Source organism: Bradyrhizobium sp. SZCCHNR1015, from assembly GCF_032489875.1.
Taxonomy (GTDB): Bacteria; Pseudomonadota; Alphaproteobacteria; order Rhizobiales; family Xanthobacteraceae; genus Bradyrhizobium.
Genome location: NZ_JAUEYW010000007.1, coordinates 54550 through 169892 on the forward strand (window position 1 = coordinate 54550; position 115343 = coordinate 169892).

Sequence of the window (115343 nt, forward strand, 5' to 3'; positions counted from 1 at the left end):
GGATGGATCACGTTCGACGAGCTGAATGAGATCTGTCCAGGCAACACCGTCGCATCCGAGGACATCGAGCGGCTCATGGAGGCGCTCAGCGACGCAGGCATTCGTCTGGAGCAGGAGTGATGCGAGCGCAGAGTTTTTGCAGGATCGCGTTCCACCAACGGTGTCGTCCCGGCGAACGCCGGGACCCATACCGCGGATGCTATCGGGGACGTAGCTGTCAGCGGCCCGCCTCGCCGCGGCCGGTGGCTATGGGTCCCCGCTCAAGGCCGGGACGACGGCGGTGATCGTCGAAGCAGTGGTGCGCGACACGACTCGCTAAACTCGCGACGTCTGCCCGTCGAGTTACTTTGTCGCATGAGCCGTAGGGTGGGCAAAGCAGCCGCCGTAGGCGGCAGCGTGCCCACCGTCGATCCGCGCACGCAACAGGAAGATGGTGGGCACGGCGTCAACTGCGATCGTATGCGTGGAGAGGTCACGGCAGCGCCTTTGCCCACCCTACGGCTTTCTGCCAACCGAACTCATTATTTTGCCCGTCGGGTTACTTTGTCGCAGTTATTAGTCCTTGCGCCGTCGGGCAAATCAGGTGGATCTTTCCGCGCATCCCGCCTCGAGATGAGGGGCGTATCGCGGTCGTCACGAGACGCGAGGCGGGGAGCGGTGGGCGTGGTGGATTGCAGCGCGGGGTTGCTCGCGCCGACGAACGATCCGCTGCGCACGGTCAAGTCGCGCGGTCCTGATATCCCGATGCTGATATCAACTCACGTCGAAGCCCTGGCTTCACGTGGGGATGGTGGCCAGAAAGCCCGGCGCACCAGGGAGAACGCGAAGCAGCCGTTCAACCATCGCGCAGGGAGGGCCGGGTTTCCGGCTGACCTGTGGTACCTGCCGCCTGCATTTTTTTCGCAGGCGGGCCACGGGCCTCAGTCGAGGTCCGGCTCTCCCTGCGCCCTCTGTTTGAAGAGGGCGGTTCGATCAGCAAAACTCGGGCAGATCGTGTCGCGAGATCGCGCAGTCACATCCGCATCCGTGCCGTATCTCCCTCTCGTTGGGACAGCGGCGATGAACGTGAAGCGACGCTGTCACAGTCGCTAATGCGCGATAACCATGGAACCACTTAAAACTGTCACAATCGCTGCGCGCCATGCGCGAAGCCAATGCATTTACAGCTCGTTAAAGCCGCGTCTGCTTCAGATACCGCTGGAACAGGGTGGGCGATCGAGTGGGAATGATGAGTGCCGCGACGACCAAGGCGTTGACAACGATCAGCAGCGATCTCTTTGACGACATCCCGGTGCTCAGGCGCAAATGGCAGGCCGCGTTGAAGCCGGGGCAGCGCCTGCCGCGCTACGAAGACGTCATGCTGGGCAGCCTCGGCCGTCTCGCCGATCACATCGCGGTGCTCAACAACGACGACGGCGGCCTGCAGATTTCGCGCAGCGGCCGCTACGTCCAGCAATGGCTGCAGGACGAACGCTGGGACGTCGCGGTCGAGGCCGTGTCGCCGGATTGCGCCACCGTGCTGGTGGAGGCCGCCAATTGCGCGCTCGCCAGCGGCCAGCCCTATCTCGCTTGTGCGCATTGCGTGCGCGACGGCATGGTCCGCAGCTATGACGTCCTGGCGCTGCCGACCAATTCGCGGTGGGGCAGCACGCTGGTCGGGACTTATGTCAACGAGCGCGCCACGCAGTACAATCTGCTCGACGCGATCTTCTCGACGACCGATGACGGCGTCGTCTCGCTCGCGACCATCCGCGACAGCGTCGGCATGCCCTGCGATTTCCAGGTCGTCCATCACAATCGCGCGGCCGCTGACCTGCTCAGGCTGCCGTCGGCGACGCTGCAATGGCATCGGCTGAAGCAGGGCGGCAACATGTTGTGTACGCCCGAGGTGATGGCGCGGCTGTTCGACGTGGTCACGCACGGGCGAAGCGACCAGTTCGAGCTCGACAGCGAAGCGCGCAGTCTCAGGCTCGGCGCCCACGCCTTCGGCGACATCATCTCATTGACCATTGCCGATGTGACCGCGCTGAAGCGGCGCGAGGCCTCGTTCCGGCTGCTGTTCGACGCCAATCCGGTGCCGATGTGCATCCTCGACGCCAAGACCGCGCAGATCCTCAACGTCAACGACGCGATGGTCGGGCACTATGGCTACGGCCGGGCCGATCTCCTGTGCATGAACGTCTGGGATCTCTGGCCGCCGGGCGAATGGGAAAGCCTCGATGACGCGCTGTTGCGGCTCGCCGACGGCGATCTGTTTCACCGCGACTGGCGCCATCGCAAGGCTGATGGCAGCGAGATCGAGGTGCTGACCTATGGCCGCGAGATCAGCTTCGATGGCCGCGACGGCGTGCTGGTCGCGATCGTCGACATCACCGAGCGCCGCCGCGCCGAGGCGCGCATCGCCTACATGGCGCACCATGACGGGCTGACCGGCCTGCCGAACCGCGAATTCTTCCAGCAGCGCCTCACGCAGGAGCTCGACGGCGCCTTGTCGGCGGACAGGCGCATCGCGGTGATGTGCATCGACCTCGACCTGTTCAAGACCGTCAACGATTCCTTCGGCCATCCGATGGGCGACCGGCTGCTGCAGGCGGTCGCGGGCCGCCTGACGCAGCAGATGCATGGCGGCAAGCTGGCGGCGCGGCTCGGCGGTGACGAGTTCGCGGTGATCATCCGTCAGGGCGGCGCCGATGACGCCAGCGAGAGCGCCGCGCGTCTGATCGCGGCGCTCAGCGCTCCCTATGACATCGACGGCAATGAGCTCGTGATCGGTGCCTCCATCGGCATCGCGCTGTCGCCGGGCGACGGCGCGAGCTGCGAGGAACTGATGAAGAACGCCGACATGGCGCTGTACCGCGCCAAGCAGGACGGCGGCCGCGTGCATCGGTTCTTCGAAAAGGAGATGGACCGCCAGGCGCAGAAGCGCCGCGACATGGAGCACGATTTGCGCCGCGCCTTCGCGCAGGGCGAATTCGAGCTGCACTACCAGCCGCTGGTCGACGTCGCGACCGGCGCGATCTCCGGCTTCGAATGCCTGCTGCGCTGGCGCCATCCCGACAAGGGCATGATCTCACCGGCCGACTTCATCCCCGTGGCCGAAGACATTGGACTGATCGTGCCGCTCGGCGAATGGGTGCTGCGCGAGGCCTGTCACGAGGCGGCGCGATGGCCCGATGGCATCAAGGTGGCGGTGAACCTGTCGGCGGTGCAGTTCCGCAGCCGCAATCTGGTGCAGGTCGTGGTGCAGGCGCTGGCACAGTCGGCGCTGGCGCCGGAGCGGCTCGAGCTCGAGATCACCGAGTCGATCCTGCTGGCGGAGACCGAGGCCAATCTGGCGACGCTGCATCAGCTGCGCCAGCTCGGCATCCGCATCTCGATGGACGATTTCGGCACCGGCTATTCCAGCCTCAGCTATCTCCGCAGCTTCCCGTTCGATAAGATCAAGATCGACCGCTCCTTCGTGAAGGACCTCGCGCAGCGCTCCGACTGCCTCGCCATCGTCCGCGCCATCTCCGGCCTCGGCAGGAGTCTCAACATCATCACCACCGCCGAGGGCGTCGAGACATCGGATCAGCTCGACTGGCTGCGCGCCGAAGGCTGCAACCAGGTCCAGGGCTATCTGTTCAGCGCCGCCAAGCCGGCCTCGGAGATCGCGGGGCTATTGGCGCAGTTCGGTGGGCGATCGTCCAAGGCGGCGTGATGGGATGACGGCCGCCACACCCTCAACCGTCGTCCCGGACAAGCGCGCCGTAGGCGCGCGCCGATCCGGGATCCATAACCCCAGGAAGATGTGGTGACGGATGGTGTCGAACGAGCTTGTGTCGCGACTGCCGCCGGTGGTTATGGGTCCCTGCGTTCGCATGCGTTCGCAGGGACGACAGCGGAGATTGTCGCGCTCAGAACCGCGTCACGATGTCCGCCAGCGCCGGGCGCGGGCGGTCCTCGCTCGGCTTGGTCGGCTTGCCGATATGAATGAGACCTGCGAGCTTCTCCTCCGGCTTCAGGCCGAGCCCGTCCATCACGTCGCGGTCGAACATGAACCAGCCGGACAGCCAGCAGCCGCCATAGCCGAGCGCGGTGGCCGCGGTCAGGATGTTCATCGCGCTGGCGCCGGCCGACAGCTCCTGCTCATAGGCCGGCACCTTGGGATGCGGCCGGGTGAAGCTGACGAGACCGATCACCAGCGGCGCTTCCATGAAGCGGTTCTTCTCCACCTCCAGCTCGGCAGCGGTCGCCTGCGGGTTCTTCCTGGCGAAGGCGGATGCAATGACTTCGCCGGCGCGGCGCCGGCCGTCGCCCTCGAACACGATGAAGCGCCACGGCGCGAGCTTGCCATGGTCCGGCACGCGGGCGCCGATGGTCAGGATGGTGTCGAGCTCGGCGGGCGAGGGGCCGGGACCGCTCATCTCGCGCGGCTTTACGGAGCGGCGGGTCTTCAGGAGTTCAATCGCGTCGGTCACGTCGTCAGGTCTCGTTGGTTGCATCCGCGACAGATAGCATGCGCCCCCGCCCGCAACGAGATCACGGCACGGCGTTTTGATCGGTTCTACCGCGTGCTGCCGCGGCCGCAGGCGGACCCTTTGCTCGAGCCGGCGTGCAGCCGTGACGTGAAGCCGGCCATCTTTCGCCTGGTGCGGCAGCGTCGGTCGTACGGGCTGCGGCCATCGGTCCGCAGCCCGGCCTGGCGCCGGCAATTGTGGAAGTTGGGGTGGATCGGTAAAAAGATGACGCTGGCGACCGCAGCTCGCGGCCGGCCGGGCACCAGCCTTGCAGTGGGAATGACAGCGCTGACACCTTCACCTGATGCCGTACTGCGGCTGCGCGGCGCGCCCGGCTTCGCCGCGGCGATGCGAGCCTCGACCGCAGCCGCGGTCCGGCTCTACCGTGGCGACCGCATCCTCAATGCGTTGCTGAGCGATCGGGCGAGGGCGCTGTTTCCGCATGTCGCGCTGTACCTGCATTTCGCCGAGCAGCGCGACGGCGAGCTCGGCCTGACCGTCGGCGCCATGAAGGAGATGTGCGCCAGACTCGATCTGTGCAGTGGCGGCCGCTGCGAGGCGATGCTGGCGCTGATGCGCGCGGCCGGGCTGGTCGCGTCCGCCGCCAATCTCGACCGTCGCCGGCGTCCGCTGGTGCCGACCGACAAGCTGATCGCGCTGCATCAGGAGCGCTGGGGCGTGCAGTTCGACGCGATGAGCGCGGTACTTCCGGCCGCCGTGGTCTATCGGACGGCGCTGAACGATCCGGCCTTCGTGAAGACCTTCGTGCTCGAGCTCGGCCGCCGCTTCATCGCCGGCCTGCGCGTCCTCGACGGCGCGCCCGAGCTGGAGCCGTTTGCCGAGCGCACAGCCGGCATGGTGATCCTGTTCAGCCTGGCCCAGGGCGCAGGGCCCGAGCAGCCGTTCCCGCCGGATGAACCCGTGCCGCTCTCCATCAACGCCCTGGCGACGCGCTTCTCGGTGTCGCGCAAGCATGTGCTGACACTGCTGCGCGATGCGGAAGAGAAGGGCCTGCTCGCCCGCGGCACCGACGCCATCACCATCCTGCCGCGCGGCCGCGAGGCGATCGAGCGGATGCTCGCGACGATGTTTCTCTACATGGCCGAATGCGCCGAGGTGGCGCTGCAGGCGGCGGGCAAAGATAGAGATTCCGCTGATGTCGTTGTCACTCTGTCAGCGTAGCCGCTCGCGACAGCCGGCCCATGCGGGCGCAAGATCTATCCCCGCATCATTGCAAGCGCAGCAAAGCAATCCAGACTGTCCCTGTGGAAAGACATTGGATTGCTTCGCTGCGCTCGCAATGACGGCGAGGGAACGTGTTGATCGGGTCAACGCAAGCGACATGCGGGAATACCGTTCCCGCGTGTCGGCCCGCTTATGCGGGGATAGGCTGACCTCAGGCCGCCTCGCGCTGGCGGCGCCGCACGTCGGGCGGCGTGGCCTCGTCGACCAGCGCGGCGATGGCCTCCGCGGTCGGCATCACGGTCTGGCCCTCGCGGCCGAGCCGGCGGACGGAGACCGAATGCGTCTCGGCCTCCTTCTTGCCGACGACGAGCAAAGCCGGGATCTTCTGCAGCGAATGCTCGCGGACCTTGTAGTTGATCTTCTCGTTGCGCAGATCGATCTCGGCCCGCAGTCCCGCCCGCCGCAGCGCCGCCAGCACCTGCTTGGCATATTCGTCGCCCTCCGAGGTGATGGTGGTGACGACGACCTGGGTCGGCGCCAGCCACAGCGGGAAGCTGCCGGCGTAGTGCTCGATCAGGATGCCGATGTAGCGCTCCATCGAGCCGCAGATCGCGCGGTGTACCATCACCGGCGCCTTCTTGGCGCCGTCGGCGTCGATGTAGAACGCGCCGAACCGCTCCGGCAGGTTGAAGTCGACCTGCGTGGTGCCGCACTGCCAGTCGCGGCCGATGGCGTCGCGCAGCACGTATTCGAACTTCGGCCCGTAGAACGCGCCTTCGCCCGGATTGATCTCGGTCTTGATGTGGTTGCTCTGCGCCTTGATCTCATTCAGCACGGTCGCCATCACGCGCTCGGCGTGATCCCACATCTCGTCGGTCCCGACGCGCTTGTCCGGCCGGGTCGACAGCTTCACCGTCAGCTCGCCCTCGAAGCCGAAATCCGAGTAGGTCGACAGGATGAGGTCGTTGATCTTCAGGCACTCCTCGGCGAGCTGATCTTCCGTGCAGAAGATGTGCGCGTCGTCCTGGGTGAAGCCGCGCACGCGCATCAGGCCGTGCATGGCGCCGGAAGCCTCGTAGCGATGCACGACGCCGAACTCCGCGAGCCGCAACGGCAGGTCGCGGTAGCTCTTCAGGCCATGCTTGAAGATCTGCACGTGACCCGGGCAGTTCATCGGCTTCAGCGCGAACCAGCGCTTGTCCTCGGCCTCGTCGCCGGCGGACTGTGCAGCGAACATGTTCTCGCGGTACCAGTTCCAGTGGCCCGAGGTCTCCCACAGCGACTTGTCGAGGATCTGCGGCGCATTGACCTCGTCATAATCGCCAGCGAGACGCCGGCGCATATAGGCGATCAGCGCCTGGAAGATGCTCCAGCCTTTCGGATGCCAGAACACGACGCCGGGGCCTTCCTCCTGGAAGTGGAACAGGTCGAGCTCACGGCCGAGCTTGCGATGGTCGCGCTTCTCGGCCTCCTCGATCTGCTTCAGGTAGGCGTCGAGCTGCTCCTGCTTGGCGAAGGCGGTGCCGTAGATCCGGGTGAGCATCGGATTGTTGGAATCGCCGCGCCAATACGCGCCCGCCACCTTCATCAGCTTGAAGGCGTTTCCGATCTTCCCGGTCGAGGTCATGTGCGGGCCGCGGCACAGGTCGAACCAGTCGCCCTGGTAGTAGATCTTGATCGGCTCGCTGCCGGGAATGGCATCGACCAGCTCGACCTTGAACGCCTCGCCCTTGTCGCGGAACACCTGCTTGGTCTTTTCGCGGTCCCACACCTCCTTGGTGAAGGGTTTGTCGCGGCCGATGATCTCGCGCATCTTCTTCTCGATCGCGGCGAAGTCCTCGGGGGTGAACGGCTCGTTGCGGAAGAAATCGTAATAGAAGCCGTTCTCGATCACGGGGCCGATCGTGACCTGGGTGCCGGGCCACAGCGCCTGCACGGCTTCCGCAAGCACGTGCGCGCAGTCGTGCCGGATCAGCTCCAGCGCGCGCGGGTCGTCGCGGTCGACGAGCTCGAGCTTGGCGTCCTCGGTGATGGGATCGATGAGGTCGACGAGGTCGCCATTCAGCGCCATCGCGACGGTGCGCTTGGCGAGCGAGGGCGAGATGCCCTTGGCGATGTCGAAGCCGGTGGTGCCTCTGGGATATTCGCGGCGGGCGCCGTCGGGGAAGCTGATGGTGATCTTCTCGACCGGGGCGGCGGGCTTCAGGTTGCTGAGGCTGTATTGGAAGCCGGGCTTGGACTGGTCGGCGGCGGATTTCGCGTCGGGCGATTTGGAATCAGGCATGGGTCTCTCCTTGAGCTCACTCCTGCGAACGAGCGCAGGTAAGCGGGAGCAAGGGGTATAGCAGGGGATTCGGAGGCTGCAACCCGGGGAGGGAGGGGAAAACCGGCCAATTGCGGCCGACGGGGCGATGCGGTGATTGCCGCCGCGGGCCGGTATGATACAACTTCAAGTGTTCGGGGCGTGGGGACGCGTTTGGCGATGGAGTCTGCAGGGGAGGCGCCGCTCTCTCTTTTTCGGCGGGGTGGCGCGCATGTCGGGGCCGCGCTGATCATGTGCGTGCTGTCGAGCCTGTCGCCGCTCGCGGCCGCTCCGACGATGACGAGGCCGGCGGCCCAGCCAAAGCCCGCGGCACAGGCGAGGCCGGCCACCCCGGTCAGGCCCGCCACGGAGTCCAAGCCGGCTGTGCGCCGGGCGTCGCCGCCGCGGATCGCAGACGGCTCCACGCCGATCGCATTCGCGCTCGTCAAGGGCTCCTCGGATGTCTGCGGACATGGCTGTGACAGCTGGATCGCCGCCGAAGGCAAGATCGACGGCAGCGCCGCCGCGCGGTTTCGCAAGTTCATGAAGCAGATCGGGGAGCGCCGATTGCCGATCTACTTCAATTCGCCAGGCGGCAATCTGCAGCAGGCGCTCGCCATCGGCGACATGCTGCGCGAGCGCAAGGCCGCCGTGCGGGTGGGACGCACCACCTTGCGCGAGTGCGGCTTCGAGCCTCAGGAGGGCGACGCTTGCACCAAGCTGAAGCTGTCCGGGCGCGAACTGCACGGCGAGGTCTGGACCCGGGGGGCGATCTGCAATTCGGCCTGTCCCTACCTGCTGCTCGGCGCGCCCACGCGCGAGATCGCAGCGGATGCGACGCTCGCGGTGCATTCGCCGCGCGTCATCCTGAACTTCACTGGCGGCGTCCCGACCCGCGAGATGCGGGCGCAGGCGATGCAGCAGGCGATGGCGCGGGCCGACAAGATGGTGCTCGACTACATCACCAGGCTCGGCGCGGATCCCGCTCTGCTCACGGTGGCGCGGTCCGTCCCGTTCGAGAGCATGCGCATCCTGACGCGGGAGGAGATTGCGCGCTTCGCGCTCGACCGGCGGCAGCGGGTCGAAAGCCCCTGGATGTTCGAGACCGCCAGCCGTGGGATTGCCTACAAGACCATTCTCGCACGCAAGGAGGGTGAGAGCACGTTCCAGACCACGCGCTTGCAGATGGTCTGCTTCGATCAGGACCGCTTCGAGCTCGACGTCGAGCGCATCGCGCCGGCCGGCCCGCCGCCGGCTCCGCTGGCGATGACGAGCGGAGATCTGCGGCTCAATTTCCTCTCGCCGCCGCGGCGGTCCGGCGATCGCGAGACTTGGGGCGTGTTCCTGAATGCAAGCCAGGTGAAAACGCTGTCCTTGATGCCGTCTGCCGAGCTGAGCGATTCCCTGTTGAATGTTGCGCGTCGCAATGTCTCGACATTTCCGGTGAGCAGCGAAGGCCTGCAATCTGCTCTGAAGATGCTGACCGAGAGCTGCCCGCCGTCCAAGGCTATCGTCCGTCCGACGGGCACGCCGGTTCCCTGGAGGCAGATTCCCTCGCCGCAGGCCTCGGCGGCGCAGCCTGCCCCCGCGCGCTGACGAGAATAGCGGCCAGGACAAGGGAGGAGGACGAGAGAAAGTCATGGACGGCATGAGACATTTTCATGCAAATGCATGAAATTCTCTGCTATTGAGGCGCGATGACATCCGCTTCCGCTTCCGGGCGCCTTGCGCCGACCTCGCTCATGCTCGGCAATCTCGTCACTGGCTGCTCGGTGCTGGCGCCCGCTGGCCTGCTGCCGGAGCTCGCCTCGGATCTCGCCGTCGGAATTCAGACGGCGGGGCTGCTGATCACCTTCGGCGCGGTAGTGCTCTGCATCTGCTCGCCCTTGACCGCCTGGCTGACGAGCCGCTTCGACCGCCGCCGTCTGCTGGCGGCGACACTCCTGGTGCTCACGCTCGGCAATCTCGCCTCGGCGTTTGCACCGGACTATGCGAGCCTGCTGGCGCTGCGCCTGGTGATGCTCGCGGTCGGCGCTCTCTATACACCGCAGGCCGCCGGGACCGCGGCGCTGATCAGCCCGGTCGAGAAGCGCGGCAGCACCATCGCCTATGTCTTCCTGGGCTGGTCGCTGGCGGCCGCCGTGGGGCTGCCCATGATCACCTTCATCGGCAGTCATTCCGGTTGGCGGGCCGCCTATCTCGCGGTCGCTGCGGCCGGCGCGGTCAGCTTCGTGCTGCTGACATGGCGCCTGCCATCCGGCCTGAAGGGCGCGCCGGTCGCGTTGAAGACCTGGACCGAGCTCGGCCGCAACCGCCTGGTGGTGCTGCTGCTCCTGGTCACGACCCTGCAGATGTCGGGACAGTTCGTGATCTTCACCTTCATGGGACCGCTGCTGAAGCGCCTGACCGGCGCCGACTCCAACCAGATCGGGCTGGTGTTCGCGATCTACGGCGCCTGCGGCTTTCTCGGCGTCGTCATCGCAACCCGGATCGTCGATGGCTGGGGGGCCTATCGGACGTCGCTGTTGTTCACCTGCCTGATGTTCGCCGGCGTATCGGCCTGGACGCTGGCGGCCGGCACCTACGTCCTGATGGCGATGGCGGTCGCGATCTGGGGGTTGGGATTTGCGTCCACCAATTCGATGCAGCAGGTTCGGCTGGTGGCAGCCGCGCCGCCGCTCGCCTCGGCCTCGGTGTCGCTCAACACGTCCGTGCTCTATATCGGCCAGGCCATCGGCTCCGCGATCGGCGGCAGCCTGTTTGCACGCGACCTGCTCGGCGCCACCGGCTACGTCGCCCTGATGTTCCTGACCCTGGCATTGCTGGCGATCCTGGCCAGCCGCCAGCGCGCGCAGATCGCGGTTCCGGCCCGAGCAGCGGGTTGACGCTTGGCAAGACCGGTCCGACCGGATTAAAGGCCGATGTCGTTGGGGGGCTGCCGGGGGCGTGGATTCTGCCTCGGCCGGCGAGTAGCATCGGCGGACGTCCTCGCGTGCCCACGGGTCGGACAAGAGAGATATGGCATGAAGAAGATGATGTTGAGCCTGGCCGCAGTGCTGCTGTGCACCCCTGCGCTGGCCCAGAGCGCGCCGATGGTCGGTGACCGCCCGCTGGTGCAGGTCAAGCCGAAGGGAACGAAGACCGCCGCCGCCGCGCCGGCCAAGCCGCAATCGGCAGCCGTCAAGCTCCAGGCCTGCCTGGACATCGACGACGGAACCAAGGAGCGGCTGAACTGCTATGACGCCGTCATTCCTCCGGCAGCCAAGCCGAAAGCGATGAAGGCCAAGACCGTCGCCGACTGCAAGTTCACCAAGGAAGAGGACGAGCGGCTCGCCTGCTTCAACGGCTTCGTCGAGAACATGCCGAAGCTGCCGAAATCCTGAAGCGCGGCGTCGGCTGCCCGCTCAGCGGCTCGACACACGGTTCGAACTATCCTGGGCTCCGGCCGCAATCCGGATCGGCGGCTGGGCGGCCGCCATCTTCATCAGCACGTCCTTGATCGGTTGGCGGGTCCAGGCCTGCGTGACGTAGTCGCGATGGGTGATGCCCTCGTCGGTCTCGACGAAGACGACGCTGCCCGGCCGCAGCGGCCGGTCCATGCCCTCGGAGACCTCGATGCCGCGATTGCGCAGCATGGTCATCAGCTCCTGATCATGCCGCGCGGTATAGCGGGTGTAGGAGCTGATGAAGAAGCCGGAGCGGTTGCGCTCGATCCAGTTGGCGAATTTGTCGAGCTGGCCATAGACCGCATCGAGCAGCACCACGCCGCGCACGCGGTCGCTGATGCCGCCGACCTCGAGGCTCCAGGCCGTAGGGAGAAAGCCGCCGCTGTAGCCGACGATCACGATGGGCATGCCGGCGAAGGTCTTCGCGCTCGCGGGATCGCCGGTCAGGCGGGCGAGGCTGGCCGCAGCCTCGTCCATGAAGCGCTTGAAGCCGCCGGGCTGCCAGAACTTGCCGGCGCTGGAATCCGCGGCGTCGACGGCCATCTGCGGCGCGAGCAGCACCGCGTTGACGCCGGCCGCCGTGATCTGCTGCGGCACCAACTGGCGGTCGCGCACGTCGCGCTCCAGCGTGGCGCCGTTGCCGTGGAAGAACACGACGATCACGCCCGGCTTGCGCACATCGAACTGTTCGGGGACGTGCACCAGCACGCGGCTGTCGTTGTAGGTCTGGTCCTGCCAGTAGACGCGGCCGGAGAAGCTGCGGTGGCCGCGTCGCTCACCGTTGCTGACGTTCAGGAACGGCGCGTCGGAGGCTGGGTTGTTGCCGAAATAGGGAAAGGCCGACGACTTCATGCTGACGAGGGTCGTCAGATCCTCACGCTGCCGCCGTTCCGGCCGTTGCGGCTCCAGCGATGCGATCTGAGAGGGCGCGGGCTTCGAAGCGAAGTCGGAGGGCGTGTGAAGCCGGAAGCTCTCCTGCGCGGAAGGGAAGCGGTCGCTGAATTCAGGTACCGGAAAACGGTCGTCGAAGGTCAGCCCCTGGGCCGTCGATGCGTTGGCGGCCAACGCCTCGGGATTCGGCGCCTTGCCGCAATGCGTGACGGAAAGACAGATTGCCAGCGCCGATGCCGCGCGCCACCAGAGGCGCAAGCCCTGGCGCACAGACCTCATGACGTTCTGGTGTTCCCCGATCATCCGTCCCCAAAGACGCGTTCGAGCCCCAACGCGGCTCTTCAACCAGCGGATTTCGTTCAACCTGCGCCGCCGAAATTGAGGTCGCGTTAAGGATCGTGTCCGGTCAACCCCGGGCGCACCGGGACACACCACGCGAACGTGTCGCGATTGTGGGTCGTTTGGCCGCCCGATGCAATGCCGCAGCCTGCCCCGGCCGAAATCGGTTCAAAAATACCCTTGAGGAAGGTCATATTTAATGCCCGTTAACGATGTTTGAATGCTTCGGCGGGAACCTGGGCTGAGGCAGAGGAAGGGGCGCACGGCGTCCCTCGACGAAATGGCTGCATCCGAGGCGGACGATCCCAGCCTGGGCCGGGCGGACGGCGACCGGGTTCCATCCGTGTCCCTGCCGGTCGCGACCGCCATCGTCATCGCCGACATGATCGGGGTCGGCGTCTTCACCAGCCTCGGCTTCCAGGTCCGCGACATCCCATCCGGCTTCTCCATCCTGGCGCTGTGGGCGGTGGGCGGACTGGTGTCGATCTGCGGGGCGCTGGCCTACGCCGAACTCGGCACGATGTTTCCTCGCTCCAGCGGCGAGTACAATTTGCTTACGCGGGCGTTCCACCCGGCGATCGGCTTCATGGCCGGGTGGGTCTCGGCGACCGTGGGCTTCGCAGCGCCCGTGGCACTCGCGGCCATGGCGTTCGGAGAATATGGCCGTGCCGTCATCCCGGGCGCTCCGCCGATGCTGCTCGCCACGGGCGCAGTCTGGCTCGTGACGGCAGTGCAACTCGGCGGCATCAGGCAGTCGAGCCGCTTCCAGCTGTTGTCGACCGTGCTGAAGCTCGGGCTCATCACCGCCTTCCTGATCGCCGGCTATACCATTGCCGCCCCGCAACCGGTGACGTTCCTGCCGGCCACGACCGATCTCGGCCACGTGACGAGCGCTGCGTTCGCGACTGGACTGGTTTTCGTCATGTACGCGTTCTCCGGCTGGAACGCGGCGACCTACATCATCGGCGAGTTGCATGCGCCTGAGCGAACCTTGCCGCGCGCGCTGCTGCTGGGCACCGTGATCGTTCTGGTGCTCTACATTGCGCTCAACGCGGTTTTCCTGCGGGCTGCACCGATGGACGCGCTCGCGGGCCAGCTCCAGGTCGCAAGCATCGCGGGCAGTCATATCTTCGGCGAGACCGGCGGGCGCTTCGTGGCCGCGATGATCTGCATCGGACTGGTTCCTTCCATCGCCGCGATGATGTGGATCGGCCCGCGCGTGCTGATGACGATGGGCGAGGACATTCCGGCGCTGTCGGTGTTCGCGCGGCGCTCGCGCAACGGGGCGCCGGCCTATGCCGTCCTGTTCCAGCTCACGGTGGCCACCCTGATGCTGTTCACGGAGAGCTTTGAGGCGGTGCTGGACCTGGTCCAGTTCTCGCTCTTGTCCTGCTCGTTTCTCGCTGTGGTCGGACTGTTCAAGCTGCGCATCGCGCAGCCGGACCTCCAGCGACCCTATCGCGCCTGGGGCTATCCGGTCACGCCGTTGATCTTCCTCAGCGTGACCTTCTTCATGATGTACTATCTCGTCATGACGCGGCCGTTGCAGGCAGGGCTCGGCGCAGGCGCAATGGCGTCGGGACTGGTGATCTATTGGTTCGCTCACGCGCGGTCGCGCCGTGTCGCCGCAACGCTCGCATCGGGTTCGGATTGAAATGCTGTGGGTCTCGAGAGTCTGGTTCGCCGTCGCATGTCTGATGCTTGCCCCGAGCTTCGAGGCTCGGGCTCAGTCCGTCACGCCGGACGATACGGCGCGGGTGCTGGCGGGGATGGCGCCGGCGGCTGGCTCGCCACTTGCGCCCTTCGTACAGGATCCGGCGTGGCGGCGGCACGCGGCTTTCTTCGACAACGCCTTCAATCAGCTCGAGCAGCGGCAGTTGTCGAAGATCAGGGCCTGGACGGATGCCAATCTGACGGCCCCGCAGCCGGCGATGTTCTATTTCTTCTCGGGGCCGGATTTTCTCTATGCCGACGCCTTTCACCCGAAGGCAACGACCTATGTCCTGGCGGCGCTCGAGCCAACCGGCCCGATCCCGGACCTGTCCAGATTGCCGCGCGGCGGCATTGGCCCGGCACTGTCCTATGTCGAACGCTCGTTGCAGTCGATCCTGAGCTTCTCCTTCTTCATCACCAAGGACATGAAGGTCGACCTGCGCGAAGGCGAGCTCGAAGGGACCTTGCCGATCCTCTACGTGTTCCTGGCACGCACCGGCAAGACGATCCGCGAGGCGAGCCTGATCTGGTTGGACGAGAACGGCGGATTGCACGGCAACTCCGAGCCGCCGGCGCGCAATGCGACAAAGGGCGCGCGTATTCTGTTCGCCGGCGCCGACGGGGTCGTGAAGACGCTCTATTACTTCTCCACCGATCTCTCCGATTCCGGCGTGAAGGCGAGTGGGCTGCTCAAGTTCTGCGAGCCGCTGGGGCCAGGCGACAGCCTGCTGAAGAGCGCGTCCTATCTGTTGCATGAGAACGGCTTCGGACGGGTCCGCAGCTGGCTGCTCAAGAACAGTGCGACCGTCGTCCAGGATGATTCCGGCATCCCGCTCGCGAGCTATGAGGCGCGGGCCTGGCGTTTCCTGCCGTTCGGACGCTACGCCGGGCCGATCGACAAGTTTCCGGACATGTACCAGAGGAGCTATGCGAAGCTGTTCGAGCGTGCGCAGCCGCTGGAGTTCGGGATCGGCTATCGCTGGCGAACGCGGGAATCGAATGTCCTGCTCGCGGTGAGATCGCCTCCTGCCGACGCGACGGTGTCGGCCGAAGCGAGCGCCCCTCCAGAGACGGATTATCAGCCGCCGCCGCGCGCCCGGCGCGTGCCGCGGACGCCGGAGCCCGTTCCTCTCTATCCGCCGCCGCGGCGCGACGATTTCATCTTTTGGCCGAGATGGTAGGGGTGAATCTCACCAGTGCACGCTCTGGCTGGGCACGATGTAGGACGTCGTCGGCGGGGGCAGGGCGGTGCTGTCGGCGAGATAGCGCCAGGCACCGACAATGACGATCAACAAAGCGATGATGCAGAGCAGGTCCACCTGACGGGCATCGTGGTGGTCGGCATGGTCGGGACCGATGCTCTTGCGCGATCGGTTGCTTCTGGGACTGATTGTCCAGCGCATCGTTGTCTCCTCCCGAAGGAAGCGTCACATCAATGCAGGCCGAGGCAGCGCGGTTCCTGCTGGGAGCGCCGGCTCTTGGCGTAAGAATAAGCCTGACTACAGATTTCGCCAGGCCCTTTTGCTGCAGATCAATCGACGGGCGAGGCGTCTGTTGCGCTGCACATCAGTCCGGGCCGTTGACGCCGCGCCATCGCGCGTAGCGCCACGGCAGGTACCAGCGGGCGCGCACAGGAGCCGTCGTTGGGACGTTGTCGATGCCCGAGGTGCCAAAGGGCTGGCAGCGCAGCAGCCGAGCGAGTGTCATCCACCCACCCGCCCAGAGCCCGAAGCGTTCGATGGCTTCATCGGCATAGACCGAGCAGGTCGGCAGATGCCGGCAATTGTAGCCGACCAGTGGCGACAATGTGTGGCGATACAGCCAGATCAGCGCATGAGCAGCGCGCCGCGGGAGTCGGGCCAGCAGCGACCCGATGTGCGCAGAATGGCAGCCGATGTCAGAGCATGAGTGCTTCATGAGCGCGATGCAAGATGGATGGGCGAGCTTCTGACCGGTTCCTCGGCAGGGAACCCGGCTCTCGGTCATTTGTGGTGATGTGATGCAACAATGGCCGGTTTTCAGCGGCGTCGCAGCACGCCACAGCTGGACGGTAGGTGATTGCCCGGATACGTTTCTCGGCAAGGATGTGACAGACTAATAACGGATTTGAGGCCAAGTTGTCAGGTCTTTCCGCAAGAAAACCGAGGAACTGCGTACCGAGCTTGACGAGGGGGACGGATTGCGCGTGAGATTGCTGCGGTCGCGTGAATTGCGCTGGATGCTACTCGGTGTTGCAGCGCTTGGGATGGTGGTCGGTGGCGCGATCACCATCATGTCAAACACGGCGCGCGCCGGCGGCGCGCTCGAAGAGCGCAAACTCCCGATGCGGTTTGGTTGGGTCGCCTGCGAGCCGAATTGCGGCTGGGTCAGCGCGGTCGGGATCGTCACCGGCGATACGCCGAAGGATTTCGAGGATTTCGCGAGGGATCGCGACCTGACTGGCACCACGCTGGTGCTCGATTCCAGCGGCGGCTCCGTCAATGACGCGATCACCTTGGGCCGCCGGTTCCGCGGCTTGAAGATGCGCACCACCGTCGGCATGACCCAACGCCCGAGCCGCGGGGGTGATCGGCCGCGGGTCATGCCCGAGGCCTATTGCGAGTCGATGTGCGTGTTCCTGCTGCTGGCCGGAACCACGCGTTATGTTCCGGATGCGGCCCATGTCCGCGTCCACCAGATCTGGATGGGAGACCGCGCCGACGACGCCAAGGCGGCGAGCTACACGGCGCAGGACCTGATGATCGTCGAGCGCGACATCGGGCGTCTCGCCAAATACACCTTCGACATGGGTGGAGCGGGCGATCTGCTGTCGCTGGCGCTGAACGTGCCGCCGTGGGAAGACCTGCATGAGCTGTCGCGCGCCGAACTGCGGCTCACCAATGTCGTGACCACGGATCTGATCGCCGAGGTGCTGCCGCCGAAGGGCACGACACCGGTCGCCGAGCTCGCGCCGAAGCCGCAGGCCAAGGACAAGCAGCAGGACCGCTTCCCCGTTGCGCTGGACAAGGCGCAACTGTCGCGTACCGCCGAGGCGTTGCCGCCCGCGACCGTCGCCGCGACGCCACAGCAATAGGCATCGACGTCGCCTGGGTGAGCCGGGCCTCGCGCCAAGAATCGGCGTGTCGAAATACTGCTCCCGCATGTCGCCGCGCTCATGCGGGCTACGGATCGGTCATTCTGCTCGCGCGGGGGCGGGAAGCGGCGTTGCCTCAGCCCTGGGCGGCGGCCGGCTCCGCGCCGTTGGCCTTCGCCTCGATCTGGCCGATGGCATCGACCACGGCATCGAAGGTCAGCATCGTCGAGGCGTGGCGGGCCTTGTAATCCCGGACGGGCTCGAGCAGGGCGATGTCGGCCCATTTGCCCTCCGGCGGCGCGCCGTTTTCCTTCAGCATCCTCCGGACCGTCTCCCGCAGCTCGCGCAGCTCCGCGGCGCTGGAACCGATAACGTGGCGGGCCATGATCGAGGAGGAGGCCTGGCCGAGGGCGCAGGCTTTCACGTCGTGGGCGAAGTCGGTCACCACGGGCCCATCCATCTTGAGGTCGACCTTGACGGTCGAGCCGCAGAGCTTGGAATGGGCGGTGGCGGTGGCGTCCGGGTGGTCCAGCCGTCCGAGCCGCGGAATGTTGCCGGCCAGCTCGATGATGCGCTTGTTGTAGATGTCGTTCAGCATGTGCCTGACGTCCCGGAATTACCGGCGTGGCGGCCTTGGCGGCCGGGTTTCATCGCCCTATATTGCGAGTATATGGAAACGATTGGCAGGAATTCCAGCCACATCCACAGGCGTCCGGCGCCAGAGGCGCAAAGCCTGCGTGTGGCGCCTCTGCAGGTGACGCCCTCAAGGTGATGCTGTGCCGGTGACACTCCGGTCGGACCGCCGACCGGTCGAACGGAGTTGAGATGGACACTTTGATCAAGACGCTGCGCACCACCAAGCCCGAGGGCAAGCCGTTAGACGCCAAGCTGACCGACCCCCGCGCTGCAGAGCTCGATCCTGCCGATTTTCTTGCTGCTGCCGTGCGGCCGGACCGGCCACGGCCGTCGCGCGCCGAAGCCGAGGCCGCGGTTTACACGCTCCTGAACTATATCGGCGAGGATCCGACCCGCGAAGGGCTGGTCGATACGCCGCGCCGGGTCGTCGAGGCCTATGACGAGCTGTACCAGGGCTATCACCAGTGCCCGGCCGAGGTGCTCGACCGTACCTTTGGCGAGACCGCCGGCTACGACGACTTCGTCCTGATTCGCGACATCGAGTTCACGTCGCAATGCGAGCATCACATGATGCCCTTCTACGGCCGCGCGCATATCGCCTATACGCCGGTCGAGCGTGTCGTCGGCCTGTCCAAGCTGGCGCGCCTGACCGACATCTTCGCCCGCCGCCTGCAGACCCAGGAGCATCTGACCGCCCAGATCGCGGCTGCGATCGACGAGGTGCTGAAGCCGCGCGGCGTCGCTGTCATGATCGAGGCCGAGCACACCTGCATGTCGGTGCGCGGCGTCGCCAAGCACGGCGCCATCACCTTCACCAGCCGCTTCACCGGCATGTTCAGGGACAATCCGGCCGAGCAGGGGCGCTTCCTGTCGATGGTGCGCTCGCCGCAACGGTAAGACCAGCAACATCTTAGCGAGAGTTTCGTGTCCTCATCCTCAGTCGAGCGCGAGGAGGGCTTGGCCTTCCTGCCCAAGTTCGACGCGGCCGGCCTCGTCACGTGCGTGACGACGGACGCCGTGAGCGGCGACGTGCTGATGGTTGCCCACATGAACGAGGAGGCGCTGCGCAAGACGGTGGCAACCGGCGAAGCCTGGTATTTCAGCCGCTCGCGCAATGCGTTGTGGCGCAAGGGTGAGAGCTCGGGCCAGACCCAGCGCGTGGTCGAGATGCGCACCGATTGCGACCAGGACGCGGTCTGGCTGCGCGTCGAGCAGACCGGCGCGGCCTGTCACACCGGCCGCCACTCCTGCTTCTATCGCAAGGTGGAGCGGGCTGAGGGCGAGGGCGCGCGGCTGGTGTTTGTCGAGGCCGACCGGCTGTTCGATCCGGCCGAGGTCTATCGCAAGTAGGCCAGCGACCTTCCTCCGGGTCTGTCCTGTCGTTCATTGGCCCGGCCGGGCCCAGCGAATTAACCCGCCATTAACCATACCCGCCGCATTTTGCCGGACGTTTCCGGCGCGTTCGTCTGCCAGCGAATCTGCAAACAGCGGGTCTTCCCATGTCGGTCGACGCATCCAACTCCTCGTCCACCGGTTTCCTCGATGGCGTCCGGGCGAAGGTCGCCGGCGCGATCAAGCAGGCCGCCGACAGCGTCGGCACCAGCTTCGAATATCTGCTGTCGACCGCCAAGATGGAGTCCGACTTCAATCCGACCGCCGGCGCCTCGACGTCGTCAGCGCGCGGGCTCTACCAGTTCATCGACCAGACCTGGCTGGGCACGGTGAAGGAAGCCGGCGCCGATCTCGGCTACGGCCAATATGCCGACGCGATCACCCGGACATCGTCGGGCGACTATACGGTCAGCGATCCCGCCATGCGGCAGGCGATCATGAAGCTGCGCGACGACCCGCAGGCGTCGTCCGCCATGGCCGCTGCGCTCACGCAATCGAACAGCTTCCAGCTCACCGGCAAGATCGGCCGCCGGCCGACCGATGCCGAGCTCTACATGGCGCATTTCATGGGCGTCGGCGGCGCCGCGAAGCTGATCACCAGCGCCCGGGAGACGCCGAACGCATCGGCTACGCAGATGTTTCCCGGTGCCGCCGCGGCCAACCGGCCGATCTTCTACGATCGCGACGGACAAGCCCGCAGCGTGTCCCAGGTCTATGCAGTCCTGAACACGCGCTATGCCGGCGCCGCCAATTCCTCGGCCACCCGGGGCGCGCTTGCGCTCTACGGTGGGACGAATGTCGCGGCCAATGCGGCCGGCGGCGGCGCGCTACCGACGACCGACACCGCAACCTTCCTGTCGATGTTTCCGGATGCGCGCGGCTCATCCCGGCCCGGCGCCTCGACGACGGCCGACGCATCGGCCGTCAACCGTCCGGCGGATCCGATGTTTCGTTCGCTATTCCAGGTCGACGGCCAGTCGAGCCAGGCGGTCTCGCCAACCGTGCGCGAGTTGTGGGGCCATTCATCGGTTGCCAGTGCGACCCCGCCGGAGGGCGGCAGCAACGATGCCAGCGGCAATGGTCAGCGCAGGCTCGACCTGTTCAGCGATCCGCACGGCACCTTCTCGGGCTGATGCGCCGGCGCAGGCGGTCGCACGCGTCGCTGAACCATTGATGAAAAAGAACTATTTTTGACGTCCCGCCGCGGCTCGCACCGTCGGCGGCGGCCGCATTTCCCCCGTCGGATTACGGCCAAATGAGGCGTTGAGTGGTATCATAGTATAGAAACAACCTGTCGCCTTAACAAAACATCAACAAAACCAGCTACTTATGGTGAACGCTTTGTTAAGCGTCGTGGTTTATTTTCGGTGCTGTTGAGGCCCTCGTGGCCTTTGTCTGCAAGTTGCGTAAGCCGGAAAGACCATGATCGTTCGGCAGTTTCTCAGTTGGGTCAGAACCGCACCCGCCGGTGAGCGGGCAGAGGCCACCAGGGCGCTCGCGCGGGCGTGGTTGTTGTCGGATCTCTGCGACGAGGATCGCGGCGCCGCGGAGGGCGCGCTCCTTATGCTGTTGGACGATCCGTCGCCGCTGGTGCGGCAGGCGATGGCGGAGGTGTTCGCCCGCTCGGAGGAGGCGCCGGCCGCCATCGTCCAGGCGCTCGCCACCGACCAGGCTTCTGTCGCCGCCATCATCCTCGAATATTCGCCGCTGCTGATCGATGCCGACCTCGTCGACATCGTCGCGACTGGTAACTCCGAAACCCAATGCGCGATCGCGCGCCGCGTCGGCCTGCCGGCGCCGGTGTGCGCAGCGATCGCCGAGGTCGGCAGCGCCGCTGCAGCGCTCGAGCTGATCGAGAATGCTTATGCCGAGCTGGCGCCGTTTTCCTGGGACCGCATCGTCGAGCGTCACGGCCATCTCGCCGCCATCCGCGAAGCGATGCTGGTGCTGGACGATCTGCCGGCCGCGACGCGCGCGGCGCTGGTCGACAAGCTGTCGGAGACACTGGCGCAGTTCGTGGTCGCCAGGAACTGGCTCAGCGCCGACAGGGCAGGGCGCATCACCAATGAGGCGCGCGACCGCTCGACCATCAGCATCGCGGCGCGCTCGCGCGGCGAGGAGCTGCGCGGGCTGGTCCAGCATCTGCGCGCGACCTCGCAACTCACCGCGGGTCTGATCCTGCGCGCGCTGCTCTCCGGCAATGTCGAATTGTTCGAGATCGCGCTGTCGGAGCTCGCCGACATGCCACGGGCGCGGGTGGCGGCGCTGCTCAACGATCGCGGCCGCGCCAGCCTGCAGGGGCTGCTGCGCAAGGCGGGCATTCCCGACACCACCTTCGACGCCTTCAGCATCGCGCTCGAGGTCTGCCGCGAGAACGGCTTTGCCGACACCTTGAGCGGGGCAGCGATCCTGCGCCGCAAGATGGTGGAGCGCGTGCTCACCCATTGCGCCACCGACCGCGACGCGGCGGCGCCGCTCTTGATCCTGCTGCGCCGCTTCGCCACCGAATCCGCGCGCGACGAGGCCCGTGAGTTCTGCGACGAGGTGATGGCCGAGGATTTCGTCGCCGGGCTGGAGTTCGGACTGATCGCGGCGTGAACCGTGTGCGCTGCCGTAGGGTAGGCAAAGGCGCGTCGCAGATATTGCCACGTTCGAGCGCGCGGGGGCGTCGTGCCCACCGACTTGCTGCAAAGACTGCCGATCCATGATGGGCACGCGACCGCCGCTTTGCGGCGGCGCTTTGCCCATCCTACGTGATCACCATCCGATTACGGCTGATCGCTCGGTACGAGGCTCGGCGCCAGGATCGCCTCGAGATGCTCAGGCCGGTTGCGGTTGACCTGGATCAGATAGTCGTCCGCCACGCGGCGCAGCCGGCGGCTCAGTTCGCCCGCGACCGTCGCGCTGTCGTACTTCGTATGATCATGCACGATCGCCTGGATGGCATTGACGTGATGCTCGAACAGCTCGGCGGGGACCTTTTCGAGGTCGGGCGCGTGCTCGATGATCCGGCAAAGGCTGTCGGCAACCTCGGCGGCGGCTGGATAGCCGAAGGTCGCGGCGTCGCCCTTGATGTCGTGTGCCGCGCGGAACATCTCCTCGCAGGCGTCGTCGTCGAAGCCGGTCTTGAGCACTGCTGCATAGGCTTTCGTCAGACGATCGGCCTCGGTGTCCATCCACGACTTGAACTCGCCGGACAGCCCTTCGAGCGCGGCTTCGGCGCGCGCGATCGGATCGTCGAGATCCTTCTCTTCGGCGCGACGCAGCACCTTCTTCAGCGGATTGGGCTGGGTGATGACGTGATGCGAGGCGTAGGTCTTGACCTGGATCGCCGGGGCCTTGTCTTTTGCCATCTCGATATCCCCTGATGATGCCGACCGACGCAGTTCGACGCATCGCCCCGATTCATAGCCGAGGACCTTGGCGCGCTGGGCGCCGATCCCCGGATTGCGTTAACACGGGCTCACTGCCGCGCCCCTAAACTGCGGAGCGCGCTTTATCCAGAAGTGACGGCTGCTGGAAGATCTCCGCCTCGCCGCCGATCCGGCGCTCGGGCCCGATATAGGCCGTGTTGGTGTTGCGGCGCCGGTCCGGGCCGAAATAGGTCTTGGTTTTGATGAAGGGCCGCGGATTGGCGACCACGTTGAGGATGCGCTGATACAGGCCCTTGGCCGAGATCGGCTTGGCGAGGAATTCCGTCACGCCGGCGTCGCGCGCGACGGTGACGCGGCGCTTCTCCGAATGCCCGGTCAGCATGATGATCGGCGCGTAGGGATTGCCCTTGGCCTCCGGCTGCCGGATCATCTGCGCGAGCTCGAGGCCGTCGAAGATCGGCATTGCCCAGTCGGTGATGACGATATCAGGCGAGAAATGGGTATACATCTCGAGAGCGGTCGCGCCGTCCTCGGCCTCGTTGACCTCACGGGCGCCGAACGAATGCAGCAATGTGCGCAGGATGCGGCGCATGTGCGGGTTGTCGTCGCAGACGAGAAAGCGCAGCTTGTTGAAGTCGATGCGATACATTTGGGCCGGCCCGGAGGGATCACCGGTGAAGGTGGTCAACGCGCATTAACCATACGGAGCCGCGGGTTAACAAAGCGTTGCGCGGGGCGGCTGAGGCGCAAAAAGGCGCGGACAACCGAGATGTCAGTAGCCGAACTGCTCGCTCAGGATCCGCTCTTCCAGGCTGTGGCCGGCGTCGAACAGCATCCGCATCGAGATCGTCTTGTCGGAAAGCACCTCGACCCGCTGGACGTTGCGGACCTCGTCATGGTCGGCCACCGCCGCGACCGGCCGCTTGTCGCCTTCGAGCACCTCGATGATCACATAGGCGGTGTTCGGCAGCAGGGCGCCGCGCCAGCGCCGCGGCCGGAACGCGCTGATCGGCGTCAGCGCCAGCAGCGCGGCGTTGATCGGCAGGATCGGGCCCTGCACGGAGAGATTATAGGCGGTGGAGCCCGCGGGCGTCGCGACGAGCACGCCGTCGGCGATCAGCTCCGGCATGCGCTCGCGCTCATCGATCAGGATGCGCAGCCGCGCGGTCTGTGCCGTCTGGCGGAACAGGTAGACCTCGTTGATGGCGTGGTGGATGTGAACGACGCCAGCGGCGTCGGTCGCTCGCATCAGCAGCGGATGGATCACCGATTCCTGTGCCGCTTCGAGCCGCCCGTGCAGATCGATCGTGCTGAATTCGTTCATCAGGAAGCCGACCGTGCCGCGATGCATGCCGTAGATCGGCTTTCCCGAGCGCATGTGGTCGTGCAGCGTCTGCAGCATCAGGCCGTCGCCGCCGAGCGCGACCACGACGTCCGCCAGGTCCGGATCGGAGTTGCCATAGAGCGCGGAGAGTTGCGTCAGCGCGGCCTGGGCCTCGGCACTCGGACTCGCAACGAAGGCGATCCGCTCATATCGCTTGGACGTGGTCATGCGTCGCAGGGCTCGCTGGTCGGTTGGCCGGTAACAGGCGCCGTGTCGTCTAGCCGACCTTGCCCGTGCTTGTCCATCGCGGCCGGTATCCTGGGGCAATGGGGCCGCGGTGAGGCTGATGTGGCCAGGACATACGCGCACGCGCCGAAGTCATCGGGGCGTCATTTTTCCTGCAGGCTCCGCACGGGATCCCAGGACGAGGAGCCGGTCCCCAGGGTTGCTTTCGCCCGCTCGGCGAAGAAGCGGCTCGGAGGATCGCTCGGTGCGCCCCGCGCGAAGCAGTCGGCCGCTTGCGGCAGTTCGCCGGCGCGCCAATGCGCGAGGCCTGTGGCATAGCCGGTCAGGAGGACCTGTTCCTCCGGCCTGAGCTCGGCTGCGCGGCCATGCAGCTCGTAGATCTTCAGCGACTGCTCGCGACCCTTGACCCGGATGGTGTCGAGCTCGCGCCAGGCGAACTCGGTGCCGGCGAGCGCGACCGTGCTCTCGGAGGCGATGATCGTGGTGCCATAGAACTTGTTGGCGCCCTCGAGCCGCGAGGCGACGTTCACGGCGTCGCTCATCACGGAATAGTTGAAGCGGCGCTGCGAGCCGAAATTGCCGACCAGCGCGGCGCCGCTGTTGATGCCGATGCGCTGTGCCACCTTGATGCCCTGGAACGCCGTCGACGTATTGTTGAGCTCGGCGAGCTTCGCCTTGCAGTCGAGCGCCGCGCGCGCCGCGCTGCGCGCATGATCGGGATCGTCGAGCGGAGCGCCGAACACGGCGACCACGGAGTCGCCGATGTATTTGTCGACATAGCCGTCGTGGCTTTCGATGACGTCGGTCATGGCCGAGAGATATTCGTTGGTGAGGGCCATGAGCTGCTCCGGCGTCATCTGCTCGGCGAGGCGCGAGAAGCCCTCGATGTCGGAGAAGAACACGGTGACCTCGCGGGTCTCGCCGCCGAGTTGCGGCAGCCGACGCGAAGCGAGCATGCGGTCGATCTCGTGCGGTGCGAGGTAATAGGCAAAGCTCTTCTGCAGCAGCCTGCGGTCCTTGTCGGTGACCATGAAGCGATAGCCGGTGGTCGCTGCCAGCGCGAGCACGCCCGCTGCGAGCGGCTCCGCCAGGGGCAGCGCGTAGGCATGGTCGAAGAGAGCGGTTGCGAGCACGGTGTAGAGCAGGGCGGCCACGGCCAGGATGGCCGCTGCGGAGGCGGGCCGCAGCAGTCGGGCGAGCAGCGCGGCAAGCAGCGCGATGGTTGCGGCGATGGCGTAGATCGCAGGGCGTCCGAGTTCGGTTGCCGCGTCCTGCCGCACCAGATTGTTCACCGCCGTGGCGTGGATGTAGACGCCGGCAATGGTGCTGCGGGCGAACGTCTCGGCGATCCTGCGCTCGTCCAGCACGCAGCGCGGCCGCCGCGCGCCCTCGGCGCGGGTTGCGAAGCGCTTCGAGGTGAGCCGCCGATCCTCGATCCCGACGGTGCCGAGCAGGACGACCTTGCCGGCGAACTCGCGGCGGAAATAGTCCTTGTCGCCTTTCAGCGCGCAGGCGCGCAAGTCGGCGAACGAGTAGGTCGGAATGTCCTGGGCGCCGCCGGCAAAATTCAGGGTCATGGTGCTCGGCACGCTGCCGGGCACCTTGTACGCACCGAGTGTGACGCCGTCAGCGGCAATGAGCGGCGCGGTGCCGGTTGCGCGCCCCGCCAGTTCCAGCGCCATGCTCGGGACTGCCTTGCCGTCGACCGACAGCGTCAGCGGATGGCGGCGGACGACATCGTCGCTGTCAGTATAGGTGTTGAGCGGACGAAGATTCTGCTGCTGGCGCACCGCGATGCGCTGGCCGGGCGCGGGCAGGATCGGCGGCTCGGCAAAGATCTCGCCCAGCACCACCTTGCCGCCGGCGGCCGCGGCAGCGAGCGCGCGCAGGAAGTCGCGATCGAAGCCGCGCGTCTTCTCGCCGAGGGTGCTGTCGCCGAGCGGAATCTCCGACTGCTCGATCGATGTCTGGAACACGATGTCGAAGCCGACCACCTTGGCGCCGCCATCGAGCACGGCCGTCATCACGCGGCCGATCTCGCCGGTCCATGTCAACAGCGGCGCACCCTTGAAGGGGGGCGCTTGGTAGCTCTCCTCGTCGACCGCGATCACCACCGCCGGACTCGCCGCCGCATCGTGACGGTTGCCGAAGGTCTCGAAGCGCAGCCATGTCAGCGCATCCAGCGACAGGCCACGGCCGCGCTCGAAGACTGGCGACACGAACAGGCCCGCGCACGCCAGCGCGATGGCGATGACGGCAATGGCGTCGCGCGTCCGGCGTCCGATCGCCACCGATAAAAGCCTTCGGTCTCAGTTGAACCGGATCAATCGCCCGACCGCGGGTCCAGGCCCCGCCTTGGCCTGTGCGTCGACCTTGAACACGATCCGCGCGTTGCTGAAGCTCGCAACATAGGTCCCGCCGGGCGTGAGCGGGTGGCTGGTGCCGGCGAAATCGTAGAATCGTCCCTTGTATTGCCGGCCCGAGAGCTCGACCTGCTGGCGCTCGCCGGGCTGGTCGAGGCGCTCGACGACCAGCGTGCCGCGGCCCTTGGCCTCGAAGATGGGCGACGCGCTGTAGATGATCGCCTGGGCCACCGGTGCGCTGTCCGGTCCGACGCTGCGCACGATCGTGGCCGCGACCTCGCTGGTCTCGCGCGAGGTGGCCTGTGCGTGGCTGGCGTCGCAATTGACGATGTCGCTCTTGAGCGTCGCGCCGTCGACCGTGCTTTCGCCGGGGCCGACGGTGACGCTGCCGGCGCCGTTGACCGTCTCGCGCCGGCACGATTTGAGGTAGCTCATCACCACGGCGCCATCCGGGCCAAGCTTGATCACCTGGCCGGGCGCCACATAGTCCATCAGCTCGGCGCCGGCCACATCCCCCTGGACGTCCTCGACCAGCGCCGCCGGCGGGCCGGCCCAGGCCGCCGGCGGTCCAATCACGACCGGTCCGGCGAGCCCGGTGAGGGCTGCGATGATGAGCGTCGGCAACTTCATGATGAACTCCGTGATCGCGATCGGCGGCGCGCCTCTTGTCCCAAACCTGGGTGTCCCGGTGATGGGACGTCGGAAGCGCTGGAGAGGTTCGAGCCCATAACACACCTGAGGGGACCAGGCACGGGTGCTGATGTGACCTGGATCACGGAAGAGTTGCTTGAGCTTGCTCCCAAGCCGCGGTTCATGCGCTTGCAGAAATGGCGAGTTACGCCAATCGCCTGGTCGAGGGAGTGAGCTGATGGCAGGTTTGAGATCGTCCGTCGCGTGGCCGGGACTGATGGCGTTGGCCTTGACGGCAGTGCTCGCCGGGCCGGCCTTGCACGCCGAGGACGCGCCACCGGCGGCGCAGGACGCCGCGGCGCCGGGGTCACATCGCACCGGCTCGGCTGGAAATCGCGCCGCGAGCCCGCCCGGCTCAGCATCGACCGCCGAGCAGCACAAGCTGCCGCCGGACTCCACCACGACGCAGAAGCTCGAACTGCCCGGCCGCACGCTGTCGTTCACGGCGACTGCCGGTTCGATCCGCCTGTTCGACGACAAGAGCGAGCCGCAGGCCGACATCGCCTACACCTCCTATCAGCTCGATGGCGCCGATCGCGCCAGCCGCCCGGTGACCTTCTTCTTCAACGGCGGCCCTGGTGCCTCATCCGCCTATCTGCAGCTCGGCAATGCCGGTCCGTGGCGGATCGGTATCGATGCGGCCAGCGTGACGCCCTCGTCGAAGCCGGAGCTGATGCCGAATGCAGACACCTGGCTCGACTTTACCGATCTCGTGTTCATCGATCCCGTCGGGACCGGCTACAGCCGTTTCGTCGCGACCGGCGACGAGGTGCGCAAACGGTTCTTCTCGGTCGATGGCGACGTGCGTTCGCTGTCGCTCGTGGTGCGTCGCTGGCTGGAGAAGCACGACCGTCTCGCATCGCCCAAGTTCATCACGGCTGAGAGCTATGGCGGCATTCGCGGTCCGAAGATCGTCAACAACCTGCAGCATGACCAGGGCATCGGCATCAGCGGCCTGATCCTGCTGTCGCCGCTGATGGATTTTCGCGACTATTCCGGCTCGAGCCTGATGCAATATGTCGCGAGCCTGCCGAGCTATGCCGCCGTCGCCAAGCAGTTGAAGGGGCCGGTGACCCGCGCCGATCTTGCCGACGTCGAGCGTTACGCCAGCGGCGAGTTCCTGCTCGACCTCGTCAAGGGCGAGGCCGATGTGGAAGCAACCAATCGGCTCGCCGACAAGGTCGCGAGCCTGACCGGCATCGACCAGGCGGTCAGCCGCAGGCTGGCCGGGCGCTTCGACGTCTCGGAGTTTCGCCGCGAGTTCGACCGCAAGAACGGCCGCATCACCGGCCGCTATGACGGCTCGGTGCTCGGCATCGATCCCTATCCGGATTCGAGTCGGTCGCGCAGCTCCGATCCATCGGGTGACGTACTCACTGCGCCGCTGACCAGTGCGGCGGTCGAGCTGACGACGCGCAAGCTGAACTGGCGCCCCGAGGGCTCCTATGAGCTGCTGAGCGGAGCCGTGAACCGGTCATGGGATTTCGGCCGCGGCACCAGCCCGCCGGAGTCCACCGCCGAGCTCCGGCAGATCCTCGCGCTCGATCCCAAGCTCAAACTGCTGGTCGGCCACGGCCTGTTCGATCTCGCCACGCCGTATTACGGCTCGAAGATCCTGCTCGACCAGCTGCCCGCCTTCGCGCGGCCGCCGCGAGTCAAGCTCGTGGTCTATCCCGGCGGGCACATGTTCTATTCCCGCGACGACGCGCGCAAAGCCTTCCGCGGCGAGGCCGAGGCGCTGATGAAGTAGGCCAAGCAAGTAGCCCGGATGAGCGCAGCAATATCCGGGTTCACACGAGCTGGGTGCGAGAACCCGCGTATACCCGGGCTACGCACCATGTTTGCGCCTACGCGTCCTTCTTCCGGCGCCCTTTCGGATATTTCCGCTCCATCTCGGCCTTCACCACGCGTTCGGGCCGCACCCGTGCGCCCGCGAGCCAGATCTCGCTGACGCCGGACTTGGTGCGGACTCGCCTGACCGCCTCGCCATGGCTGGCATAGCCGGCCGCGTGCACGATGCGCCCGGTATCGCGTCCGGTCACCTCGATGCGGGCGGCATCGAGGAACGGGTTGATGAACACCGGATTGGCGACCATGACCCTCTCGCCGAACGGGACGAGATCGACGGCGCCCCACAGCGTCCACCAGCGGCCGGTCCAATCGCGCGTCCTGCGCGACGGTGCGCCATGGGCGGCGAAGGCCTGCAGGATGAACTTGACGCCATTGGCCCAGCCGGGCGCCCAGCCGTCGACGGCATTGGTCAGCACGGTGATCGTGATGTCGCGCGCGGGAATGACCGAGGTGCGTGAGATGTAGCCCTGAAAGCCGCCGCCATGGCCGAACCAGTCGAAGCCGGCGGTCGTCCCGCTCATGAGCGCCAGGCCGTAATAGGCCTCTTCGACGTCTTGGGGCACGCGCCATTGCCGCCGGATCATCTCGCGCCGGCTCGCGACCGACAGCAGGCTCTTCTTCGCGTTCGGGGCGAGCTGGGCGAAGAAGCGGGCGGTGTCGGCTGCCGTCGCGACCACGCCGGCCGCGGCCATGATCGCGTTGGTCGGATTGTCGCCGGGAATCACGACGCGGCGGCCCACGGGGACGGTGCGCGAATGACCGCGCGCGAACGGGACACCCTTGCCGAGCAGCGTCATGTCCGGCGCGCTTTCACGCAAGGCAAGTGGCGTCATGATCTCGCGCTGGAGCCAGGTCGGGTAGGGCTCGCCGGTGATCGCCTCGATGACTAGGCCGAGCAGGCCGTAGCCGTGGTTGGAATATTTGAAGCGGCTGTTGGGATCGATCGCCGGCGGCAGCTTCAGCTCGGCCAGCAGCTCATCCTTGTCGAGATAGGAGCGGCCGTCGGTGAACTGGCCGGAATCCTTGCCGTCGCGGATCAGGCCCGCCGTGTGCGACAGCAGCTGGTTCAGCGTGGCCGCGGCGACGTCCGGATGCAGATCCTTGACGTATTGTCCGACGGTGTCGTCGAGCTTCAACCGCTTCTGCTCGCGCAGGCGCATGAGGGCTGCGGCGGTGAACGCCTTGGTGTGCGAGGCGATGCGGAAGCGGTGCCGCGGCGTCAGCTTCTCGCCGCTGTCGAGATTGGCGTGGCCGTAGGCCGCCTCCAGGACGATCTCACCGCGATGGGCGATCGCAAGGATGCAGCCGGGCTGCTCGGAGACCGCGACCTGAAAGGCCAGCCAATCCTTGATGTAATCGAGTGCTGTGCCAAGCCAGGGCTCCACGAGGCAATCTCCTGTCCAAAAGACGTGATGAAAATGAACTGCGAGACATCCTATCCATAGCGGACGAGGGACATGGGACAAACGAAAATGGCGCAACCCTTTCGGGTTGCGCCACTGTCGAGATCGGAGCTGCTCCGATCGCGCCGTCAGTAGACGAGGCCGGTGCCCGGCTGTTTCTCCAGCGCGTCGGCCAGCGAACGATATTCGGGGCTGTTGGTGCCGGCGAGCTGTGCGACCTTGTCGAGGTGGTACTTGGCCTGCTCGCGGTTGCCCTGTTCGAGCTGCCACAGGCCGTAATACTGCCAGGTGCGCACGTGGTTCGGATCATCCGCCAGGGCCTGCTCGTAGTACTGCTTGGAGGCCTGGTAGTTGCCGAGCTTGCGGTAGGAGTAGCCGATCAGGTTGGCGACGTCGGCGACGTCCTCGCGGTTCAGCGCCTTGAGCTGCTGGATCGCGGTGGTGTAGTCGCCGCGATCATAGATCGAGGTGTAGGCCGTGCGATAGGCCGCCAGGAACTTCGGATCTTCGATGCTCGAGCTCTTGTCCTTCTTCTTCTTGCCCGAATCCGACGCCGGCGGCGCAGACGGGGTATCGCTGCCCGCGGCATAGGCCTTCGACAGAAGCAGCGGCCCGGAGGCCACGGCCATCGAGAACAGAGCCAGCGTGGCAATCCTGATCGCAGACTTTTTCATTCGTATCTCCCGAGTTGTCGATCCAACAGGTGACTGCGTACGGAGAAGAACTCCCGCAGCTGCGAAATATTCCCGGCCATTTGCGCGGATTTTGCGCCGCGATCGGTGCATTATACGGACGACATGATGACAGACCAGTCACCTCGATGACTATCCCTTCATGTCCATGAACTGAAAACACCGCTTTACTTCAGGGTGGGTTCAGTGCCGGTTCCCTATCGTCGTCTCCATGATCACGAGCCTATCCGGACTGGATGGTGCCTCCAGATCTTCACATCACGGAGATGACCATGCTGAAGTCAATGTCTGTTGCGCTGCTCGCCGCGTCGATCCTGGCTGCGCCCGCGTTCGCCGCTGGTCCTGCAAAAACCGATACGTCCGCGAAGTCCAGCCAGACCACTGGCACCGCGAAGACCGATGTGAGCAAGACCGATGCGGCCAAGACCGACGCCACCAAGCCGGGCGCGATGCAGGCCGGCGACAAGGTCAACGAGATGAAGCCCACCGTCGGCAAGACGAAGACCAAGCCGCATGCCTCGCTTGTCCGCCACAAGCATCGCCACGTCGCGCATCTCAGCCATCACAACAAGGTGAGCCTCAAGCGCGTGACGCCGGCGACCCGCCGCGGCTGATCCGGCCACGGCCTGGCCAAGCCAGATCTGATCGTCGACCGCCGGAGCGCCAGAGCGCTCCGGCGGTCGCGGCTTGACGAAGGCGTGAGCCGGTACGGATTTCCCGGGTGTCGGCTTTGAGCTAGAACGACCGCGGGATTGGCTTGCAAGAGTTGGGCGCCGTGGGGATGGGGAGATCGAGCTGGTGGCCGGCGACCGTGCTGGCGCTGCTGTTGGCCGGCTGCGCGAGCGGCGGTCCGGCCGCGTTCATGAGCGAGGACAATCGCGGCATCGCCTATACAGGTGATCGTGGCGTCGGCAGCCAGCCGTTTCCGACCAACCACCGCAGCGAGATCCTGTCCTATCTGAGGACCTACCTGAACAATCCGGTCGGGGTGCGCGACGGCGTCATGGCGGAGCCGGTGCAACGGACGGTCGGTGGCCGGCTGCGTTATGTGAGCTGTCTCCGCTATGCGGCGCGCGAGTCCGACGGCAGCTACCGTCCGGCGCAGGAGCGGGCGGCGGTGTTCGTCGACGGCCGGTTCGACCGCCTGGTCGAGGATGCCGGTGAGCTCTGTGCCGGGTCGACCTACACGCCATTCCCGGAGCTGGCCGGCCTCACGCGTTAGGCCGCGGCGTTTTCGACGGCCTGCCACGTCGTCGCAGCGCCTTGCCAAGCGGTTCGTCCGATCACAAATCAGGGACGGGCCGAACGCTTTGTCGCCTTGCGGCGACCAAATGTCGGGCGAGGCGTCAGCTTCACGAAATATTCGGGAAGCCTATGGAACAAAAGGCCTTTGTTGCCCTCTGGTGACACCGCAGCAGCAATCACAGCTGCGTCACCGCCGCCGGGCAACCCAAATGCGGCCATGATGTTCGATAGATGTCGCAAACGAATAACGGGGACGTCCCATGAAGCGGTTTTTGATCAGTGCAGTGGCCTTGACCACCTTGGCTGCCCCGGCTTTCGCCGCCGACATGCCTCCGCGCACCTACACCAAGGCGCCGGTCTACACGCCCCCTCAGGCGATCTACAACTGGACCGGCTTCTATCTCGGTGGTCACCTCGGCGGCGCCTTCGCGGGCAACAATAGCCTGGAAGGCAACAACGGGCGCTTTCTCGGCGGCGTGCAGGGTGGCTTCGACTACCAGTTTGCCCCGAACTGGGTGCTCGGCATCGAGGCCCAGTACAGCTGGATGGACCGCAACACGACCAATTTCGGCTTCCCGGGGGCGACGGTTGTGACCTCGACCGGCGCCAACCAGCTCGGCTCGGTCACCGGCCGTCTCGGCTACACCTGGGGACCGGCGTTGCTCTACGCCAAGGGCGGTTACGCCTGGCGGGACGGCAACAATCTCGGGGTGAGCGTCGCCGGCGTGCCGACGGGCTTCACCACGTCCGGCAATACCAAGGACGGCTACACCGTCGGCGCCGGCCTCGAATACATGTTCGCGCCGAACTGGTCGGCCAAGGCCGAATACCAGTACTACAATTTCGGCAATACGACCTTCACGGGCGGACCGGCTCCGGTCGTGGGCAGCCGCTTCAACAGCGACGAGCATACGGTCAAGGTCGGCGTGAACTACCGCTTCGGCTGGGGCGGGCCGGCCGCCAGCAAGTACTAAGCGAGGTCGCGAGCCCCTGGCCGACGGCTTCCGGGTCGAGCGTATCGCGCCTCAATTCCAACACGCCCGCGCCGTCTGGTGCGGGCGTGTTGCTGTCCGGCGGGTGGCCGGCGATGGTTTCGAGGACGCTCACGCGGTGCGAAAAAATTTTCAAACCTTCGTGAAACTTTCGCCATCAGTTGATATTATCAGTCCGCCGGTTTGATGGATCATCCCACATGCGTATCTTGGTGTCCGTGCTGTTGTTGTCGGCGGCTGTTTTGCCGTGCTCCGCCCAGACCGTTCTGAAGTCCGAACCGTTGATGCTGGCCCCCTACGAGGTGGCGCTGGTGCAAACCGCGTCCTGCCCGTCGGGCAAGGTGCTGAAGGTGACCGGCGCGATCCGCGGCGTCAGCCGCAAGCGCGCCTGTGTCGCCCTTCCGGCCGAAACGGTATCGCTGGCGACGGCGACGCCCTGAGAACGGGCTTCATGGCGACCTTCCAGCGGGCAGCTCCGGCTGCCCGCTGATCGCGGGTCTGTCTGTCGAAAAATCCTTGATCAAGGCAAGTCGTCCGCGGGAGCGGACGGGCATGAATGCGTGAATGTCTTCTGCCGGCGGCTTCGGTCTGGGCACGCCGAGGCTCGGGGATCAGCCGTACACAGAGCCAATGGTATCATCCAAGGCGCGCTTCCCGCCGCAGCCGCTCAGGATGCGAACGGGATGTTGAACTCCTGCTCGGCTTCGGCACGGTTCTGCCAGGGATCTTCCTCGGGCTCGGCGGCGCAGGGCCGGATCTCGTAATCATTGTCGAGCTGCAGATGCGCGGTCGATCGCGCATTGATCATCACGTCCACCACCAGCCCACTCTGCCGCGCCAGCCTCCAGACGTCTCCCTCGGTCGGATAGGCCTTGCTCAACTTGGCGTCGTTGCAAAACAGCGCGTAGGGCATTCCAAACAGCTCCGGAGAAGCGAAGGATGAACCGAGAATGAACGGCACGTGCAGCGAGACACTGGCGCGCCTGAGGCAGGAAAGGGGCCTTTTCGGGCGGCCGAGTCGTAAACGAGTCCTAAATTTTTGAAAAAAGAATCCGTGGGACTCCGGGGCTAGAATCGCCAGATGGTTAAGCCCATGGGAACCGATCTCCACATCTTCTGCGGGCGGATCCAGCTGACGCTCGCCTTTGGGCTGCTGCTCGCCTTCGTCGCCAATGTGGCGCTGCTGTGCGCCTGGCTGTGAGCCGGCGTGTCGATTGCGGATACGTTTGTGCACCCTCGGCCATTTTAGATCCTTGGCGCGGTCGCCTTTAGTCCTCAGGGAGGGCGCTCCGTCCGGCCGATGCTTTCAGGCGCGCGAGTGTCGCGCTGAAATATTCCTGACGCTCCCGATTGAAGCGCTCCTGATGGGCCCGGAAGCGCGCGACGCGGGCGCGAATCTCCGCCTGCATGTCGCGCTGGAGATCGAGCTGCGAGGCGATGCTTGTGAAACGCTCCGCAGGGACCGGGCTCGCGGTGGCGAACGAAGCCTCGGACGCGACGGCGTCGGGCGCTCTCGGCCTTGCAGGCTCCCCCACAGCATCGGGGATCTCAACTTGCACGTTGCCGCCGCGACGTGTCTCGGTTTCGACGGTGTTGGCCATCACGTGCTCGACAGCGGCATGCGTCGGGCGACCGGCCACGGCCTGCTGCGGTGTGATGGGGGTGCCGACCGGAACGGTCGGCAGCTCGAACTGGGCGAAGTCGGCGGGCTTGCCGGTGACCGACTGCACGAAGGCCATGGTCTGCGCGATCAGCGCATCACGCTCTTCCTTCCACGTCATGACGCTTGTCCCCCGATGCCTCAATTGCAACAAAAGCGGCTGACGAAATCAAGTTGAAGACCAGTGACTTCTGGGGATAAGCAGGAGTTCTAGGTGAGATGTGACAACAATATTGCCACAGTCTGAACCCGTTTCGTCCCCACCCGCGAAAGGCGATACCGGAAATCCAGTCGCGTACAAATGGTTCCTAAGCGGCGGGTTTTTCCGGAGCTCTTCTTGACAGAGGAGGGCGGCTCGCCCCTATGACCGAGCCGCCCCGGACTTCGGGGATCATCTGCTCGCAACCTTCGTGCACCGTCCGGGCACTTCGCAGTCTTCGATGGACAACCCTTCACGCTCCGAGCGGTCGCGCAAGGCCGCGCTCACCGCCGCCCTCACCATCATCGCCCGCGATGGTCCGGGGCGGCTGACGCTCGACGCCATCGCCCGCGAGAGCGGGCTGAGCAAGGGCGGCCTGATGCACCAGTTTCCCAACAAGGAAGCGGTGCTCAAGGCTCTGCTGGAACAGCAATTCCTGCATTTCGACGAATTCGCCAGCAGGTACAGGGCTGAAGCCGGCAAAGCGGCTGATCAGCCCGAGCTCGCGACGCAGATCGCGATCTCGCGGGAGCTGATCGCACAGCAATATTCGGTGGCGCAGGCCATGCTCGGGGCGCTCGCCCAGGAGCCGGGATTGCTGGCCGATGCCCGTGCCAAGGATGCCGAGAGAGTTGCCGAGATCCGCGGCGAGGCCGATGACGCCGATCTCGCGGTCCTGCGATGGGCGGCGGCACGTGGGCTTGCCTTGATGACGATGCTGCGCGTCTCGCCGCTGGAGCAGCCGGACCTGGACCGTCTGTTTGCCCGCCTGCTCGACGACCAGCAATGGACTGCATTCCGGCAGGCCGGGACGACCGGGGAGCGGTGACACCCTCGAGCTCGGCGCCATCTCCAGCCTTGGACGGTTCGATCTGAGCGAAGTCGGGCTGGCTTGCGTCCGATGGCGCTCGATGCCGCCGGAAGTCCCTGTCGACCGCGCATTCCTTCTCATTCGATTTGCTATTTACAAACCGTCTAGTCGGTTTATAGAGATGATCATGTGAGGCGCTGGCAACGGCGCCGCAGTCGTGGAGAAGGGGATGAGGAGTCGATTTCGGATGTCCGGCTTCGCTGCGATCGCCGCAGCGGGCCTCTGCGCGGGGTGCAACACGGTGACGCCGGTGGCCTATACCGGAGTGGCGTCGGCGCGCTATCTGGCGCCCAACGCATCCGATCCATCGGGCCGGGTGCCTTACCGCTACGCGGCCGCCGCCGACTGGCGCAGCTACGACAAGGTGACACTCGATCCGGTCGTGATCTATCGCGGCGCGGATCACCAGTTCGGCGACATGTCCGATCGGGACAAGGCTGCGCTTGCCGCCTACATGCAGCAGCGTTTCCTGGAAAGTCTCTCGACACGCTTCCAGATCGTCCATCAGCGTGGGCCGAATACCCTGCGCCTGCGGCTGACCCTGACCGGCGCCGTCGCCAACACGCCGGTGCTCGGCGTCGCCTCCCGCTTCGATCTCGCCGGAGCCGTCTACAACGGCGTGCAGAGTGCACGCGACGGAGAAGGACTACTGACCGGCTCGGTGTTCTATGCGGCGGAGATTTTCGATGCCGCGAGCGGGCGACTGCTTAGCGCCTTCGTCAGCAAGCAATATCCCTCGCCCTACGACATCAAAGCCAGCGTTGGTGCGCTCGCGGCCGCCGAGGCCGGAATCGATAAAGGCGCCGAGGCCCTGGTCGCACAGCTCCAGTGAGCGGGCCGTGCGAACGATCGCGCCGCGCGGGCAGATGGCACCGCATCGGACGAGCGCGTGGCTCGAGGCCATGGAGACAATGAGGTCCCTGGACATGACATTGAGATTCGTTCTGCGCGTCGGGTTGCGCATCGTCGTCAGTCTGCTGCTGTCGATGGCGGAGGGCCGTGGTCACGCCGCTCCCGTCGGCGATCCGGTCGGCACATGGTTGACCGAGGACGGCCGCGCCCGCGTCCGCATCGAGCGCTGTGGCGCGATGGCCGACCGCGTCTGCGGCTACATCGTCTGGATGAAGGAGGTGGCGGATGCCAAGGGGCAGCCGTTCCGCGACCGGCTGAATCCCGATCCGGCCAGGCGCGGCCGTCTGCTGCTCGGCCATCAGATGCTGCTCGGCCTGAAGCTGAACGCCGACGGCCGCCACAGCGGCGAGGTCTACAACGCCGAGGACGGCAAGACCTATGCTGTCTCGATCTGGCGCGATGACCCGAAGATTCTGGCGGTCAAGGGCTGTCTGCTCGGGCTGTTCTGCGCGACGCAAGGTTGGGCGTTGGTCACTGATCAGGTGCCCGGCCAACTCATCGGAGCGACCGGCGAGGGCGGCGGGCCGTTGCCGGATCCAGAGTGGACTGCGCCCAGGCCGCCGTCGGCGAGCGGCATCGCCAAGCCAGCCGCCAGGACGAGGGCGAATTGACGCCTAAAGCCGGTGACAGCCATTGCCGCAGCAAATCCCAACTGCACGGAAGCTGGTGCCGGCTGAGGGGATTGAACCCCCGACCTTCGGTTTACAAAACCGCTGCTCTACCGCTGAGCTAAGCCGGCGAAGGCACATTGGTGGCGCAGATCTCGTCGTCAGTTTGCGACGAGGTCTCGCGAAGCGCGGTGTTCCTACCAGAGTTGATGCAGTCCGGCTACTCCCCGCGTGAGCGCCGCTTCTCCCATCAGCCCAGCAAAAAGGGCGGCCGTTGGGCCGCCCCTGTCGGAGCCGATCGTCGAAGCCGCTCCGGCTCGATCTTTACTGGCAGATGTGCATCAGCCCGTCGCTGCCCTTGAACATGGTGCCGGGGCGGCAGACCAGGCCGTTGCGGGTCGCGTAACTGTTCCAGTCGCCATAGTAGCCGTTCGGGCCGCGATCATAGCTCGGTTGGCCGTAAGAGGGGCCGGGACCGTAGGCATAGGCGTCGGCGGTGCGGAACGGCGCGGTGGCGATGGCGCCGGCGGTTCCGATGGCTGCGCCAGCAACACCTGCGGCGGCCCCCACGGCACCCGCCGCGACGTCAGCCGGCCAGAAGCCGGTGCCGCGGCGATTCCAGTCGTTGTTCCAGCCATTGTTGGTCCAGCCGGCGTCGGCGCGCTGCTGCTGCATCATCGCGCCGTCGTGGCGGGCCATGTGGTGGCGGTGGTGCATGTCGCGCGCCATGGCCGGGCCGGCCAGCGCGGTCGCGAGAACAGCAGCCCCGAGAATTGCAGATCTGATCATGGATGACTCCGTCGTTGCGCCCCAACTCCTAAGTTCCTCCGGCCGCTGCCGTTCCGCGGTCACGCCGTTTTTCACGACGGCCGGCGGTGCGCGTTGTCGACACTGATCGCGATCGTCGCGTGCGGGGGTAGCGGCACGCCGGGCGGTTGAGGGAGCCGTCGGGCTGGTGACATCCACGATTGGGCTGCGCACGATGGTCGCGACCGCGCGGGCTGATGATCAGGCATTAACCCTCACGCGTGAACCCGACCGGAGCTTTAACCCGGAATGATGGCTCGCGCGTTAGTCTTACCGGCAGATTGATGTGCGCGTTTAACCCATCAGGGCGCGCGTTGCGGTATTTGTAGGACGGCAACCGGGGCGTGAATTCATGCGTATTGCAACGGCTTTTGTGATTGTGATCGGGACCTCTTCCGCAGCGCTCGCGAGCGAAGGCTTCGAGATCGTCATTCCCCAGCGACCCGGCGTGCCCGTCGTCATCGACGGCATTGATGCCTCCTATGCTGTCGTCGAAGGCCAGTCCAGTCTCGGCAAGGGTCAATACATGCAGCCCACGATCTATGGCGGCCGCACGGTCCCGCCCGAGCCATATGTCGGCCATTACTATCCGACCCTCGGAGCGAGGCCCGGCTATGGCCGGATGGAGATCGAGCCGCCGGCCGATCGCAAGCTGCCGAAGCCCGCCGAGAGCTATTCCCGCTCGTGGGGCGCTCAATCCCAGATGCAGCCGCCGGAGCCGACGGTGCCGATGTATCCGCCTGCCGTCATCCTGGCTCCGCCCGATGGTGATCCACCCGGCTATCCCAATCGGCCGCCGGCCTACCGCCGCTAGCGAGCAACTCACCATCGACAGCCAAACACAAGCAAGACAAGCAAGAACAGATCAACAGGAGAGAGTTATGCGTGGAGTAATTTCAGGACTTGTCGCGATTGCCGGTCTCGCCGTCGCCGGCAGCGCACCGGCCGCGGCCTGCGGCGCCACCGCCTGCGGCCCGTGCGGCTACGCCACCCCCTGCGCGCCGCAGGTCACCTATCAGCCGACGGTCACCTATCAGCCGACCGTGACGTATCGGCCGCAATATTTCTATCAGCCCGGCTACACCTATGGCCACGGCTGCGGCGCCTGCGGCGCGAGCTATGAGCGGCTGTCCGAGCCGACCCGGCAGTATTATTACGTCAACCAGGGGCCGACCTACAGCGGTCCAGGCGCCTTCGCGCCGTATCCGGCCTATGAGGAGCAGGCGCTGCCGGTCTACAGCTATCACCATCGCCGCCACGCCTATCGCTGGGGCGCCTCCCCTTACTATCACGGCCAGCGCGTGCTGCGCCGCTACTACTGATCCGGACATTCGTTCAGGCCAACGCCCGTGCGCCTCGGCGCGCGGGCGTTTGATCATTTCGGCATCAATCCGATCCGGGTCGCGCCGATATAGAGCGCGAGCACGGCGGCATTGGAGACGTTGAGGCTCTTGATGGCGCCGGGCATGTCGAGCCGTGCCACGACGCTGCAGGTCTCGCGCGTCAATTGCCGCAGGCCTTTGCCCTCCGCGCCCAGCACCAGCGCGAGCGGCTCGCGCAAGGCGACCGCCGCGATGTCCTGCTCGCCCGCGCTGTCCAGCCCCACCGTCTGGAAGCCGCGCTCGTTCAGGCGCGTCAGGGCGCGAGCGAGGTTCTGCACCGTGATGATCGGCACCAGTTCGAGCGCACCGGAGGCTGATTTGGCCAGCACGCCGGTGGCCTCCGGGCTGTGGCGGGCGGTGGTCACGATCGCCTTCACGTCGAATGCTGCCGCCGAGCGCAGGATGGCGCCGACATTGTGCGGGTCGGTGATCTGGTCGAGCACCAGGATCAGCCCCTCGGCCGCGAGCGTGTCGATGTCCGGCGAGGGCAGGGGATCTGCCTCCGCCAGCAAGCCCTGGTGCACGGCGTCCGGACCGAGCCGCTGGTCGATCTGGCTGGGGCGCACGATCTCCGGCGTCACCCTTGTTTCGATCCGCTCGTCGGCGAGCCGCCGCGCAGCGTTCTCGGTCAGGTAAAGTTTGCGAATCCTCCGCTTCGGATTGGCCAGCGCCAGGGTCACGGTGTGCCAGCCATAGAGAATGACGGGGCCATCCGAGCCGTGGTCGCGTTCACGCCACGGCTGCGGCCGCTCGAATCCGCGCGGTTTGCCGGAGAATTTGCCGCCCGGACGGCGAAAAGGGGGCTTTCGGTCGCGTTCGCTCATGGCACGAGCTTCTGTCACGGCCTGCGGATTCTGGCAATTTGGCACCGCTCAGGCGGGAAAATTCGTCGTCCCTTGGTTGACTTCGAGGGGCGGGTTCGATCATAAGGGCCCCGGCCGCGCGCGCCCGCTCATCCGGGCCCCGCGGTCTTACCGTCTCCATGGCGCTGATGGTCCCCGACGCCGCTGTTCCGCGGCCGGCCCGAATTGCCATCGATACGGGGGAGTGTCCCGAGTGGCAAAGGGAGCTGACTGTAAATCAGCCGCCTCATGGCTTCGCAGGTTCGAGTCCTGCCTCCCCCACCATCTACTGCCTCAGCTCGACGAGATTTTTCGAGGGCAATGGACCCCCTCAGCCATTGTTTCGCTGCAGACCGTGCGTCGAAATATATGCCTCGCATCTCGGGCCCGGCGGTCGGTCGCGATATTCATTGGATCCTTCGTTGTTCCTTGATGCCGGGGCGGCGATTGCTCACGGCCGTCGTGGCGGGCCGGCGTGGCAATGGCGCGCGACTGATCGCCTGTTGCCGTTCCGCTGTTTCGCTTGAGGGCCCATCTCACTTAATGCCGCGGAAGCGGTCCATATTGAAGACAAACACGAAAAACTCGACATTCTCCGAGGCGAGATTTTTCTTTGTGAAATAAATAGCTGACTTTAAATCACCGCCTCGGCTTTACTTCATTCCCACTGCTTTGATTTTGCTTCAGATTCTGAAATCTCCGCTCCGGAGAATATGGCGGAGCGTAGCTATTCTGCCACAACCGGTCGATTTTTCGCCGCAACTGTGGCGAGTCGCGTTGCGAGCCGATCTCGGGTTTGTTATCGGTTCCGTATGTTCAAGAGCATATATACACCCATTTTGATATGCGTTGTGGGAATGAGCTTTAGCCCGGCATTGGGCGCTGAGCCGTTCACCATTCAGGATGCCATCAACCAGGCGGTGAAGACCAATCCCGGCGTCGGGGAGGCCGCAGCCAATCGGCGGGCCACCGAAGCCGAGCTTCGCCAGTCCCAGGGTACGCTGCTGCCGCAGGTCCGGCTCGACGCGAGCGCCGGGCCGGAGATGCTCAAGCAGTATGTCTCGCCGGCGCCGAGCAATAATGGCCGCTACCTGCGCGGCCGCGAGGCCGGCGTGGTGGTCCGCCAGTTGCTGTTCGATGGTTTTTCCTCGATCAATGAAGTGTGGCGACAGGCCGCGCGGGTCGATGCCGCCGCGTACCGCGTGCTGGAGCGAACCGAGCTGATCGGTCTCGATGCCGCCGAAGCCTATGTCGACGTGGTGCGCTACTCCAGGCTGGTCGCGCTGGCCGACAAGAACCTCAAGGTTCATCTCGAGCTGCGCAAGAACGTGCTGGCCCGTTTCCAGGGCGGCCGGGCCGGCGAGGGCGACACGCAGCAGGCGGAGGAGCGGGTCGCGGCGGCACAGGCCGTGCTCGAAGAATTCCGTCTCAGCCTCGAAGTGGCGCGGGCGAAGTACCGCAAGGTCGTCGGCGTCGAGCCTTATAACCTGCGCTTCCCAGGCCGGCTGTCGGACATGCCGCGGGACAAGGCGGAATCGCTCGACATCGCCTACAAGTTCAATCCGACGCTGCGCGCTGCCGCGGCGGACGTGACGGCCGCCAAGCGCGGCTTCGATGCCACCACCGGCACCTTCCTGCCGACGCTTTCGCTGGAAGGCCGCGCGACGACCGGCAAGGAATCGATCACCTACAACAATCGTTACGACGAGGTCAGCGGCAAGGTCGTTGCGTCCTGGGATATCTTCAACGGCGGCCAGAACAGCTGGCGCCGCGAGGAAGCCGCGCAGCGGATGATCCAGGAGCAGCAGAAGCATGCTCGCCTGCAGCGCGATGCGCTGGAGTCGATCGACAAGGCCTGGGCGGCTCGGATCATCACGGCTGATCGCGTCTCGGCTCTCGTCCGCGATGTCGAAGCGGCCCGCCGCACCTTCGTCGCCTACAACAAGGAGTATGAGCTCGGCCAGCGCACGCTGATCGATCTCCTCAACTCGCAGAACCAATACTTCAATGCCAACGTGTCGCTGGTGTCTGCGCGCGGTGTGGTGGTGTTCGCGGACTATCAGCTGCTCGCCGCGATGGGCCAGATGCTGAACTACCTGAAGACCGGGCATCCTCCGGAGACCGAGCCGGTGGATACGCCGAGCGGCTTCATCGGCTACAGTCTGGCTCCCATTCGGCTGAGCGCGCCGGCGCCCGGACCGCAGCCGCTGAGCTCTGCTGGTCCGGTGCCTCTGTTCGGCCTGCATGATGGTACGCCGAAGCATCCTGCACCGATTACCTTTGGCGATCGGTGGGCCTCGAGCGATCCCGAGGATACGACGTTGTTTGTTACCTCCGGAAAGTACGGCGGATTTGCTCAGAGCCCCAACGGGCCCGCGTCGAAATAGCTGCAACTAACAAAAGCCGGTGCATCTCGCGCCGGCTTTTCACCATATGCATTTACTTTGCGCTGAGATTGTCGAGAAACACCCGTAAAAGTCTCGAAAAAGTCGGGTGCAGGCCAAAGAACTAGGCTAGAGCAAATTATTAGCAAGAAGCGATGGGTGCAGGCCCGCGTGGGTCGTTGGGCCAGATGGATTTCCGAGGCGTTGTTGAATATTCGTCCGACAAGGTTCGAGCTCGAAGAGACGGCGCATGTGATGCCGCAGATGAGCACAGCCGTACCGGCAGCTGATCCTCTCAGCGACAGTCTGCTTTACCTCGCAGCTCATCACGGCCGCGCCTTGAGCCGCAGCGCGCTGCTGTCCGGACTGCCGCTCGAAAGCGGCGTGCTCAGCATCGCGCTGTACGAGCGCGCCGCGCAGCGGGCCGGGCTCGAGGCGCAACTGGTCGAACGGCCGCTGAGCGAGATCCCCGCGCTGGTGCTGCCCTGCGTGCTGATGTTTCACGACGGCACCACGCGCATCCTGCTGACGATCGACGAGGCCGCCGGCCGTCTCACCATCGTCGATCCCTCGCGCCGCGAACAGCCGGCGATCGAGCGCTTCGAGGCGGTCGCGGCGCGATATGTCGGCTTCGCCTATCTGGTGCGGCCCGCCGCAGTCGTCGATCCGCGCGTGGCGGCGGCCGGCGAGGTGTCGAAGACGCACTGGTTCTGGTCGGTGGTCAGCCGCTTCGGCGCCAACTACGGCCATGTCGCGATCGCCGCATTCATCGTCAACATCCTGGCGCTGGCGGCGCCGCTGTTCACGATGAGCGTGTACGACCGGGTGATTCCGAATGGCGCGATCCCCTCGCTGGTCGCGCTCGGCGTCGGCCTCATGCTGGCCATCGGATTCGACTTCCTGCTCAAGGTGGTGCGCAGCCGCATCATCGACATGACCGGAAAGAAGATCGACGTGGTGCTCGCCGCCAACATCTTCGAGCACGTGATGTCGCTGAAGATGGACAAGCGGCCGCCATCGGTCGGCATCCTCGCCAACCAGCTCCGCGACTTCGATTCGGTGCGCGAGTTCTTCACGTCCGGTACCGTGGTCTCGGCGACCGACATGCTGTTCGCGGTCGTTTTCATCATCGTGCTGTTCATCATCGCGGGTCCCATCGCCTGGATTCCGCTGCTGATGCTGCCGGTGATGATTGCCGTCGGACTGCTGATCCAGCGGCCGCTCGAACGCGCGATGCGGCAGATGCAGGCGCAATCCGCCGCGCGTCACGGCATCCTGGTGGAATCGCTGAACGGGATGGAGACAGTCCGCGCGGTCGCCGGCGAGAGCCGGGTGCAGACGGTGTGGGAGCGCTCGGTGGCGGCGCAGGCGCGCTCCAGCGAGGATGTCCAGTTCTGGGCGTCGATGGCGATGACCGCGGCGAGCGTCGCGAGCCAGTTCTGCAGCCTGCTGCTGGTCGTCGTCGGCGTGTTCCTGATCCTCGACGGCAAGCTCTCGGTCGGCGCGCTGGTGGCGGCCAACATGCTGTCGGGGCGCGTGCTCGGTCCGATCGCAGGCATCGCCGGCCTGATGACGCGCTTCACCCAGACGACGTCGGCGCTGCGCTCGATCGACCGGCTGATGTCGCTGGACCGTGAGCGTCCGCCGGAAAAGATCTACGTCGCGCGCGAGATCAACCAGGGCCGCATCCAGTTCAAGAATGTCAGCTTCTCCTATCCGGGAAGCCAGACCAAGGCGCTCGACAACGTCTCCTTCGACATCAAGCCGGGCGAGAAGATCGGCATCATCGGCCGCGTCGGCTCCGGCAAGACCACGGTCGGCCGTCTCGCGACCGCGTTCTATCCGCCGACCGAAGGCAGCATCCTGATCGACGGCATCGACATCCAGCAATACGATCCGGCCGATCTGCGCGCCGGCATCGGCTTCGTGCTGCAGGACACCGACCTGTTCTACGGCAAGCTGCGCGACAACATCACGCTCGGCCGCCCCGCAGCGACCGATGAGGAGGTGCTGGAGGCGGCGCGGCTCGCCGGCGTCGAGACCTTCATCGCGGGCCATCCGCAGGGCTATGAGATGATGATCGCCGAAGGCGGCCGCAGCCTGTCGGGCGGGCAGAAGCAGGCGATCGGGCTGGCGCGCGTGCTGATCCGTAAGCCGCGCGTGCTGTTCCTCGACGAGCCGACCGCGCATTTCGACGTTCGCAGCGAGGGCGAATTCCTCGAGCGCCTGAAGTTGCTGGCCAAGGGCGAGATGTCCATCATCGTCTCGACCCACCGGCCGTCGTTGTTGTCCCTCGTCGACCGCATCCTGGTGTTCGACTCCGGCAAGATCGTCGCCGACGGGCCGACCGCGCAGATCCTCACCATGCTGCGTCCGCAGCCGCCCGCGGCGGCGCCGGCCGCGAGCCACACCGCGAAGCCGGTCCAGGGGACGAGGTGACATGGCGCACAGCGATTTCGCGTTCTCCAACGACATCCGCGCTGCCGTCGAGCTGCGCACGCCGAAGACAGCGCGGATGCTGCTGCTCGCTTCGCTCGGCCTGTTCTTCACCTTCCTGATCTGGGCGCATTTCGCCGTGCTCGACGAAGTCAAGCGTGGCAACGGCAAGGTCGTGCCATCGCGCCAGACCCAGGTGGTGCAATCGCTGGAAGGCGGCATCATTGCCGATCTCCTGGTGCAGGAAGGCGCGATCGTCGACAAGGATCAGCCGCTGGCGCGGATCGAGGACACCAATTTTGCTTCGCAGTTCGGCGAGATCCGCGAGCGCCGCGGCGCGATGGCCGCCCGGGTGATCCGGCTCGCGGCGGAGACCGAGGGCCGCAGCCCGGTCGAGTTTCCCGATGACCTCGTCGCCGACGCCCCGCGCGCGGTCCAGAGCGAGCGTGCCGTGTTCGATGCGCATGCGCGCAAGCTCGCGCAGGACGTCGACGTGGTGCAGCAGCAGGAGCAGCAGAAGAGCAAGGAGATCGACGAGCTCAGGGCGACCGAGAAGCGCTTCTCGGAGACGCTGGCGCTGCTCAATCGCGAGCTGGGTCTGACCCGCAAGCTCTATGACCAGAAGGTGGTGCCCGAGATCGAGATGCTGCGTGCCGACCGCCAGGCCACCGACATGCGCGGGCAACTCGCGGTGGTGCAGGCGAGCATCGTGAAGACCGAGGCCGCGGTGCAGGAGGCGCGCTCGCGCCGGCTCAACATCGTCACCGCCTTTCGCGCCCAGGCCGAAGACGATCTCGCGAAATCCCGCGGCGATCTCGCCGTGCTCGACGAGAACATCAAGTCGGCGCAGGACCGGGTACGGCGCACCGAATTGCGCTCGCCGGTGCGCGGCATCGTCAACAAGCTCAACGTCACCACCATCGGCGCCGTGGTCGCGCCGGGCGCCAGCCTGATGGAGATCACGCCGCTCGACGACACGCTGCTGGTCGAGGGCCGCATCCGTCCGCAGGACATCGCCTTCATCCGCCCCAACCACGAGGCGGTGGTCAAGCTCAGCGCCTATGATTCGTCTGTGTACGGCTCGTTGCACGGGCGCGTCGAGCGCATCAGCGCCGACACGATCACCGATGAGAAGGGCGACAAGAACGAGCGCGGCGAGACCTTCTATCGCGTGATGGTGCGCACCGAGAAGAACCATCTCGGCACCGCCCAGCAGCCGCTTCCGATCCTCCCGGGCATGGTCGCAACCGTCGAGATCCTGACGGGCAAGAAATCGGTGCTGGACTATCTGGTCAAGCCCGCGCGCATGCTGCGTGACGAGGCGCTGCGCGAGCGCTGAGCAAGGAGCAGTGTGCCCGCGCGGGGTACGGGCTCCGCGCAGGCGTGCGTGCCACCGGCGCCGCTGCGCTCATCAGGGCCCGCCCTGCGCGGCCGGCAGCGTTACCAGAATCTGAATCGTTCAAATGCGACACGGTTCGGTTGGCCGTGATTAGTCGCGTTCGCAGCTTGGCGGCGAACATCATTGCGGTTTAACCGGCCCGAAGCAGCGCCGGCCCTATCCCTGATCCGATAACGACCGGGACAGGGATCGACGCGATGACGTCGGCCGATGCCCCGGAGCATACGGGGCGTCACCGATGTTGCGGATCGATCGGCCGCGGGTTCTCCCGCGTGCGCTGGGGCTTGTGCTTGCCTTGTCGGTGGGGGCCGGTTGCGCCGGCGCCGCATTTGCCGAGACTTCAAACCGCAGGTCTGCGCAGGGCACTGCGGATAGCGCGCTGCCGGTGCCGCCGCCCGTCCGTTTCTTCACCATCAATGCCGTGCTCGCCAAGCATGACGGCCTGCGTCGCTCCGCCTCTGGACCCGTGGAAGTCGCATCGACCGATGCATCCGGGCGCGCCGGAGTCGTCAGCGACGCCCCGCAGGCACCAGCGGTCGCGATGCCAAGCGACGAGCCGTTCGGCCTGATGACGTTCCGTGCCCCCGAGGGCGTGCTGTGGGTGAAATGGCGCGGCATCCAGGGCGCGATGGCAAGCGAGCGGATCTCGGTCGAACGTTGCAACGGCGACGACGCACGCTGCTCGGCGTCGGAGCGGATCTTCGTCGCGCTGACGCGGTCGGCGGCTGCGGCTGGCGACGGCCGCGCGCGCGCGGAAATGATCAATCGCGGCGTCAACCAGGCGGTGCGCTACGTCAGCGACGACCAGCAACACGGCGTGCCGGACGTCTGGAGTTCGCCATTGCAGACCTTGCGCAGCGGCCTCGGCGACTGCGAGGATTACGCGATCGTCAAATACGCGCTGCTGCTGGCGGCGGGAACGCCCGAATCGGATCTCAAGCTGCTGCTGGTCCGCGACCTCGCCGTGCGGCAGGATCACGCCGTCGTCGCCGTGCGGCTCGACGGCAAATGGTCCATGCTCGACAACCGGCGGGCCGCGCTGATGGAAGGCCGCGATCTGCAGTCGTTCATGCCGCTGTTCGCCATCGATCACCGCGGCGTCAGCCTGTTCGCGGCGCCCTATGCCGAGCGTCCGCACCACGAGAGCGAGAGCGACGTCACGCCGGCGGCGGAAGCCGATATCGGCGGCGGCCGGGATCCGGGACGGCCGCTGCTGCTCTGAATGTCGCAGGCGGACGACTTGTAGCCGAAGTCGTTTGCGGTCTTAATGCGCGCAGGGAAGCTGGCGCGCAGGGGGCCGCAGTGAATATCAAGCAAGTCATGGTTTGCGGGGCATTGGCCCTGTCGGCGATCGGTGGATTCATCGGCCGCGCGCAGGCTCACGCGGTGATGCTGCCGGGCGCGGCGTTTTCGATCGCCTGCGAGAATGGCGGCAGCTACATGCTGCGCTCACGCCCCGTGCTTGCGCCGGGCGAGATCGTCACCGCACAGCTCTACCTCCATCCCCATCGCGCGATTCCAGTTCGTCTCGTCCCGATGGGCGACGGCTATCGCTATGCGGGCCGCGGGGTGTGGCTCGATGGCATCGGTGACCAGGCTTTGTTGTATTTCCGCAAATACGAACCGGTGGCCTGCGTCGTCAGTCGCATCTGAGGCAATCTGCCGCGACTTCAATCCTCTTCAAGAATAATTCCTGCCTTTCGCAAATAATTCGCGAGAGGCCGGTTCCATTTCGGCCGTTTGATGGCGGCAAGCTCTTATTCCCAACAGCGTGCGTGTTGTTCCCCGAGTATTGCGCGATTGAATAACTGCGAATTGGCAGTAATTCTGCAGGCCTCGCCTCCATTTATTCTTGTCGTTCAGGCAGCTCCGCCCCTTAGGCGGAAGCATAGGCACAGCCTTGTTTACCTTCGCAAATGCCGCTGCACTTGACTGCATTTACCCAAAGTCCCTAAAGTCTGATTAACAAGAACCGGTAATATTGACCCGTATTCTCGTTTAATAATAGTTTAACGATAGAAATGGGGCGCCACCAAAGCGCCCCATATTTGGAGGTTTTGGCGCATGAATGCTCCTGTCCTGCTGGCCCAGTTGACCGGCACGTCCACGCAGCCATCCAGCGCCTCGGCCAAGCACCTCAAGATCGGGAAGCCACAGGGCAACCAAGCCGTCACGGTCCATCTCGACGGCCCGAACCAGATCGATTTCAGCGACATTGCCAGCGAGCGGCTGACCTTCGTCAAGATCGGCAACCGCCTGATCATCCTGTTCGATAATCAGTCGACGGTCTCGATCGACCCGGTTTTCGACACCAACGGCGCCCCGCTGAAGGACGTCAGCTTCGAAGTCGGCCCCGATCGAATCATCAATGGCGATCAGTTTGCCGAACTGTTTCCGATCACCACCGACCAGTCGGTGCTGCCGGCCGCGGGGACGCCCGGAGCGCCGGGCGTGCCTGCCGGCGCGAACTTCGGAACGTTCAAGGTCGACCCGCTGACTGTCGGCACGCCGCTGGGGCTGCTGGGAGCCGAAGACATCGGCGCTCAATTCGGCGACAGGCCGGTAACGCCGAATCCGACGCCGATCGCCGGCGTTGCCGACAGCGTCGTGCTCAACGAGGACGGATTGTCCGAAGGCCGGCCCGGCGGCAGCGGCGATATCGGCGGCGTGGCGACGAGCTTCACCGGTTCGCTCAACGTCGACTTCGGCACCGACGTGATCGGCCGCGCCTTTGCGTTCGCGGCGTCGCAGCCCGGTCTCGCCGGACTGACCTCCGGCGGCCAGGAGGTGCATTTTGCGATCACCACCGTCAACGGCCAGCCTGAGCTGATCGGCTATATCGGCAGCGATCCATCGATTACCGCCAATCACGTCTTCACCGTCACGCTCGACGCCAACTCGACGATTGCTGGCACCTATACGGTCACGCTGCTGCTGCCGCTCGATCATCCGGTCTTCGGCACCGAAGACACGCTGAACCTCACCTTCAACGTCATCGCCATCGACGGCAGCGGCGACACCGCGCCGGTGACGATCGTGATCGGCATCAACGATGATTCGCCGGTCGCCGGCACCGTCGAGGCGATCAATGTCGCCGAGCACACCGGCGGCGGCAGTGAGGGCGGCGGGGAGAGCGAGCTCGGCGCCAAAATCGTGGGCGACGCCAAGCCCTCGGGCGGCGACGGCTTCGAGCCGACCACCGCGAGCGTGGACCTCCACATCGGCTGGGGTGCCGACAACGGCAACAGCAAGGTCGATGGCGGCTCCAACGGCGCCGTGGTCGACGGCGACCGCTCGCTGGTGTTTGACGCGTCCGAGATCGCGACCCTGCAGGCGCTGGGCCTGACCTCGAACGGCGAGGCCATCTCCTACACGCTGTCCGCCAACGGCACCGAGATCATCGCGACGGCAGGTGAGGGCGAGGGCGCGCGCACCATCTTCAGCGTGTCGCTGTCCGACACCGGCTCCGGCAGCGCCACCTTCACGCTGTCCGACAACATCGACCACAACGGCGCCAACGACGCGTCGCTGCCGCTGACCTTCAAGGTGGTCGCGACCGACGCCGACGGCGACCCCGTCAACAGCGCCTTCACCGTCAACGTCGCCGATGACGGCCCGAGCTTCGGCGAGAAGCCGAGCTATTCGGTGGTCGACGAAGACGGCCTCGGCAATGCCGGCAACAGCTACGCCGACAGCCACGATGCCTATGGCGAGGACCTGACGGTCACCGATACGCTCGGAATCCGCTGGGGCTCCGACGACGCCAACAACAATGTCGACGGCGGCATCAACGGCACGCCGGTCAACGGCGACCGCGCCGTCACCTTCGCCGCGAACGTGGTGGCCTCGCTCGAGGCGCAGGATCTCACCTCCGACGGCTTTGCCCTGCGCTATGACGTGTCGGCGAACGGCACCGTGCTGACCGCCTATCGCTACGATGCCGCGCACGAGACCTATGTCGACGCCAACGGCAAGCCGCTGGAAGGCGAGGGTCTGTCGGGCGCCGTGGTGTTCACGGTGTCGCTGTCAGACCAGGGCCACGGCTCCTACACCTTCGCGCTGTCGGGCAACCTGGATCACCCGGTGCACGGCACCGAGGACGACATCACCCTCAACATCGGATTCGTCGCGACCGATTCCGATGGCGATGCGATCACCGACACCTTCACGGTGAAGGTCAATGACGACGCGCCGACCTTCGGCGAGAAGCCGAGCTATTCGGTGGTCGACGAGGACGGCCTCGGCAACGCCGGCAACAGCTACAAGGACGACGGCGACGCCTATGGCGAAGACCTGAAGGTCACCGATACGCTCGGCATCCGTTGGGGCGCCGACAGCGCCAACAGCCATGTCGATGGCGGCATCGATGGCACGCCGGTCAACGGCGACCGCGCCGTGACCTTCGCGGCCGACGTGGTCGCGACGCTCGACGCCCAGAATCTCACATCGAACGGCTTCGGTCTCACCTATGTCGTGTCCGAGAACGGCACGCTGCTGACGGCCTATCGCTACGACGCCGAGCACGAGACCTATGTCGGCGCGGATGGCAAGCCGACGGATTCGGCCCATGCGACGGTGTTCACCGTGTCGCTGTCCGATCAGGACCACGGCTCCTACACCTTCGAGCTGAAAGGCAATCTCGATCACCCGGTGCACGGCACCGAGGACGACATCACGCTCAATATCGGCTTCGTCGCCACCGACTCGGACGGTGACGCGGTCACCGACAGCTTCACGGTGAAGGTCAATGACGACGCCCCGGTGTTCGGCGATGCGCCGAGCGCCGGCGTCGTCGACGAGGACGGCCTCGGCAATGCCGGCGACAGCTATCCGCACGGCAGCGACGTCGTGGGCGCCGATCTGACGGTGACCAGGTCGCTCGCGATCCTGTGGGGCGCCGATAGCGCCAACAGCCATGTCGACGGCGGCATCGATGGCGCCCCGGTCAAGGGTGATCGCGCCGTGACTTTCGCCGCCGACGCCGTGTCCTCGCTCGAGGATCTGGGGCTGACGTCGAACGGAACGGCGCTGAGCTATCAGGTTTCCGAGAACGGCACGCTGCTGACCGCCTATCGCTACGACGCCGCCCACGAGACCTATGTCGACGCGAACGGCAAGCCGACGGAGGACCTCGCCAGCGCCACGGTGTTCACCGTGTCGCTGTCGGACCAGGACAACGGCTCCTACACCTTCAATCTCACCGGCAATCTCGATCACTCGGTCCACGGCAGCGAGGATAATCAGGGGCTGAATTTCAGCTTCGTCGCCGCCGATTCCGACGGCGATGCGATCCACGGCAGCTTCAATGTCGAGGTCAATGACGACGCCCCGGTGTTCGGCGAGCGCGTCAGCTACTCGGTGGTCGACGAGGACGGTCTCGGCAATCCCGGCAACTCCTATTCGGACGGCAAGGACGCTGCGGGCGCCAATCTGACGGTGACCGATTTCCTCGGCATCCGCTGGGGCGCCGACAGCGCCAACAGCCATGTCGACGGCGGCATCAACGGGGTGCCGGTGAACGGCGACCGCGCCGTGACCTTCGCCTCCGACGTGATCTCGACGCTCACCGCACAGCATCTGACGTCGAACGGCGTGGCGCTGAGCTACACCGTGTCAGCCGATGGCACGCTGCTGACGGCCTACCGCTACGATGAAGCCCATCACACCTATGTCGACGGCCAGGGCCATGCAACCGGCGATCCGGCCAAGGCCGCGGTGTTCACGGTGTCGCTGTCCGACCAGGGGCAGGGGTCCTACAGCTTCACGCTGATCGACAACATCGATCATCCGGGCCACAATACCGAGGACGACGTCACGCTCACCCTCGGCTTCGTCGCCACGGATTCGGATGGCGATGCGGTCTCCGACACCTTCAAGATCAAGATCAACGACGACGCGCCGGTGCTGAACCGGGAGATTGCGACTGGCGTGGTCGATGAGGACGGGCTTGCCACCGGGCTCCCGGGCGGGCCTGGCGACGTTCCCGGCCAGAACACCGTCGCAACGGGTGCTCTCGGCATCTCCTGGGGCGCCGACAGCGCCAACAATCTCGGCAATGTCGGGATCACCGGTGCGTCACCGGTGAACGGCGACCGCGCCGTCACCTTCGCCTCCGACGCCACCTCCTCGCTCGCCGCGCAGCACCTGACGTCGAACGGCGTCGCGTTGTCCTACGCCGTCAGCGAAGGCGGCACGCTGATCACGGCCTACCGCTTCGACGGACAGCATTACATCGACGGCAACGGCAACTGGACCAGCAACAAGGCCAATGCCGCCGTGTTCACGGTGAAGCTGTCCGATCTCGATTCGGGCTCCTACACCTTCACGCTGCTCGACAATCTCGACCACCCGGTGCCCAACACCGAGGACAGCATTGCGCTGACTCTGAAATACGTCGCCACCGATTCCGACGGCGATCAGATCGGCGGCACGTTCAAGGTCAGCGTCAACGACGACAGCCCGGAGGCGCATACCGGGACGGCCAAGAGCATCAACGAAGCCGATCTCAACGCCGGCGGCGGCGATTGCGGCCCCGATTTCGGCGGTCATGATGGCGGCAGCCATGATCCCCAGGTGACCGGCGCGCTCAACATCAAATGGGGTGCCGACAACAACGACAACGGCGCAGCCGATCGCTCGGTCCGCTTCACCAACACGTCCAACGCCGCCGCCGACGTCCATGTGACCAACGGCAGCGATGTCGGTCTCAGCGGCCTGACGTCGGACGGTCAGCAGGTGAAATACGCCTTCGATCATGGCGTGCTGGTCGGTTACACCGGCAACAGCCTCAATTCCGGTCAGCGCGTGTTCGAGGTCTCGCTCGATGACGACGGCACCGGCACCTACACATTCAAGCTGCTCGGCAATCTCGATCATCCGGCGGGGCAGGGCAGCAACGTCGTCAAGCTGACCTTCGACTACACGGCGACCGATTCCGACGGCGATGCGAGCAGCAGCACCTTTACCGTCACCGTCGTCGACGACGTCCCGACGATCGGGCACGCCGAGAGCGAGACGGTCAGCGAATCCAACCTGCCGACCGATCTCTACGACGTCTTGTTCCCGGATTCGCCGTACTCGACCGTGCAGACCGGGCATCTCGCGATTTCCTGGGGCGCCGACGACAATGATTCCGGCGCGACCAACAACCGCTCGGTGGCGTTCTTCGACACGACCGCACCGGCAGGGCTGACGTCGAACGGCTATGCAATCAGCTATGTGGTCTCATCCGACGGCACCACGCTGAGCGCGGTCACTACCGATCACCGCACGGTGTTCACCGTCACGCTGAGCGATGACGGCGACGGCAGCTACAAGTTCACGCTGCTCGACAACCTCGACCATGGCAAGTCGGGTGCCGACAGCCTGGCGCTGAGCTTCGGCTTCAAGGCCACCGATTCCGACGGCGACAGCGCCACCAGCAGCTTCACGGTTGCGGTGACCGACGACGTGCCGACCGTCGGCTGCGCCGAGGACGAGACCGTCAGCGAGGCCAATCTGCCGACCGACGGTTACGACACGAGCCACCCGGATGCGTCGAACTCGACGGTCCAGACCGGCAGCCTCGCCATTTCCTGGGGCGCCGACGACAACAATACGGGTGTCGGGCACAACCGCGCGGTGGCCTTTACCACCGTCGCCGGCGCCACGGGCCTGACCTCCGACGGCTCGGCGATCAGCTACACGATCTCCGGCGACGGCACCTTGCTGACGGCGGTCACCGCGGATCACCGCACCGTCTTCACCATCCAGCTGTCCGACACTGGCGACGGCAGCTACAAGTTCACGCTGTACGACAACATCGACCACCCGGCGTCCGGCCAGAACGGCACCAGCCTGCCGCTGACCTTCGGCTTCAAGGCCACCGATTCCGACGGCGACAGCGTCAGCAGCAGCTTCAAGGTCACCGTGCTCGACACCGCGCCGGTGGCGGCGGCCGGCGACGCCAGGACCGTCGACGAGGACGATCTGCCGAGCGGCACCGATTCCTCCAAGGAGTCGACCTCGGTCAGCGGCGACCTCAACATCAGCTGGGGGTCCGACGACAGCAACAAGACCGCGGGCGGCGGGCTCGGCGACCGCTCGGTCACCTTCCGCTACACCAGCGCCGGCGCGAATGTCGACGCCGAGGACAGCGCGGGCCACAATCTGACGCTGACGTCGGACGGCCAGACGGTGAAGTACAGCTTCGAGAACGGCGTGCTCGTCGGCTACACCGGCAGCGATCTCGCTCACGGCACCCGCGTGTTCGAAGTGTCGCTGAGCGACCAGAACGACGGCTCCTACAGCTTCAAGCTGCTCGGCACCCTGGATCACCCCGCCGGCAGCGGCGAGAACATCGTCAAGCTGTCCTTCAGCTTCACGGCGACCGACGGCGACGGCGACACGTCCAGCAACAGCTTCACGGTCTCGGTCAAGGACGACGTGCCGGTGCTCGGTTCGGCGGCCGCCGCGACGCTGACCGAGAACACCACGGGATCAGCCGGGTCCGAGGTGTTCCAGACCCAGACCGCGGCCAATGTCGCGCTCAACATCAATTGGGGCGCCGACGACAACAATTCGGGCGCGGCCAATCGCAGCGTGGCGTTCGACAGCGCGATCCATACCGGCGATGTGGTCAAGACCACCGGCGCGGGCAGCCCGACCCTGACCTCGAACGGCACGGCGGTGCAGTTCATCCGCGTGTCGGACACCGAGATCTGGGGCGTCGCCAACGACAATGGCGGCCAGCTCACGACGAACGACCGCAAGGTGTTCCACATCACGCTGTCCGACGATGGCTCGGGCAGCTATACCTTCGAGCTCCTGGACAATGTCGATCACGTTGGCTCGGGCCAGACCAACGCGCTGTCGCTGAAGCTCGGCTTCACCGCGACCGACGCCGACGGCGACACCGCCTCGGGCGGCAACTTCACTGTCACCATCAATGACGACAACGGCCGGCCTGCGATCGGCACGGCTGACGCCGGGACCGTCGACGAGGATGGTCTTTCCGGCGGCAACACCGGAGCGGCGACTGGCGACGTCGCCGGCGCCAATGTCACGGCCAACGGTTCGCTGGCGATCTCCTGGGGCGCCGACGACAACAACAGCGGCAGCGTGAATCGCGCGGTCGCGTTCAGCGGCATCACCAACGGCCAGAACGCCACCTCGGACGCCGGTCTGCTGACGGTCGAGGGCGTCCAGGTCAAGCTCTGGGTCGTCGGCAATACGGTCTATGGCTACACCGGCAGCAATCCGACCAACGGCAATCCGCCATCGGCGGCCAACCAGGTGTTCAAGGTCTCGCTCGATGATTCCGGCGCGGGCAGCTACAGCTTCACGCTGCTGAAGCATGTCGATCATCCGGCCGGCCAGAACGAGAACGACGTCAAGCTGAGCTTCGGCTTCACCGCCACCGATGCGGATGGCGACAGCGCCAGCTCCTCGTTCGCGGTGACGATCGACGACGACACGCCTGTCGCGACCGCGGCGGTGCTGAGAGCCAGTGTCTACGAGAGCGAGCTGCCGAACGGCACGGTGGTGACCGCCACCGGCAACCATGGCGGCGACCTCAACGGGGACGGCAACGGCAACGACTCCTACTTCACAGGCAATCTGAGCTCGCTGGTGTCGTTCGGCGCCGACAAGCCCGGCACCTATACGGTCGAGAAGACCAACCTCGCGCCCGAGCTGCTGTCGCTGACGTCGAGCGGCGTAGCGCTGACCTACAGCATCGGCGTCGACAACACGCTGATCGCCAAGGCCGGCGGGGTTACGATCTTCGAGTTCCAGGTCGACCCCAACACCGGGCAGTATTCGTTCCGTCTGAAGGGCGCGCTGGACCACGTCGGCACCGGCCATGACAACGCGCTCACGCTCGATCTGTCGACCGCGGTGACCGCCACCGATTCGGACGGCGATTCCGTCGCGCTGCACGACCAGATCATCATCACCGTCAACGACGATGCCCCGCAGTCGCAGGATGTCGACATTGTCGCGGTCTCGGAGGCGGCCGGCAATGTCTCGACCGGCGCGGTCGATCTGCGCATCACCTACGGAGCCGACGGCGACAGCTCCGGTCCGTCGGTGACCTTCTTCGGCTCGTCGCCGGTCCGCGTCTACGATGCGGCCAATCACCAGCTCTCCGGGCTGACCTCGCTCGGCTTCGGCCTGACCTATGTGATGTCGGCGGATCATACGACGCTGACCGCCTATCGCATGAGCGGTGGCAGCTATATCGGGCAGAACGGCCAGGTGACGGGCAATGCCGCCGATGCGGCGGTGTTCACGGTGACGCTGTCGGAGGCCGGCACCGGCTCCTACAACTTCATTCTGCTGCAGCCGCTCGATCACCCCGCGCCGATCGGGACCCCGAGCGCGGCCGATCAGTATCTCGACCTCAACTTCGCGTTCGCGGTCGAGGATCGCGACCACGACGTCTTCACCAACAATTTCACCATCCGGGTCGATGCCGCAGGCACCGTGACGACGACGCGCTATGACGCGCCGAATTCGCCGGTGTTCGTCAATCTCGGCGACAGCTCGGCGACGGTCCTCGGCGAGACGGTCGGCGCCCACAGCGTGACCGACCGTGCCTCGGTGACCGACAAGGTCGTCGGCACCGACAAGCTGGGCGGCGTGACCGAGGCCCACGGTTCCGGCGGCGACGACATCCTGGTCGGCGGCAGCGGCGCCGATGCGCTGTATGGCGGTGCTGGCAACGATGTCATCAAGGGCGGGGCAGGCGACGACCGGCTGTTCGGCGGCGCCGGCAACGACACCTTCCTGTACACCGTTGGCGACGGCAGCGACGTCGTCGACGGCGGCTCGGAGTCCGGCGCGGCCTATCCGAACTACGACGTGCTCGCGATCACCGGCGATGCCAATGCCCGCAATTTCACCATCGGCAAGACCTCGACCGGCACCGAGATCAATCCGACGCTGAACGACCCCTCGGCCAGCAACGCCACCGACATTCTGGTGCGCTACGACGGTCCGAACGGCGCGACCATCCGCGCCGACGAGATCGAGCGCATCACCATCACCGGCGGCACCGCCAGCGACACGGTGACGATCACCGATATCAGCGGCACCGCGATCGCGCCGTCGACCATCGTGTTCAACGGCGGCTCCGGCAACGACACGCTGGATCTTGTCCGGTTTGCCGGCAACACCAGCGTCGTGTCCGACGGCGGCGCCGACAGCGACACCGTCAAGTTCGGCTTCAAGTTTGCCGACGCGACCTACACCAAGGTGTTCGCGACGGACGGCGTGACGCTGATCGGCGTGCAGGTCACCCACAACGGCCTGACCGACACGTTTACCAACTACGAGAGCTTTGCCTTCACCGACGGTACGCGCACGCTGACCGGCGTCTTCAACACGCCGCCGGTGGCGCACGACGATGTGGTGCAAGCGAGCGAAGACAGCCCGCTCACGGTCAACGCGCTGCTCAGCCTTCTCAACAACGACACCGACGTCGACAACAACACCTTGACCGTCACCGGCGTGTCGAACGCGACGCATGGCTCGGTGTCGCTGAGCAACGGCAACCCGGTGTTCACGGCGGACAAGAACTTCTCCGGCGTTGCCGGCTTCGACTACACGGTCAGCGACGGCGATGGCGGCACCGCGACCGCGCATGTCACGGTCGACGTCGCGCCGAAGGCCGACTCGCTGACGCTGAGCTTCATGGACCTCGGCCCGGCCTCGGGCGCCGAGGATCAGACGATCGACCTGAAGCTCATCAGCGCCGCCGTCACCGATACCGACGGCTCCGAAAGCGTGCGGCTGCTGATTTCGGGCTATCCGGCCGGGGCGACCTTCTCGGTCGGCCATGCGGGAACCGGCGCCGACGCCGGCAAATGGGTGATCGACGACGCTGCAGCGATTGCCGCGTTCGACAGCCATCCGCTGCAGGTCACGCCGCCCGCAAACTACAACGGCACGTTCTCATTGTCGGTCGTCGCCGAGGTCACCGACCACGCCACGTTGTCGGACGGCAACGTCCATACCGATGTCGCCAACACCGCGCTGCAGACGATCGACGTTACGGTGACCCCGGTCAACGACGCGCCGCAGATCCATGCGCCGGCGCAGGTGACGACGAACGAGGATACGCCATTCGCCTTCACCGGCGCGAACGCGTTCACCTTCTCCGATGCGGACGGCGACGTCGTCGAGTTCGTGCGGTTCGACATCTCCGGCGGTACGCTGTCCGTTCCGTCACTCGGCGTCATCGACGCCAGCCAGACGCTCACGATGAGCGGGTTCAAGATCAGCGATCTGAACACCTATCTGGCCTCCGCCGTGTTCACGCCGACCGCCGACAACGACACGACGGGATCGGTCACGATCACCATCAACGACAACGGCAATACCGGCAGCGGCGGCAATCTCAGCGCGACGCAGACGATCACGATCAACATCAATCCGATCGAAGATGCCCCCACGGCCGTGGATGACACAGCCAGCGTGAACGAGGACACGACGCTGACGGTGTCCAATCCGGTGCAGGGCGTTCTGCACAACGATCGCGACCCGGACACGGGCGACACGCTGAGCGTGGTGGCGGGCGACTTCACGACGGCCAAGGGCGGCACCATCCACTTCAATGCCGACGGCACCTATGTCTACAAGCCCAAGGCCGATTTCTACGGCGCGGATACCGTGGACTACACGGTGCGTGATGCGGCCGGACAGACGGACATCGGCAAGCTGACCATCAACGTGACGCCGGTGAACGATGCGCCCGAGGTCCACGCCCCGGCGCACGTGACCGCCAATGAGGGCGTCGCGTTCGCTTTCACCGGCGCCAACGCGATCACCTTCTCCGACGCGGACGGCGATGTCGTCGAGTTCGTGAAGTTCGACATTTCCGGCGGCACGCTATCCATTCCGTCACTCGGCGTCTTCGATGCCAGCCAGACGCTCACGATGAGCGGGTTCAAGATCAGCGATCTGAACACCTATCTGGCGTCCGCCGTCTTCACGCCGAACAGCGACCATCCGGGATCGGTCACGATCACCATCAACGACAACGGCAATGTCGGCGGCGGCGATCTGAGTGCCACGCAGACGGTCAGCGTCGATGTCATCCCCGCCAATCACCCGCCGGTGGCGAACTCCGACACCAACGCGGTGCTTGAGGATGGCACGCTCAACATCGCGGCTGCGAATGGCGTCGTCCGCGGTACGACCGGCGGCTCGGTCGCCGACAGCGACGTCGATAGCGGGACGTCCTCGCTGGTCGTCTCCGGTGTCGTTGCCGGCACCGGCAGCGTGACGCAGGGCACGGGCATCGGTACCTCGATCGAGGGCGCCTACGGCCATCTGACGCTGAATTCGGACGGCTCCTACACCTACGTGGCCGACAAGGCCGACGCGCTGGCCGCAGGCGTCAACGCCGTCGACACCTTCACCTATACCGACAAGGATCCGTCGGGCGCGGTGTCGAACACCGCGACGCTGAAGATCACGGTCACCGGCGTCAACGACGCGGCCGTGATCAGCGGCGACGCCACCGGCACGATCGCCGAGGAGGGCGGCATCGCCAACAGCCAGAGCAGCCCACTCTACGGCATCGCCCGCGGCGACCTCAACTCGACCGACGTCGACGGTCACAACGACGTGTGGCAGGCGGCCTCTTCGAACACGGCCAATGGCTACGGCTGGTTCGACATCGGCAGCGACGGCAAGTGGACCTACGGGCTCTACAACAACAATCCGACCGTCCAGGCGCTGAAGGAAAACCAGACCACGCTGACCGACAGTTTCACGGTCTATACCGAGGACGGCACCGCCAAGACGGTGACGATCCAGATCATCGGCAACAATGACGCGCCGACCTTGCAGAACGCGCTGGCCGACCGCAGCTCGGCGGAAGACCAGCCGTTCAGCTTCGCCATCCCGTCCAACACCTTCGCCGACGTCGATGGACGTTTCGACGGCAGCAATGGTCCGCTGACCTTGTCGGCGAACCTGAGCGACGGTAGCGCCCTGCCGGCGTGGCTGCATTTCGACGCGACGACGGGTACCTTCAGCGGTACACCGCCGGCAAATTTCGCCGGCGCGGTCAACGTCACTGTCTATGCCAGCGACGGCGAGTATGCCGCCTCTGACGCCTTCACGCTGACGATCACGCCGGTCAACGACGGCGCTGCGGCGGTGACCGTGTCGGGCGCGGCGACGCAGGGCCAGACGCTGACCGCCAATCTCGGCAGCGATCCGGATGGTGCCGCGTCGAACGTCGTCTATCACTGGCTGCGGGACGGCGCCGTCATCAACGGCGCGACGGGCTCGACCTACACGCTGGGGTCCAACGACGTCGGCCACAAGATCTCGGCCAACGTCACCTACACCGACGGCCAGGGCTTTGCCGAGAACGTGACCAGCGGCCAGACCGGCTCGGTCACCGCGCCGAACCACGCGCCGACCTTCGGAGCGGGCACGACCACGGCGAGCGTCACCGAGGACGCCTCGTATGCGGCCCCGGCCGGCAACCTGATCCAGAACGGCTCGTTCGGCTACTACAACGGCAACTTCTACACGCTGGATGCGTGGACGGTCGGGGGCGCCCATGCCGTCACCGTCGTGGGCGGCCGCACCGACGGCGGCTCGGCCGATTTCTACGGCGCATCGAGCTCGATGAGCCAGACCATCAGCACCGTCGTCGGCATGACCTATACCGTCGATTTCTACGTGATGACCTACGGCACGGCCGTGACGTCAGGCGTCGACGGAACGACCCTTCTGACGACGGGCGCCTGGAACCTCGGCTGGACGGAGCAGACCTACCAGTTCACGGCAACCTCGACGTCGATGACCATCAAGTTCGCGAGCGCGGGCGGCGCGGTCATCGACGACATTTCGGTGCAACCGAGCACGGCCCTGACGCCGGGCGTAGAGAAGGCGTCCGGCGCGATCGCCTTCACCGATGTGGACGGCGACGCCCAGACGGTGACCACCACGACCCCGGCGGGCAGCAACTACTACGGCTCGTTCAACGCCACGGTCGACAATACCGGTCATAAGATCAACTGGACGTTCAGCGTCAACGACGCCGACATCCAGTCGCTGCGCGCCAGCGACCACATCGATCAGGTCTACACGGTGAAGATCGACGACGGCCATGGCGGGACGACGATGCAGACCGTCACCGTCACGGTGAACGGCGTCAACGATGCGGCGTCGATCACCGGCACGGCAAGCGGGACGGTCAAGGAGGACGGCACGCTCACGGCCGGCGGCACCCTGACGGTTGCCGACGTCGACAGCGGCGAAGCCCAGTTCCAGACGCCGGCGTCGCTGGCAGGGACGTATGGCACCTTCACCTTCAATGCGGCGACCGGGGCCTGGGGCTATACGCTGAACAACTCGGCGGCCAACGTGCAGGCGCTCAACAATGGCGACGTCAAGCACGACACGCTGACGGTGAAGTCGGTCGACGGCACGGCCAGCCAGGTCATCGACGTGACCATCAACGGCACGAATGAGCCCGCGCCGCTGTCGGTTGTGGACACCACGAGTGCCGATGGACGCTATGCGCTGTCGAAGAACACCGACTCGCCGAACGTCATCAGCCTGGATGCGGCGACGCTGTTCTCAGGCGGAACGGGGACGGTCACCTACACCTACAGCCTCGTCTACAGCTCGACCGGCGACGACAGCTGGATCCACCGGACCGGCAATCAGTTCACTGGAGATCCGAACAACAACGACGCGGGCCTGTACGTCTACAAGGTCACGGCCACCGATTCGGTGTCGTCCGTGTCGACCTATCTGGCCTTCAACGCGCTCGACAATGGCGCCTTCAATCTCACCATCAACTCGCTGTCGGACAAGTCCTATGTGACCGGCTCGGCACCTTGGCTGTCCGGCTACAGCGCCAATGACGGCGACGCGATCACCGCCACGGTCGACAACCCGCTCGAGGCCAACGCCAACGGTGGCTACGACGTGATGATCGGGTCGAGCGGCGGCAACAACTTCAATGGCGGCGCCGACGATGACGGCATCTACGGCCTCGGCGGCAACGACACGCTGCTCGGCGGCGCCGGCAACGACTACATCAATGGCGGCGCCGGCAACGACTCGATCCGGGGCGGCAGCGGCAACGACGTCACGATCGGCGGCTCGGGCAACGACACCTTCTACTGGGGCGTCAATGACGGCGTCGACATCGTCGACGGCGGCACTGGCACTGATACGTTCGTCATCGAGGGGACGTCGTCGCAGGATCTGATCTACGTCACGTTGGCCGGCGGCGTCATCACCGACGTCAACGGAACCAAGCTCAGCAATATCGAGGCGGTGACCGCCGATCTCGGCGGCAGCAGCAGTGACACGCTGACCTATATCACCAGCGATGACGTGACGGTCAATCTCGGAGCCGGCACCGCCACCGGCTTCAGCTCGATCGCCAACATCGAGCGCGTGACCGGTGGCTCGGGCGACGACATCCTGATCGGCAGCAGTGCTGCCAACACGATCAATGGCGGCGACGGCGACGACATCATCCGCGGCGGTGGCGGCAACGACACCATCGACGGCGGGGCAGGGATCGACCTGCTCGATTTCTCCGACGCGACGGCCGGCTTTACGTTGACGCTGACTCAGAGCTCGACCGCCACGAACGTGTCCATTCCCGGTCTCGGCACGGACAGCTACAAGAATATGGAAGGCGTGATCGGATCGAACTACAATGATACGATCATCGGGTCGGGCAGCGCTGACGTTCTCATCGGCGGCGCCGGCTCCGACCAGCTCACCGGCAACGGCGGTTCGGATACGTTCAAGTGGAACGCCGGTGACCTGGCCGGCGGCGGCCTCGACACCATCCTGGACTTCCAGACGGGCACCTCCGGCGACGTCATCGACCTCTCCGGCCTGCTGGCGAGCGTGTCCGGCAACCACGCCGACGCGGTGCGCTTCGTCGACGGCGGCGGGCACTCCAGCCTCGCCTCGGCCAATGGCAGCGGCGTGCTGAACAACGGCGACCTGACGCTGCAGGTCAATACCGGCTCCGGCTGGACCAATGTGGCGACCATCAAGGACACCGGCACCAACCTCACGGGCGGCGACGACGTCATCAAGATGATCCTCGACAACAGCCACGCCCAGACGCAGGTCCACGTCTGATCCCGGCCGGCGTCGGACGAGCAAAAGGGCCGCCGATGAGGCTGCCCTTTTTCATGGCTGGAGGCGGCTTCATCGCTGGAGGCGTCGTCGCGCCGTCGATGCGTTGCGGCTCAGATCTTCTGCCCCGCCGGCCCGACGCCGACGTTGATGATGATCCGCTGCACTTCGGTGCGGCCCTGCGGGAACTTGACCTCGAGCGTCACCGTGTCGGTGCCGGCGAAATCGGCCTTCGATTGGTAGAAGGCGATGAAGCCCGGCACTTCCAGGGCGAGGCATTGCTTGTAGTTGGTGGCACTGACCTTGCCGCGCTTGATCGTGACGGTGCCGTTGCCCGGCGGCGTCACCAGGCGGATGGCGGGAAGGGGCCCGGATGAGCAGTCGGACTGGACGTTGAGATAGATGCCGACCTGGATCGGCTTGCCGGCAACGCCCTTGGCGTTGCGCTCGACCGTGGTCTGAGCGGGAGCAGGCGCTGCGGCGCCGGGAGCCGGCGTCTCGGCTTGCGCCGAGGCTGCGGTGGTCGCCGCCAGCAGCGCCGCGACGGCTATTCCCGCGAACGCTGCCCGCCATTCTCTTCGCAACAGGTTCATCACCGCCCTCAGCCCCGCATTGTCCCTCAGCGCCGCCAGATTGCCGTATTCGAGCCGATCGTTCAACGGATTGCCGAACTTGCGGCCGACTTCGGCAAACCTCCTTCACGTCCGCCACGCCGCCGCCGGCGCGGTGTCATCGGATGGGTCCGATGACGTCATGACTGTTTCCTGCTGTTGCCATCCGTGTCTGCGCAACTCGTCCGCCTCGAGGAATGCGCGGAGTGGACGACATTGGAACGCAGTCATCGGGCTGACATCGATGCCCTCCGGGCGATCGCCGTCGTCATCGTCGTCCTCTTCCACCTGAGGATCACCGGCTTCGAGGCCGGCTATGCCGGCGTCGACATCTTCTTCGTCATCTCCGGCTATCTCATCACCGGGCAGATCCTGCGCGATGTCGGCGCCCGGCGCTTCTCGCTGTCGGAGTTCTATCTGCGGCGGGCACGGCGCATCCTGCCGGCGCTGGTTGTAACCATTGCGGCCACGTTCGCGGTCGGCTGGCTGTTCCTGTCGCCGGAAGCCCTGCGCCAGCTCGCCAAGGAGGCGACGCATGGGCTGCTCTCCATCGCCAACATCCAGTATTGGCGCGAGGCCAGCGCCTATTTCGCGCCGAGCGCGGATCAGTTGCCGCTGCTGCACCTGTGGTCGCTGTCGGCGGAGGTCCAATTCTACGCGCTGGCGCCGCTGCTGCTGATGTGGCTCGGCACGCGCCGGCATGTGTTCCGCGCCATTGCCGCGATCGGGTTGTTGTCCCTTGCCGCGGCCGCACTCTGGTCATCGCGCGATCCGGACGCCGTGTTCTTCCTGACGCCATTCCGGGTGTTCGAATTCGCCATCGGCGCGCTCGCCATTCCGCTCGAGGCTCGCCTAGCAGCGTCGCCGCGCGCCCGCTCTCTCGCCGCCGCCTGCGGTGATGTTCTGTTGTTCGGCAGCCTTCTCCTCATCGGCTACTATCAGTCCCAGGCAGGCGTCGCCGCGCTGCTGCCCTGCATCGCCACGGCCGTCATCATTGCGGCCAATGCCCCGACGTCGCTGGTGATGGCTCGCCCGGTGCGCGCCATCGGCGCCGCCTCCTATTCGCTCTATCTCGTGCACTGGCCGGTGATCTTCTTCGTCCGCTTCATCTTCGGCGATGCGGCGCAGACCGCGGCCGGACTGGCAGCGCAGCTCGCGCTGATGGCAGTGCTGACCACGCTGATGTTCGCCATCGTCGAGCGGCCGCTGCGGCGGCTGCCGTGGCCGCGCGTCGCGCAGGTGGCGAGCTTTGCGACGGTGCTTATCGTCGGTGCCGCGCTCACCCACGTCACTTTCCGCGCCAACGGCGTCGTGTCGCGGCTGCCCGACGATCAGCTCGCGCTGTTCCAGCTGCAGGGCTTCGGCCTCAACAAATGCGGCCGCGCCGTCGGCCGTCTGTGTGCGTTCGGCGATCTCGAGGGTACGCGCGGCGTCGAGCTGCTCGGCGATTCCTACGTTCAGCAATATGTCGCCGCGCTCGATGCGACGCTGAAGGCGCGCGGCATGATCGGCCACGTCTCCACCATGAGCGGATGTCCCACCCTCGCGGGGCTCACCGCCGAGGGACCTCGCGCCCAGGTCTGCGCCGAGCTGCGCGACAGCGAGCTGCCGCGGATCCGGCAGTCGCCGGCCGATTTCGTCGTGATCGGGCAGGCATGGCAGCACTATCTCGATCTCGGTGATGGGCCGGCAGCGCGGACCCGCAACGCCGCGGTCGCCGGTCATCTCGCCGAGACTATCCGTCTGCTCGACCGGCCCGGCCGGCATTTCCTCGTCGTCGGCGGCCAGGTCCGTCCGGTGAATTGCGCCTTCGATCAGTTGCGCATGCTGCCGGGGCCGCGCTGGCACGCACCCGCCAAGCCGTGCGATGCCGTGCCGAAGAGCGAGGCGATCGCGACCAACCGCGTCATCGACGCCGTTCTGTCGGAGGCGATCAGGCCGCTCGCCAAGGTGACACTGCTCAGGCCCTCGGAGGTCTATTGCGACCAGGATTGCCCGGTCGTCGAGCATGGCGTGTGGCTGTTCCAGGATGCCGGCCATTTCACCGTGGCAGGGGCCGAGCGCATGGGCGAGCGCGCCGCGCCGGTGTTTGCGAGATTCCTGTCGGACGACTAGTTGGCGCTGTTCGCCGTCAGTTGCGGCGCGCTTGCGGCCGCGGCCAATGCCGGCGACGCCGCGACGATCCGTGGCCCTGCGAGCTCCGAACCCTGCGCCGTGAGATGGCCACCGTCCCAGGCGAGCGGCGCGCCGTCGGAGGTCTGGAGCACGCAATCTCCGGCCGGGCACAGCAGCGCGAGCAGCGAGACGTAGTCGGTCCGCGCTGAATCCTTCAGCAGAACACGCATGAAGCCGTCGACCTCGCCGAGACCATCCAGCATGTGCCCGTCGGTCGAGACGCCGAAGCGCTTCGCGGCAATCAGCAGATGCGGCAGTGGGCGGTCGAACTGCGGGCTCGGCCCGACCACCACCACCTTGCTGCCGTTGTCCGTGATCGCCTTGATCGTGGCGAGCAGGCTCGCCTGTGCGGCCGGCGTCATCGCGGTGCGCGTCCAATTGCCCGAGAGAACGACGATGTCGGGTGTGAGCTCGCGCACCAGAAGTGGCAGCCGGCGGTTGAAATCCGCACAGGCGGCGGACTGGCCTGCTTCGGCGTGAGGAACGCATTGCGCGAGGCTGGCGCGCAGCAGCGAGGCCTGGGGCAGGGCTCGCTTCAGGCCAGGGATGAGGTGAGCGGCGTGGCTGTCGCCCCACACCAGGATGCGCGGGCGCGGGCCTTTGGCAAGGCACGACGGCTGCAACGCCTCGAAGGTCTGGCCCGGATCGAGGAAGCAGGTGCCGCTCTCATAGGCGGACTGATGGTCGTAGCTGATGAATTCCGCCAGCGTCCGCTCCTGCGGCGAGAAGCGGGCGGGAAATCCGGCAAGCCCGATGATCGCGAGTGAGGCCAGCAGCACGACCGATGCGCTCGCGACCAGCGCGCGCGCCGTGACCGGCGACTGCGCCTGCCTCGCCGGCTGCTCGATCAGATAGAAGCTCGTCAGCGCCATCGCGGTGCAGGCGCCGAGCAGCGCCAGCTTGTGCTGAATCGAGCTCGGCGGACCCCAGACCGCCGTCGCCAGCGAGACGACGGGCCAGTGCCAGAGATAGAGCGAGTAGGACCACAGCCCGACCGCGATCATCGGTTTGACCGCGGTCAGCACGGCCTTGCTCGGGGACGGATTGGCCCAGATCACGGCGGCGGCGCCGAGGCACGGCAGCAGCGCGGCCGTGCCGGGATAGGGCGTGTGCGGCGAGAACAGGTTGACGGCGGCACCGAGCGCGATCCAACCCAGCGCGGCCACAGTGATCCTGAGCCACTGGCTGTGCGGCGCCGGCGGGGCTTCCATGGCCAGCAGCGCGCCCAGCGCGAGCTCCCAGACCCGGGCCGGCAACAGAAAGAACGCGGCGGCGGGCTGCAGCCGGGTCTGGATCACGCAGAGCAGGAACGAGGTCGCGCAAAGCCCGGCGAAGCTCGCAAGCATCAGCGGCCGCCGCAGCGCGAAGGCCGCGAGCGCCAGCATGGGAAACAGCAGATAGTACTGCTCCTCGACCCCGAGCGACCAGGTGTGCAGCAGCGGCTTGGTGATGGCGGCGGCGTCGAAATAGCCCTGCTGCGACCACAGCAGGATGTTGGAGCAGAAGACGAGCACGGCCAGCGCCTGTTGCGCCACCGACACCGCGTCCCCAGGCAACAAGATCACGCTGGCGGCGAGCAGGGTCACGCACAGCATCGCCAGGGCCGCCGGCAGGATGCGCCGGGCACGGCGCCGGTAGAACGCCGCGAACGAGAACGTTCCGGTCTGCACCTCCGCATGAATGATCCGCGTGATCAGGAAGCCCGAGATGACGAAGAAGATGTCGACGCCGACATAGCCGCTGCGAAACGGCGAGATGTCGTAGTGGAACGCGATCACCGAGATCACTGCGAAGCCGCGCAGGCAGTCGATGTCGGGACGATAGCCGGTTGCGCTCAAGGGTTCTGTCCGGACGCTCGCATCTGGCGGCGGCCGTCAATCCCCGACGGTCACTGCACGCAGGCGACCCTGGTAGGCTCCGATTGCAACCGCATTGAGGGATTCCTGCGGCACCGTTGGTCGTGCAAACAGGACACAATGCCATCGAATTGAGATCGCAGCGGGAATCCGCGGCTTGCCTTCACAGACTTGCCTCAATGGCGTGATGGCCTTGCCGGAGTTCATGCGTCGAGCGAGCGTGTCATGCGTACATTGGGGCAGAAGGCCGGCCGGGCCGGATTGTTGTGCGGCGTTGTTCTATTTCAGGTTGTGGTTGGCGTTTCGCTTGCGCGAAGCGCCGAGCCGGGCGGCTCCTCACCACCCGCAGGCGAGGTGGCCAAGGATCAGGGCAAGGAGAGCGGGCCGTTCGGCGGATGCGAGCCGATCGGGTTGACGGCATCGGGCGAGCTGGTGTTCCCGCTGGACTGCAAGAAGCTGATCAAGAAGCCGGTCGAGGCGCCCGTCGCCGAGGACAAGACCCCAGCCGACGACAAGACCGCGTCGGTCGATCCCGCGCCATCCGTTCCGAGCCAGGCGGCCAGCGCCGACATTCCGGCCGGTCCCGAGGTCAAGCCTGCCGCGGCTGCGGAAGCGGTTGCGACGATACCCACCGCGTCGGCTGAGCCGAAGCAGGCCGCAGTTACGGACAAGCAGGATGCGGTTCAGCAGGCTGCGGCAGCAGAGCCAGTCGCCGGCAAGCCTTCCCTGACCAAGCCGTCCGTGAAATCGCCATCGATGGCGGCGCCAGCGACCAAGCCGCCCTCTGCCAAGTCGTCCTCTGCCAAGCCGTCCTCTGCCAAGCCGTCCTCTCCCAGAACGGCCGCGGCCAATCCGCCCGCGACGACGCCATCCCCAGCCGGGGCATCATCGGCCAAGCCGTCATCCGGCAAGGCGGCCCAGGCGCAGGCCGTTGTGGTTGCCGCCAGGGATGCAGCGGTCAAGGATGCCGGCAGGACATCGCGGATGGTCGCCAGCCGGCCGATGATCGTGATGGCAAGGCCTGCCACCGCAACCCCGACCTCGGCCCGGCTGCAGGCGGAGGGCAGGCCGCGATTGCGCACGGCGGGACTGCCGGCCTGCGTCCAGTTCCGCAGCTACAATCCGGCGACGCATAGCTATCGCGGCTTCGATGGCCACACCTATGCCTGCCGGTGAGGGCTGACGCTCGAGGGCCGGTGTGGTCTGGAGGGCGGCGAGTGACGTGACGGCCTGCCGCCCAAGGGCGGCAGCGAAGTCGAGCAGCGCGGCGCCGGAGCTGCTATAGAACCGGAGTCCTCATCTCCGTCCCTCGCCGCGGTTGCTTCCGATTCGACATGGCAGAGCCTCAGTCCGACCTGTTCGAGATGCGCCGGCTGGAATCGCTCTCCAACACCATCTTCGGTGTTGCGATGACGCTTCTCGCCTACGACCTGCCGAAGCCCAATTTCGCGCATATGCCCGGTTGGATCGACCTGGTGCACACCTATTCCGGGCGGCTCGCCGGGCTGGTCCTCAGCTTCATCATCGCCGGCGTGTTCTGGATCAGCCACCACCGGCGGCTGGCCCGGCAGCCGTTCGCGGGCCGGCCCGTGGTCATCCTGAATCTGTTCTTCCTGTTGTCGATCGTGCTGCTGCCGGTGACCAACGGGCTCTACGGCGGCTACAGGCTGAGCAGCGCGGTGGCCGTCCTCTATGGACTGCATCTGACGATCATTGCGTCGCTGAACGCCGCGCTGTGGTGGCTCGCGCTTCCCAGTGGCCGCCATGCCGAAATCGCCGGCGCGATCTTTCCCGTGATCGTGTTCGTGCCGGGCATCGTCATCGCGGCGATTGCCCCGGAGTACGTGCAGTATTTCTGGATGCTCGGCTTCGGCGGCTTCCTGGCGCGGCGGTTCGTCCGCAGCCCGCCGGCGGCGCCGGCCGGCGAGCAGGCGGAGCTGCCATAAAAAAACGCGGCGGGCCGTGAGACCCGCCGCGCTTCCGTTCTTGAACTCGCTGGTCCAGGGCCGAGACCGCCCCGTTGCCGAGCCGCGATGGCGCTGAAACGCTGACGAATCACGCGCTCACACGTCGCTCATGAAGAGCCGCTCAGCGGGCGATCCCAGCGAGGTGACAGCGCTTGGTGAAAGACACTGGATCACCTCCTTTCGTTGTTGATGGTGACCGGAATATAGGACGGTCCGGGCCGCGAGGGTAGGGGGGCCGACTACGGAACCCACCAGCGCCGTCGCGCTGCGCTGCGGCGCGGGGCGCGGATTCCGCTCGATTCCAGCCGTTCCAACCGCGGATCCCGATGCATCCGCCTCCAGACCCCATGGCGAAGAGGTTGAGAGCCGCCGCGGACCATGTTAGGGAACGCCCCGATGCGGGTGTAGCTCAATGGTAGAGCAGCAGCCTTCCAAGCTGAATACGAGGGTTCGATTCCCTTCACCCGCTCCAAGGCTTCCGCGGCCACTCCGTCATCCGACCAGAAGCGATCCTCGTCATGGGGCGCTCACGCGATGTCGCAGTCCCAATCTTCGGGGGACGTCGGTTTCCCTGGTCGTCGGTGCAGACTCCCCAGCCGGTCCGGCCGATCAGTCGCAAGCGACGCGATTGCCCATCCGCCGGCACGTCCTGCCGTCGCTGAAATAGGTCGTGTTTCCGATCGTATGCGCCGACGTGCCATCGCTGTAGTAGGTGTGATTGCCGATCTGCTGCGAGCTGCTGCCGTCGTTGTTGTAGGTGAAGCGCCCGATCTGCTGCGACGAGGAGCCGTCGTTCCAATAGGTATTGTTGCCGATCCGCTGCCCCGACGTCCCGTCGTCGCACAGGATCTGGTTGCCGATGAGCTGGCAGGTCTCGGCCTGAGCTGCTGTCGCCGCCCACAGGCCGAAAGCGATCGCGAGAACGTGGCGCATGAGATCGACTCCCGAAATTGCAACATCCAATCTCAACCCCTGTGCCAGCGCAACCGGAAACGATCCGTGATGATCGGCGCGGATCAACGTCCGGCGCCGCGTGTCCTGGTCTTGCCGGCGGCTCCGCCGACCCGGAACGCCCGCATCTGGCCGCTGAGAAAGCGCAGCAGATGGCTGGCGGCATGCGGCAGCTCGCGGCCGCGCCGGGTGATGACGCAGGCTTCGCTCGACGACAGCAGGCGGTTGTCGACCGGCACCGCGGCGAGCGAGCCGTCGGCAAGATCGGCGGCGATCGCGAAGGCGGGCAGGAGCGTCAGGCCGAGGCCGCCCTTGACGAAGTGGCGGAGCACGTTGATCGAGCTGGTGGTGAGCTTCGGCGACAGGGCGACGCGTTCGGCGGCCTCCGCCATCGCCACGACCTGACGCGTGCCGTAGCTCGCATGCATCAGGCCGAGCGGATGGTCGGCGAGCTCGCGCAGGCGCAGGGGACGGCCGAGCCGCGCCAGCGCGTGGTCCGGCGGCATGATCGCGCAGAGCGGTTGGCGGCTCGCGGTGGCGATCCGGATGCGCGGATCGGCTGATGGATTGAACACCAGGCCGATGTGATGGCGATCCTCGGCAACGGCATTGACGACCTCGTTGGTGCCGGCGAGGTCGAACGACATCGTGAGGTCGGGATGGCGCTGCCAGAACCGGCCGAGCGGGCCGGACATCAGGTCACTCACAAAGCCCTCGCCGAGCACGATGTCGACATGGCCGCGCTTGAGCCCCTGCAATTCGCGCAGCTTGGCGACGGTGTCGGCCTGGTCGGCCTGCCATTGCCGGAAGCGCTCGACCAGCAGCGCGCCGGCCTCGGTGGCGCGGATGCCGCGGCTGAGGCGCTCGAGCAAAGTGAGGCCGAGTTCCTTCTCCAGCAGCGCGATCTGCCGGCTGATGACCGACGCGTTGACGTCGAGGGCTTCGGCGGCGGCGCGCACCGAGCCGAGGCGGATCGCCTCGTGCAGATAATGCAGGCGGTGGTGATCGAGCAGGGCGGACATGGCTTCCGACAGCGTTGACTTGAAGTCAACACTAGCGACGGAGGGTGCTGATGTCTGCCCTGGAATCGCGCGGCTACGCTGGCAAGGCAAATTTGGCAGGAGGCTTCGTGACCGCCGTTGGCATCATCGGACTTGGCAAGATGGGGCGCGGCATGGCGCTGACGCTGAAGGGCGCCGGCTTTGCCGTCACCGGCTACGACACGCTCGCCGCGACGCGCTCGGCGCTGGCGGCCGAGGGCATCACTGTTGCCGACGGCATCGGCGGCGTGATCGCCGCAGCCGACATCGTGATCCTGTCGCTGCCGACCGCCGGGATCGTCGCCGATGCCGTGGAAGGCCCCGGCGGCATCCTCGCGCATGCCAGGGCCGGCGTCGTCATCGTCGATACCTCGACCTCGCATCCCGAGACCTCGCGCCGGCTTGCGGCCGTTCTCAAGGCGCGCGGCATGGGCTTCGTCGATGCGCCCGTCAGCGGTGGCCCAAAGGGGGCGGCGACGGGCACCATGACCATGGTGATCGGGGCCGATGAGGACGACCTCGCGCGTGTGCTGCCGGTGCTGGAGCGGATGAGCGCCAAGCGCGTCCATGTCGGCGGCGTCGGCGCCGGCAACGTTGCCAAGATCGTCAACAATCTGCTCTGCGCCGCCCATCTGCTGACCGCCGCGGAGGCGCTGCGCATCGCTGATGCGGCGGGTGTCGATGCCGGGCGGCTGCTCGAAGGCCTGAATGCCGGCTCCGGCCGCTCCGGCGTCACGCTCGTCAACGTGCCCAATTGGATTCTCAACGGCGCCTTCGATTCCGGCTTCACCATGCAGTTGATGCGCAAGGACGTCAGGCTGGCGGCGCAGTTCATCGGTGAACTCGGACTGTCGCTGCCGATCGCAAGCGATACCGCGCGCATCTGGGCGGACAGCGCCGCGAGCATCGCCGACGCCGATGATTTCAACCGCATCGTCGAGCTGCAGCTCGGCCCGATGCCGAAGCCGTGAGCGTACCGCCATGACCCATTTCATCGATCCCCGCCTGCGCGCCGCAGCGCTGCCGTTCTGGCCGGATCTGACAGCCGTCGGCTCCCATGTCGGCGGCGACGTCATCGTCGGCGAAGGCGCGACGGTCTCGGTCAACGATCCCGCCACCGGCCGATTGCTGTTCACCTATGCCGATGCCGGCGCCGACGTCGCGGCCAAGGCGGCTTCTGCTGCCGCGGCGGGGCAGGCGGAGTGGGCGAAGCTGACCGCCGCGGGCCGCGGCCGCGTGATGCAGGCGGTGGCGCGGGCGATCCTCGCCGCGGCCGAGCCGCTGGCGCATCTGGAAGCGCTGTCCGCCGGCAAGCCGATCCGCGATACCAAAGGCGAAGTCGCCAAGGTCGCGGAGATGTTCGAGTACTATGCCGGCTGGGCCGACAAATTCCACGGCGACGTCATCCCGGTGCCGTCGAGCCATCTCAACTACACGCGCCGTGAGCCGATGGGCGTGGTGCTGCAGATCACGCCGTGGAACGCGCCGGTCTTCACCGCGGGTTGGCAGATCGCACCGGCGATCAGCATGGGCAACGCCGTGCTGCTGAAGCCGTCGGAGCTGACGCCGCTGACCTCGCTGGCGCTGGCGGGGATCGCCGAACGCGCCGGATTGCCGAAGGGCGTCGTCAACGTGCTCGCGGGTCTCGGCCACACCACGGGGCAGGCGGCGCTGGCGCAGCCCGCCGTGAAGAAGGTCGTGTTCGTCGGCTCGGTGCCGACGGGGCGGCTGATCGGCGAGGCCGCGGCGCGCAGGCTGCTGCCGTCGGTGCTCGAGCTCGGCGGCAAGTCGGCCAACATCGTGTTCGCCGATGCGGACCTCGAACGCGCCGCCATCGGCGCGCAGGCCGCGATCTTCGGCGGTGCCGGCCAGAGCTGCGTCGCCGGCTCCAGGCTGCTGGTGCAGAGCGCGGTCTATGACCGCTTCGTCGATCTGGTCGCGCAAGGTGCTACGAAGATCAGATGCGGCGATCCGCTGTCGGCGGAGACCGAGATCGGGCCGATCAACAACGCCAGGCAATATGACCACGTGCTGTCGCTGATCCGCGAGGGCGCCGCCGAGGGCGCGGAGATCGTCACCGGCGCGAGCGGCGGCGTGGGCGAGGGCGGATATTTCGTCAGGCCGACCGTGCTCAAGAACGTCACCAACGCCATGGGCATCGCGCGCAAGGAGGTGTTCGGACCCGTCGTCGCCGCGATCCGTTTCGATACCGAGGCGGAGGCGATCGCGATCGCCAATGACAGCGAGTTCGGCCTCGCGGGCGCGGTGTGGACCAGGGACGTCGCGCGCGCGCATCGCGTCGCAGCACAGGTCAAGGCCGGCACGTTCTGGATCAATGCGTACAAGACCATCAACGTCGCTTCGCCGTTCGGCGGCTACAACAACAGCGGCCATGGCCGCTCCTCCGGCATCGAGGCGCTGTACGAATACACGCAGGTGAAGAGCGTGTGGGTCGAGACCGCGGCCGAGCCGGCGGTGGCGTTCGGCTACGCGCCGGGCTTGCGCGACTGAGCAAGCATGGCATGATCGGTGCAAGAGCTGCGCGCCACGGAACGACCACTTAGTTCCGAAATAAGGAACGGAAACATGCCGCGCTTCGTCAACGTCGCCATTGGTCAGCTCGGCCCGATTGCCAAGAGCGAAACACGGACCGCGGTGGTTGCGCGACTGATGGCGTTGATGCGGCAGGCGCACGCCAATGGCTGCGACCTGATCGTCTATCCCGAGCTCGCGCTGACGACGTTCTTCCCGCGCTGGTACATGGCCGATCAGGCCGAGATCGATCAATATTTCGAGCGCGAGATGCCGGGGCCGGAGACGCAAGTCTTGTTCGCGCTCGCGAAGGATCTGCGCATCGGCTTCTGCTTAGGCTATGCCGAGCTCGCGGTCGAGGACGGCATCGTGCACCGCTACAACACCGCCATTCTTGTCGACAAGACGGGCACCGTCGTCTCGAAATACCGCAAGGTGCATCTGCCGGGACATGCCGAGCACGAACCGTGGCGCAAGTTCCAGCATCTGGAAAAGCGCTATTTCGAACCGGGCAAGAGCTTTGGCGTCGCCAACGCCTTTGGCGGCGTCATCGGCATGGCGATCTGCAACGACCGCCGCTGGCCCGAGACCTATCGCGTGATGGGCCTGCAGGGCGTCGAGATGGTGCTGATCGGCTACAACACGCCGGTGCACAACCCGCCGGCGCCGGAACATGATGACCTCTCGCTGTTCCACAACCGCCTCGTGATGCAGTCGGGTGCCTATCAGAACGGCACCTGGGTGATCGGCGTCGCCAAGGGCGGCATCGAGGAGGGCATCGACCACATCGCCGGCAGCTGCATCATCGCGCCGTCAGGCGAGATCGTCGCGGCCTGCGCCACCAAGGGCGACGAGATCGCGCTGGCACGCTGTGACCTCGATTTGTGCAACTCCTACAAGCAGACGATCTTCAACTTCGACGTCCATCGCCAGCCGCAGGCTTACGGCATGATCGTCGAGCGCAAGGGCGAGACGCTGATGGCCGACGGCTCGCCGGTGCGGAAGGCATGATGCGTTCGGCAATCGCGCGCAAGTCCGTAGCCCGCATGAGCGCAGCGACATGCGGGTTCACACGAGGAGTCTCGGAGAACCCGGGGTCGCTGCGCTCGCCCGGGCTTCGATAGGCTTGCGCCCCATGCCTCATTTGCGTTCAAATGAACGCGCTCCACACGCGTGGCATGGGCCTTGCTTACAATTTCGGCAATTGAACTTGGGCATGTTGCATCAGGAGAGAACATGGATCGCAGAACGGTATTGAAGGGATTGGCGGGCGCGGGTGGTCTGGCGCTGACGGGATTTGCGGCGCCGGCGATCGCCCAAGGCGCTGCCGCACGCACCTTGCGTTTTGTGCCACAGGCCAATCTCGCCAATTTCGATCCGATCTGGGGCACCCAATATGTCGTGCGCAACGCAGCCGCGATGGTGTGGGATACGCTGTACGGCATCGACGATCAGTTCGTGCCGCAGCGCCAGATGGTGGAATCGGAGGAGGTGTCCTCCGACGGCCTGACCTGGACCTTCAAGCTGCGTCCCGGCCTCAAATTCCACGACGGCGAGCCGGTGCTCGCCAAGGACGTCGTCGCGAGCCTCACGCGCTGGTCGGCGCGCGATCCGATGGGCCTGATGCTCAAGGCGATCCAGAACGAGCTCACGGCGGTCGACGACAAGACCTTCAAATGGGTGCTGAAGCAGCCTTATCCGAAGATGCTGTTCGCGCTCGGCAAGGGCAACGCGCCGTGCGCCTTCATCATGCCCGAGCGCATCGCGCAGACCGATCCGTTCAAGCAGATGTCCGAATATATCGGCTCCGGCCCGTTCAAGTTCGTCAAGGGCGAATGGGTGCCAGGCGCCAAGGCGGTGTTCGAGAAGTTCGCCGACTACGTGCCGCGCCAGGAGAAGCCGGTGTGGCTCGCCGGCGGCAAGCAGGTGCTGGTCGACCGCGTCGAATGGGTGATCATGCCGGATCCCGCGACCGCGGCTGCGGCGCTGCAGAACGGCGAGGTCGACTGGTGGGAGAACCCGATCACCGATCTCGTGCCGGTGCTGAAGGGCAACAAGAACATCGGCGTCGACATCGGCGATCCCCTCGGCAATGTCGGTGCGTTCCGCATCAATCATCTGTATCCGCCCTTCAACAATGTGAAGGCGCGCCAGGCCATCCTGATGGCGATGAGCCAGGAGGACTACATGCGCGCGCTGGTCGGGGACGACAACGCGCTGTGGAAGCCGCTGCCGGGCGTGTTCACACCCGGCACGCCGCTCTATACCGAGGAAGGCGGCGATATCCTGAAGGGCAAGCGCGACCTGGCCAAAGCCAAGAAGCTGCTGGAGGAAGCCGGCTACAAGGGCGAGCCGATCACCTGCCTCGTCGCGCAGGATCAGCCGATCACCAAGGCGTTCGGCGACGTCACCGCGGATCTGCTGAAGAAGCTCGGCATGAACGTCGATTTCGTCGCGACCGACTGGGGCACGGTCGGTGCCCGCCGCGCCTTGAAAACGCCGCCGGCGCAGGGCGGCTGGCACATGTTCCACACCTGGCACGCCGGCGCCGACTGCATCAATCCGGCTGCCTACAACGCGCTGCGCGCCAACGGCGACAAGGCCTGGTTCGGCTGGCCGAACAGCGAGCCGGTGGAGAAGGAGATCACCAACTGGTTCAACGCCAAGTCGCTGGACGAGGAGAAGACCGTCGCCGCGCGCATCAACAAGGCCGCGATCGACGACGTCGTGTTCGCGCCGACCGGCTTCTTCCTCGGCTACACCGCGTGGCGCAAGACCGTCTCCGGCGTGACCAAGGGGCCGATCCCGCTGTTCTGGGGCGTGTCGAAGACCGCATAGGCACTGACATCCATGCTCGCTTATGCGCTCCGACGCGTGCTGTCGACCTTGCCGGTGATGGCGATCGTCGCGCTGTTCGTCTTCAGCCTGCTCTACATCGCGCCGGGCGATCCGGCCGTGGTGATCGCGGGCGACCAGGCGAGCCCGGCCGATGTCGAGCGCATCCGCGCCAATCTCGGACTGGACCAGCCCTTCCTGGTCCAGTTCGGAAGCTGGGTGTGGCGCCTGCTGCACTTTGATCTGGGCACCTCGATCTTCACCAATCTCCCGGTGGCTTCGATGATCGCCCAGCGCATCGAGCCGACCTTGTCGCTGATGATGGTGACGCTGTGTCTCACCATCGTCATCGCCGTGCCGCTCGGCGTCATCGCGGCGTGGAAGGCCGGCACCTGGATCGACCGGATCATCATGGCGTTCGCCGTGTTCGGCTTCTCGGTGCCGGTGTTCGTGGTCGGCTACATCCTCGCCTATGTCTTTGCGCTGAAGTTCGATTGGCTGCCGGTGCAGGGCTACACGCCGCTCGCCCAGGGATTCTGGCCGTGGCTGCAGAACCTGATCCTGCCGGCGGTCGCGCTCGGCTGCGTCTACATCGCGCTGATCGCGCGCATCACCCGCGCCGCGATGCTCGAAGTGCTGCAGCAGGACTACATCCGCACCGCCCGCGCCAAGGGCTTGGGGCAGGGCGGCATCCTGTTCATTCACGCGCTGAAGAACGCCGCTGTGCCGATCGTCACCGTGGTCGGCATCGGCATCGCGCTCCTGATCGGCGGCGCCGTCGTCACGGAGAGCGTGTTCGCCATTCCCGGCCTCGGCCGGCTCACCATCGATGCCATCCTGCGCCGTGACTATCCGGTGATCCAGGGCATCGTGCTGTTGTTCAGCTTCGTCTACGTGCTCGTCAATCTCCTGATCGACATCACCTACACCCTGGTCGACCCGAGGATCCGCTATTGACCGTCACGACATCAACATCGCCGCCGCCGGGCCTCGTCCTCGCGCCTGTTCTGCCGGACCTGATGGTCGCGCCAAAGATCCGGCGCGGCGCCATCGGCTTCCTGCGCAACCATCCGACGGTCGCGATCGGCGGCGCGCTGCTGTTGCTGCTCGTCATCATCGGCGTGTTCGCGCCGTTCCTGTTCACCGTCGATCCGACCGCGATCGCGCCGGCCAAGCGCACCCGGCTGCCGTCGGCCGATTTCTGGTTCGGCACCGACGCGCTGGGACGCGACGTCTATTCGCGCGTGCTCTATGGCACGCGCGTCTCGCTTACGGTCGGGCTGTCGGTGGCGCTGGCGGCATCGCTGATCGGGCTTGCGATCGGCCTCGTCGCCGGCTTCCTGCGCTGGGCCGACGGCGTGCTGATGCGCTGCATGGACGGGCTGATGTCGATCCCGCCGATCCTGCTCGCGGTGGCGCTGATGGCGCTCACGCGCGGCAGCGTCGGCAATGTCATCCTCGCCATTACCATCGCCGAGATTCCGCGCGTCGCACGACTCGTGCGCGGCGTTGTGTTGTCCCTGCGCGAGCAGCCCTATGTCGACGGTGCGGTCGCGTCGGGCACGCGCACGCCGATGGTCATCCTGCGCCACATCCTGCCCAACACAATGGCGCCGATGCTGGTGCAGGCGACCTACATCTGCGCCAGCGCCATGATCACCGAGGCCATCCTGTCCTTCATCGGCGCCGGCACGCCGCCGACGATTCCGTCCTGGGGCAACATCATGGCCGAGGGCCGCGCGCTGTGGCAGGTCAAGCCCTACATCGTGTTCTTCCCGGCCGCGTTCCTGTCGGTGACCGTGCTCGCCGTCAACCTCGTCGGCGATGGCCTGCGCGACGCGCTCGATCCGCGCATGGCGAAGAGCCCATGAGCGGGGTGATGAGAAGCATGCCCGCCTGCGCCATCGCAGCACCCGCGCCAACGCTGCCTGTGGCTCGCTCCACTCTCTCCGCCCGTCATTCCGGGGCAGCCCGCAGGGCTGAATCCGGAATCCATAGCCACAGGGAGATGATGCGGGGCGAGATGCAACGACGGGCGTGCCTCATCCTGCGGCCCAGGAGTATGGGTTCCGGGCTCGCGCTATCGCGCGCCCCGGAACGACGTGGGGAGGGAGTGGAGCACGCGATTGGTTTAGTGAGACCGGGCGCGGCCATCCGTGACAACGCACATTTCGAGTGGGAGCACCCCTAATGCCGCTGCTCGAGGTCGAGAATCTCCAGGTGCATTTCCGTACCCCCACCGGCATCAACCGCGCCGTCGACGGCGTCTCCTTCCACGTCAACCCCGGCGAGACGCTCGCCATCGTCGGCGAGTCCGGCTGCGGCAAGTCGGTGACCTCGATGTCGATGATGCGCCTGATTCCTGAGCCGCCGGGCAAGATCGCGGGCTCGATCAAGCTCGAGGGCCGGGACATCCTGACGCTTAGCGATCGCGAGATGCGCGCACTCCGCGGCAACGACATCTCGATGATCTTCCAGGAGCCGATGACCAGCCTCAACCCGGTGCTGACCGTCGGCCGCCAGATCGGCGAGACTCTGCGGCTGCACCAGGGGCTCGACCAGGCGCAGGCCGAGGCGCGCGCGGTGGAGATGCTGACGCTGGTCGGAATCCCTGAGCCGGCACGGCGCGTGCGCGAATATCCGCATCAACTCTCCGGCGGCATGCGCCAGCGCGTGATGATCGCGATGGCGCTGGCCTGCAATCCAAAGCTCCTGATCGCGGATGAGCCGACCACCGCGCTCGACGTCACCATCCAGGCGCAGATCCTCAAGCTGATGCTGGAGCTGAAGCAGCGCGTCGGCGCAGCCATCATCCTGATCACCCATGATCTCGGCGTCGTCGCCGAGGTCGCCGAGCGCGTGATGGTGATGTATGCCGGGCGCAAGGTCGAGGAGGCGCCGGTGAAGGAGCTGTTCCGCACCCCCCGCCACCCCTACACGCAGGGCCTGCTCGGCGCGCTGCCCAAGCTCGGCTCGTCGCTGTCGGGCGAGACGAAACGCCTCGCCGAGATTCCTGGCCAAGTGCCGGATTTGAAGCAGCGCATCGAAGGCTGCGTGTTCGCCGGCCGCTGCGCGCTCGCGACCGACCTGTGCCGTCAATATGCGCCGGGGCTGGAGCAGAAGGCCGCGCACCACATCGCCGCCTGTCATTTCGCCGCCAAGGAGCAGGCTGCCGCATGACCATGCCGCTGCTCCAGGTCAACGACCTCAAGAAGCACTTCCCGATCTCCGGCGGGCTGTTCGGCCGCAGCAAGAGCAAGGTGCATGCGGTCGACGGCGTGTCATTCGAGATCGCGCGCGGCGAGACGCTCTCCCTGGTCGGCGAATCCGGCTGCGGCAAGTCGACGGTCGGCCGCGCCATCCTGCGGCTGTTCGACGTCACCGCCGGCCAGATCGTGCTTGACGGCCAGCGCATCGACGATCTTCCCCCGGGCAGCCTGCGCGAGATGCGCCGCCGCGTCCAGGTCGTGTTCCAGGATCCGTTCTCCAGCCTCAATCCGCGGATGCGGATCCGCGACATCCTGGCGGAGCCGATCAACAATTTCGGCCTCGCGAAGACCGCCGCGGAGCGCGACGCGCGCATCGCCGAGCTGATGGAGATCGTCCGGCTGCCGCGCGACGCGCTCAACCGCCGGCCGCACGAATTCTCCGGCGGCCAGCGCCAGCGCATCGGCATTGCACGGGCGCTCGCCGCCAAGCCCGATCTCATCGTCTGCGACGAGGCGGTGTCCGCGCTCGACGTCTCCGTCAAGGCGCAGATCGTCAACCTGCTGCAGGATCTGCAGCGCGAGTTCGGCCTGGCGCTGCTGTTCATCAGCCACGACCTCGCGATCGTCGAGCACATGACGCACCGCGTGGCGGTGATGTATCTCGGCAAGATCGTCGAGATGGCGCCAAGGCGGCAGATCTTTGCCACACCGGGTCATCCCTACACCAAGGCGCTGCTGTCAGCCGTGCCCATTCCCGAACCCGGCGCCGAGCGCACACCGATCATCCTCAAGGGCGACGTTCCGAGCCCGGTCAACCCGCCCAAAGGCTGCCGCTTCAACACCCGCTGCCCCCTGGCCTTCGACCGCTGCCGCGTAGAGGCTCCCGAGCTGCGGCTGAAAGGCGAGGACCAGTGGGTGGCGTGCCATTTGGAGAATGTGTAGTTACGTCCTTGCGCAGGATTGGCAAAGCGGCCGCCGAAGGCGGCGGCGTGCTCACTAAGCAGGTGCAATGACAGCTTGATGCGCGACCGCCGCGCCAATCACGGAGGAGAGACGGTGCGTTTCTCATGCGGATCTCGGTGCGGCGCGTAGCCCGCATGAGCGACAGCCGGCGCGTGGGACACGTCGGCGCCAGCCGACGTGCGGGGCCTCACGTGTCGTGTCGGTGAACCGGGATGTCGCTGCGCCCATCCGCGCTACCTGGCGACTGAACGAAACTTCGATGGCACGCAACATCGCTGCGCCGCGCGCCGTCGCTGCCCATCATGTTTTGAGGAACGGTATCGCAGCCGCGCCCGGTTGCGACCAGGCATCGGCTCACCGGGTACGGCTCTCGCCAGCTTTAGGCTGCAAGCGACCGATTGAATCTCGTCCAACAGAACGTCGCAAAGCGCGATCTGCGACAACAGGTCGGCCTCTAGGGACTGGCACGACGTCGGCCGATCGAGGCGCAGCTTTGCTGTGCGGATTCTACTTAGCGATTTCAATACTGCAGGATTGGACAGGTCGCCGCCTCGAATATTGGTCATCTTTGCACCACGACTACACCAGATCCGCCGCGGCAGGACCGATTTGGTTCGATGCAATCGGTATGCCGCGAATTGGGGCGGGAGCGGACGACGCAACCTTGCGGTACCCTCCGGCGTCTGCAAAGCAGCGGCCAGGGACATCAATTGGCGGTTTACAGTCGTTTCCGAATTTGGAAATTGGCACGGTGTATGCTGGCCTCTGTACGGGTGCTTTGTTGTTGAGTTGACGCGTTGCTTGCCAGATCGGCAACTTATCGCCTTTGGTCGAGCGATTGGCGATCTGCTGATAACGTATTGCAGTGGTGCCAGATTGGAAGATGGTCGCTGTGCCCGGCGAGGGGATGGCATGGTGTACTGCCACTGAACTGGTAATGCCTACAAGATAAGTGATAGAATGCAACGTGACCGTCTTGATAAGCATGACAGAACTCACTCCATACCGACTCATATCGACAGGCGTGTGGACGTTGCCAGGTTCGCGTTGTGACGAAGTCATAAGTCCATCGTCTCGGTGACCTGCTTCGCAAGATCGGGTATCTCAAGCGCCCAGCGTCGACGGTTGGGTGGCGCTTGTCTTGCTCTGCTGATCCCATTGCGCCTCAAAGCCGTCGAGCAGGTGGCGAGCGAGACCGGCTTGAGCTTGAGAGCCAATCATGAGGACTGTGTCCCATGGGAAGTGTGTCAGTGTTCCGAACATCATCGTCTCCCAAAAGTGCCGCGGTTCTCAGCTTGTTCGGGTCACGTGCACCCTTGGCTGCCGCTGCCAGGATGCGCGCAGCGAGCTTTGACTTCATGGTGGAGTTCTGCTCGGCCTTTGCCGCCACGTTCGCCTCCTCGCTTGCCGCCGCATTCTGGAGAGACGGCCGCCTTGCCCCTCTCAACGAGATTGAAGCGCGTCGCGCGGCGATTCTGAAGTCATTCTCAAGTCCAAACTCTGCAAACATCGCTCAGGATTTGCTGCATCATTAGCCAATTACCGCCTTCAAAATAACATGCGATAAATCGGGGACGTGATCGAACTGTTGCGCCCGGCCGCCGGCCGCCCGACGGGAGCTTTTCCGATGTTGACTTGGATCAGTCCGGAAGACTTGCGCTCCAGTATTTTGACACGAGCCTTATAAGCGAGGACTGATCCTTCGATGGACTTGGAGCGATCCGTGAGCCCGCTGAGCCGCGCTCCTGTCATTCGTACAGACGATCCGGAGGCGATGGAGCACGCGTTGCGGACGGTCTACGGGGCAACCGGATTCGCAGTCACCAACGCAGATGAATTCCAGGGGGTTGGCAACTATCTTCAGCTCGGGAGCATCGGTCTCGGCTTTTGTGCATATAGCGGGGCAAGGTCGCTCGTCGAGTTCCCGGAGAGCGACTTCGCGCGCCTGCAAATCGGCCTCAAAGGCAGCGCTTTGACCGTTCTAAATCGCACGGCGATCGCAATAAACGAGCGGCAGTCCTGCATAGTTGCGCCGGGCGAAGCCAACAAGATTATGTTCGAGCCAGGTTATGAGCAGCTCATTCTTCGAATAAGCGCGAGGGCGTTGGAGCAGACATTGACGATGCTGCTCGGTGCAAAGCCAGCCGGTGTTCTCAAGTTTGATCCCATTGCCGCAGCGGTTCAGCCGAACGCTCTGGTCTTGCGCGATCTGGCGATGTTCCTCGCTAATCAGTTGGATGCGGCGGCGACAGAGCTGCCACGCACGGTGCTCGTCGAACTGGAGCAGGCTCTCATCGTTTCCTTCCTGTCGGCTCACCGCCACAATTTCAGCGAGCTGTTGAAGAGAGGCGAAAGAGATGTCACCCCGCGGATCGTTCGACTGGCCGAGGAATATATCGAGGCCTCTTGGGACCGCGCCATCACGATCGAGGAGCTGGCTTCGCAGACAGGCGTCAGCGTCCGCGCGCTCTATGCTGCGTTCAGGAAGAGCCGCGGATATTCGCCGATGGCGTTTGCGAAGACGGTGCGATTGCGTCGGGCAAAACAGATGCTCTCGGGGCCAAATCAGCGTACCTCCGTCTCTGCAGTCGCCTTCAATTGCGGTTTCGGAAATCTCGGACACTTCGCAAGAGACTATCGCGACGTGTTCGGTGAGCTTCCATCCGAAACTCTGTCACGCGCGCGGCGCGCCGCCTAGCTCGCCTGACAGACGCGTCGGCGACACCATTCTCAAGAGCGCTGGGGCGGCCTCAAAAGCTATATCGGCCTTCACGAAGATCGAGCTGCGACACCGCGCCGCTGACCGGGTTTTTCCCAGGTTTGAGTTCGGTCAATCTGAGATACTATCTTTGGATGAACCTTGACCGATCCGTAAGCCTGCTGAGCCGCGCTCCCGTCATTCGTACAGACGATCCGGAGGCGATGGAGCACGCGTTGCGTACGGTCTATGGGGCAACTGGCTTCGCAGTCACCAACGCAAATGAATTCCAGGGGGTAGGAAACTACCTTCAGCTTGCGAATATCGGCCTTGGCTTCTGTGCATATGGCGGGGGAAGGTCGGTCGTAAAGTTCCCGGAGAGCGACTTCGCGCGCCTGCAAATCGGCCTCAAAGGCAGCGCTTTGACCGTTCTAAATCGCACGGCGGTCGCGATAACCGAGCGGCAATCCTGCATAGTTGCGCCGGGCGAAGCCAACAGGATTGTGTTCGAGCCAGGTTATGAGCAGCTCATTCTTCGAATAAGCGCGAGGGCGTTGGAGCAGACACTGACGACGCTGCTCGGTGCAAAGCCGGCCGGTGTTCTCAAGTTTGATCCGATCGCCGCGGCGTTGCAGCCGAACGCTCTGGTCCTGCGCGATCTGGCGATGTTCCTCGCTCATCAGTTGGATGCGACGGCGACAGAGCTGCCACGCGCGGTCCTCGTCGAACTGGAGCAGGCTCTCATCGTTTCCTTCCTGTCGGCTCACCGCCACAATTTCAGCGAGCTGTTGGAGAGAGCCGAAAAGGACGTCGTGCCGCGGATCGTTCGGCTGGCCGAGGAATATATCGAGGCCTCTTGGGACCGCGCCATCACGATCGAGGGGCTGGCTTCGCAGACAGGCGTCAGCGTCCGCGCGCTCTATGCTGCGTTCAAGAAGAGCCGCGGATATTCGCCGATGGCGTTTGCGAAAACGGTGCGATTGCGACAGGCAAAGCAGATGCTCGAGGGGCCCAATCAGCGTACCTCCGTCTCTGCAGTCGCCTTCGATTGCGGCTTCGGAAATCTCGGACACTTCGCAAGAGACTATCGCGACATGTTCGGTGAGCTTCCATCCGAAACTCTGTCGCGCGGGCGGCGCGCCGCCTAGCTCGCCTGTCAGAAGCGCCGGCCAGGACCATCCCAAGAGCGCAAGAGCAGTGAGGCAGCAACGCGCGGCAGGCAGGTTGTGCCTGGCGACGGGTGCTGACGATGTCCGCTATTCGCGGACAGGCTAAGCCTCCGTGCTGCGTCTGGAGGCAAAAGCGAACGAACTGCGACATTACAGGTGACGTGTCAGGGTCATTGCGCTCGGCGGCGGGCATGCTGCAGGACGGGGAAACGCGCGCATGCGACGATGTGGCGGGTAGCAGCACGCCATGGCGATTCACGGACCTCCGCTCGGCGATGCAGAAAGCCGGTACCCCGCTTGCTCGCCAGAGATTGGAGGCTTCTCAGCCTGCGACCGGCCCGCCACACCAATGCAGCCAATCGTCCATATGCCGTGCCGTCGCCGGGCGGGTGCATTGTCAGGAGCCCGTATGGCCATTAAAGATTCCGGCCCAAACCGCGTCGGGATCGCAAGCCTTCCCGCGCGGTCCCGCGTTTGATGAGGCCGCCATGCATCTCTCCCACGATCCGACAGCACCGGCGGCAGCAGGGATCGGCTTTGACCAGTTCCTGGCCGTCGACATCCGCGTCGGCACCATCGTCGCGGCCGAGCCCTATCCGGAGGCGAAGAAGCCGTCGCTGAAGCTGACGATCGATTTCGGGCCCGGTATCGGCACGAAGCGCTCCAGCGCGCAGATCGCGGCGCTGTATGATCCGGCCACCCTGGTCGGCCGCCAGGTCGCCGGGGTCGTCAACTTCCCGCCGCGTCAGATCGGCAAGTTCATGTCCGAGGTCCTGACGCTCGGCTTTCCCGATGAGCAGGGCAACGTCGTGCTGTTCCAGCCCGACAAGGCCGTGCCGAACGGCGCGCGGCTGTTCTGAGCGGAGGGCCGGCCGTGGATATGCTGCTCGAACCTGTTACGCTGCCGCCGTTTCCCGAAGGCCTACGGATATCGCTCAGGCAGATGCATCTTCTCCAGGCTCCGATGGGTGGCACCCCGGTGACCGGCGGCGCCACGTTCCGCGTGTTCGCGCCGCATGCCAAGGCGGTCTACGTCTCCGGCCCGTTCAACGACTGGGCGCAGGATGCGAACTGCCGTCTCGCGCCGATCGGCAACGGCCATTGGGCGATCTTCGTGCCGTCGCTCAAGGACGGCGACGCCTACATGTATTTCGTCGAGGGTGAGGGCTCGTCCGGCTACAAGCGCGATCCGCATGCGCGGCTGCTCACCGTCGATCCGCCGTTTCCGCAGGCGCATTCGGTGCTGCGCAATCCCGGCGCGTTTCCCTGGCACGACACCGACTTCACGCCGCCGCCCAACAACGAGCTCGTGATCTATCAGCTCCATGTCGGCACCTTCGACATGAAGGCGGGCAATCCCGACGGCTGCTTCTTCGACGTCATCGAGCGCGTGCCGCATCTGGCGAAGCTCGGCGTCAACGCCATCGAGCTGCTGCCGGTGCAGGAATTCCCGACCATGTTCAGCATGGGCTACAACGGCACCGACCTGTTCAGCCCGGAAACCGAATATGGCGAGCACGAAGAGGCGCATCTCGCCGCCTATTTCGCACGGACCAACGAAATCCTGACGGCTGCCGGCGCCGCGCCTTACGCCGATATCGGCGCGGTGCGTCATTGCGACGACCAGCTGCGCGCGCTGATCGATGTCTGCCATGTCCATGGCATCGCCGTGCTGTTCGACGTCGTCTACAACCACGCCGGCGGCGGGTTCGACGAGAACAGCATCTGGTTCTTCGACCGCCAGGCCTATGGCGATCCCAACCGCAGCCTGTATTTCACCGACCAGGGCTGGGCCGGCGGCCAGGTGTTTGCCTATTGGAACGCCGACGTGCGGCAATACCTCGTCGACAATGCCATCATGCTGTATCGCGAGTATCACGCCGACGGCCTGCGCTTCGACGAGGTCAGCGTGATGGACCGCTTCGGCGGCTGGGCGACCTGCCAGCAGCTCACCGAGGCGCTGCGCGCCGAGAAGCCGGATGCGATCCAGATCGCCGAATACTGGCCTGTCAACCCGTGGGTGGTGAGGGACATCGCGCAGGGCGGCGCCGGCTTCGACGCGACCTGGAGCGACGGCCTGCGGTTGTCGGTGCGCGGCGCCATCGCGAGCGCGGCCGGCGGCGCGGGCGCTGTCGTCCCGATGCAGCCGATCGCCGCGGCGATCGCCGATCTCAGCCTCGACAAGCGCTGGCGCGCGGTCAACTCGATCGAGAACCACGACATTGTCTATGCCGGCCGCGAGCCGCGCATTCCGCGCCTCGCTGATCCCGTCGACAGTCGCTGCTGGTATGCGCGCAGCCGCAGCCGCGTCGCCACCGGCCTGTTGCTGACCGCGCCGGGCATCCCGATGCTGTTCATGGGCCAGGAACTGTTCGAGGACAGACCATGGAGCGACACGCCGAGCCTGGACACCACGATCCAGTGGTCGCTGCTCGACGGCGAGGACAAGATCACCGCGGATGCGATGCGCTTCACGTCAGAGCTGATCGCGATCCGCCGCACCCATCCGGCGCTGACCGCGGAGGGCTGCGCCATCGTCCACGTCCATGACGGCAACCGCGTGCTTGCCTTCCACCGCTGGGACGGCCAGGGTGACGACGTGATGGTCATCGTGAGCCTGAGCGAGACGCCATGGCGCGACTACGCCATCGGTTTTCCGGCAGGCGGTACGTGGCTCGAGGTGTTCAACACCGACGTCTATGACAACTGGGTCAACCCGGGCGTGGTGGGCAACAATGGCTCCGTCACCGCCGGCGGCCCGCCGCTGCACGGCCAGCCGAGCTCGGCTGATGTGACGATCCCGGCGAACGGCGTGCTCGTGTTCGCGAGGAAATGAGGATCGTAGGGTGGGCAAAGCGGCCGCGGAAGGCGGCGGCGTGCCCACCATCCAGCAGCGAACTGCAGCGGCGTTCGGTATCGGTTCACACGATCAGCCGTCCCTGCCGCTCCGCAATCCCGATCACCGCTTCCGTTCCGGCATTGAAATCGAGATTGTCCGCCTCGATGCCGTCGGAGAAGATCACGCCGTTCTCGGGCATCAGCGAGCGCAGGCGCAAGGTTTCGGCACCGTTCAGCCCGCCGCAGACCAGGGAGGTCTGCGACGTCCTGCTCGGAAACGGCTCGCGCACGGCGAAGCGCAAGCTCCGGGCGTCCCAGGGCAGGGCGGTGTAGTCGCCGTCGCCGTGGCCGCCGTAACGGCCGGCTATGGCCAGCGCGCCGGTGACGATGCTCTTGAACCAGGCGGTCGAGCCGAGCCCGGTGGCGACGATCAGTCCGCTCGACGACTGCCGTTCCCGACCGTCGCGCGTTGCGATCTCATAGCGGGCGGAAACGTGGGTACGCGCGCCGATGAAGAGGTCGTTGACCGCATGGAGCACCTGGCCGTCGGCGAGACTCGCGCGCGCCATGGTCACGGCCTTGGCGGCGCGCTTGTCGGCGGCGACCTCGGGCAGCAGGCTCGCGAGATCGGTCGGCGCGAACGGCAGCAGCACGCCGTCATGGCGCTGAGCGTCGGGGTTCAGTCCGAGCAGCGGCTGGCCGTCGAGATATTTCATGGTGTTGGCGACGAGCCCGTCGGGGCCGAGCGCCGCGACGATGTCGGCGGGGCCGAAGATGAAGTTCGGCAGGAAGCCGCGGTCGACGATCTGGTAGCGGCCCCAGCGCTCCAGCGTCTGCGTCGCCGTGGCGCGCGCGGCCTGATAGGCCGCGTGCTCGCGCTCGTAGTCGGAGAAATCGGCGCCGAGATGCTCGACATAGAAGCGGGCCTGGTCCGCGGTGAGGAACCTTGCGATCAGCTCCTCGAGCCGCGTTCTCCTGACGACCAAGACCACCTTGCGGTCATTGCCGGACACGGGGCGCCTCCGCGGGCTTCTGCATCAGGCTGTTCAGCAGCTCCGGCGAGACGTTGAGCTGCCCGATCTTCTCGGCCTTTTCGGCGAGGCCCGAGAACGCCTGCGCGATCAACTGGCCCGGCTGCATGCCGGTCGCGGCCAGCGCCTGGATCACGCGGGTGTCGACGCCCTCGAAGATCTTCATCAGCGCGCCGACGCGATAGGCTTCGGCATCCGCCAAAGTGCGGGTGTTCGCCGCATTCAGCGACACGAAATCCTTGCGCTTGGCCTCGAGCCCGATATCGGCGACCATGCCGGCCTCGCGCAGCTCGTTCTTTTTTGCGGCGACGCTGGCCTCGGCATCCATCTGCGTCTCGCGGATCGAGCGCTTCTTCTGCTCGACCGCGATCTCCGTGTCGAGCTCGCTCTCGCGGATCGCCCGCTCGCGCTCGACGGCGAAATTGCGCCGCGCGAAGATGGCTTCGTCAGCGGTCTTCAGGATCGCCTCGCGCGCTTCGGCCTCCAGCGCCTTGGCGGTCTCCGGCGTCGGCTTCACCGCGCGCACGGCGACGCCGAGGATGTCCAGGCCCAGCGCATCGATGTCGGCGCGGCGCTTCAATCCGGCCGCGATCGCCTCGGCGATGCGGTCGGAGGCGCGCAGCGCTTCCTTCAGGGTCATGTCCTTGACCGCCTGCTGCGCCAGCACCTCGACCGCGCCGAGCACGCGCTGCGGCAGCTCCTCCGGGTCATCGGACTCGTAGGTCTTGCCGTCGCGCTTGAGCGTGAAGTTCAGCATCGCGGCCGCCTTCCTCGGCTCGCCGATGCGGTAGGTCACCTGGCCCTGGATCGTCAGCGTCTGAAAGTCGCGGGCGATCTGCTGGAAGATGAAGGCGGCATCGCGGCTGCCGATCGGGATCGCGACCAGCGAGGTCGCGGGCCCATAATAGAAGGTGGAGAGCCCGGCGCCTTCCTCGACCACGCTGCCGGCGCGGTACTTGAGGAGATAGGTGGTGGGTTGGGCCTTGATGAAGCGTAAGCCGAACATGGCGGCCTCCTGACGTTGACTGGCGTAAGTGTGTCACGCCAACTTAGTAAGTTGGACAGTACAACTAAGTATGCTAGTGTCAAGGGACGAATTCGGGGGCGGGCGGTATGGCAGCACGGCAGGGGCAGGGCGGCGGAGCGGCCGCGAGAGCAGGCGGACTGGATTTTCCGCGGCCGCTAACGACGGTGGACATCGTCATCTTCACGATCCGGCTGGAGGCGCTGCACGTGCTGCTGGTGCGGCGTGGCCAGGGCGAGGGGGAGCCGTTCCCGGACGCCTTTGCATTGCCAGGCGGCTTCGTCGACGTGGCCAAGGACGCCGATCTCGAAGCCTGCGCGCGGCGCAAGCTCGCCGAGAAGACCGGCGTCGTCAGTCCCTATCTGGAGCAGCTCGGCAGCTGGGGCAGCGCGCACCGTGACCCGCGCGGCTGGTCGGCGACGCACGCCTATTTCGCGCTGATCCCGGCGTCAGCAGCGGAGGCCGCGCTCGCGGCCGATGCGCAATGGTTTCCGCTCGCGGGCATGAGCGTGAAGCCGAAGCTCGCCTTCGATCATGCCGAGATCCTGCAGGCCGCCGTGCGGCGGCTGCGCAACAAGGTCGAGTACACCTCGCTGCCGGCCTATCTGATGCCGGAGGAGTTCACTCTGCCCGAGCTGCAGCGGACCTACGAGATCGTGCTCGATCGTCCGCTGGAGAAGAGCGCCTTCCGCACCCGCATGCTCTCGGCCGACCTGATCGAGCCGGTCGCCAAGATGCGCAAGGGACCGAACCGGCCGGCCCAGCTCTACCGCCTGAAGGCGGCGGCCGCGCCGGTGTATTTTGCGCGGACATTCAACGCGCCGGAGTGAAGCCCCGTAGCCCGCATGAGCGTAGCGACATGCGGGGCTCACGCGCTGGCTGGGAGAACCCGGCTGCCTCGCAATGACCAGGATGGGAAGACGGTGCGCCACGAGACCGTGCGGACTACGCGGCGCGTCTTCGTTCGGTCACGCCGAGAAGTCTACCACCAGCGACTTGCTGGTCGAGCTCGACGAACTGGTGCCGCTGGCGCCGTAGGACGAGGTCGTGCTGCTGTTCGAGCTCTGCAGCGCCTCGAGCAGCTTCTTCAGGAGCTCCTCGACCTGGGACGATGACGACGACGAGGACGAGGTGCTTGAGGTGGTGTCGCTGCTGCTGTCGTCGCTCGGCGGCGGACCGGGTGGCGGGCCACCGGCACCACCCGCGCCGCCGGAGAAGGCGTTGGCGAACACGTTCTTCAGCTCGCTTGCCTGGTCCGACGTCAGCTTGCCGCTGTCGACCTCGCTCTGGATGAGATCGTCGATCTTCGACTGCATCTCCTTGGGCGAGGGCGGTGTGCTGGAGGTCGATGACGAGGACGAGCTGCTGCTGCCGCTCTTCAACGCGGAATCGATGTCGTCGAGCGCCGACGACAAGGCGGTCTGGTCGGTCGAGCTGACCTTGCCGGCCGAGACTTCCTTGGTGAGCTCCTGCTTGAGCAGGTCGAGCGGGGAAAAGCCGCTCATCGAGGAGGCAGAGATCGACGTCATGGCGTGCTCCAGAGGGTAAGACATCAAACCTGCCTCCAGCTGTGGCTGTAACGCTTAACGGCTCCTTGTTCCCTGTGTCCGGATGTGTCTGGACTCCGGTCGCACACAAAATGAAGCAAGAAAGTGGCCGGCCGTCGCGAATCCGGCAATGTCCGCGCCGGAGCGGCCGTCTTGGAGCGGCGACGAGTTTCCACCGCCCAGGATTTGGGTCGCCCGGGCGCGGTGCTCGGGGTGACGTCCTGTGCCGGGCAAGGCGGCATGCCGCCAGCGCAGTGCTCCGAGTCGCGAAATGGTGTATCGGCGGGTGACGGGCGGGGCCCTCGCCAGGGCATGTCCGCGCCAAGGAATAAGAACTCCCGGAGGAACTCCATGTCGGCCCTGCCGCTTTCTGGCATCAAGATTCTCGATCTGACCCGCGTTCTGGCCGGACCGCTGTCCGCGCAGATGCTGGCCGATCTCGGCGCCGAGGTGATCAAGATCGAGCGGCCCGGCACCGGCGACGACGCGCGCGCGTTCGGTCCGCCCTACCTCAGGGACCCCGACGGCAAGGCCAACAACAACAATTCCTTCTACATCTGCGCCAACCGCAACAAGAAGTCCGTCACGGTCAACATCGCCTCGCCGGAGGGGCAGGAGATCATCCGCGCGCTCGCCAAGGACTGCGACGTGTTCATGGAGAACTACAAGGTCGGCGATCTCAAGCGCTACGGCCTCGACTACGAGGCCATCAAGGCGATCAATCCCGACGTGATCTACTGTTCGGTGACCGGCTTCGGCCAGACCGGGCCGTATTCACCGCGCGCCGGCTATGATGCGATCTTCCAGGCCATGGGCGGGCTGATGAGCGTGACCGGCCACATGGACGGCGAACCGGGGGCGGGGCCGATGAAGGTCGGTCCCTCGATCGTCGACTACATGACCGGCATGAACACCTCGATCGGCATCCTTTCGGCGCTGTATCACCGCGACGTCAATGGCGGCGGCGGCCAGCACATCGACGTCTGCCTGTTCGACACCGTGATCGCGTCGCTGTCGCACTACGCCCAGATCTTCCTGGTCAACGGCAAGTCGCCGCCGCGCCGCGGCACCTGGGGCAATGGCGGCATGCCGGCCGGCGTGTTCCGCTGCACCGACGGCGAATTGATGCTGGTGGTCGGCAACGACGCGCAATTCGCGCGCACCTGCGCCGTGCTCGGCTCGCCCCAGCTCGCCACCGATCCGAAATTCGTCAGGAACAACGACCGCGTCGTCAACGGCAAGGAGATCATGGCGATCTTCGCCGGCCTGTTCCTGAAGAACTCGGTGGCGCATTGGCTGGAGGAGCTGGAGAAGGCCGGCGTGCCATGCGGGCCGGTCAACGATTTTGCGCACGTGTTCGCCGATCCGCATGTCCGCTCGCGCGGCATGGAGGTGAAGGTCGAGCACCCGTTCGAGCCGCAGCTGTCCCTGATCCGCAACGCGCTGACCTTCTCGGGCACCCCGATCACCGAATATCGCGCGCCGCCGCTGCTCGGCGAGCATACCCAGGACGTGCTGTCGGGGTTGGGCTATGACGAGGCGAAGATCGCGGCGTTGAAGCAGCAGGGCGTCGTGTAGGGGCACCGCTAGTCGCGTCATTCTCCGGTGTCGTCCCGGCGAACGCCGGGACCCATAACCACCGGCCGGCGTGCTGACTCTCGATATCTCTCCGCGTGCCTCAAGACGGATCACGCGGTATGGGTCCCGGCGTTCGCCGGGACGACCCGTGGAGAAAGTTTGCTCCTAATTGTGGCTGTGATGACGGTGCCGCCTCGCCTTGTGCCGTGGCGCATGATAGCGCGGCTCTACAACGTACCGGGCGGGCGGTGGCGCGCCAAGCTGCTGCCGCGATTCCTGCAGACGGCGCTGATAGCCCGGCGAGTTCATGATGCTGGCGGCGGCGCCGCGGGCCAGCACCGGCTCGCTGGCGGTCACCATCACGAGTGTGGACGCGACGAAGGCGAGTAACAGGTGCGGTCGGTACGTCACGAGTGGACTCCATGGTGGATGGTGGGATCCCGGCTACGGGCTGCGCGCTGCAATCTTGACCTTCGACTTTGCCGCCTGATCGCGCGCGGTCAAGCCGAGCACGGCGCCGCGCACCACCCGCGCGATCACATCCTCGACATCGTCGAGGTCGCATTGACCGTCGGAGAGCTTGGTGAGGCGCTCACTCTCGCGGATGGTGTGATGCGCCATGGCGAGCGCAAAATGCAGGCCCCAGAACAGATCGACCTCGGAGCTGTCGGGCAGGGCGCGCTGCATTGCGCTTGCGAACTTCCGCAGATGGTCGATTTCCTTGGTCTTGATGCGGCGAATTGGCGGCACCGATTCGATCGAGGCGCGGATCATGAACTGCGCCACCGCCGAGCGCTGGTTCTCAGGGCCGAGGCAGCCGCGCAGGATCGGGCCGACGAGGGCGCGCAGGATGTCGGAGATGTCGGCGCGGCCGCCGCCGGCATCCTCGGCTTCACGCAATTCGCGCAGGCGCTCGCGGTTGAGCGCGATCGAGCGCGTCACGAACAGTTCGGCGATCAGCTCGTCCTTGGAGCCGAAATGATAGTTCACCGCGGCGAGATTGACGTTCGCCTCCGCCACGATGTCGCGCAAGGTTACGTCGGAGAAGCCGCGTTCGGCATAGAGCCGCTCGGCGGCGATCAGGATCGCAGTCCGGGTCTGGTCGGTCGCCATGCTCGTCCTCCCGAACGATGAAGCGGGGAGTTGCGTTTCAAACAATTGTATGAAACTATTGTTTGAGACGGCCGCGATGTCAATCACGGTTCTTCCGTGGGGCGACATTTCGGCGCTGCAGCGACGGTTCGCGCGGTCGTGTTGCGCAAGATCACACTTGCACGGACGCCGTGGGCGGGCCGACACTGCGGCCAAAATTTCAGAGGAAACACCCAAGGAGAGTCCCATGGACTTCACGATGTCGGCGAAGCAGCAGGAATGGCTGGAGCGCGTGCGCAGCTTCATGACCAAGCATGTCCGCCCGGCGGTGCCGATCTACAAGCAGCAGGACGCCGAGGGCGATCGCTGGAAGGTGATCCCGATCCTGGAGGACCTCAAGGCCAAGGCGAAGGCCGAAGGGCTGTGGAACATGTTCATGCCGCCGTCGCCACATGAGGACGACGAGTTCCGCGGCGCCGGTCTGTCCAATCTCGAATATGCGCTGCTGTCCGAGGAGATGGGCCGCATCTCCTGGGCCTCCGAGGTGTTCAACTGCTCGGCGCCGGACACCGGCAACATGGAGGTGTTCATCCGCTACGGCACCAAGGAGCAGAAGCGCAAATGGCTGCGCCCGCTGATGGACGGCGAGATCCGCTCGGCCTTCCTGATGACCGAGCCGGCGGTCGCGTCGTCGGATGCCACCAACATCGAGACGCGGATCGTGCGTGACGGCGATCATTACGTCATCAACGGCCGCAAATGGTGGTCGTCGGGCGTCGGCGACCCCCGTTGCAAGATCGCGATCCTGATGGGCAAGACCGATCCGTCGGCCGCCAAGCATCAGCAGCAGTCGCAGATCCTGGTGCCGCTCGACACCCCCGGCATCAAGGTCGAGAAGATGCTGCCGGTGTTCGGCTTCGACGACGCGCCGCACGGCCACGCCCAGGTGCTGCTCGAGAACGTCCGCGTGCCCGCGGAGAACATCCTGCTCGGCGAGGGCCGCGGCTTCGAGATCGCGCAGGGCCGCCTCGGCCCCGGCCGCATCCATCACTGCATGCGCACCATCGGCAAGGCCGAGGAGTCGCTGGAGAAGATGGTGCGCCGGCTGATGACGCGCGCCGCGTTCGGCAAGAAGATCATCGAGCATTCGGTGTGGGAGCAGCGCATCGGCGAGGCCCGGACCAATATCGAGATGTGCCGGCTGTTGTGCCTCAAGGCGGCCGACATGATGGACAAGGTCGGCAACAAGACCGCGCAGGGCGAGATCGCGATGATCAAGGTCGCCGCCCCCAACATGGCGCTGAAGATCATCGACGACGCCATCCAGGCGTTCGGCGGCGCCGGCGTGTCGGATGATGCGGGTCTCGCCAAGGACTACGCCAACATCCGCACGCTGCGACTTGCCGACGGCCCCGACGAGGTGCACAACCGCGCCATCGCCCGGCTCGAAATGAAGAAATACGCCAACGAGCCGCGGCATTGAACTCGTAGGGTGGGCAAAGCCTCCGGCTGTGCGCAAAGCGCGCAGTCGGGGGCGTGCCCACCATTGTCGAGCGCGAAGCAAGATGGTGGGCACGCTTCGCTTTGCCCACCCTACGTAACTGAGCCCTCTCACGGGCATTGCAGGCGGCGCCCGCAATGACGAAAAAAAACGAGCGACGGCAATCGCCGCGGCTCGTAGGATGAGACGTAGCACCAAGGGAGTTCGTCGTGGCCGACGGCGTCAAGAAGGACGAAGAATTCTCCGGCACCAAGCCGGTCGAGGAGCGGCATCGCTTCGACGAGGCCAAGCTCGCGGCCTGGATGGCCGAGCATGTCGAAGGCTATCAGGGCCCGCTGACCGTGCTCCAGTTCAAGGGCGGCCAGTCGAACCCGACCTATCGCCTGAACACGCCGGCGCGTTCCTACGTGCTCAGGCGAAAGCCGTTCGGCAAGCTGCTGCCGTCGGCGCATGCAGTCGATCGCGAATTCCGCGTCATCGCCGCACTCGGCAAGCAGGGCTTTCCGGTCGCCAGGGCCTATGCGCTGTGCAACGACGACAGCGTCATCGGCGCGGCCTTCTACATCATGTCGATGGAGGAGGGCCGGGTGTTCTGGGATCCGACCCTGCCGCATGTCGCAGCGCCCGAGCGGCGTGCGATCTTCACCAGCAAGATCGAGACCTTGGCGAAGCTGCACAGCTATGATCCGGCGGCGATCGGCCTCGCCGAGTTCGGCAAGCCGGGCAACTACTTCGCCCGCCAGGTCGATCGCTGGACCAAGCAATATCGCGCCTCCGAGACTGAGCACCTGCCGGAAATGGAGAAGCTGATCGAGTGGTTGCCGCGCACCTTGCCGGTGCAGCAGCGTGTGTCGATCGTGCATGGCGACTACCGGCTCGACAACATGATCTTCCACGCATCAGAGCCGCGCGTCATCGCGGTGCTCGACTGGGAACTGTCGACGCTCGGCGATCCCATGGCCGATTTCACCTATCTCTTGATGCAGTGGATCATGCCGGGCCTCGACGGGGTCGACCTGAAGGCGCTGAACATCCCGACCATGGAGGAGGCGGCCGCGATCTATTGCGGCGTCACCGGCACCGAGCTGCCGGACCTCAACTGGTACTTCGCCTACAATCTGTTCCGGCTCGCCGGCATTTTGCAGGGCATCATCGGCCGCATCCGCGACGGCACCGCCGCCAACGACAAGGCCATCGAGTCCGTCAAGCGCATGGTGCCGATGACCAAGCAGGCCTGGGCCTACGCGCAGAAGGCCGGAGCGGCGTAGCTTGGCAGTCCGGATGAGCGGAAGCGACATCCGGGTTCTTCACCGGCAGAAGTGCTGAACCCGGATGTCGCTTCGCTCATCCGGGCTCCTCATCAGGCCCGCGTTGGCGCGGGCTCAGCGCCCACCGCCGCCGCCGCCACCACCACCTCCGCCGCCACCACCGGCCGCGGTCAGCGCGTTGCTGTAGCGCGGATCGGTCTGCTTCATGTAGATCGGCGAGGTATCGCGGCTCTGGCGGCGCTGCGATTGCTGCACCTGTGCATCGGTGCCGCAGGCCGTCCAGGAGACCAGCTCACAGCCCGGCCATTGGATCTCGCGCGCGCTCGCGCCCGTCATGGCCGCGCCGGCCGCCAGGGCGCCGAAGGTGAGCAGGGCTAGTTTCGACAATCTCGACATCTGATCCATCCTTCGGTTTCGGCGAGGCCGGAATGGTCCGCTTGCGAAGTTCGACGGAGGCTCGAAGCAGGCGGTTCGAAGACGTGGGCTGAAAAAATCGCAGCGAGCGCCGATGCCTGCGCTTGAACCAGACCGCTGTCCGCTGCGACACGACGCGGTCGCGCCGGCAAAGAAAGTTTGCGAGCGTGATCAAGGTGATCGCCTCGTTCAGCCTGGGCAGGCGAAAGATTTTACTTTCGCTTTTTCGGAATTTGTGATTTGATGGCCGCCATCCCGCCTCAACGAGAGGGGCGTTGCGCGCGATCGTCACGACACGCGAGGCGGGGAGGCGGTGGCCGCGGAGATGTCGCAGCGTAGCTTGCTACGCGGACGAACGGCAGTTCGCGGACGTGAAGTCGCAGGGTCCTGATACCCCGATGCTGGTATCAAGTCGCGTTGGCCTGAGCGCCGCGCGGCGATGGTGGCCAACAAGCCCGGCGCACCAGGGAGACTGCGTATAAGCGTTAAGACCATCGCGCAGGGAAGGCCGGGTGTTCTCGGCTGCACCTGTGGTACCTGCCGCCTGCATTTCTTTCGCAGGCGGGCCGCAGGCGTCAGCCGACGCCTGGCCTTCCCTGCGCCCTTCGATTGCGAAGGGCGGTGAGTTTCTTGGGATCACTCGGGCGCGGATGCGTCGCGGGAATGAACGCGCATGTTTGGATATCGTCATTGCGGCCAAGCATCGACAGCGCGAACGCGCTGGCGGTGCGCAGAGCCGGGATCCATACGCCGCAGCAGATGTGTTGGGCCAAAAGCCAACCGTCAGCCTGCCTCAAACCGCTCCCTGGGGGTATGGGTCCCCGCGTTCGCGGGGACGACAGCGGTGGGGATGGCGGGCAATCGTGGTTTAGGGGCCGCAGTCGTGCGGCAACAACAGGTGTCGTCCCCGCGAACGCGGGGACCCATACCGCGTGATCCATCGAGGGATGTCGCTGTCAGTTACCTGCCTCACTCCGGCCGGTGGTTATGGGTCCCGGCGTTCGCCGGGACGACAGCGGAGAGTGAGGCAGCCATTCAATTAGATCGGCTTGCCCGCATACGGCATCGACGCGGTGAGGCCGCCGTCGACCGGGAACGCCTGGCCGTTGACGTAGGAGGCCTCGTCGCTGGCGAGGAACAGGGCCATGGCGGCGATCTCATGCGGCTGGCCGGCGCGCTTCAACGGATTGAGCTGGCCGATCTTGCCTTCGGTGCCGCGCTCCTTGGCGCCGTCGAAGATCGGCTTGGTCATGCCGGTCTCGATCAGGCCGGGACAGACCGCATTGATGCGCACGCCGGTGCCGGACAGCGAGTAGGCCGTGGTCTGCACCAGGCTGATGACGCCCGCCTTGCTCGCCGCATAGGGATGGCCCGAGGCGCCGGACTTCAGGCCCGCAACGGAGGCCGTGCAGACGATGGCGCCGCGCTGCTGCCGCACCATGTGCGGCATCGCGTATTTCACCGCGAGGAACGGGCCGATCAGATTGATGCGCAGGATCTCCTGCCAGTGCTCGACGGTCTGTTCGGCGATCGGGATCAAGCCGCCGGAGATGCCGGCATTGGCCCAGATGACGTCGAGCTTGCCGTAGGTCGCAACGGCGCGATCGATGAAGCCGCTCACGTCGGCTTCCGAACCGGCGTCGGCCATCACGGCCTCCGCGATGCCGCCCTGCTGCTTGACGAGCTCGACCGTCTCCTTGACGCCTTCGCTGCGATCGACCGCGATCAGCCGCGCTCCTTCTTTCGTGAACATCAAGGATGCGGCGCGGCCGATGCCGCTGCCGGCGCCGGTGATGATGACGGATTTGCCTTCGAGGCGGCCCATGTTTCCTCCTGCTTCAATTGTGGTCAGTTGCGTGCCGCGCAACGGAATTCAAACGCCGTTTCAAACGTGCTGAGATCGCCAAGCGGCTTGAGACGATCTGGGCCTTCACGTACAGCGGGAGACGAGCGGAGGGAAGGGTTGAGCGATGTCGGTTGATGCAACGAAACCTTCTGTCGTCACCACGCGCTGGTGGTGGGTGCGTCACGCGCCGGTGCGCAGCGACGGCGGCAATATCTACGGCCAGTCCGACATCGCCTGCGATACCTCCGATCGCGAGGTGTTCGAGGCGGTCGCAAAAATCCTGCCGCGCAGTGCGGCGTGGTATGCGAGCAATCTGATGCGCACGCATCAGACCGCCGAGGCGATCTGGGCCGCCGGCTTCCCGCGTCCCGCAGCGATGGTCAGGGAGGCCGCTTTTGCCGAGCAGCATCTCGGACAATGGCAGGGCATGAACCGCGCCGCGTTCCTGGCCAGCCGTCCCGCGGGCAGCCACTGGTTCGCCGCCATCGATGAGCCGGCGCCGGGCGGCGAGAGCTACATGGATCTGTACACCCGCGTCACCGCGGCGATTGCTCGTATCACCGTTTCGGAAGCCGGCCGCGACGTCATCGCCGTCGGCCATGGCGGCACCATCAAGGCCGCGGTGGGCCTCGCGCTCGGCGGCCTGGTCGAGAAGGGGCTGGCTTTCGACATCGACAACTGCTCGGTGACCCGGCTCGACCACATCGTGGCTGGCGACATCAGCACTTGGCGGTTGCCGATGGTCAACCAGCAGCCATGGATCGCCGATGCCGCGCACCGCGCGATGCACCAGCCGGCCGGGCCGGAGGTGACGACGAGCAAGCTGGCGTAGTGAACTTCGTAGCCCGGACGAGCGCAGCGACATCCGGGTTCACCGTTGCAGCGCGTGAGACCCCGGATGTCGCTGCGCTCATCCGGGCTACGCGACCGAGCTCGCGGCTGCCATCCCGCAACTCATAACAACTCAACCCAGGAGGACTCCCCATGACCCTGTTCGACATGACCGGCAAGGTCGCCGTCATCACCGGATCGACCCGCGGCATCGGGCTCGCCATTGCCGAGCGCATGGCCGAGCATGGCGCCAAGGTGGTGATCTCGTCGCGCAAGGCCGATGTCTGCGATGCCGTCGCCAAGGAGCTCAATGACCGCTTCGGTGCAGGCACGGCGGCGGCCGTCGCCGCCAATATCTCCAGCAAGGAGAACCTGCAGAACCTGGTCGACGAGGCCAACCGCATCTACGGCAAGATCGACGTGCTGGTCTGCAACGCGGCGTCGAATCCTTACTACGGGCCGCTCGCCGGCATCTCCGACGATCAGTTCCGGAAGATCCTCGACAACAACATCGTCGCCAACAACTGGCTGATCAGCATGGTCGTGCCGCAGATGATCGCGCGCAAGGACGGCTCGATCATCATCGTGTCGTCGATCGGCGGCCTGAAGGGCTCGACCATCCTCGGTGCCTACGCGATCTCCAAGGCTGCCGACATGCAGCTCGCGCGCAACCTCGCCTGCGAATACGGCCCGCACAATGTGCGCGTGAACTGCATCGCGCCCGGCCTGATCAAGACCGATTTCGCCAAAGCGCTGTGGGACAATCCGGACAACCTCAAGGCCTCCACCGCGCGCTCGCCGCTGCTGCGCATCGGCATCCCCGACGAGATCGCCGGCGCGGCGGTCTTTCTCGGGTCGGCCGCCGGCAACTTCATGACCGGCCAGACCATGGTGATCGACGGCGGCGCGACGATCAGTTGAGGGGAACTATTCGCGTGGCCGGCGGTGCGGCCTCACCTAACAGTGTCGTCCCGGCGAACGCCGGGACCCATAACCACCGGCCGTCATGAGGCAGGCAACTGGCAGTGACATCCCACGACAGATCACGCGGTATGGGTCCCGGCGTTCGCCGGGACGACAGTTGTGGTTGTCGCTGCATCCGGGCAAACGTGATATGCCCCGTAGCCCGCATGAGCGGAAGCGACATGCGGGTTCACACGAAGAGTACGCGAGATCCCGGATGTCGCTGCGCTCATCCGGGCTACAAGCGCCCCCTCACTCCACCGCGGCATACACCACGTCGCGCACCAGCGTGCGCAGGTAGTCGCGCTGTCCAGGAGCCTGGGCCATGAACACGCAGAACAGCTCCTCCTTCGGATCGATCCAGAAGAACGTGCCGGCGATGCCGCTCCAGAAGAAGGTGCCGGGCGAGCCGGGGAAGGGGGCGATGCCGGCCTCGCGGCGCACGGCGAAGCCGAGACCGAAACCGTGACCGGGCGACAGCAGGGTGCCCTGCGTCTTCACGTGGGGTCCGAGATGGTCCGAGGCCATCAGCTCCAGCGTCTTGCGGCCGACCAGCCTGATGCCATCGAGGCTGCCGCGGTTGAGCAGCATGGCGCAGAACCGCGCGTAGTCCATGGTGGTCGCGACAAGGCCGCCGCCGCCGGATTCCATCAGAGGCTGCTCGGTCATCTTGAACAGGTTGACCGCCTCGCCGGTCCACGGGTCCTTGGCGAACGGCTCGGCGAGCCGGCCGGCATTGACCTCCGCGGTGAAGAAGGCGGTCTCGTTCATGCCGAGCGGCTTGAGGATGCGCGCGGCGAGGAAGGCGCCGAGCGATTGGCCCGAGACGACCTCGATGATGCGCCCGAGAATGTCGGTCGAGCGGCTGTAGTTGAACTCGGCGCCCGGCTGGCAGATCAGCGGCAGGCCGGCGACGATTGTCGCGTGCTCGGCATTGGTGATCTTGCGGCTGCGCACCCGCGACTGCTGGTAGAGCTGGTGCACCGGCCCGGTGCCGGTGTGCTCATACGCGAGGCCCGAGGTGTGGCGCAGCAGGTCCTGGACCGTCATCGGCTGGGCGACCGGCACCAGCTCCAGCTGGCCGCCGGTCTCGACGCCCACTTTCTGCTCGCCGAATTCCGGGATGAACTTGGCGACCGGATCGGACAGCAGCAGCTCGCCGTCCTCGACCAGCATCATGATCCCGAGCGAGACGATCGGCTTGGTCATCGAGAAGATGCGGAAGATCGAATCCGGCCGCATCGGCGTGTCGGCGTCGGGCGTTTGCCGGCCGATGGCGTCGAACCAGCCGATCCGGCCGCGGCGGCCGACCAGCAGGGTGGCGCCGGGGATGGTTCCCTTGTCGGCCTCGCGCTTGAATGCATCGGAGGCCCGCTGCAGCCGAGCCTGGGACAGGCCCAGCGCCTCGGGGCGGTCATCCGGCAGCGGCGGCGTCAGCGAGCGGAGCGCGGAAAGGGGCACGCTGGATGCGGCAGTCGGCGGGGTCATGGGCTCTCCCTGAAGTCCTGTTGTCGGTTTGCATCAAGTCTGGCGCGGAAGTTGTGGTCTGACCAGTCGATTTGCCCCATTGCACCCTTGCATTCGGGGGGAGGTCTATGCTTCAAAGCGCGCGAACCGGCGACACTGTCCCGGCTCGCTAGGAGTGTAGCTCAATTGGTAGAGCACCGGTCTCCAAAACCGGGGGTTGGGAGTTCGAGCCTCTCCACTCCTGCCAGCGAGATCAAGCACTTAAGCCAAAAATCGACGAGACAGGTGAGGCCGGGGCCCGCGATGCGCGAGCCCCGAATGCGTTTCGGCGACCTCTTATTGCTTCACATAGGGACAGTTGCCGTCCTTCAGCGGCCGGAACACCTGGTCGCCGGGCACCTCCGCCAGCACCTTGTAATAGTCCCACGGGCCCTTCGATTCCTCCGGCTTCTTCACCTCGAACAGGAACATCGAGTGCACCATGCGGCCGTCCTCGCGCAGCACGCCGTTGTCGGTGAAGGCGTCGCGCACCGGAGTCTCGCGCATCTTCGCGAGCACCGGCCTGGTGTCGCGGGTGCCGGCGACCTTCACGGCATTGAGATAGTGCAGGGTGGCGCTGTAGGTCGCGGCCTGGTTCATGGTCGGCATCCGCTTCATCCTGTCGAAGAACTTCTTGCCGAAGGCGCGGGTGCGGTCGTTGAGGTCCCAGTAATAGGCCTCCGTGATGATCAATCCCTGTGCGAGCTTCAGGCCGAGGCTGTGGATGTCGGAGATGAACATCACGATGCCGGCGAGGTTCTGGCCGCCAGCGACGATGCCGAACTCGGCGGCCTGCTTGATGGTGTTGATGGTGTCGCCACCGCCATTGGCCATGCCGATGATCTTGGCCTTGGAGGCCTGGGCCTGCAGCAGGAAGGACGAAAAGTCCTGGTTGTTGAGGGGATGGCGGGCGCTCCCGACCACCGTGCCGCCGGCGGCGCGCACGACGTCGCCGGTGTCGCGCTCGATCGAATGGCCGAACAGATAGTCGGCGGTGATGAAGAACCAGGTGTTGCCGCCGTTCTTGACGATGGCGCTGCCGACCGTGTGCGCATTGCCGTAGGTGTCGTAGGTCCAGTGCACGGTGTAGGGCGAGCAGGACTTGCCGGTGATGTCGGAGCTCGCGGCATCCGTCACGATCATCAGCTTCTCGAACTGCTTCGACACCTCCATGCCGGCGAGCGCGGTGGCCGAGGTCGGCATGTCGATGACCATGTCGACGGCCTCGTTCTCATACCATTTGCGCACGATCGCGGCGGCGATGTCGGCCTTGTTCTGCGGATCGGCGCTGATCACCTCGATCGGCTTGCCGAACATCGTGCCGCCGAATTCCTCGATGGCGAGCTTGGTCGCCTCGAGATTGCCCTGGCCGCCAATGTCCGAATAGACCGACGAGAAGTCGCTGAGCACGCCGATCTTGAGCGGCGCCTGGGCGCGGGCGGGGACGGCGGTGAGGACGAGAGTGGCAAGGCCGATGGCCGCAAGGCTCATCACGCCCTTCCGCGGGGCAGACATCATGGATTTCCTCCGGATCATTGTTCTTATGGGCTGCAGCATGCGGGCCCGAATCATCATGAGCAAGCGCGGGCTGCGCATGAACCACGGCATTTCGTCGCGGTGCTCCGCCGTTCTCCCATCGCGCGGAAAGACAGGGTCGGCAGCGGTAATCCGTGGCTCGTCTTCGAGGCCCGCGCGGCCGTTGAGCGAATGCTCGATGTCGGTCGGGCAGGCGCTGTTTTTTCCGTGCCGCGAACCCGGCAACACGGTAGGCTGCCGTTCAACCCTGCATTGAAGGCGCGAAAGAGGTTGGGAGCATGAGGAGTTTTGCTGCGCTGGCGGTCGGGAGCGGCATCGCACTGGCGCTCGGCTTGTTGTCGGTGCTGGCCTCACCCGCGATAGCGCAGACCAAGCCCGCGCAGGAGATCAAGCTGTCGTATTCCCCATGGGCGAAGGCCTGTACGCGCGAAGCAGATGTTGACGGCAAGCAGATCTGTTTCACCACCAAGACAGCGCGGTCCGCCGAGAACGAGCGAGTTGTCGTGGCCGTGCTCGTCGAGAGAGACGGGGAGGCCCGTAAGGTCTTAAGGGTGGTTCTCCCGCTCGGTCTGCAAACCGTTCACGGAACGCGGATCATCGTCGACGCGGAGAAGCCGATCCAGAGCACCTATTTGTTCTGCGGCGCAGACGGCTGCGTCTCGGACTACAATGCGACGCCTGAGCTGATCGAAATGCTGAAGAACGGCAAGAGCCTGGTCGTTCAAGCCATCAATGCGAATGGCGCACCGCTGTCGCTTCCGCTTCCGCTCGCCGATTTGGCCCAGGCGCTCGGTGCCAAGGCAGGCAACTGGAATGCTGTCGACGAGCAGCAAAGAAAGATGTTCGTGGCTCTGTTCAAGATCAGGAACAACAAGAGCCTCCCGATTTTGAAACCGAATCTCTCTGTCATGGCGCCCTGGACCAAGTTCTGCCTGAAGGGCAAGGACGCCGATGCCAAGTTGGTCTGCTTCACGGGCAAGGACGGCCGGATCGAAACGGGCCAACCCTTGCTCGCGGCCGTGGTCATCGAGCCCGAAGCCGACCCGAAGAGGCTGCTGCGGATCACGCTGCCGTTGGGCATGGATTTCGCCGAAGGCACCCGGTTGATGATCGACAGCGAGCGGAGTCTGCAGAAGCCGTTCATCATCTGCTTCAAGAACGGTTGTATGTCGGACTACGAGCTCACCCCGGAACTGTTGGGCAGCCTGCGCCGCGGTCAGACCATCAACGTTCAGGCCACGATGAATACCGGGCAGGTGGTTTCGATGAGCCTGCCCTTGCGTGACTTCAACAAGGCCTATGACGGGCCTCCGACGGACCCAAAAGCGTTCGAAGCCCAGCAGAAGAAGCTGCAGCAGGAGCTGGCGCAGCGCGCGAAGGGATCCAAGACGGGGCAGCAGGCCAACATCGCCGACGCCATCGGCGCCGACGCTGCGCCGCCCGCCCAGACCAAGCCGGCTGCCCTCGGTGCCGTTCTTGCTTCCGGCCACTCACCCGGCAAACGGATCGCTCTGGTGATCGGCAATTCGGCCTATCAGAACGTTCCGACGCTCCCCAATCCTGGCCGGGACGCCGCTCTGGTGGCGGACGCGCTACGCCGGGCGAATTTTCAGACCGTGATGCTGGAGAACGACCTGGGCAGAGATCAACTCGTCGGTGCGCTGCGCGAGTTTGCACGGCAGGCCGAGTCCGCCGACTGGGCCGTCGTCTATTACGCCGGACATGGCATGGAGGTCGCAGGAGTCAACTATCTCATCCCGGTCGATGCCAGGATCGCAAGCGATCGTGACATCAGCCTCGAAGCGGTCTCGATCGATCAGGTGCTCAACTCCGCGGAGCGGGCCAAGCAACTGCGCCTGGTGCTGCTGGATGCATGTCGCGACAATCCCTTCGCCAGTCAGATGAAGCGAACCATGACGGTGGCGTCCAGGTCCGTCAGCCGCGGTCTGGCGCAGATGGAGCCCGATCCCGGGACGCTGGTCGTGTTCGCCGCAAAGCATGGCGAGACCGCTCTCGACGGCGATACAGCGAACTCGCCGTTCGCCACGGCCTTCGTCAAGAACATGCAGGTTCCGGGTCTCGAGGTTCGCCGCCTGTTCGACAACGTGCGCGACGACGTGATGGACATGACCGAACGCCGGCAGCAGCCGTATACCTATGGCTCGGTGCCGGGGCGGGTCGACTTCTATTTTGCGACGCCGAAGTGAAACGCGTCGGCCGCACGCGCCTGGGGCAGATCCACCAACCGACCGGGCCGGAGGGCCGTAGGAGCGTCGTTCACCTCGGTACCTTGACCTTCGGCCGGGTCGACAGTAGATATCGAGGACCTGCAGCCGGCCCGCTACACGCGGATATCCGGCGCGGCTTTTCACTCCCCGAACAAGCGAGCCCGTGGATTCGGCTCATCTCTCCGACAAGAGGGTGGGCCACGGTCGGCTGTTCGGTTTTCCCAGTCAACTCTTCAATCGTCCGATGACGGACGAGGACCCCTGACGATGGCTACCAGCCCGTTCAAATTCCTGCAGGAAGTGCGCTCGGAGACCGCCAAGGTCTCGTGGCCGAGCCGTCGCGAGGTCACCATCACCACGATCATGGTGTTCGTGATGGTGGCGCTGGCCTCGATCTTCTTCTTCGCCGCCGATCAGATCATCCGTTATCTCATCACCCTCGTGCTGGGCATCCACTGATGGCAATCGCAACGCAAAGCTCCGACAAGCGCTGGTACATCGTCCACGCCTATTCGAACTTCGAGAAGAAGGTCGCGGAGTCGATCCGCGAGCAGGCCAAGCAGCGCAATCTCGAGGATCTGTTCGAGCAGGTGCTGGTGCCGATCGAGAACGTCACCGAGGTGCGCCGCGGCCGAAAGATCAACGCCGAGCGCAAGTTCTTCCCCGGCTACGTGCTGGTGAAGATGAAGCTGACCGACGAGGCGTTCCACCTGATCAAGAACACGCCCAAGGTGACCGGCTTCCTCGGTGCCGAGAACAAGCCGATGCCGATCTCCGAAGGCGAGGCGATGCGCATCCTGAACCAGATGCAGGAAGGCGTGGAGCGGCCGAAATCGTCGGTGTCGTTCGAGATCGGCGAGAACGTCCGCGTCGCCGACGGCCCGTTCGCCTCGTTCTCCGGCGTGGTCGAGGAAATCGATGAGGCCCGCTCGCGCCTCAAGGTCGCGGTGTCGATCTTCGGCCGCGCCACCCCGGTCGAACTCGAGTTCAACCAGGTCGAGAAGGTCGTCGGCTGAGGCCGGCGATCCACGCTTTCTCCGCCGTCAGAGCTGAGCCCGGAATCCATAGCCTCGATCGGGAATGGGCCGGCGAAGTGCCAGCTCCAGCGTGCCTCACGCGGCACCCTGTGGCTATGGAGTCCGGGCTCGCCCTGCGGGCGCCCCGGAATGACGGGAGGAGGGAGCTTTGCCCTCAACCCTTTCCTTTTCGTCCGATCTCGTGTATCGGGCGCCCTTCGCTCCCCAAACGGGGGCGATTTCGTTCGTGGGAGGCGTGACCGGCTTTGCCAGCCGGGCCAAGCGCGCCGGACCACGGTCCCAAACCTCGCCCGACGGGTTTTGTCGCCCCAAGGCGTTGCGTTCGCATCAGGCAAGATCGCGAGCGCATTGGAGAATCCCAATGGCAAAGAAAGTAACCGGCTACCTGAAGCTTCAGGTGCCGGCCGGCGCGGCCAACCCGTCGCCGCCGATCGGCCCGGCGCTCGGTCAGCGCGGTCTCAACATCATGGAGTTCTGCAAGGCGTTCAACGCGCAGACCCAGAAGGAAGAGAAGAACACCCCGATCCCGGTGGTCATCACCATTTACGCGGACCGGTCCTTCACCTTCGAGATGAAGACCCCCCCGATGTCCTACTTCCTCAAGCAGGCCGCCAAGATCCAGTCGGGCTCCAAGGCCCCGGGTCGCGACAAGGCGGGCAAGGTGACCAAGGCGCAGGTGCGCGAGATCGCCGAGAAGAAGATGAAGGACCTGAATTGCGACTCGATCGAGTCGGCCATGAAGATGGTCGAGGGCTCCGCCCGCTCGATGGGTCTGGAAGTTGCGGGGTAAGCGGCCATGGCACTCGGAAAGCGTTTGAAGAAGGCCCGCGAGGGTATCGACCGCACCAAGCTCTACCCGCTTGCTGACGCGATCAAGATGATCAAGGAGCGGGCCGTGTCGAAGTTCGACGAGACCATCGAGGTCTCGATCAACCTCGGCGTCGATCCGCGCCACGCCGACCAGATGGTCCGCGGCGTCGTCATGCTGCCGAACGGCACCGGCCGTACGCTGCGCGTGGGCGTGTTCGCCCGCGGCGCCAAGGCCGAGGAAGCCAAGGCCGCCGGTGCCGACGTGGTTGGCGCGGAGGACCTGGTCGAGAAGGTGCAGAACGGCAACATCGACTTCGACCGCTGTATCGCCACCCCCGACATGATGCCGCTGGTCGGCCGTCTCGGTAAGGTGCTCGGTCCGCGCGGCATGATGCCGAACCCGAAGATCGGCACCGTGACCATGGACGTCGCCGGTGCCGTCAAGGGCGCCAAGGGCGGCTCGGTCGAGTTCCGCGTCGAGAAGGCCGGCATCATCCAGGCTGGCGTCGGCAAGGCCTCGTTCGCCGAGGACAAGCTGGTCGAGAACATCAAGGCGCTGGCGGATGCGGTGGTGAAGGCCAAGCCGGCCGGCGCCAAGGGCACCTACGTCCAGCGCGTCGCTGTGTCCTCGACGATGGGCCCCGGCGTCAAGGTCGAGCCGGGCACCGTGCTCGCGTAAGCGGCCGGGCATAGGTTAGTTAGAAGGGCGGGATCGTTCATCGATCCCGCCCTTCGCATTTGGAGTGCCTGCCGCCATGCCCGACAAGGTCCTGATCTATTCCCGCCTGCCGAAGTCGCTGACCCAGCGCTTTGCCGACCGCTTCGAACTGCTCGACAGCGGCGGCAAGCCGGCGCACGAGGTTTTTCCGGCGGACGAGGTCGCGCGGATCCGGGCGCTGATCACGGCCGGCGGCACGCCGCTCGGCGCAGTCGACATGGACAGGCTCCCGGCGCTCGGGGCGATCGTCTGCTATGGCACCGGCTATGACGGGGTCGACCTGGAGGCGGCCGCGGCCCGTAACATCGCCGTCGCACACAGCCCGGGCGCCAATGCCGCGGCGGTCGCGGACGTCGCTGTGATGCTGATGCTGGCGAGCACGCGGCGGCTGATGGTGGCAGACGCTTACGTCCGCGACGGGGGCTGGGCGTCCGCAAAACCATCGCCGCTGATGAAGCCGCCGCCGAGCCTCGCCGGCTGCAAGGTCGGCGTCTACGGCATGGGCGAGATCGGCCGCAAGATCGCGGCCCGGGTCGCGGCGTTCGAGACCGAAATCGGCTATTTCAGCCGCACGCGCTACGACGACCTGCCGTATCAATATTTTCCGAGCCTCGAGGCGCTCGCCGAATGGTGCACCGTGCTGATGATCGCGGTCCGTGCCAGCACCGAGACCACTCACGTCGTCAACGCCGGGCTCCTGAAGCGGCTGGGGCCCGACGGCCATGTCGTCAACATCTCGCGCGGCTCCGTCATCGACGAGCGCGCGCTGCTGGCGGCGCTACAGGACGGCACCATCGCCGGCGCCGGCCTCGACGTGTTCGAAACCGAGCCGCATGCGCCGGATGAGCTGACCATGCTGCCGAACGTGGTGGTGACCCCGCATATCGGCGGCAACACCAGGGAGGCGCACGTCGCCATGCAGGCCTGCGTGGTCGCCAATCTTACCGCGTTCTTCGCCAGCGAGCCGATGCCGCATCCGGTGAAGTAGCCGCAGGACGCGTGTCGTAGCCCGGATGAGCTTCGCCTTCGCCCTTTCGGGCGCAGCCGTCCGCTCATTCGGGCTACGGATCTCGCTCCGTCGCTGCCGGATCGTTCCGCGCCGGTGCAGAAATATTTTGATGCACTGCACGGCTCTGTGAATTGCGAGCCATTCTCGAATGCATCTAACTCGCGTTGTCGAACGAAAGACAGCGAGGGCGGCAATGGCGGCGTTCACATTGAAGATCAACGGGCGCGAGCATCAGGTCGATGTCGATCCCGGAACTCCCTTGCTCTGGGCCATCCGCGACAATGTCGGGTTGACCGGCACGAAGTATGGCTGTGGCGTCGCGCAGTGCGGCGCCTGCACCGTCTATGTCGATGGCCAGACCGTCCGCTCCTGCTCGTTGCCCGTCTCGGCGGTCGGAAAGAGCGAGGTGACCACGATCGAGGGGCTGACCTCCACTGAAGCCGTCGCCGTGCAGAAGGCCTGGGCCGCGCACGATGTGCCGCAATGCGGCTACTGCCAATCGGGGCAGGTCATGAGCGCGGCCGCGCTGCTCGGCCTCAATCCCAAGCCCACCGACCAGGACATCGACCTGGCGATGAACGGCAACATCTGCCGCTGCGCGACCTATGTCCGCATCCGCGCTGCGATCCATTCCGCCGCCAAGTCGCTGGAGGGCTGACGATGAATGCATATGTGAAGCCCGCTGCCTCAACCGCATTGTCCCGGCGTTCGCTCCTGAAAGCCGGCGCAGGCCTGGTGCTCGCCACCTATGTCGCCCGCAACGGTGTGGCTTACGCGCAGGATGGCGCCGCGGCCAAGTCCGTCAACATCGCGCCGAACACGTTTCTGGTGATCGGCCAGGACGACACCGTCACCGTTCTCTGCAAGCACATCGAGTTCGGACAGGGCCCGTTCACCGGCATGGCCACCCTGGTGGCCGAGGAGCTCGATGCCGATTGGTCGCAGATGCGCGCCGATCACGCGCCCTCGAATCCGGTGCTCTACAAGAATCTCTTGTTCGGGGTGCAGGGCACTGGTGGCTCGAGCGCGATCGCCAATTCCTACGAGCAGATGCGCAAGGTCGGCGCCGCCGCGCGCGCGATGCTGGTGGCTGCGGCCGCCGACGAATGGAAGGTGCCGGCTGAGGAGATCACGGTCGATAAAGGCATCGTCCGACATCCCTCCGGCAAACAGAGCGGTTTCGGCGCGCTGGCCGCGAAGGCGATGCAGCAGCCGGTGCCGGCGAATCCGCAGCTCAAGGATCCCTCCGCCTTCAAGCTGATCGGCAAGGAAGGCGCCGTAACCCGGCTCGACAGCGTGGCGAAGTCGAACGGCTCAGCCGAGTATACGCTCGACATCAAGGATCCGGGGACCTTGACCGTGCTGGTGGCGCGCTCGCCGCGCTTCGGCGGCAGGGTGGCCTCGTTCGACGCATCAGCAGCGAAGGCCGTGCCTGGCGTCGTCGACGTCAAGGAGGTGCCAAATGGTGTCGCCGTCTATGCCGAGGGCTTCTGGCCGGCCAAGACCGCGCGCGACCTGCTCGAGATCTCCTGGGACGACAGCAAGGCGGAGACGCGCGGGACGGCGCAACTGCTGGAGGAGTTTCGCGCGCGCGCAAAGAAGCAGGGCGCGCTGGTGAAGCAGGAGGGCGACGTTGACGCCGAGATCGCCAGGGGCGGCAGGCTGATCGAGACCGAGTTCGTCTTCCCGTATCTGGCCCATGCGCCGATGGAGCCGATCAACGCCTTCATCCACTGGAAAGGCGACACCGCCTCGGCGCGCTATGGCAGCCAGTTTCCGACGCCTGATCACGCCGTGATCGCGCAGGTGCTTGGGCTCGACATCGCCAAGGTCGATCTCAAGACGATTCTCGCTGGTGGCAGCTTCGGCCGGCGGGCGCAGCAGTCGACCCACGTCGCCACAGAGCTGGCGCAGGTCGCCAAAGCGATCGGGCCGGGACGTCCGGTCAAGCTGGTGTGGACCCGCGAGGATGATATGCGCGGCGGCTACTACCGACCGTTCAGCCTGCACCGGATGCGTGGTGTGGTCCGCGACGGCAAGATCGTGGCGTGGTCGGATACGATCGTCGGGCAGTCGATCATGAAGGGCTCGCCGTTTGAGGCGATGACCATGAAGAACGGCCTCGATTCGACGGCCTATGAGGGCTCCAACGAGATCCCTTACCAGGTGCCGAATTTCCGCTGCGACCTGCATCAGGTCGATGTCGGCGTGCCCGTGCTGTGGTGGCGCTCGGTCGGCCACACCCATACCGGCTACGCCGTCGAGGCGTTTGTCGATCAGTTGCTCGAAGCCGCCGGCCAGGATCCTGTGGAGGGACGACTGGCGATGATGGCCGACAAGCCGCGTCACGCCGGTGTGCTCAAGGCGGTCGCCGAACTCGCGGACTGGAAGGGAGCCAAGCTCGAAGCGGGCCGCGCCCGCGGCGTGGCCGTGGTCGAGAGCTTCAACACCTACGTCGCCCAGGTGGTCGAGCTGTCGATGGGCGCCGACGGACCGGTCGTGCATAAGGTCTGGTGCGCTGTCGACTGTGGCGTCGCAGTCAATCCCGACATCATCCGCGCCCAGATGGAGGGCGGCATCGGCTTTGCGCTAGGCCACATCCTCTATGCGCAGCAGCCGCTCGACGAGGGACGACCGGTGTCGGGCAATTTCGACACCTACCGCTCGCTGCGCATCCACGAGATGCCGCAGATCGAGGTTGCGATCGTGCCGTCGACCGAGAAACCCTCGGGAGTCGGCGAGCCCGGCGTGCCACCGCTGGGACCTGCCGTCGCCAACGCCATGGCCAGGCTAGGTCTGCCGCGGCCGACCCAACTGCCGATCCGGCCGGGAGACACCGCATGAGCCTGTTCAGAACGGCGACGATGGCGCTGCTCGCTGGCAGCCTGGCTGCGGTTGCGATCGTAGCCCTGCCGGCACTGCGGCGCGCCGATGCGGCGCCCGAGGCGACGCGCGTCGCCGGCGGGCTCAAGCCGGTGGCGGACTTCGCCAGGATCAAGAGCAAGGACGAGCGCGCCGTGGCGCTGTTCGAAGAGGCCGGAAAGGTGCTGCAGTCGCCGCGATGCATGAACTGCCATCCGGCCGGCGACCGGCCGACCCAGACCGACAGGATGATTCCGCATCAGCCGCTGGTGGTCCGCGGCGAGGCCGGCATGGGTGCGCCCGGCGGGCTCGCCTGCACGACCTGCCACCACGAGGCCAATTTCGACGCGGCGCGCGTGCCGGGTAATCCCAAATGGCAGCTGGCTCCGATCGAGATGGCTTGGCAGGGCAAGTCGCTCGGCCAGATCTGCGCACAGATCAAGGATCCAAATCGCAACGGCGGCAAGACCATGGCGCAGCTGATTCACCATATGGCTGAGGATGAGCTGGTCGGCTGGGGCTGGAATCCGGGAGCAGGGCGGACCCCGGCCCCGGGAACCCAGAAGCAGTTCGGCGAGCTGATCAAGGCCTGGGCCGACGCCGGAGCGGCCTGTCCGAAGGGCTGAGGCGGGATTGCGCCCTGCGCGCGCAATGCCCGGTGGCCCTGATGAGCGCAGCGACATCCGGGTTCTCCGGCAGGGCACGTGAGACCCCGCACGTCGCTATCGCCGAACGCGCGTCCCGCGCGCCGGCTGTCGCTCATCCGGGCGACGGGGCTCCTACCCGGCTCCACGGCATGGCCCAACTGGTGCGATTTTTGCTCTTGGGGTCTTGGCAAGTCGCGATCGAGCGGTTAAAGAACCGGCTTCCAGGCGGGCCGGCTGTTGCTGGCGCGCCTGTGCGCGCATTCCGAAAGTTGAGAGGAGCCAGCATTCCTTTTGAGGATATCCGTTTGGATTTCTCGGAAGGAAGAAGGATCTTTCTGCTCTCGAAAATGCCGCAGGGGAGGTCGGTCCGCCGATCACCCCGATCCTGTCCGAGACTGCAGGCGCCGGCGTGGAATCCAATTTCCTCAATGGCTTAATCATCCAGCCTGCATAGACGGGTGAAGACCGGATTTCGGCATGTCCACTGCCTTCGTCGTGGTGGCATGCAGGTTTGGTTCGAACCTCGACACTCCGCGAGCCTCCTAGGGATCCCTGGGGCTTTCGGAAGGGCAGGCTATTCATCGCCGTTTTGCCTCGCGTGTCCTCGGGTTCTTCCGTCCGGAGGTCAGGTGTGGTGGGGCGGCGGGTGCAACCCGGCGGTCCCGCTTTCGGGCGAAGGCCGCCAACCGGAGAGAGCTTGCTGTGGAACGAGCGGCAAAAAAAGAGGCGGTCGAGCAGCTGCACGAGGTCTTCAAGACCACGGGCGTTGCCGTCGTC

Annotated in this window: 93 protein-coding genes and 4 tRNA genes (2 of these 97 only partly in view); 65 read left to right on the forward strand and 32 right to left on the reverse strand. The window is 65.7% G+C overall.

The genetic code is table 11. The features are described 5' to 3' along the window. On the forward strand, positions 1 to 120 hold the 3' portion of the coding sequence (locus QX128_RS13645) for an RNA polymerase sigma factor region1.1 domain-containing protein (protein WP_315801056.1). It extends 51 nt beyond the left edge of the window; only the last 120 of its 171 coding nucleotides appear in the window; its start codon lies beyond the left edge, outside the window; the stop codon is at positions 118 to 120. 1108 nt (positions 121 to 1228) lie between these two features. Continuing rightward, positions 1229 to 3700 carry a putative bifunctional diguanylate cyclase/phosphodiesterase gene (locus QX128_RS13650; RefSeq protein ID WP_316237689.1) on the forward strand — a complete coding sequence of 824 codons (2472 nt, stop codon included), beginning with the start codon at positions 1229 to 1231 and terminating at the stop codon, positions 3698 to 3700. Between the two features lie 196 nt (positions 3701 to 3896). Here the strand turns inward: QX128_RS13650 and QX128_RS13655 are convergent, their stop codons facing one another. Then, a complete protein-coding gene (locus QX128_RS13655; protein WP_315801054.1) occupies positions 3897 to 4460 on the reverse strand; it encodes a nitroreductase in 564 nt (187 codons plus the stop codon). A gap of 312 nt (positions 4461 to 4772) precedes the next feature. Here QX128_RS13655 and QX128_RS13660 point away from each other — a divergent pair, with 312 nt between their 5' ends. Further along, entirely contained in the window at positions 4773 to 5681 is a 909-nt protein-coding gene (locus tag QX128_RS13660; RefSeq protein WP_316216119.1) for a hypothetical protein, read from the forward strand. A gap of 214 nt (positions 5682 to 5895) precedes the next feature. Here QX128_RS13660 and thrS read toward each other — a convergent pair whose 3' ends face one another. Next, a complete protein-coding gene (gene thrS / locus QX128_RS13665; protein ID WP_410053151.1) occupies positions 5896 to 7968 on the reverse strand; it encodes a threonine--tRNA ligase in 2073 nt (690 codons plus the stop codon). Between the two features lie 198 nt (positions 7969 to 8166). On the opposite strand from thrS, the gene QX128_RS13670 reads away from it, so the two are divergent. From QX128_RS13670 to QX128_RS13680, 3 genes are all read left to right on the forward strand, one after another. Next, a complete protein-coding gene (locus tag QX128_RS13670) occupies positions 8167 to 9582 on the forward strand; it encodes a hypothetical protein (protein ID WP_409997879.1) in 1416 nt (471 codons plus the stop codon). 101 nt (positions 9583 to 9683) lie between these two features. Further along, a complete protein-coding gene (locus QX128_RS13675) occupies positions 9684 to 10871 on the forward strand; it encodes an MFS transporter (RefSeq protein ID WP_315801053.1) in 1188 nt (395 codons plus the stop codon). 138 nt (positions 10872 to 11009) lie between these two features. Beyond that, the gene (locus QX128_RS13680; protein ID WP_315801052.1) at positions 11010 to 11369 is read left to right on the forward strand and encodes a hypothetical protein; all 360 of its coding nucleotides are present in this window, start codon (positions 11010 to 11012) and stop codon (positions 11367 to 11369) included. Positions 11370 to 11390: 21 nt separating this feature from the next. Here the strand turns inward: QX128_RS13680 and QX128_RS13685 are convergent, their stop codons facing one another. Beyond that, positions 11391 to 12602 carry an alpha/beta hydrolase gene (locus QX128_RS13685; protein WP_315801051.1) on the reverse strand — a complete coding sequence of 404 codons (1212 nt, stop codon included), beginning with the start codon at positions 12600 to 12602 and terminating at the stop codon, positions 11391 to 11393. Positions 12603 to 12942: 340 nt separating this feature from the next. Between QX128_RS13685 and QX128_RS13690 the strand changes: the two genes are divergently transcribed. Then, positions 12943 to 14316 carry an APC family permease gene (locus QX128_RS13690; RefSeq protein WP_316237690.1) on the forward strand — a complete coding sequence of 458 codons (1374 nt, stop codon included), beginning with the start codon at positions 12943 to 12945 and terminating at the stop codon, positions 14314 to 14316. Position 14317: 1 nt separating this feature from the next. Continuing rightward, on the forward strand, positions 14318 to 15556 hold the full coding sequence (locus QX128_RS13695) for a hypothetical protein (protein ID WP_410051407.1): 1239 nt from the start codon (positions 14318 to 14320) through the stop codon (positions 15554 to 15556). A gap of 9 nt (positions 15557 to 15565) precedes the next feature. Here QX128_RS13695 and QX128_RS13700 read toward each other — a convergent pair whose 3' ends face one another. Continuing rightward, positions 15566 to 15778, reverse strand: coding sequence for a hypothetical protein (locus QX128_RS13700; RefSeq protein WP_315801048.1), 213 nt, complete (start codon positions 15776 to 15778; stop codon positions 15566 to 15568). Between the two features lie 163 nt (positions 15779 to 15941). Then, positions 15942 to 16292: a membrane protein insertion efficiency factor YidD gene (yidD, locus tag QX128_RS13705; RefSeq protein WP_315801047.1), complete on the reverse strand. Its 351-nt coding sequence runs from the start codon at positions 16290 to 16292 to the stop codon at positions 15942 to 15944. Between the two features lie 262 nt (positions 16293 to 16554). On the opposite strand from yidD, the gene QX128_RS13710 reads away from it, so the two are divergent. Next, a complete protein-coding gene (locus QX128_RS13710) occupies positions 16555 to 17448 on the forward strand; it encodes a hypothetical protein (RefSeq protein ID WP_315801046.1) in 894 nt (297 codons plus the stop codon). A gap of 136 nt (positions 17449 to 17584) precedes the next feature. Here QX128_RS13710 and QX128_RS13715 read toward each other — a convergent pair whose 3' ends face one another. Beyond that, a complete protein-coding gene (locus QX128_RS13715) occupies positions 17585 to 18046 on the reverse strand; it encodes an iron-sulfur cluster assembly scaffold protein (RefSeq protein WP_315801045.1) in 462 nt (153 codons plus the stop codon). Between the two features lie 227 nt (positions 18047 to 18273). Here QX128_RS13715 and folE point away from each other — a divergent pair, with 227 nt between their 5' ends. The 4 genes from folE (at position 18274) to QX128_RS13735 (ending at position 22074) form a co-directional block, all read left to right on the forward strand. Further along, on the forward strand, positions 18274 to 18981 hold the full coding sequence (gene folE / locus QX128_RS13720) for a GTP cyclohydrolase I FolE (RefSeq protein ID WP_315801044.1): 708 nt from the start codon (positions 18274 to 18276) through the stop codon (positions 18979 to 18981). Positions 18982 to 19008: 27 nt separating this feature from the next. After that, entirely contained in the window at positions 19009 to 19434 is a 426-nt protein-coding gene (gene hisI / locus QX128_RS13725; RefSeq protein WP_315801043.1) for a phosphoribosyl-AMP cyclohydrolase, read from the forward strand. Positions 19435 to 19583: 149 nt separating this feature from the next. Beyond that, a complete protein-coding gene (locus tag QX128_RS13730) occupies positions 19584 to 20609 on the forward strand; it encodes a lytic transglycosylase domain-containing protein (RefSeq protein WP_316237691.1) in 1026 nt (341 codons plus the stop codon). Positions 20610 to 20898: 289 nt separating this feature from the next. Further along, on the forward strand, positions 20899 to 22074 hold the full coding sequence (locus QX128_RS13735; protein ID WP_316237692.1) for a DUF2336 domain-containing protein: 1176 nt from the start codon (positions 20899 to 20901) through the stop codon (positions 22072 to 22074). Between the two features lie 170 nt (positions 22075 to 22244). Here the strand turns inward: QX128_RS13735 and QX128_RS13740 are convergent, their stop codons facing one another. The 5 genes from QX128_RS13740 to QX128_RS13760 all read right to left on the reverse strand — a co-directional run bounded on the left by QX128_RS13740 (position 22245) and on the right by QX128_RS13760 (position 27413). Beyond that, on the reverse strand, positions 22245 to 22829 hold the full coding sequence (locus QX128_RS13740) for an Hpt domain-containing protein (protein ID WP_316216002.1): 585 nt from the start codon (positions 22827 to 22829) through the stop codon (positions 22245 to 22247). A 124-nt stretch (positions 22830 to 22953) separates the two neighbouring features. Then, the gene (locus QX128_RS13745; RefSeq protein WP_172107934.1) at positions 22954 to 23499 is read right to left on the reverse strand and encodes a response regulator; all 546 of its coding nucleotides are present in this window, start codon (positions 23497 to 23499) and stop codon (positions 22954 to 22956) included. A gap of 123 nt (positions 23500 to 23622) precedes the next feature. After that, positions 23623 to 24402 carry an NAD kinase gene (locus QX128_RS13750; protein ID WP_315714654.1) on the reverse strand — a complete coding sequence of 260 codons (780 nt, stop codon included), beginning with the start codon at positions 24400 to 24402 and terminating at the stop codon, positions 23623 to 23625. 161 nt (positions 24403 to 24563) lie between these two features. After that, a complete protein-coding gene (locus QX128_RS13755) occupies positions 24564 to 26711 on the reverse strand; it encodes an adenylate/guanylate cyclase domain-containing protein (RefSeq protein WP_316237693.1) in 2148 nt (715 codons plus the stop codon). 18 nt (positions 26712 to 26729) lie between these two features. Then, positions 26730 to 27413 (reverse strand): hypothetical protein, encoded by a 684-nt coding sequence (locus QX128_RS13760; RefSeq protein WP_315801038.1) that lies wholly within the window; start codon positions 27411 to 27413, stop codon positions 26730 to 26732. Positions 27414 to 27651: 238 nt separating this feature from the next. Here QX128_RS13760 and QX128_RS13765 point away from each other — a divergent pair, with 238 nt between their 5' ends. After that, positions 27652 to 29223 (forward strand): S10 family serine carboxypeptidase-like protein, encoded by a 1572-nt coding sequence (locus tag QX128_RS13765; RefSeq protein ID WP_316216004.1) that lies wholly within the window; start codon positions 27652 to 27654, stop codon positions 29221 to 29223. A gap of 97 nt (positions 29224 to 29320) precedes the next feature. On the opposite strand, the gene QX128_RS13770 is transcribed toward QX128_RS13765, so the two are convergent. Together QX128_RS13770 and QX128_RS13775 are read right to left on the reverse strand one after the other, a co-directional pair. Then, the gene (locus tag QX128_RS13770; protein WP_316237694.1) at positions 29321 to 30709 is read right to left on the reverse strand and encodes a serine hydrolase domain-containing protein; all 1389 of its coding nucleotides are present in this window, start codon (positions 30707 to 30709) and stop codon (positions 29321 to 29323) included. Positions 30710 to 30855: 146 nt separating this feature from the next. Beyond that, positions 30856 to 31401 carry a tetratricopeptide repeat protein gene (locus QX128_RS13775; protein WP_315801035.1) on the reverse strand — a complete coding sequence of 182 codons (546 nt, stop codon included), beginning with the start codon at positions 31399 to 31401 and terminating at the stop codon, positions 30856 to 30858. 290 nt (positions 31402 to 31691) lie between these two features. Here QX128_RS13775 and QX128_RS13780 point away from each other — a divergent pair, with 290 nt between their 5' ends. From QX128_RS13780 to QX128_RS13795, 4 genes are all read left to right on the forward strand, one after another. Next, positions 31692 to 32033, forward strand: a complete 342-nt coding sequence (locus tag QX128_RS13780) for a hypothetical protein (protein ID WP_316237695.1) — start codon at positions 31692 to 31694, stop codon at positions 32031 to 32033. Positions 32034 to 32194: 161 nt separating this feature from the next. Next, positions 32195 to 32641 carry a hypothetical protein gene (locus tag QX128_RS13785; protein ID WP_315801033.1) on the forward strand — a complete coding sequence of 149 codons (447 nt, stop codon included), beginning with the start codon at positions 32195 to 32197 and terminating at the stop codon, positions 32639 to 32641. Positions 32642 to 32924: 283 nt separating this feature from the next. Further along, a complete protein-coding gene (locus QX128_RS13790; RefSeq protein WP_315801032.1) occupies positions 32925 to 33638 on the forward strand; it encodes a porin family protein in 714 nt (237 codons plus the stop codon). Between the two features lie 218 nt (positions 33639 to 33856). Further along, the gene (locus QX128_RS13795) at positions 33857 to 34096 is read left to right on the forward strand and encodes a DUF6719 family protein (protein ID WP_315737532.1); all 240 of its coding nucleotides are present in this window, start codon (positions 33857 to 33859) and stop codon (positions 34094 to 34096) included. Positions 34097 to 34323: 227 nt separating this feature from the next. On the opposite strand, the gene QX128_RS13800 is transcribed toward QX128_RS13795, so the two are convergent. After that, complete coding sequence (locus QX128_RS13800) at positions 34324 to 34569, reverse strand: hypothetical protein (RefSeq protein WP_315714645.1); 246 nt, start codon at positions 34567 to 34569, stop codon at positions 34324 to 34326. A 180-nt stretch (positions 34570 to 34749) separates the two neighbouring features. On the opposite strand from QX128_RS13800, the gene QX128_RS13805 reads away from it, so the two are divergent. Continuing rightward, positions 34750 to 34857 carry a hypothetical protein gene (locus QX128_RS13805; protein ID WP_041750859.1) on the forward strand — a complete coding sequence of 36 codons (108 nt, stop codon included), beginning with the start codon at positions 34750 to 34752 and terminating at the stop codon, positions 34855 to 34857. 67 nt (positions 34858 to 34924) lie between these two features. Here the strand turns inward: QX128_RS13805 and QX128_RS13810 are convergent, their stop codons facing one another. Next, positions 34925 to 35437 (reverse strand): hypothetical protein, encoded by a 513-nt coding sequence (locus tag QX128_RS13810; RefSeq protein ID WP_316237696.1) that lies wholly within the window; start codon positions 35435 to 35437, stop codon positions 34925 to 34927. Between the two features lie 319 nt (positions 35438 to 35756). Between QX128_RS13810 and QX128_RS13815 the strand changes: the two genes are divergently transcribed. The 3 genes from QX128_RS13815 to QX128_RS13825 all read left to right on the forward strand — a co-directional run bounded on the left by QX128_RS13815 (position 35757) and on the right by QX128_RS13825 (position 37909). Next, the gene (locus tag QX128_RS13815) at positions 35757 to 36344 is read left to right on the forward strand and encodes a TetR/AcrR family transcriptional regulator (protein ID WP_316177033.1); all 588 of its coding nucleotides are present in this window, start codon (positions 35757 to 35759) and stop codon (positions 36342 to 36344) included. A 211-nt stretch (positions 36345 to 36555) separates the two neighbouring features. Continuing rightward, on the forward strand, positions 36556 to 37218 hold the full coding sequence (locus QX128_RS13820; RefSeq protein ID WP_316237697.1) for a DUF3313 domain-containing protein: 663 nt from the start codon (positions 36556 to 36558) through the stop codon (positions 37216 to 37218). A gap of 94 nt (positions 37219 to 37312) precedes the next feature. Next, positions 37313 to 37909, forward strand: coding sequence for a DUF2147 domain-containing protein (locus QX128_RS13825; protein ID WP_316237698.1), 597 nt, complete (start codon positions 37313 to 37315; stop codon positions 37907 to 37909). 53 nt (positions 37910 to 37962) lie between these two features. Here the strand turns inward: QX128_RS13825 and QX128_RS13830 are convergent. Beyond that, positions 37963 to 38037, reverse strand: a tRNA-Thr gene (locus tag QX128_RS13830). 193 nt (positions 38038 to 38230) lie between these two features. Then, positions 38231 to 38695 carry a hypothetical protein gene (locus QX128_RS13835; RefSeq protein ID WP_316177037.1) on the reverse strand — a complete coding sequence of 155 codons (465 nt, stop codon included), beginning with the start codon at positions 38693 to 38695 and terminating at the stop codon, positions 38231 to 38233. Between the two features lie 370 nt (positions 38696 to 39065). On the opposite strand from QX128_RS13835, the gene QX128_RS13840 reads away from it, so the two are divergent. Both QX128_RS13840 and QX128_RS13845 read left to right on the forward strand, forming a co-directional pair. Then, on the forward strand, positions 39066 to 39527 hold the full coding sequence (locus QX128_RS13840; protein ID WP_316237699.1) for a hypothetical protein: 462 nt from the start codon (positions 39066 to 39068) through the stop codon (positions 39525 to 39527). A gap of 67 nt (positions 39528 to 39594) precedes the next feature. Continuing rightward, positions 39595 to 40035 (forward strand): hypothetical protein, encoded by a 441-nt coding sequence (locus QX128_RS13845; protein WP_316237700.1) that lies wholly within the window; start codon positions 39595 to 39597, stop codon positions 40033 to 40035. 53 nt (positions 40036 to 40088) lie between these two features. On the opposite strand, the gene rlmB is transcribed toward QX128_RS13845, so the two are convergent. After that, on the reverse strand, positions 40089 to 40919 hold the full coding sequence (gene rlmB, locus QX128_RS13850) for a 23S rRNA (guanosine(2251)-2'-O)-methyltransferase RlmB (protein ID WP_316177041.1): 831 nt from the start codon (positions 40917 to 40919) through the stop codon (positions 40089 to 40091). Positions 40920 to 41136: 217 nt separating this feature from the next. On the opposite strand from rlmB, the gene QX128_RS13855 reads away from it, so the two are divergent. From QX128_RS13855 to QX128_RS13885, 7 genes are all read left to right on the forward strand, one after another. After that, positions 41137 to 41222, forward strand: a tRNA-Tyr gene (locus QX128_RS13855). Positions 41223 to 41794: 572 nt separating this feature from the next. Further along, positions 41795 to 43324 (forward strand): TolC family outer membrane protein, encoded by a 1530-nt coding sequence (locus tag QX128_RS13860; protein WP_316237701.1) that lies wholly within the window; start codon positions 41795 to 41797, stop codon positions 43322 to 43324. A gap of 252 nt (positions 43325 to 43576) precedes the next feature. Next, positions 43577 to 45760 (forward strand): type I secretion system permease/ATPase, encoded by a 2184-nt coding sequence (locus QX128_RS13865; RefSeq protein ID WP_410051411.1) that lies wholly within the window; start codon positions 43577 to 43579, stop codon positions 45758 to 45760. 1 nt (position 45761) lies between these two features. Next, positions 45762 to 47096, forward strand: a complete 1335-nt coding sequence (locus QX128_RS13870) for an HlyD family type I secretion periplasmic adaptor subunit (RefSeq protein WP_316177046.1) — start codon at positions 45762 to 45764, stop codon at positions 47094 to 47096. Between the two features lie 445 nt (positions 47097 to 47541). Beyond that, positions 47542 to 48378 (forward strand): transglutaminase-like cysteine peptidase, encoded by an 837-nt coding sequence (locus QX128_RS13875; RefSeq protein ID WP_316237702.1) that lies wholly within the window; start codon positions 47542 to 47544, stop codon positions 48376 to 48378. Positions 48379 to 48491: 113 nt separating this feature from the next. After that, on the forward strand, positions 48492 to 48809 hold the full coding sequence (locus QX128_RS13880; RefSeq protein WP_316237703.1) for a hypothetical protein: 318 nt from the start codon (positions 48492 to 48494) through the stop codon (positions 48807 to 48809). 411 nt (positions 48810 to 49220) lie between these two features. After that, positions 49221 to 64277 (forward strand): VCBS domain-containing protein, encoded by a 15057-nt coding sequence (locus tag QX128_RS13885; protein WP_316237704.1) that lies wholly within the window; start codon positions 49221 to 49223, stop codon positions 64275 to 64277. Positions 64278 to 64387: 110 nt separating this feature from the next. On the opposite strand, the gene QX128_RS13890 is transcribed toward QX128_RS13885, so the two are convergent. After that, the gene (locus QX128_RS13890; protein ID WP_315801373.1) at positions 64388 to 64867 is read right to left on the reverse strand and encodes a hypothetical protein; all 480 of its coding nucleotides are present in this window, start codon (positions 64865 to 64867) and stop codon (positions 64388 to 64390) included. Between the two features lie 234 nt (positions 64868 to 65101). Between QX128_RS13890 and QX128_RS13895 the strand changes: the two genes are divergently transcribed. Further along, the gene (locus QX128_RS13895) at positions 65102 to 67000 is read left to right on the forward strand and encodes an acyltransferase family protein (protein WP_316237705.1); all 1899 of its coding nucleotides are present in this window, start codon (positions 65102 to 65104) and stop codon (positions 66998 to 67000) included. On the opposite strand, the gene QX128_RS13900 is transcribed toward QX128_RS13895, so the two are convergent. Then, on the reverse strand, positions 66997 to 68898 hold the full coding sequence (locus QX128_RS13900) for an acyltransferase family protein (protein WP_316237706.1): 1902 nt from the start codon (positions 68896 to 68898) through the stop codon (positions 66997 to 66999). The genes QX128_RS13895 and QX128_RS13900 overlap by 4 nt on opposite strands. 372 nt (positions 68899 to 69270) lie before the next feature. Between QX128_RS13900 and QX128_RS13905 the strand changes: the two genes are divergently transcribed. From QX128_RS13905 to QX128_RS13915, 3 genes are all read left to right on the forward strand, one after another. Beyond that, positions 69271 to 70092, forward strand: coding sequence for a hypothetical protein (locus QX128_RS13905; RefSeq protein ID WP_316237707.1), 822 nt, complete (start codon positions 69271 to 69273; stop codon positions 70090 to 70092). A gap of 158 nt (positions 70093 to 70250) precedes the next feature. Continuing rightward, positions 70251 to 70862 carry a TMEM175 family protein gene (locus tag QX128_RS13910; protein WP_316237708.1) on the forward strand — a complete coding sequence of 204 codons (612 nt, stop codon included), beginning with the start codon at positions 70251 to 70253 and terminating at the stop codon, positions 70860 to 70862. Between the two features lie 419 nt (positions 70863 to 71281). Further along, positions 71282 to 71355: transfer RNA gene (locus tag QX128_RS13915), tRNA-Gly, on the forward strand. Positions 71356 to 71492: 137 nt separating this feature from the next. Here QX128_RS13915 and QX128_RS13920 read toward each other — a convergent pair. Both QX128_RS13920 and QX128_RS13925 read right to left on the reverse strand, forming a co-directional pair. Continuing rightward, complete coding sequence (locus QX128_RS13920) at positions 71493 to 71816, reverse strand: hypothetical protein (RefSeq protein WP_316216017.1); 324 nt, start codon at positions 71814 to 71816, stop codon at positions 71493 to 71495. A gap of 83 nt (positions 71817 to 71899) precedes the next feature. Continuing rightward, the gene (locus QX128_RS13925; protein WP_316237709.1) at positions 71900 to 72856 is read right to left on the reverse strand and encodes a LysR family transcriptional regulator; all 957 of its coding nucleotides are present in this window, start codon (positions 72854 to 72856) and stop codon (positions 71900 to 71902) included. Between the two features lie 107 nt (positions 72857 to 72963). On the opposite strand from QX128_RS13925, the gene QX128_RS13930 reads away from it, so the two are divergent. From QX128_RS13930 to QX128_RS13965, 8 genes are all read left to right on the forward strand, one after another. After that, complete coding sequence (locus tag QX128_RS13930; protein WP_316237710.1) at positions 72964 to 73845, forward strand: NAD(P)-dependent oxidoreductase; 882 nt, start codon at positions 72964 to 72966, stop codon at positions 73843 to 73845. A 10-nt stretch (positions 73846 to 73855) separates the two neighbouring features. Further along, positions 73856 to 75385 (forward strand): aldehyde dehydrogenase family protein, encoded by a 1530-nt coding sequence (locus QX128_RS13935; RefSeq protein WP_316237711.1) that lies wholly within the window; start codon positions 73856 to 73858, stop codon positions 75383 to 75385. A 75-nt stretch (positions 75386 to 75460) separates the two neighbouring features. Beyond that, positions 75461 to 76417, forward strand: coding sequence for an N-carbamoyl-D-amino-acid hydrolase (locus QX128_RS13940; RefSeq protein WP_316237712.1), 957 nt, complete (start codon positions 75461 to 75463; stop codon positions 76415 to 76417). Between the two features lie 225 nt (positions 76418 to 76642). Continuing rightward, positions 76643 to 78244: an ABC transporter substrate-binding protein gene (locus QX128_RS13945; protein WP_316237713.1), complete on the forward strand. Its 1602-nt coding sequence runs from the start codon at positions 76643 to 76645 to the stop codon at positions 78242 to 78244. Positions 78245 to 78256: 12 nt separating this feature from the next. Then, positions 78257 to 79198 (forward strand): ABC transporter permease, encoded by a 942-nt coding sequence (locus QX128_RS13950; protein WP_316237714.1) that lies wholly within the window; start codon positions 78257 to 78259, stop codon positions 79196 to 79198. Next, positions 79195 to 80112 (forward strand): ABC transporter permease, encoded by a 918-nt coding sequence (locus QX128_RS13955; protein ID WP_316237715.1) that lies wholly within the window; start codon positions 79195 to 79197, stop codon positions 80110 to 80112. The genes QX128_RS13950 and QX128_RS13955 overlap by 4 nt, the downstream gene beginning before the upstream one ends. A gap of 319 nt (positions 80113 to 80431) precedes the next feature. After that, a complete protein-coding gene (locus tag QX128_RS13960) occupies positions 80432 to 81421 on the forward strand; it encodes an ABC transporter ATP-binding protein (RefSeq protein WP_316237716.1) in 990 nt (329 codons plus the stop codon). Then, a complete protein-coding gene (locus QX128_RS13965) occupies positions 81418 to 82392 on the forward strand; it encodes an oligopeptide/dipeptide ABC transporter ATP-binding protein (protein WP_316237717.1) in 975 nt (324 codons plus the stop codon). The genes QX128_RS13960 and QX128_RS13965 overlap by 4 nt, the downstream gene beginning before the upstream one ends. A gap of 600 nt (positions 82393 to 82992) precedes the next feature. Here the strand turns inward: QX128_RS13965 and QX128_RS13970 are convergent. Beyond that, complete coding sequence (locus QX128_RS13970) at positions 82993 to 83400, reverse strand: hypothetical protein (RefSeq protein ID WP_315801002.1); 408 nt, start codon at positions 83398 to 83400, stop codon at positions 82993 to 82995. A 329-nt stretch (positions 83401 to 83729) separates the two neighbouring features. On the opposite strand from QX128_RS13970, the gene QX128_RS13975 reads away from it, so the two are divergent. The 5 genes from QX128_RS13975 (at position 83730) to QX128_RS13995 (ending at position 89116) form a co-directional block, all read left to right on the forward strand. Then, a complete protein-coding gene (locus QX128_RS13975) occupies positions 83730 to 83948 on the forward strand; it encodes a hypothetical protein (protein WP_315801001.1) in 219 nt (72 codons plus the stop codon). A gap of 188 nt (positions 83949 to 84136) precedes the next feature. Next, entirely contained in the window at positions 84137 to 85111 is a 975-nt protein-coding gene (locus tag QX128_RS13980; protein WP_316237718.1) for an AraC family transcriptional regulator, read from the forward strand. Positions 85112 to 85266: 155 nt separating this feature from the next. Then, complete coding sequence (locus QX128_RS13985; RefSeq protein WP_316237719.1) at positions 85267 to 86259, forward strand: AraC family transcriptional regulator; 993 nt, start codon at positions 85267 to 85269, stop codon at positions 86257 to 86259. A 509-nt stretch (positions 86260 to 86768) separates the two neighbouring features. Further along, positions 86769 to 87140, forward strand: coding sequence for a tRNA-binding protein (locus tag QX128_RS13990; protein WP_315800998.1), 372 nt, complete (start codon positions 86769 to 86771; stop codon positions 87138 to 87140). A gap of 20 nt (positions 87141 to 87160) precedes the next feature. Further along, a complete protein-coding gene (locus tag QX128_RS13995; protein WP_316237812.1) occupies positions 87161 to 89116 on the forward strand; it encodes an alpha amylase C-terminal domain-containing protein in 1956 nt (651 codons plus the stop codon). An 85-nt stretch (positions 89117 to 89201) separates the two neighbouring features. On the opposite strand, the gene QX128_RS14000 is transcribed toward QX128_RS13995, so the two are convergent. Then, positions 89202 to 90131, reverse strand: coding sequence for a sugar kinase (locus QX128_RS14000; protein ID WP_315800997.1), 930 nt, complete (start codon positions 90129 to 90131; stop codon positions 89202 to 89204). Further along, positions 90118 to 91155 carry an SPFH domain-containing protein gene (locus QX128_RS14005; RefSeq protein ID WP_315800996.1) on the reverse strand — a complete coding sequence of 346 codons (1038 nt, stop codon included), beginning with the start codon at positions 91153 to 91155 and terminating at the stop codon, positions 90118 to 90120. Before QX128_RS14005 ends, QX128_RS14000 begins: the two co-directional genes overlap by 14 nt. A gap of 107 nt (positions 91156 to 91262) precedes the next feature. Here QX128_RS14005 and QX128_RS14010 point away from each other — a divergent pair, with 107 nt between their 5' ends. After that, complete coding sequence (locus tag QX128_RS14010; protein WP_316237720.1) at positions 91263 to 92003, forward strand: NUDIX hydrolase; 741 nt, start codon at positions 91263 to 91265, stop codon at positions 92001 to 92003. 138 nt (positions 92004 to 92141) lie between these two features. Here the strand turns inward: QX128_RS14010 and QX128_RS14015 are convergent, their stop codons facing one another. Then, complete coding sequence (locus QX128_RS14015) at positions 92142 to 92702, reverse strand: hypothetical protein (protein ID WP_316237721.1); 561 nt, start codon at positions 92700 to 92702, stop codon at positions 92142 to 92144. Between the two features lie 369 nt (positions 92703 to 93071). Between QX128_RS14015 and QX128_RS14020 the strand changes: the two genes are divergently transcribed. Continuing rightward, positions 93072 to 94298, forward strand: a complete 1227-nt coding sequence (locus QX128_RS14020) for a CaiB/BaiF CoA-transferase family protein (RefSeq protein ID WP_315800993.1) — start codon at positions 93072 to 93074, stop codon at positions 94296 to 94298. 165 nt (positions 94299 to 94463) lie between these two features. Here the strand turns inward: QX128_RS14020 and QX128_RS14025 are convergent, their stop codons facing one another. Both QX128_RS14025 and QX128_RS14030 read right to left on the reverse strand, forming a co-directional pair. Further along, positions 94464 to 94709, reverse strand: coding sequence for a hypothetical protein (locus tag QX128_RS14025; RefSeq protein WP_316237722.1), 246 nt, complete (start codon positions 94707 to 94709; stop codon positions 94464 to 94466). A gap of 33 nt (positions 94710 to 94742) precedes the next feature. Continuing rightward, the gene (locus QX128_RS14030) at positions 94743 to 95411 is read right to left on the reverse strand and encodes a TetR/AcrR family transcriptional regulator (RefSeq protein WP_315800991.1); all 669 of its coding nucleotides are present in this window, start codon (positions 95409 to 95411) and stop codon (positions 94743 to 94745) included. Positions 95412 to 95637: 226 nt separating this feature from the next. On the opposite strand from QX128_RS14030, the gene QX128_RS14035 reads away from it, so the two are divergent. Further along, on the forward strand, positions 95638 to 96873 hold the full coding sequence (locus QX128_RS14035) for an acyl-CoA dehydrogenase family protein (RefSeq protein WP_316237723.1): 1236 nt from the start codon (positions 95638 to 95640) through the stop codon (positions 96871 to 96873). A 227-nt stretch (positions 96874 to 97100) separates the two neighbouring features. Further along, on the forward strand, positions 97101 to 98159 hold the full coding sequence (locus QX128_RS14040; protein ID WP_316237724.1) for a phosphotransferase family protein: 1059 nt from the start codon (positions 97101 to 97103) through the stop codon (positions 98157 to 98159). Between the two features lie 114 nt (positions 98160 to 98273). Here QX128_RS14040 and QX128_RS14045 read toward each other — a convergent pair whose 3' ends face one another. Both QX128_RS14045 and QX128_RS14050 read right to left on the reverse strand, forming a co-directional pair. Then, positions 98274 to 98555, reverse strand: a complete 282-nt coding sequence (locus QX128_RS14045; protein WP_316237725.1) for a hypothetical protein — start codon at positions 98553 to 98555, stop codon at positions 98274 to 98276. A 1057-nt stretch (positions 98556 to 99612) separates the two neighbouring features. Then, complete coding sequence (locus QX128_RS14050) at positions 99613 to 100398, reverse strand: SDR family oxidoreductase (RefSeq protein ID WP_316237726.1); 786 nt, start codon at positions 100396 to 100398, stop codon at positions 99613 to 99615. Positions 100399 to 100543: 145 nt separating this feature from the next. Here QX128_RS14050 and QX128_RS14055 point away from each other — a divergent pair, with 145 nt between their 5' ends. Both QX128_RS14055 and QX128_RS14060 read left to right on the forward strand, forming a co-directional pair. Further along, the gene (locus QX128_RS14055) at positions 100544 to 101251 is read left to right on the forward strand and encodes a histidine phosphatase family protein (RefSeq protein ID WP_316177093.1); all 708 of its coding nucleotides are present in this window, start codon (positions 100544 to 100546) and stop codon (positions 101249 to 101251) included. A gap of 152 nt (positions 101252 to 101403) precedes the next feature. Beyond that, positions 101404 to 102171 carry an SDR family oxidoreductase gene (locus QX128_RS14060; RefSeq protein WP_315800985.1) on the forward strand — a complete coding sequence of 256 codons (768 nt, stop codon included), beginning with the start codon at positions 101404 to 101406 and terminating at the stop codon, positions 102169 to 102171. Positions 102172 to 102465: 294 nt separating this feature from the next. On the opposite strand, the gene QX128_RS14065 is transcribed toward QX128_RS14060, so the two are convergent. Then, positions 102466 to 103701: a serine hydrolase domain-containing protein gene (locus tag QX128_RS14065; RefSeq protein WP_315800984.1), complete on the reverse strand. Its 1236-nt coding sequence runs from the start codon at positions 103699 to 103701 to the stop codon at positions 102466 to 102468. Between the two features lie 150 nt (positions 103702 to 103851). Between QX128_RS14065 and QX128_RS14070 the strand changes: the two genes are divergently transcribed. Beyond that, positions 103852 to 103927, forward strand: a tRNA-Trp gene (locus QX128_RS14070). 89 nt (positions 103928 to 104016) lie between these two features. On the opposite strand, the gene QX128_RS14075 is transcribed toward QX128_RS14070, so the two are convergent. Beyond that, positions 104017 to 105237, reverse strand: a complete 1221-nt coding sequence (locus QX128_RS14075; RefSeq protein ID WP_316237727.1) for an ABC transporter substrate-binding protein — start codon at positions 105235 to 105237, stop codon at positions 104017 to 104019. 359 nt (positions 105238 to 105596) lie between these two features. On the opposite strand from QX128_RS14075, the gene QX128_RS14080 reads away from it, so the two are divergent. From QX128_RS14080 to rplJ, 10 genes are all read left to right on the forward strand, one after another. Continuing rightward, a complete protein-coding gene (locus tag QX128_RS14080; RefSeq protein ID WP_315801371.1) occupies positions 105597 to 107462 on the forward strand; it encodes an invasion associated locus B family protein in 1866 nt (621 codons plus the stop codon). A 288-nt stretch (positions 107463 to 107750) separates the two neighbouring features. Further along, entirely contained in the window at positions 107751 to 107942 is a 192-nt protein-coding gene (gene secE / locus QX128_RS14085) for a preprotein translocase subunit SecE (RefSeq protein ID WP_315800982.1), read from the forward strand. After that, the gene (gene nusG / locus QX128_RS14090) at positions 107942 to 108499 is read left to right on the forward strand and encodes a transcription termination/antitermination protein NusG (protein WP_009031827.1); all 558 of its coding nucleotides are present in this window, start codon (positions 107942 to 107944) and stop codon (positions 108497 to 108499) included. Before secE ends, nusG begins: the two co-directional genes overlap by 1 nt. Positions 108500 to 108881: 382 nt before the next feature. Further along, the gene (rplK, locus tag QX128_RS14095; RefSeq protein ID WP_012045056.1) at positions 108882 to 109310 is read left to right on the forward strand and encodes a 50S ribosomal protein L11; all 429 of its coding nucleotides are present in this window, start codon (positions 108882 to 108884) and stop codon (positions 109308 to 109310) included. A gap of 6 nt (positions 109311 to 109316) precedes the next feature. Then, on the forward strand, positions 109317 to 110009 hold the full coding sequence (gene rplA / locus QX128_RS14100; RefSeq protein ID WP_315754183.1) for a 50S ribosomal protein L1: 693 nt from the start codon (positions 109317 to 109319) through the stop codon (positions 110007 to 110009). 76 nt (positions 110010 to 110085) lie between these two features. Further along, the gene (locus tag QX128_RS14105; RefSeq protein ID WP_316237728.1) at positions 110086 to 111036 is read left to right on the forward strand and encodes a 2-hydroxyacid dehydrogenase; all 951 of its coding nucleotides are present in this window, start codon (positions 110086 to 110088) and stop codon (positions 111034 to 111036) included. Between the two features lie 214 nt (positions 111037 to 111250). Then, positions 111251 to 111715, forward strand: a complete 465-nt coding sequence (locus QX128_RS14110) for a (2Fe-2S)-binding protein (RefSeq protein WP_315800980.1) — start codon at positions 111251 to 111253, stop codon at positions 111713 to 111715. Positions 111716 to 111717: 2 nt separating this feature from the next. Further along, the gene (locus QX128_RS14115) at positions 111718 to 113901 is read left to right on the forward strand and encodes a xanthine dehydrogenase family protein molybdopterin-binding subunit (protein ID WP_316237729.1); all 2184 of its coding nucleotides are present in this window, start codon (positions 111718 to 111720) and stop codon (positions 113899 to 113901) included. After that, entirely contained in the window at positions 113898 to 114545 is a 648-nt protein-coding gene (locus QX128_RS14120; RefSeq protein ID WP_315800978.1) for an Isoquinoline 1-oxidoreductase subunit, read from the forward strand. Before QX128_RS14115 ends, QX128_RS14120 begins: the two co-directional genes overlap by 4 nt. Before the next feature lie 723 nt (positions 114546 to 115268). Next, on the forward strand, positions 115269 to 115343 hold the beginning of the coding sequence (gene rplJ / locus QX128_RS14125) for a 50S ribosomal protein L10 (RefSeq protein WP_315801370.1). Its footprint extends 444 nt past the window's final position; 75 of the gene's 519 nt are visible here — the first part of the coding sequence; it begins with the start codon at positions 115269 to 115271; its stop codon lies off the right edge, out of view.

Bases quoted from the DNA above. Each gene is read 5' to 3' on its own strand.
- QX128_RS13650 (WP_316237689.1), top strand. From the start codon at position 1,229: ATGAGTGCCGCGACGACCAAGGCGTTGACAACGATCAGCAGCGATCTC.
- thrS (WP_410053151.1), bottom strand. From the start codon at position 7,968: ATGCCTGATTCCAAATCGCCCGACGCGAAATCCGCCGCCGACCAGTCC.
- QX128_RS13670 (WP_409997879.1), top strand. From the start codon at position 8,167: ATGGAGTCTGCAGGGGAGGCGCCGCTCTCTCTTTTTCGGCGGGGTGGC.
- QX128_RS13675 (WP_315801053.1), top strand. From the start codon at position 9,684: ATGACATCCGCTTCCGCTTCCGGGCGCCTTGCGCCGACCTCGCTCATG.
- QX128_RS13680 (WP_315801052.1), top strand. From the start codon at position 11,010: ATGAAGAAGATGATGTTGAGCCTGGCCGCAGTGCTGCTGTGCACCCCT.
- QX128_RS13685 (WP_315801051.1), bottom strand. From the start codon at position 12,602: ATGAGGTCTGTGCGCCAGGGCTTGCGCCTCTGGTGGCGCGCGGCATCG.
- QX128_RS13690 (WP_316237690.1), top strand. From the start codon at position 12,943: ATGGCTGCATCCGAGGCGGACGATCCCAGCCTGGGCCGGGCGGACGGC.
- QX128_RS13695 (WP_410051407.1), top strand. From the start codon at position 14,318: ATGCTGTGGGTCTCGAGAGTCTGGTTCGCCGTCGCATGTCTGATGCTT.
- QX128_RS13700 (WP_315801048.1), bottom strand. From the start codon at position 15,778: ATGCGCTGGACAATCAGTCCCAGAAGCAACCGATCGCGCAAGAGCATC.
- yidD (WP_315801047.1), bottom strand. From the start codon at position 16,292: ATGAAGCACTCATGCTCTGACATCGGCTGCCATTCTGCGCACATCGGG.
- QX128_RS13715 (WP_315801045.1), bottom strand. From the start codon at position 18,046: ATGCTGAACGACATCTACAACAAGCGCATCATCGAGCTGGCCGGCAAC.
- folE (WP_315801044.1), top strand. From the start codon at position 18,274: ATGGACACTTTGATCAAGACGCTGCGCACCACCAAGCCCGAGGGCAAG.
- QX128_RS13730 (WP_316237691.1), top strand. From the start codon at position 19,584: ATGTCGGTCGACGCATCCAACTCCTCGTCCACCGGTTTCCTCGATGGC.
- QX128_RS13735 (WP_316237692.1), top strand. From the start codon at position 20,899: ATGATCGTTCGGCAGTTTCTCAGTTGGGTCAGAACCGCACCCGCCGGT.
- QX128_RS13740 (WP_316216002.1), bottom strand. From the start codon at position 22,829: ATGGCAAAAGACAAGGCCCCGGCGATCCAGGTCAAGACCTACGCCTCG.
- QX128_RS13745 (WP_172107934.1), bottom strand. From the start codon at position 23,499: ATGTATCGCATCGACTTCAACAAGCTGCGCTTTCTCGTCTGCGACGAC.
- QX128_RS13750 (WP_315714654.1), bottom strand. From the start codon at position 24,402: ATGACCACGTCCAAGCGATATGAGCGGATCGCCTTCGTTGCGAGTCCG.
- QX128_RS13760 (WP_315801038.1), bottom strand. From the start codon at position 27,413: ATGAAGTTGCCGACGCTCATCATCGCAGCCCTCACCGGGCTCGCCGGA.
- QX128_RS13765 (WP_316216004.1), top strand. From the start codon at position 27,652: ATGGCAGGTTTGAGATCGTCCGTCGCGTGGCCGGGACTGATGGCGTTG.
- QX128_RS13775 (WP_315801035.1), bottom strand. From the start codon at position 31,401: ATGAAAAAGTCTGCGATCAGGATTGCCACGCTGGCTCTGTTCTCGATG.
- QX128_RS13780 (WP_316237695.1), top strand. From the start codon at position 31,692: ATGCTGAAGTCAATGTCTGTTGCGCTGCTCGCCGCGTCGATCCTGGCT.
- QX128_RS13790 (WP_315801032.1), top strand. From the start codon at position 32,925: ATGAAGCGGTTTTTGATCAGTGCAGTGGCCTTGACCACCTTGGCTGCC.
- QX128_RS13795 (WP_315737532.1), top strand. From the start codon at position 33,857: ATGCGTATCTTGGTGTCCGTGCTGTTGTTGTCGGCGGCTGTTTTGCCG.
- QX128_RS13800 (WP_315714645.1), bottom strand. From the start codon at position 34,569: ATGCCCTACGCGCTGTTTTGCAACGACGCCAAGTTGAGCAAGGCCTAT.
- QX128_RS13805 (WP_041750859.1), top strand. From the start codon at position 34,750: ATGGGAACCGATCTCCACATCTTCTGCGGGCGGATCCAGCTGACGCTC.
- QX128_RS13810 (WP_316237696.1), bottom strand. From the start codon at position 35,437: ATGACGTGGAAGGAAGAGCGTGATGCGCTGATCGCGCAGACCATGGCC.
- QX128_RS13815 (WP_316177033.1), top strand. From the start codon at position 35,757: ATGGACAACCCTTCACGCTCCGAGCGGTCGCGCAAGGCCGCGCTCACC.
- QX128_RS13820 (WP_316237697.1), top strand. From the start codon at position 36,556: ATGAGGAGTCGATTTCGGATGTCCGGCTTCGCTGCGATCGCCGCAGCG.
- QX128_RS13825 (WP_316237698.1), top strand. From the start codon at position 37,313: ATGACATTGAGATTCGTTCTGCGCGTCGGGTTGCGCATCGTCGTCAGT.
- QX128_RS13835 (WP_316177037.1), bottom strand. From the start codon at position 38,695: ATGATCAGATCTGCAATTCTCGGGGCTGCTGTTCTCGCGACCGCGCTG.
- QX128_RS13840 (WP_316237699.1), top strand. From the start codon at position 39,066: ATGCGTATTGCAACGGCTTTTGTGATTGTGATCGGGACCTCTTCCGCA.
- QX128_RS13845 (WP_316237700.1), top strand. From the start codon at position 39,595: ATGCGTGGAGTAATTTCAGGACTTGTCGCGATTGCCGGTCTCGCCGTC.
- rlmB (WP_316177041.1), bottom strand. From the start codon at position 40,919: ATGAGCGAACGCGACCGAAAGCCCCCTTTTCGCCGTCCGGGCGGCAAA.
- QX128_RS13860 (WP_316237701.1), top strand. From the start codon at position 41,795: ATGAGCTTTAGCCCGGCATTGGGCGCTGAGCCGTTCACCATTCAGGAT.
- QX128_RS13865 (WP_410051411.1), top strand. From the start codon at position 43,577: ATGCCGCAGATGAGCACAGCCGTACCGGCAGCTGATCCTCTCAGCGAC.
- QX128_RS13870 (WP_316177046.1), top strand. From the start codon at position 45,762: ATGGCGCACAGCGATTTCGCGTTCTCCAACGACATCCGCGCTGCCGTC.
- QX128_RS13885 (WP_316237704.1), top strand. From the start codon at position 49,221: ATGAATGCTCCTGTCCTGCTGGCCCAGTTGACCGGCACGTCCACGCAG.
- QX128_RS13890 (WP_315801373.1), bottom strand. From the start codon at position 64,867: ATGAACCTGTTGCGAAGAGAATGGCGGGCAGCGTTCGCGGGAATAGCC.
- QX128_RS13910 (WP_316237708.1), top strand. From the start codon at position 70,251: ATGGCAGAGCCTCAGTCCGACCTGTTCGAGATGCGCCGGCTGGAATCG.
- QX128_RS13920 (WP_316216017.1), bottom strand. From the start codon at position 71,816: ATGCGCCACGTTCTCGCGATCGCTTTCGGCCTGTGGGCGGCGACAGCA.
- QX128_RS13925 (WP_316237709.1), bottom strand. From the start codon at position 72,856: ATGTCCGCCCTGCTCGATCACCACCGCCTGCATTATCTGCACGAGGCG.
- QX128_RS13935 (WP_316237711.1), top strand. From the start codon at position 73,856: ATGACCCATTTCATCGATCCCCGCCTGCGCGCCGCAGCGCTGCCGTTC.
- QX128_RS13940 (WP_316237712.1), top strand. From the start codon at position 75,461: ATGCCGCGCTTCGTCAACGTCGCCATTGGTCAGCTCGGCCCGATTGCC.
- QX128_RS13945 (WP_316237713.1), top strand. From the start codon at position 76,643: ATGGATCGCAGAACGGTATTGAAGGGATTGGCGGGCGCGGGTGGTCTG.
- QX128_RS13950 (WP_316237714.1), top strand. From the start codon at position 78,257: ATGCTCGCTTATGCGCTCCGACGCGTGCTGTCGACCTTGCCGGTGATG.
- QX128_RS13960 (WP_316237716.1), top strand. From the start codon at position 80,432: ATGCCGCTGCTCGAGGTCGAGAATCTCCAGGTGCATTTCCGTACCCCC.
- QX128_RS13965 (WP_316237717.1), top strand. From the start codon at position 81,418: ATGACCATGCCGCTGCTCCAGGTCAACGACCTCAAGAAGCACTTCCCG.
- QX128_RS13970 (WP_315801002.1), bottom strand. From the start codon at position 83,400: ATGCTTATCAAGACGGTCACGTTGCATTCTATCACTTATCTTGTAGGC.
- QX128_RS13985 (WP_316237719.1), top strand. From the start codon at position 85,267: ATGAACCTTGACCGATCCGTAAGCCTGCTGAGCCGCGCTCCCGTCATT.
- QX128_RS13990 (WP_315800998.1), top strand. From the start codon at position 86,769: ATGCATCTCTCCCACGATCCGACAGCACCGGCGGCAGCAGGGATCGGC.
- QX128_RS13995 (WP_316237812.1), top strand. From the start codon at position 87,161: ATGCTGCTCGAACCTGTTACGCTGCCGCCGTTTCCCGAAGGCCTACGG.
- QX128_RS14005 (WP_315800996.1), bottom strand. From the start codon at position 91,155: ATGTTCGGCTTACGCTTCATCAAGGCCCAACCCACCACCTATCTCCTC.
- QX128_RS14010 (WP_316237720.1), top strand. From the start codon at position 91,263: ATGGCAGCACGGCAGGGGCAGGGCGGCGGAGCGGCCGCGAGAGCAGGC.
- QX128_RS14015 (WP_316237721.1), bottom strand. From the start codon at position 92,702: ATGACGTCGATCTCTGCCTCCTCGATGAGCGGCTTTTCCCCGCTCGAC.
- QX128_RS14020 (WP_315800993.1), top strand. From the start codon at position 93,072: ATGTCGGCCCTGCCGCTTTCTGGCATCAAGATTCTCGATCTGACCCGC.
- QX128_RS14030 (WP_315800991.1), bottom strand. From the start codon at position 95,411: ATGGCGACCGACCAGACCCGGACTGCGATCCTGATCGCCGCCGAGCGG.
- QX128_RS14035 (WP_316237723.1), top strand. From the start codon at position 95,638: ATGGACTTCACGATGTCGGCGAAGCAGCAGGAATGGCTGGAGCGCGTG.
- QX128_RS14045 (WP_316237725.1), bottom strand. From the start codon at position 98,555: ATGTCGAGATTGTCGAAACTAGCCCTGCTCACCTTCGGCGCCCTGGCG.
- QX128_RS14050 (WP_316237726.1), bottom strand. From the start codon at position 100,398: ATGGGCCGCCTCGAAGGCAAATCCGTCATCATCACCGGCGCCGGCAGC.
- QX128_RS14055 (WP_316177093.1), top strand. From the start codon at position 100,544: ATGTCGGTTGATGCAACGAAACCTTCTGTCGTCACCACGCGCTGGTGG.
- QX128_RS14060 (WP_315800985.1), top strand. From the start codon at position 101,404: ATGACCCTGTTCGACATGACCGGCAAGGTCGCCGTCATCACCGGATCG.
- QX128_RS14065 (WP_315800984.1), bottom strand. From the start codon at position 103,701: ATGACCCCGCCGACTGCCGCATCCAGCGTGCCCCTTTCCGCGCTCCGC.
- QX128_RS14075 (WP_316237727.1), bottom strand. From the start codon at position 105,237: ATGATGTCTGCCCCGCGGAAGGGCGTGATGAGCCTTGCGGCCATCGGC.
- secE (WP_315800982.1), top strand. From the start codon at position 107,751: ATGGCTACCAGCCCGTTCAAATTCCTGCAGGAAGTGCGCTCGGAGACC.
- nusG (WP_009031827.1), top strand. From the start codon at position 107,942: ATGGCAATCGCAACGCAAAGCTCCGACAAGCGCTGGTACATCGTCCAC.
- rplK (WP_012045056.1), top strand. From the start codon at position 108,882: ATGGCAAAGAAAGTAACCGGCTACCTGAAGCTTCAGGTGCCGGCCGGC.
- rplA (WP_315754183.1), top strand. From the start codon at position 109,317: ATGGCACTCGGAAAGCGTTTGAAGAAGGCCCGCGAGGGTATCGACCGC.
- QX128_RS14105 (WP_316237728.1), top strand. From the start codon at position 110,086: ATGCCCGACAAGGTCCTGATCTATTCCCGCCTGCCGAAGTCGCTGACC.
- QX128_RS14110 (WP_315800980.1), top strand. From the start codon at position 111,251: ATGGCGGCGTTCACATTGAAGATCAACGGGCGCGAGCATCAGGTCGAT.
- QX128_RS14115 (WP_316237729.1), top strand. From the start codon at position 111,718: ATGAATGCATATGTGAAGCCCGCTGCCTCAACCGCATTGTCCCGGCGT.
- QX128_RS14120 (WP_315800978.1), top strand. From the start codon at position 113,898: ATGAGCCTGTTCAGAACGGCGACGATGGCGCTGCTCGCTGGCAGCCTG.